Annotated in this window: 79 protein-coding genes, 1 tRNA gene, 1 other RNA gene and 1 riboswitch (1 of these 82 cut by a window edge); of the genes, 58 read left to right on the top strand and 23 right to left on the bottom strand. The window is 58.4% G+C overall.

Features of this window, described 5'->3' with window-relative positions:
* On the bottom strand, window positions 1-215 hold a 215-nt coding region (locus tag WMO44_RS05305), incomplete at its 3' end, for a hypothetical protein (RefSeq protein WP_349151976.1).
* Here WMO44_RS05305 and WMO44_RS05300 point away from each other — a divergent pair.
* Window positions 214-690: a NanQ anomerase/TabA/YiaL family protein gene (locus WMO44_RS05300; protein WP_349151975.1), complete on the top strand. Its 477-nt coding sequence runs from the start codon at window positions 214-216 to the stop codon at window positions 688-690. The two genes, WMO44_RS05305 and WMO44_RS05300, sit on opposite strands and share 2 nt — an antisense overlap.
* A gap of 19 nt (window positions 691-709) precedes the next feature.
* Entirely contained in the window at window positions 710-949 is a 240-nt protein-coding gene (locus tag WMO44_RS05295; protein ID WP_349151974.1) for a hypothetical protein, read from the top strand.
* Window positions 950-1,032: 83 nt separating this feature from the next.
* Here WMO44_RS05295 and WMO44_RS05290 read toward each other — a convergent pair whose 3' ends face one another.
* Both WMO44_RS05290 and WMO44_RS05285 read right to left on the bottom strand, forming a co-directional pair.
* On the bottom strand, window positions 1,033-2,349 hold the full coding sequence (locus WMO44_RS05290) for a sensor histidine kinase (protein ID WP_349151973.1): 1,317 nt from the start codon (window positions 2,347-2,349) through the stop codon (window positions 1,033-1,035).
* A 17-nt stretch (window positions 2,350-2,366) separates the two neighbouring features.
* Window positions 2,367-3,089: a LytR/AlgR family response regulator transcription factor gene (locus tag WMO44_RS05285; protein ID WP_349151972.1), complete on the bottom strand. Its 723-nt coding sequence runs from the start codon at window positions 3,087-3,089 to the stop codon at window positions 2,367-2,369.
* Between the two features lie 591 nt (window positions 3,090-3,680).
* On the opposite strand from WMO44_RS05285, the gene WMO44_RS05280 reads away from it, so the two are divergent.
* The 5 genes from WMO44_RS05280 to WMO44_RS05260 are packed head-to-tail and all read left to right on the top strand — an operon-like array spanning window position 3,681 to window position 9,402.
* Window positions 3,681-5,147: an aminotransferase class I/II-fold pyridoxal phosphate-dependent enzyme gene (locus WMO44_RS05280; RefSeq protein WP_055186640.1), complete on the top strand. Its 1,467-nt coding sequence runs from the start codon at window positions 3,681-3,683 to the stop codon at window positions 5,145-5,147.
* Window positions 5,148-5,159: 12 nt separating this feature from the next.
* A complete protein-coding gene (gene speE, locus WMO44_RS05275; protein ID WP_055186663.1) occupies window positions 5,160-6,017 on the top strand; it encodes a polyamine aminopropyltransferase in 858 nt (285 codons plus the stop codon).
* Window positions 6,017-6,892, top strand: a complete 876-nt coding sequence (gene speB, locus WMO44_RS05270) for an agmatinase (protein ID WP_112090275.1) — start codon at window positions 6,017-6,019, stop codon at window positions 6,890-6,892. Before speE ends, speB begins: the two co-directional genes overlap by 1 nt.
* Window positions 6,893-6,931: 39 nt before the next feature.
* The gene (locus WMO44_RS05265; protein ID WP_005923191.1) at window positions 6,932-8,191 is read left to right on the top strand and encodes a saccharopine dehydrogenase family protein; all 1,260 of its coding nucleotides are present in this window, start codon (window positions 6,932-6,934) and stop codon (window positions 8,189-8,191) included.
* Window positions 8,191-9,402 carry a carboxynorspermidine decarboxylase gene (locus WMO44_RS05260; protein ID WP_349151971.1) on the top strand — a complete coding sequence of 404 codons (1,212 nt, stop codon included), beginning with the start codon at window positions 8,191-8,193 and terminating at the stop codon, window positions 9,400-9,402. Before WMO44_RS05265 ends, WMO44_RS05260 begins: the two co-directional genes overlap by 1 nt.
* A 261-nt stretch (window positions 9,403-9,663) precedes the next feature.
* Here WMO44_RS05260 and WMO44_RS05255 read toward each other — a convergent pair.
* Both WMO44_RS05255 and thiT read right to left on the bottom strand, forming a co-directional pair.
* A tRNA-Ala gene (locus tag WMO44_RS05255) sits at window positions 9,664-9,739 on the bottom strand.
* Window positions 9,740-9,900: 161 nt separating this feature from the next.
* Window positions 9,901-10,467 carry an energy-coupled thiamine transporter ThiT gene (gene thiT, locus WMO44_RS05250; RefSeq protein WP_005923196.1) on the bottom strand — a complete coding sequence of 189 codons (567 nt, stop codon included), beginning with the start codon at window positions 10,465-10,467 and terminating at the stop codon, window positions 9,901-9,903.
* Between the two features lie 86 nt (window positions 10,468-10,553).
* A riboswitch (TPP riboswitch) is annotated at window positions 10,554-10,654 on the bottom strand.
* 110 nt (window positions 10,655-10,764) lie between these two features.
* Between thiT and WMO44_RS05245 the strand changes: the two genes are divergently transcribed.
* Entirely contained in the window at window positions 10,765-11,013 is a 249-nt protein-coding gene (locus WMO44_RS05245) for a sporulation transcriptional regulator SpoIIID (RefSeq protein WP_015537824.1), read from the top strand.
* 178 nt (window positions 11,014-11,191) lie between these two features.
* On the opposite strand, the gene sigG is transcribed toward WMO44_RS05245, so the two are convergent.
* From sigG to WMO44_RS05230, 3 genes are all read right to left on the bottom strand, one after another.
* A complete protein-coding gene (gene sigG / locus WMO44_RS05240; protein ID WP_005923200.1) occupies window positions 11,192-11,959 on the bottom strand; it encodes an RNA polymerase sporulation sigma factor SigG in 768 nt (255 codons plus the stop codon).
* A 555-nt stretch (window positions 11,960-12,514) separates the two neighbouring features.
* Window positions 12,515-13,219 carry an RNA polymerase sporulation sigma factor SigK gene (sigK, locus tag WMO44_RS05235; RefSeq protein WP_349151970.1) on the bottom strand — a complete coding sequence of 235 codons (705 nt, stop codon included), beginning with the start codon at window positions 13,217-13,219 and terminating at the stop codon, window positions 12,515-12,517.
* A gap of 45 nt (window positions 13,220-13,264) precedes the next feature.
* Window positions 13,265-14,101, bottom strand: coding sequence for a sigma-E processing peptidase SpoIIGA (locus WMO44_RS05230; RefSeq protein ID WP_349151969.1), 837 nt, complete (start codon window positions 14,099-14,101; stop codon window positions 13,265-13,267).
* Window positions 14,102-14,360: 259 nt separating this feature from the next.
* On the opposite strand from WMO44_RS05230, the gene WMO44_RS05225 reads away from it, so the two are divergent.
* The 4 genes from WMO44_RS05225 to WMO44_RS05210 all read left to right on the top strand — a co-directional run bounded on the left by WMO44_RS05225 (window position 14,361) and on the right by WMO44_RS05210 (window position 19,185).
* The gene (locus WMO44_RS05225; RefSeq protein ID WP_349151968.1) at window positions 14,361-14,795 is read left to right on the top strand and encodes a hypothetical protein; all 435 of its coding nucleotides are present in this window, start codon (window positions 14,361-14,363) and stop codon (window positions 14,793-14,795) included.
* A 412-nt stretch (window positions 14,796-15,207) separates the two neighbouring features.
* A complete protein-coding gene (locus tag WMO44_RS05220) occupies window positions 15,208-17,136 on the top strand; it encodes an NAD(+) synthase (protein WP_349151967.1) in 1,929 nt (642 codons plus the stop codon).
* 3 nt (window positions 17,137-17,139) lie between these two features.
* Window positions 17,140-17,493 carry a NusG domain II-containing protein gene (locus tag WMO44_RS05215; RefSeq protein ID WP_055184911.1) on the top strand — a complete coding sequence of 118 codons (354 nt, stop codon included), beginning with the start codon at window positions 17,140-17,142 and terminating at the stop codon, window positions 17,491-17,493.
* Between the two features lie 15 nt (window positions 17,494-17,508).
* Window positions 17,509-19,185, top strand: a complete 1,677-nt coding sequence (locus WMO44_RS05210) for an LCP family glycopolymer transferase (RefSeq protein ID WP_349151966.1) — start codon at window positions 17,509-17,511, stop codon at window positions 19,183-19,185.
* A gap of 232 nt (window positions 19,186-19,417) precedes the next feature.
* Here WMO44_RS05210 and rnpB read toward each other — a convergent pair.
* An RNA gene (gene rnpB / locus WMO44_RS05205) (RNase P RNA component class A) lies at window positions 19,418-19,755 on the bottom strand.
* A 108-nt stretch (window positions 19,756-19,863) separates the two neighbouring features.
* Here rnpB and WMO44_RS05200 point away from each other — a divergent pair.
* The 17 genes from WMO44_RS05200 to WMO44_RS05120 all read left to right on the top strand — a co-directional run bounded on the left by WMO44_RS05200 (window position 19,864) and on the right by WMO44_RS05120 (window position 39,235).
* Entirely contained in the window at window positions 19,864-20,775 is a 912-nt protein-coding gene (locus tag WMO44_RS05200; RefSeq protein ID WP_349151965.1) for an RluA family pseudouridine synthase, read from the top strand.
* 191 nt (window positions 20,776-20,966) lie between these two features.
* Entirely contained in the window at window positions 20,967-22,862 is a 1,896-nt protein-coding gene (locus WMO44_RS05195; RefSeq protein WP_349151964.1) for a LysM peptidoglycan-binding domain-containing M23 family metallopeptidase, read from the top strand.
* Window positions 22,863-22,932: 70 nt separating this feature from the next.
* Window positions 22,933-23,652: a purine-nucleoside phosphorylase gene (gene deoD / locus WMO44_RS05190; protein WP_044960247.1), complete on the top strand. Its 720-nt coding sequence runs from the start codon at window positions 22,933-22,935 to the stop codon at window positions 23,650-23,652.
* Between the two features lie 76 nt (window positions 23,653-23,728).
* A complete protein-coding gene (cdd, locus tag WMO44_RS05185; protein ID WP_015537831.1) occupies window positions 23,729-24,181 on the top strand; it encodes a cytidine deaminase in 453 nt (150 codons plus the stop codon).
* A 210-nt stretch (window positions 24,182-24,391) separates the two neighbouring features.
* On the top strand, window positions 24,392-25,573 hold the full coding sequence (locus WMO44_RS05180) for a BMP family lipoprotein (RefSeq protein ID WP_249254159.1): 1,182 nt from the start codon (window positions 24,392-24,394) through the stop codon (window positions 25,571-25,573).
* Window positions 25,574-25,838: 265 nt separating this feature from the next.
* Entirely contained in the window at window positions 25,839-27,353 is a 1,515-nt protein-coding gene (locus WMO44_RS05175) for an ABC transporter ATP-binding protein (RefSeq protein WP_349151977.1), read from the top strand.
* A gap of 3 nt (window positions 27,354-27,356) precedes the next feature.
* Window positions 27,357-28,526 (top strand): ABC transporter permease, encoded by a 1,170-nt coding sequence (locus WMO44_RS05170; RefSeq protein ID WP_055184922.1) that lies wholly within the window; start codon window positions 27,357-27,359, stop codon window positions 28,524-28,526.
* Window position 28,527: 1 nt separating this feature from the next.
* Entirely contained in the window at window positions 28,528-29,445 is a 918-nt protein-coding gene (locus WMO44_RS05165; RefSeq protein WP_055184924.1) for an ABC transporter permease, read from the top strand.
* A gap of 235 nt (window positions 29,446-29,680) precedes the next feature.
* The gene (locus WMO44_RS05160; RefSeq protein WP_349151963.1) at window positions 29,681-30,391 is read left to right on the top strand and encodes a YveK family protein; all 711 of its coding nucleotides are present in this window, start codon (window positions 29,681-29,683) and stop codon (window positions 30,389-30,391) included.
* Window positions 30,392-30,395: 4 nt separating this feature from the next.
* Window positions 30,396-31,160, top strand: coding sequence for a CpsD/CapB family tyrosine-protein kinase (locus WMO44_RS05155; RefSeq protein ID WP_349151962.1), 765 nt, complete (start codon window positions 30,396-30,398; stop codon window positions 31,158-31,160).
* 15 nt (window positions 31,161-31,175) lie between these two features.
* The gene (locus tag WMO44_RS05150) at window positions 31,176-31,928 is read left to right on the top strand and encodes a tyrosine-protein phosphatase (RefSeq protein WP_349151961.1); all 753 of its coding nucleotides are present in this window, start codon (window positions 31,176-31,178) and stop codon (window positions 31,926-31,928) included.
* Between the two features lie 63 nt (window positions 31,929-31,991).
* A complete protein-coding gene (locus tag WMO44_RS05145) occupies window positions 31,992-32,786 on the top strand; it encodes a hypothetical protein (RefSeq protein ID WP_349151960.1) in 795 nt (264 codons plus the stop codon).
* A gap of 541 nt (window positions 32,787-33,327) precedes the next feature.
* On the top strand, window positions 33,328-34,245 hold the full coding sequence (locus WMO44_RS05140; RefSeq protein ID WP_055184934.1) for an ABC transporter permease: 918 nt from the start codon (window positions 33,328-33,330) through the stop codon (window positions 34,243-34,245).
* A gap of 18 nt (window positions 34,246-34,263) precedes the next feature.
* On the top strand, window positions 34,264-35,313 hold the full coding sequence (locus WMO44_RS05135; protein ID WP_005923262.1) for an ABC transporter permease: 1,050 nt from the start codon (window positions 34,264-34,266) through the stop codon (window positions 35,311-35,313).
* Between the two features lie 14 nt (window positions 35,314-35,327).
* On the top strand, window positions 35,328-36,329 hold the full coding sequence (locus tag WMO44_RS05130) for an ABC transporter ATP-binding protein (protein WP_097785899.1): 1,002 nt from the start codon (window positions 35,328-35,330) through the stop codon (window positions 36,327-36,329).
* Window positions 36,326-37,321 carry an ABC transporter ATP-binding protein gene (locus WMO44_RS05125; protein WP_005923266.1) on the top strand — a complete coding sequence of 332 codons (996 nt, stop codon included), beginning with the start codon at window positions 36,326-36,328 and terminating at the stop codon, window positions 37,319-37,321. Before WMO44_RS05130 ends, WMO44_RS05125 begins: the two co-directional genes overlap by 4 nt.
* Before the next feature lie 219 nt (window positions 37,322-37,540).
* Window positions 37,541-39,235 (top strand): peptide ABC transporter substrate-binding protein, encoded by a 1,695-nt coding sequence (locus WMO44_RS05120; RefSeq protein WP_349151959.1) that lies wholly within the window; start codon window positions 37,541-37,543, stop codon window positions 39,233-39,235.
* A 178-nt stretch (window positions 39,236-39,413) separates the two neighbouring features.
* On the opposite strand, the gene WMO44_RS05115 is transcribed toward WMO44_RS05120, so the two are convergent.
* From WMO44_RS05115 to WMO44_RS05105, 3 genes are all read right to left on the bottom strand, one after another.
* On the bottom strand, window positions 39,414-40,172 hold the full coding sequence (locus tag WMO44_RS05115) for a hypothetical protein (RefSeq protein WP_349151958.1): 759 nt from the start codon (window positions 40,170-40,172) through the stop codon (window positions 39,414-39,416).
* A gap of 383 nt (window positions 40,173-40,555) precedes the next feature.
* Window positions 40,556-42,310 carry a vWA domain-containing protein gene (locus WMO44_RS05110; protein WP_349151957.1) on the bottom strand — a complete coding sequence of 585 codons (1,755 nt, stop codon included), beginning with the start codon at window positions 42,308-42,310 and terminating at the stop codon, window positions 40,556-40,558.
* Window positions 42,310-43,230: an AAA family ATPase gene (locus WMO44_RS05105; RefSeq protein ID WP_349151956.1), complete on the bottom strand. Its 921-nt coding sequence runs from the start codon at window positions 43,228-43,230 to the stop codon at window positions 42,310-42,312. The genes WMO44_RS05110 and WMO44_RS05105 overlap by 1 nt, the downstream gene beginning before the upstream one ends.
* A gap of 222 nt (window positions 43,231-43,452) precedes the next feature.
* On the opposite strand from WMO44_RS05105, the gene WMO44_RS05100 reads away from it, so the two are divergent.
* Window positions 43,453-45,435, top strand: a complete 1,983-nt coding sequence (locus tag WMO44_RS05100) for a hypothetical protein (protein WP_349151955.1) — start codon at window positions 43,453-43,455, stop codon at window positions 45,433-45,435.
* A 111-nt stretch (window positions 45,436-45,546) separates the two neighbouring features.
* Here WMO44_RS05100 and WMO44_RS05095 read toward each other — a convergent pair whose 3' ends face one another.
* On the bottom strand, window positions 45,547-47,586 hold the full coding sequence (locus tag WMO44_RS05095; RefSeq protein WP_349151954.1) for an FAD-binding protein: 2,040 nt from the start codon (window positions 47,584-47,586) through the stop codon (window positions 45,547-45,549).
* A gap of 172 nt (window positions 47,587-47,758) precedes the next feature.
* Here WMO44_RS05095 and WMO44_RS05090 point away from each other — a divergent pair, with 172 nt between their 5' ends.
* Entirely contained in the window at window positions 47,759-48,682 is a 924-nt protein-coding gene (locus WMO44_RS05090) for a LysR family transcriptional regulator (protein ID WP_349151953.1), read from the top strand.
* Window positions 48,683-48,761: 79 nt separating this feature from the next.
* Here the strand turns inward: WMO44_RS05090 and WMO44_RS05085 are convergent, their stop codons facing one another.
* The 3 genes from WMO44_RS05085 to WMO44_RS05075 are packed head-to-tail and all read right to left on the bottom strand — an operon-like array spanning window position 48,762 to window position 53,365.
* Entirely contained in the window at window positions 48,762-50,573 is a 1,812-nt protein-coding gene (locus WMO44_RS05085; protein WP_349151952.1) for an ABC transporter ATP-binding protein, read from the bottom strand.
* Window position 50,574: 1 nt separating this feature from the next.
* Window positions 50,575-52,872 carry an ABC transporter ATP-binding protein gene (locus WMO44_RS05080; protein WP_349151951.1) on the bottom strand — a complete coding sequence of 766 codons (2,298 nt, stop codon included), beginning with the start codon at window positions 52,870-52,872 and terminating at the stop codon, window positions 50,575-50,577.
* Window positions 52,856-53,365 (bottom strand): MarR family winged helix-turn-helix transcriptional regulator, encoded by a 510-nt coding sequence (locus WMO44_RS05075; protein WP_349151950.1) that lies wholly within the window; start codon window positions 53,363-53,365, stop codon window positions 52,856-52,858. The genes WMO44_RS05080 and WMO44_RS05075 overlap by 17 nt, the downstream gene beginning before the upstream one ends.
* A 204-nt stretch (window positions 53,366-53,569) precedes the next feature.
* Here WMO44_RS05075 and WMO44_RS05070 point away from each other — a divergent pair, with 204 nt between their 5' ends.
* The 3 genes from WMO44_RS05070 to WMO44_RS05060 all read left to right on the top strand — a co-directional run bounded on the left by WMO44_RS05070 (window position 53,570) and on the right by WMO44_RS05060 (window position 57,829).
* Complete coding sequence (locus WMO44_RS05070; protein WP_349151949.1) at window positions 53,570-54,568, top strand: Na/Pi cotransporter family protein; 999 nt, start codon at window positions 53,570-53,572, stop codon at window positions 54,566-54,568.
* 62 nt (window positions 54,569-54,630) lie between these two features.
* Window positions 54,631-55,287 (top strand): sortase, encoded by a 657-nt coding sequence (locus WMO44_RS05065; protein ID WP_349151948.1) that lies wholly within the window; start codon window positions 54,631-54,633, stop codon window positions 55,285-55,287.
* A gap of 763 nt (window positions 55,288-56,050) precedes the next feature.
* Window positions 56,051-57,829 carry a Na/Pi cotransporter family protein gene (locus tag WMO44_RS05060; RefSeq protein ID WP_349151947.1) on the top strand — a complete coding sequence of 593 codons (1,779 nt, stop codon included), beginning with the start codon at window positions 56,051-56,053 and terminating at the stop codon, window positions 57,827-57,829.
* A gap of 52 nt (window positions 57,830-57,881) precedes the next feature.
* Here the strand turns inward: WMO44_RS05060 and WMO44_RS05055 are convergent, their stop codons facing one another.
* The gene (locus WMO44_RS05055; protein ID WP_349151946.1) at window positions 57,882-58,256 is read right to left on the bottom strand and encodes a hypothetical protein; all 375 of its coding nucleotides are present in this window, start codon (window positions 58,254-58,256) and stop codon (window positions 57,882-57,884) included.
* A gap of 277 nt (window positions 58,257-58,533) precedes the next feature.
* Between WMO44_RS05055 and WMO44_RS05050 the strand changes: the two genes are divergently transcribed.
* The 13 genes from WMO44_RS05050 to WMO44_RS04990 all read left to right on the top strand — a co-directional run bounded on the left by WMO44_RS05050 (window position 58,534) and on the right by WMO44_RS04990 (window position 72,432).
* Window positions 58,534-61,077, top strand: coding sequence for a transglycosylase domain-containing protein (locus WMO44_RS05050; RefSeq protein WP_349151945.1), 2,544 nt, complete (start codon window positions 58,534-58,536; stop codon window positions 61,075-61,077).
* A 164-nt stretch (window positions 61,078-61,241) separates the two neighbouring features.
* Window positions 61,242-61,682, top strand: a complete 441-nt coding sequence (locus tag WMO44_RS05045) for an ACT domain-containing protein (RefSeq protein ID WP_005923329.1) — start codon at window positions 61,242-61,244, stop codon at window positions 61,680-61,682.
* 27 nt (window positions 61,683-61,709) lie between these two features.
* The gene (locus WMO44_RS05040; RefSeq protein WP_055184962.1) at window positions 61,710-62,945 is read left to right on the top strand and encodes a homoserine dehydrogenase; all 1,236 of its coding nucleotides are present in this window, start codon (window positions 61,710-61,712) and stop codon (window positions 62,943-62,945) included.
* 18 nt (window positions 62,946-62,963) lie between these two features.
* Window positions 62,964-63,869 (top strand): homoserine kinase, encoded by a 906-nt coding sequence (thrB, locus tag WMO44_RS05035; RefSeq protein ID WP_005923334.1) that lies wholly within the window; start codon window positions 62,964-62,966, stop codon window positions 63,867-63,869.
* Window positions 63,870-63,951: 82 nt separating this feature from the next.
* Window positions 63,952-65,151 carry an aspartate kinase gene (locus WMO44_RS05030; RefSeq protein WP_349151944.1) on the top strand — a complete coding sequence of 400 codons (1,200 nt, stop codon included), beginning with the start codon at window positions 63,952-63,954 and terminating at the stop codon, window positions 65,149-65,151.
* A 169-nt stretch (window positions 65,152-65,320) separates the two neighbouring features.
* Window positions 65,321-66,142, top strand: coding sequence for a M15 family metallopeptidase (locus WMO44_RS05025; RefSeq protein WP_349151943.1), 822 nt, complete (start codon window positions 65,321-65,323; stop codon window positions 66,140-66,142).
* 43 nt (window positions 66,143-66,185) lie between these two features.
* Window positions 66,186-67,487 (top strand): M16 family metallopeptidase, encoded by a 1,302-nt coding sequence (locus tag WMO44_RS05020; protein ID WP_349151942.1) that lies wholly within the window; start codon window positions 66,186-66,188, stop codon window positions 67,485-67,487.
* Window positions 67,474-68,787 (top strand): EF-P 5-aminopentanol modification-associated protein YfmH, encoded by a 1,314-nt coding sequence (gene yfmH, locus WMO44_RS05015; RefSeq protein WP_349151941.1) that lies wholly within the window; start codon window positions 67,474-67,476, stop codon window positions 68,785-68,787. The genes WMO44_RS05020 and yfmH overlap by 14 nt, the downstream gene beginning before the upstream one ends.
* The gene (gene lgt, locus WMO44_RS05010) at window positions 68,784-69,824 is read left to right on the top strand and encodes a prolipoprotein diacylglyceryl transferase (protein WP_349151940.1); all 1,041 of its coding nucleotides are present in this window, start codon (window positions 68,784-68,786) and stop codon (window positions 69,822-69,824) included. Before yfmH ends, lgt begins: the two co-directional genes overlap by 4 nt.
* A 147-nt stretch (window positions 69,825-69,971) precedes the next feature.
* Window positions 69,972-70,283 (top strand): 50S ribosomal protein L21, encoded by a 312-nt coding sequence (gene rplU, locus WMO44_RS05005; protein ID WP_015537858.1) that lies wholly within the window; start codon window positions 69,972-69,974, stop codon window positions 70,281-70,283.
* Between the two features lie 14 nt (window positions 70,284-70,297).
* On the top strand, window positions 70,298-70,549 hold the full coding sequence (gene rpmA / locus WMO44_RS05000; protein WP_005923362.1) for a 50S ribosomal protein L27: 252 nt from the start codon (window positions 70,298-70,300) through the stop codon (window positions 70,547-70,549).
* 182 nt (window positions 70,550-70,731) lie between these two features.
* Window positions 70,732-72,015, top strand: coding sequence for a GTPase ObgE (obgE, locus tag WMO44_RS04995; protein WP_349151939.1), 1,284 nt, complete (start codon window positions 70,732-70,734; stop codon window positions 72,013-72,015).
* A gap of 12 nt (window positions 72,016-72,027) precedes the next feature.
* Window positions 72,028-72,432, top strand: a complete 405-nt coding sequence (locus WMO44_RS04990) for a Mini-ribonuclease 3 (RefSeq protein WP_349151938.1) — start codon at window positions 72,028-72,030, stop codon at window positions 72,430-72,432.
* Window positions 72,433-72,532: 100 nt separating this feature from the next.
* On the opposite strand, the gene WMO44_RS04985 is transcribed toward WMO44_RS04990, so the two are convergent.
* Entirely contained in the window at window positions 72,533-72,721 is a 189-nt protein-coding gene (locus WMO44_RS04985) for a hypothetical protein (RefSeq protein ID WP_117929793.1), read from the bottom strand.
* Window positions 72,722-72,827: 106 nt separating this feature from the next.
* On the opposite strand from WMO44_RS04985, the gene WMO44_RS04980 reads away from it, so the two are divergent.
* Together WMO44_RS04980 and WMO44_RS04975 are read left to right on the top strand one after the other, a co-directional pair.
* Window positions 72,828-74,369 (top strand): RsmB/NOP family class I SAM-dependent RNA methyltransferase, encoded by a 1,542-nt coding sequence (locus tag WMO44_RS04980; RefSeq protein WP_349151937.1) that lies wholly within the window; start codon window positions 72,828-72,830, stop codon window positions 74,367-74,369.
* 168 nt (window positions 74,370-74,537) lie between these two features.
* The gene (locus WMO44_RS04975; RefSeq protein ID WP_005923378.1) at window positions 74,538-75,275 is read left to right on the top strand and encodes a YebC/PmpR family DNA-binding transcriptional regulator; all 738 of its coding nucleotides are present in this window, start codon (window positions 74,538-74,540) and stop codon (window positions 75,273-75,275) included.
* Window positions 75,276-75,469: 194 nt separating this feature from the next.
* Here WMO44_RS04975 and WMO44_RS04970 read toward each other — a convergent pair whose 3' ends face one another.
* From WMO44_RS04970 to WMO44_RS04955, 4 genes are all read right to left on the bottom strand, one after another.
* Entirely contained in the window at window positions 75,470-75,733 is a 264-nt protein-coding gene (locus tag WMO44_RS04970; RefSeq protein ID WP_349151936.1) for a Txe/YoeB family addiction module toxin, read from the bottom strand.
* Window positions 75,734-75,982, bottom strand: coding sequence for a type II toxin-antitoxin system Phd/YefM family antitoxin (locus tag WMO44_RS04965; protein ID WP_097779638.1), 249 nt, complete (start codon window positions 75,980-75,982; stop codon window positions 75,734-75,736). It lies immediately after the preceding gene.
* An 85-nt stretch (window positions 75,983-76,067) separates the two neighbouring features.
* Window positions 76,068-77,438 carry a D-serine ammonia-lyase gene (gene dsdA / locus WMO44_RS04960; protein ID WP_349151935.1) on the bottom strand — a complete coding sequence of 457 codons (1,371 nt, stop codon included), beginning with the start codon at window positions 77,436-77,438 and terminating at the stop codon, window positions 76,068-76,070.
* 124 nt (window positions 77,439-77,562) lie between these two features.
* Window positions 77,563-77,748 carry a hypothetical protein gene (locus WMO44_RS04955; protein WP_349151934.1) on the bottom strand — a complete coding sequence of 62 codons (186 nt, stop codon included), beginning with the start codon at window positions 77,746-77,748 and terminating at the stop codon, window positions 77,563-77,565.
* A 54-nt stretch (window positions 77,749-77,802) separates the two neighbouring features.
* On the opposite strand from WMO44_RS04955, the gene WMO44_RS04950 reads away from it, so the two are divergent.
* From WMO44_RS04950 to WMO44_RS04940, 3 genes are read left to right on the top strand one after another with little or no spacing between them, the layout of a single operon-like run.
* Entirely contained in the window at window positions 77,803-78,099 is a 297-nt protein-coding gene (locus tag WMO44_RS04950) for a hypothetical protein (RefSeq protein ID WP_349151933.1), read from the top strand.
* A 19-nt stretch (window positions 78,100-78,118) separates the two neighbouring features.
* Window positions 78,119-79,216, top strand: coding sequence for a mannonate dehydratase (uxuA, locus tag WMO44_RS04945; protein ID WP_055184985.1), 1,098 nt, complete (start codon window positions 78,119-78,121; stop codon window positions 79,214-79,216).
* Window positions 79,217-79,221: 5 nt separating this feature from the next.
* Complete coding sequence (locus tag WMO44_RS04940) at window positions 79,222-80,808, top strand: mannitol dehydrogenase family protein (RefSeq protein WP_349151932.1); 1,587 nt, start codon at window positions 79,222-79,224, stop codon at window positions 80,806-80,808.
* Between the two features lie 151 nt (window positions 80,809-80,959).
* Here WMO44_RS04940 and WMO44_RS04935 read toward each other — a convergent pair whose 3' ends face one another.
* Window positions 80,960-81,490: a YcxB family protein gene (locus tag WMO44_RS04935; RefSeq protein WP_055184990.1), complete on the bottom strand. Its 531-nt coding sequence runs from the start codon at window positions 81,488-81,490 to the stop codon at window positions 80,960-80,962.
* Between the two features lie 149 nt (window positions 81,491-81,639).
* Between WMO44_RS04935 and WMO44_RS04930 the strand changes: the two genes are divergently transcribed.
* The 6 genes from WMO44_RS04930 to WMO44_RS04905 all read left to right on the top strand — a co-directional run.
* The gene (locus WMO44_RS04930; RefSeq protein ID WP_349151931.1) at window positions 81,640-83,169 is read left to right on the top strand and encodes a sensor histidine kinase; all 1,530 of its coding nucleotides are present in this window, start codon (window positions 81,640-81,642) and stop codon (window positions 83,167-83,169) included.
* On the top strand, window positions 83,166-83,981 hold the full coding sequence (locus WMO44_RS04925; RefSeq protein ID WP_349151930.1) for a response regulator transcription factor: 816 nt from the start codon (window positions 83,166-83,168) through the stop codon (window positions 83,979-83,981). Before WMO44_RS04930 ends, WMO44_RS04925 begins: the two co-directional genes overlap by 4 nt.
* On the top strand, window positions 83,978-84,982 hold the full coding sequence (locus tag WMO44_RS04920; RefSeq protein ID WP_349151929.1) for a TRAP transporter substrate-binding protein: 1,005 nt from the start codon (window positions 83,978-83,980) through the stop codon (window positions 84,980-84,982). Before WMO44_RS04925 ends, WMO44_RS04920 begins: the two co-directional genes overlap by 4 nt.
* Window positions 84,983-85,267: 285 nt before the next feature.
* Window positions 85,268-86,362 carry a TRAP transporter substrate-binding protein gene (locus WMO44_RS04915; RefSeq protein WP_005923418.1) on the top strand — a complete coding sequence of 365 codons (1,095 nt, stop codon included), beginning with the start codon at window positions 85,268-85,270 and terminating at the stop codon, window positions 86,360-86,362.
* A gap of 97 nt (window positions 86,363-86,459) precedes the next feature.
* The gene (locus WMO44_RS04910) at window positions 86,460-86,981 is read left to right on the top strand and encodes a TRAP transporter small permease (protein WP_349151928.1); all 522 of its coding nucleotides are present in this window, start codon (window positions 86,460-86,462) and stop codon (window positions 86,979-86,981) included.
* 1 nt (window position 86,982) lies between these two features.
* On the top strand, window positions 86,983-87,000 hold the beginning of the coding sequence (locus WMO44_RS04905) for a TRAP transporter large permease (protein WP_118657387.1). The gene runs 1,323 nt beyond the window's last position; only the first 18 of its 1,341 coding nucleotides appear in the window; it begins with the start codon at window positions 86,983-86,985; the stop codon falls past the right edge of the window.

The raw sequence follows: 87,000 nt of genomic DNA, 5'->3' as shown, positions 1-87,000 counted from the left end.
GACCGCTGCCAGCGGCAGAAACAGGGAGGAGCTGTTGGGGCTGCGGCCAGCAGGATGCGCGTGCCGCCCAAGGCACGGTGCAGCCGCTGGGAGCCACGACCCGGGTTCCTATTCTGCGCGGCTCGCGACATCCGCCCGCACACGTATTGCATCTGTTTCTGACCTGTGATACCATACAGGTAAGCAAAACGATACAGACGGAGGATTTTTTCCATGATCTACGATACCCTGAACAACCTGCCCAACTATCTGGGCGTAAGCGACAATCTGGACACCGTGATCGAATACATTATGGCGCGGGATATCACCACCCTGCCTGCCGGGCGCACCCGCATTGATGGGGACAAGGCGGTGGTCACCGTGAGCACCGTCACGCCCCAGACGTCCGACAAGGCGCTGTTCCAGCGACACGACAACCATATCACGCTGGAGACTGACTTGGACGGCAGTGAGCTGTTTGAGGTAAGCCTTGCGGAGCTGACCCCCACCAAGCCCACCGATGAAGCCGCCGACACCACCGTAGGCACCGCCGGTACCAGCGTTGCCGGGATGCTGTGCGAGGGACGCTTTGCCCTGTATCTGGCCGGGGAACCGTATAAATCCGGCCTGAAGGCGCAGGGCTGCGGCAAGCTGAAAAAGGCCGTGTTCAGCATTGAGCTGGACCCGGATGAGGAAGAAACGGAAGAATAACTGAAAGGAGACTTTCTGTATGGGATTTTTTGCTGTACTGGCTGCAAGTCTGTTTGCCGTATTTATTTTTATTGTATTCGGCGGCTATTCGCTGCTGCTCTGGTGTCAGCAGTCCCTGTGGATGGTTGTTCCTCCCGCGCTGGTGCTGGCTGTTCTGGTCTGGACATTTTTGAAAATGGACGATAAGATCACCGCCCTGCAAAAGCGGGTGGATGAACTGGAAGCCGCACAAAAAAGCACGGAGAAGCTTGAAAAATAATACAGCGCCGCCCTTCGCAGAAAAACCTCTCTGCAAAGGACGGCGCTGTTTTTTTGAACGCTTTCACGTTAGTCTGCCGGTGGCTACAGATTCAGCAGGACATTCACCCGGAAGAGGTGTTCCTCTGTCTCCAAGTGCAGACTGCCGTTGTATTTGTGCACCACCGTCTCGGCGGATACCAGCCCGATGCCGGTGCCCTCGTGCTTGGTGGAGTGCAGGATGCCCTGCTGCTTTTTCAGCACGCCGTCGTAATGGTTCTCTACCACAAGCCCCAGCATGGCGGGGCTGAGCATCTGCGCCATCACCTGCACCCGGCGCTGCTCCGGCGGCAGCTTCTGGCTGGCGTGCAGGGCGTTTTCCAGCAGATTGCCCAGAATGGTGCACAGGTCGGCCTCCGGCATGGGCAGCTGCCGGGGCAGTGCCAGCTTCCACTCCACAGGGACACCCTGCTGCCCGGCCGCGTGGTCGTAATATCCGGCCAGCGCATCCACGGCGGCGTTGGCGCACAGGCTGGGGCGGTGCTCACTGAGTTCGCTTTCATACTGGCGCAGATAGCTTTTCAGCTCCTCCAACTGCCCGGTCTCGGTCAGTCCGGCGATCACATGCAGGTGCTGCCGGAAGTCGTGCCGCAGACGGCGGGTGTTGTCCAGATAGGTCTGCAACTCCATATACCGGCGGGATTCCATGGCCAGCAGCTGGTTTTCCCGGTCCAGCCGGGCGTTGCGGGCGAACTCCCGGGCAACGCGGTACATCTCGTACAGCAGCAGAAAGATGCCGAACAGCGAGATGGACACCGCCAGCACCGAGATGATCTTCAGCCGCCCGACCAGCACCACGGCGGGGTTCAGCGGCATACAGTACACCAGAAAAACGGCATAGAGAGCGGGCAGCGGCCATGCGGACTGCCAGAAGGCTTCGCCGCTGTATTCCCGCAGCAGCCACCGGCTCCACTGCACGGCGGTGAACCAGAACAGCACGGTGAGCACCGTGGCAAGGCCCAGCCGCAGCAGCGCCGTGGAGGCAAGGCAGACCGTCTGTGGGTTGGAGATCTCGGCCCGGGCGTTGAGTACCGTCGACAGCAGGGAACACACCGCCATCATCACGGCAGAGATGGAAAATAAAAAGGCGGTCTGGCTTACGGTCACTTCCGGCGTTACCCGCCAGCGCAGCAGCCAGAAGGAGACCAGCACGATGGCGGGCAGAAGAGAATTGCTGTTCTGCCCGAACACGGTGCAGAGCGCGGCGCAGCCGATGCACAGCAGGGTGATGCACCCGGCGGCAATGCAGGCAGTGCGCCTGGGGGTGCGCAGCTTTTCCCACAGGGATGCCAGACACAGAAACGCGCTGGGGTACAGCAGTGCAAAATCCAGAAAATAACGGCCGAACAGGGCAAGATCCATGGCGGCTGCTCCTTTCCTCAATGCAGTTCCTGCCGCATGTGGCGGAACTGGTACTGTGTAAAGCGGGCAAGCAGGGTGCATTTATCCTTTTGCCGTACCGGCAGGCAGGTGCCGTCCAAGATCTCGATGCAGTCCTCCCCAAACCGCAGCACCTTGTCCATATTGATGATAACGCCCCGGTTGCAGCTCATAAAGTTTTCCCGTGCGGTAAGCTTTTCTTCGATCTGCGCAAAGCTGCACATGGCGCGGTACTCGCCATCCTCGGTGGTGATCAGGACGTAGTGGTTCCGGGCAATGGCATACAGCACCTTGCACAGCGGCAGCTGAATGCTCTGGCGGGCAATGCGGATCTCAAGTTCCGGCTCCTTACAACGCAGCGCCCGCCGCAGCTCGGCGGCAAGGTGCTCGAATTTTTCCTCCTGATAGGGCTTGAGCAGGTAATCGAAGGGGTGCACCGGAAAGGCATCCCATACATATTCCGGCGAGGAGGTCACAAATACGATCAGCACCTCCGGGTCGGCCTGCCGCAGCCGGCGGGCGGTCTCGATGCCATTGGTGCCCGCCATGCAGATATCCAGAAACACCACGACGTATAAGCCGGGCTCTGTTGCGGCGCGGAGAAAATCATCCCCGCAGGTAAACCATGTGCATTCGGCTTCGGGCAGTTGCTGTTGCAGCAGTTCCTCCAGCCGCTGGGCGTCTAGGGTCTGATCCTCTACGATGGCGATTGGCAGTGCCATCCATATACCCTCTTTCTCCATTCATTGTTCCTTTATTATAGCATACTGCGGCGGGAAGGGCATCTGCTTTTTTGCACAAAACGCTCCATTTTGCGCGCCGAGCGCCGCCCTGCGCACCCGCAGCGGGCGACTGCCAAAAAGTTTTGGTTGACAGATACGGCGAATCATGTTATTCTTTTGTTGATTTTGAGAGACACCGCCTTGCAGAGTCTTTTCAAAGCAATTTACTCGGGACCGCCCAAACGGGGCTAAGGCCATACGGACAGCCGGGTCCACTGCCGACCGGCGGCGCAAGCTGCCATTATTGATTGAGTTTGAAGCTCGAATTTTATAAGTTGGTTCCTTTACAACCATGAAATTGCGCAGCCTATGCGCAGACTTGTGAAACGGTCAATAAGAGTAGTAAAAGTGTAGTTGCTATATAGACTCTCATCATCCCGTCTTTTTGAATCGCAAATAACGCGCAGCACCGGCATTTAAGGCTGGGTGCTTTATCAGCGCGGAAAAAGCTTTTCCAAGCGCAGGTCTGCATATTTGTGCAGTGCCTGCGCTTTTTTGTTGTGCAAAAAGAGAACAGGGACGGAGGAAAAGATGAACGAGAACAAAGCGCGTTCCCGGCTGGATCAGCGCCGTGCGCCTATCTACGAGGCGCTGGAGCGGTTCCGGCAGATGCGGGTGGTGCCTTTTGACGTGCCCGGCCACAAGCGGGGCCGCGGCAACCCGGAGCTGACCGCTTTTCTGGGTCAGCAGTGCGTGGGCGTGGACGTGAACAGTATGAAGCCGCTGGATAACCTTTGCCACCCGGTGTCGGTCATCCGGGAAGCTGAGGAGCTTGCTGCCGATGCCTTTGGCGCAGCACACGCCTTTTTAATGGTGGGCGGCACCACCAGCAGCGTGCAGAGCATGGTACTTACCGCCTGCAAACGGGGCGATGAAATCATTCTGCCCCGCAATGTGCACCGCAGCGTGCTGAACGCGCTGGTGCTGTGCGGCGCTGTGCCGGTGTATGTGAACCCGGAGGTGGATAAGCGCTTGGGCATCTCGCTGGGCATGAAGCGGGAGCAGGTGGCCAAGGCCATCAAGGAGCACCCCAACGCCGTGGCCGTGCTGGTGAATAACCCCACCTACTACGGCATCTGCTCCGATCTGCGTGCCATCGTAAAAATGGCGCACGATGCCGGAATGCTCTGCCTTGCGGACGAAGCCCACGGCACCCATTTCTACTTTGGCGGCGGTCTGCCGGTGTCTGCCATGGCGGCAGGCGCGGATATGGCTTCGGTGTCCATGCACAAGAGCGGCGGCAGCCTGACCCAGTCCAGCCTGCTGCTCATCGGCCCCAATGTGCATCAGGGCTATGTGCGCCAGATCATCAACCTGACCCAGACCACCTCCGGCAGCTACCTGCTGATGTCCAGTCTGGATATCTCCCGCCGCAATCTGGCGCTGCGGGGACGGCAGGTGTTCCATCAGGTGGCAGACATGGCCGAGTACGCCCGCGAGGAGATCAACGCCGTGGGCGGCTACTACGCCTTTGGCAAGGAACTGTGCAACGGCGATTCCGTCTTTGATTTCGACACCACCAAGCTCAGCGTCCATACGCTGGATATCGGTCTGGCCGGCATCGAGGTCTACGACATCCTGCGCGACGAGTACGATATCCAGATCGAGTTCGGCGACATTGGCAACATCCTTGCTTACCTGTCCATCGGCGACCGCCCGCAGGAGGTGGAGCGTCTGGTCAGTGCTCTGGCCGAGATCAAGCGTCGCTACCGCACCGATGGTTCGGGTCTGCTGAGTCAGGAATACATCGACCCTGTGGTGGCTGCCAGCCCGCAGGAGGCCTTCTATGCCCCCAAAAAGAGCCTGCCCCTGCGGGAGACCGAGGGCATGGTGTGCAGCGAGTTCGTCATGTGCTATCCCCCGGGCATCCCCATCCTTGCACCCGGCGAGCGCATCACCAAGGAGATTTTGAACTATATCGAGTACGCCAAGGCCAAGGGCTGCAGCATGACCGGCCCGGAGGACCCTGAAATTTTGCACCTGAATGTTCTGGCATAAGGAGGGAAAAAGATGGAATTTTGGTTTTCAGAGTTTCACACCCCGGATGTGAAGCACAGCATCCGTGTGAATAAGCAGCTCTATTCCAAGCAGAGCGATTACCAGCGCATTGATATCTTTGAGACCCCGGAGTTCGGCCGAGTGCTCACGCTGGACGGCAACGTGATGCTGACCGAGCGCGACGAATTCATCTACGATGAAATGATCGTCCATGTGCCCATGGCGGTGCACAAGGAGGCCAAGGACATTCTGGTCATCGGTGCCGGAGACGGCGGCGTGGTGCGGGAGCTGACCCGCTACGACCGCGTGGAGCGCATCGACCTTGTGGAGATGGACCCGCAGGTGGTGGAGGCCTGCCGCGCCTACCTGCCCGGCAATGCCTGCCGTATGGATGACCGCCGGGTGCATATCTACTTTGAGAACGCCTTGAAGTATATCCGCCGCTGCGAGGAAGAGTACGACCTGATCATCGTGGACTCCTCCGACCCCTTCGGCCCTTCCGAGGGTCTGTTCACCCGCGAGTTCTACGGTAGCTGCTTCAATGCCCTGAAAGAGGACGGCATCATGGTCAACCAGCAGGGCAGCCCCTTCTACGCCGAAGATGCCAGCGCTATGCAACGCAGCCACAAGCGTATTGCGTCCACCTTCCCCATCAGCAGGGTGTATCAGGCACATATCCCCACCTTTGCGGCGGGGTACTGGCTGTTCGGCTTTGCAAGCAAAAAATATCATCCCATCGATGATCTGGACGCTGAATCGTGGAAGGCGCTGAATATGCGCACCCGCTACTACACCACAAAACTGCATATCGGAGCATTCTACCTGCCGGCTTTTCTGGAGGAGATGCTGCGGGAAGTGGAGGAACACTGATGCACCCCAACGTTGAGAACTTTATCGGCTGCGACAGCAGCTACCGCGCCGCCAGCATCGTGCTGTACGGTGCGCCTTACGATTCCACCACCAGCTACCGCCCCGGCGCACGGTTTGGCCCGGCGGCCATCCGGCACGAGAGCTATGGTCTGGAAACTTACAGCCCCTACCAGAATGCCGACCTAACCGATTTTGACGTGTTCGACAGCGGCGATCTGGAGCTGTGCTTTGGCTCCAGCGAGCTGGCACTGGCCGATATTGAGGCCCGGGCAGAGGAGATTTTGAAGGACGGCAAGTTCCCGCTGCTGCTGGGCGGCGAGCATTTGGTCACACTGGGCGCGGTACGGGCTGCGGTGAAGAAATATCCCGACCTGCACATCGTCCACTTCGATGCCCATGCCGACCTGCGGGACGACTATTTGGGCGCAAAGCTCAGCCACGCCTGCGTGCTGCGCCGCTGCCACGAGCTGGTAGGGGATGGCCGCATCCATCAGTTCTGCATCCGCAGCGGCGACCGGGCAGAGTTCGAGTTTGCTGCCCAGCACACCGAGATGCACAAGTTCGATTTTACCGGCCTTGCCGAGCTGACCGCACAGCTGTGCGAGAGCAAGGTGCCGGTGTACCTGACCATCGATCTGGACTGCCTTGACCCTTCCTGCTTCCCGGGTACCGGTACCCCGGAGGCCGGCGGCGTAAGCTTTTTGCAGCTGCTGGATGCCATCCGTACCGTGACAAAAGCCAACATCATCGGCGCAGACCTGAACGAGCTGGCCCCCACGCTGGACACCACCGGCGTTTCCACCGCCACCGCCTGCAAGGTGCTGCGCGAGACTTTGATCGCGCTGGACAAGGGCTGGCCGGGCTTTCAGGTATAAATACGAACCTACCATTTTATAGATAAAGGAGTAACCGACATGAGCAAAGTTCTGATCATCGGCTGCGGCGGCGTGGCCTCTGTTGCCATCCATAAGTGCTGCCAGGTGCCCGAGGTGTTCACCGAGATCTGCATCGCCAGCCGTACCAAGGCAAAGTGTGATAAGCTGGCTGCCGAGCTGGCTCCCACCACTACTACCAAGATCACCACCGCACAGGTGGACGCAGACAAGGTGGAGGAGGTCATCGCCCTCATCAAGGCCTACCAGCCCGACCTTGTGATGAATATCGCCCTGCCTTATCAGGATCTGACCATCATGGACGCCTGCCTTGCCTGCGGCGTCAACTACATGGATACCGCCAACTACGAGCCCGAGAACACCGACGACCCGGAGTGGCGCGCCATCTATGAAAAGCGCTGCAAGGAGGCCGGCTTCTCTGCCTACTTTGATTACAGCTGGCAGTGGGCTTACGCCAAAAAGTTCGAGGAAGCTGGTCTGACCGCCCTGCTGGGCAGCGGCTTTGACCCGGGTGTGACCCAGGCATACTGCGCCTACGCCAAAAAGCATGAGTTCGATACCATCGACACCATCGACATTCTGGACTGCAACGGCGGCGACCACGGCTATGCTTTTGCCACCAACTTCAACCCCGAGATCAACCTGCGCGAGGTGTCTGCCCCGGGCAGCTACTGGGAGAACGGCCACTGGGTAGAAATTCCCGCTATGAGCATCAAGCGGGAGTACAACTTCGATCAGGTGGGCGACAAGGATATGTACCTGCTGCACCACGAGGAGATCGAGTCTCTGGCAAAGAACATCCCGGAGGCAAAGCGCATCCGCTTCTTCATGACCTTTGGCCAGAGCTATCTGGACCACATGCGCTGTCTGGAGGACGTGGGCATGCTGTCCACCACCCCTGTCAATTTCAACGGACAGGAAATCGTGCCCATCCAGTTCCTCAAAGCTCTGCTGCCGGACCCCGCCAGCCTTGGCCCCCGTACCAAGGGCAAGACCAACATCGGCTGCATCTTTACCGGCAAAAAGGACGGCAAGGACAAGACCTACTACATCTACAACGTCTGCGACCATCAGGAGTGCTACAAGGAAGTGGGCTCTCAGGCCATCAGCTACACCACCGGCGTGCCGGCTATGTGCGGTGCCCTGATGCTGCTCACCGGCAAGTGGACCACCAAGGGCGTGCACACTGTCGAGGAGTTTGATCCCGATCCGTATCTGGATGCACTGGACAAGTACGGCCTGCCCCGCTCCGAGAGCCACAACCCGGCTCTGGTGGACTGATGCGGGTGCGCGACAGCCGCCCGCCCTTTGCGGGGCTGGCAAACCTGTCCGAGGAGCAGCTGCACCGCCTGCCCACGCCCTGCTACCTGCTGGACGAAGCCCAGCTGCGCCGCAACGGCGAAATTCTGCTGGGGGTGCAGCAGCGCACCGGCTGCCGTATTCTGCTGGCGCAGAAAGCTTTTTCCAACTTTAACGTCTACCCGGTGCTGGCACCCTATCTGGCCGGTACCGAGGCCAGCGGCCTGTACGAGAGCCATTTGGGCAGGGAAGAGCTGCCGGAGAAGGAAAACCATGTGTTCTGCGCCGCCTACCGGGCAGATGAGTTTGAGGAATTGCTGCAATACGCCGACCACATCGTGTTCAACTCGCCCAGCCAGCTGGCAAAATTCGGCCCGGCGGCAAAGGCGGCGGGCAAAAGCATCGGTCTGCGCATCAATCCGGAGCGCTCCACGCAGGAGGGGCACGAAATTTACGACCCCTGCGCCCCCGGCAGCCGTCTGGGCACTACCCGCGCCCAATGGGATGCCGCAGTAGCCGCGCACCCGGAGCTGCCCGCTCTGCTGGACGGTCTGCACTTCCACACCCTCTGCGAGCAGGACGCGGACGCGCTGGCGGTGACGCTGGCAGCGGTGGAGGAAAAGTTTGCCGACCTGCTGCCCAAGATGCAATGGCTCAATTTCGGCGGGGGACACCACATCACCCGCCCGGGCTACGCCCTTGCTACGCTGGAAAGCTGCATCCTATCGGTGCGGCAGAAGTACGGCGTACAGGTGTATCTGGAGCCCGGCGAGGCTTGGGCGCTGAACGCGGGCTATCTGGTTACCACCGTGCTGGACACCCTGTGCAACGGGGATACCCGTCTTGCCATTCTGGATATGTCCGCAGCCTGCCACACCCCGGACGTCATCGAGATGCCCTACCGCCCGCCGCTGCTGGATGCCGGTGAGGCAGGGGAGAAGGCACACACTGTCCGGCTGGGCGGCCCCACCTGCCTTGCGGGGGATATCATCGGGGATTACAGCTTTGATGCACCTCTTGCTGAGGGGGATAAGCTCATCTTCGGCGATATGGCCATCTACACCACCTGCAAGAACAACACCTTCAACGGCATGCCCCTGCCGCCCATCTGGCTGCTGGGCGCAGACGGCAATTGCCGGGAGCTGGTGCACTTCGGTTATCAGGACTTCAAAATGCGCTTGGGCGCACAGTAAAATAAAAAGCGTTTGTCACGGCCTGCGGGCTGCGACAAACGCTTTTTTCATGAAAGGGGTCGTTAAGGTGAACGGCAGATAAAACAAAAAGCACCACACATCTCTGTGTGGTGCTTTGGTTCTGGTAGAGATTACCGGGCTGTTGTAATCACGGTGACCCTCTTGCAGTCCATGCACGGCGCTCTCCCGGTTGAGCAAAACCCTCACTCGGTTGGCCTTAACAAAAAAGCACCACACGTTTCTGTGCAGTGCTTTTCTTTCTGGTGGAGATTACCGGGATCGAACCGGTGACCTCTTGCATGCCATGCAAGCGCTCTCCCAGCTGAGCTAAACCCCCAGATGTCTTGTCTTGTGCCTGACGACGTGTGTAATTATACCAGCCACAGGGGCGCTTGTCAACAGTTTTTTGAAAATTTTTTGCAGCAAAAAATCCCCGCAGGGCGTGTGCCCGGCGGGGATCGGAAAGCAGGGGAGAGCTCTTTTTGAGAAAACTACACCTTAGCGTGCCTGACGGTCGAAGATCTGCGGGGCCACACGGCACAACAGCACAGCGGCCACCATGGTGAGCAGGGTCTCGGGCAGCATATAACTGCCGTTGTAGGTCAGGCTGTAAGTCCATGCGGCCAGACCATCATTCAGGTTGCCCCAGACCAGCACGCCGGACAAAAAGCTGCACATAAAGCGCAGGAAACCGGCGGCAAAGGTGCCCACGGCCACGCCTACGGTGCGGTTCTTGAAGGGGCGGGCGAACAGCTCGGCCAGACCCAGTGCCATAAAGGCCAGCACATAGTCCAGCAGCACCTCACCGAGGAAGTAGAGGAAGGTGGAAGCGGGAGGAGGGTAGAAGCCCATGATCATTTGCAGGCAGGCGTTCACGAAACCGGTGAACAGGCCCCACTTTGCGCCGTGGCGGAAGGACACCAGCACAAAGGGCAGCATGCTCAGCAGGGTAATGCTGCCGCCGTTGGGCATGGTGAAGAACTTGATGTTGGAAAGCACCGTGCCAATGGCGATCATCAGGGCGCATTCCACCAGAATACGGGTCTTGGAATAGGTTTTGGACATGATGAAAAAAATTCCTCTCTCATAGTAGTACACAAAAACAAAATGCGCCTGCTGGCAGCAGACGCATGGAGGTTTGTTGAACGTACCGGACAGTTCCGCAAACTCCCTACGCCGGCATTGCCCGGATCAGGTAAAGGGTACTCCGCATTATGCGGATCTCAGCCTTACGGCACCCCTGTTTTTATGTCCGCCCACAGTATACGCGCCGGGGGACAAAAAGTCAAGCCCGCAGACATATTCCGCCCCGGCAGCGCGTATGTTATACCATTGCAAAGCTGGAACGCAGGGAGGCGGGATATGAAAGCCGATCCAGAACAGCGCGCCGTGCAGCTGGGGGAGTACATTGCTGCCCACAACGCCACGGTGCGGGCAGCGGCGGCTGCGTTCGGGTGCAGCAAGTCCACCGTGCACAAGGATGTTGCCGTGCGGCTGCGCAGCATCAGCCCTGCGCTGTACGGGCAGGTGCGTGCCGTGCTGGCGCGCAACAAGGCCGAGCGCCACCTGCGAGGCGGTGCTGCCACCCGGCGCAGATACAGCCGCCGCTAAAGCCAAAAAAGACCACTGCCCTGCGCAGCGGTCTTTTTTGACTGGGACGATTTTGAATGGCCGCCGCGCTGCTTTGGCCATATTCAGAGGAAAGCATGATTATAATTCGTGGTTCAAAAACACCTGCGGGTGCTTTTGAACCGCTTTTTCATAGGGGCGCAGAGAAAAGCGGCTGCTTTCATCCCCCGGTGTGAAACTGCTGCAGCGCGCCCTTTTCCAGTCGGCTTACCTGTGCCTGACTGATGCCGATCTCCTGCGCTACCTCCATCTGCGTTTTGCCGCGCAGATACCGCAGCTCCATGATGCGCTTTTCCCGGGGGGAAAGCGCGGCTACCGTATCGCGGAACTGCAACCCGCTGATCCAGCTCTCCTCGCTGTCCGGGTCGCGCACCTGATCGATCACATACATGGCATCGCCGCCGTCGGTGTACACCGGCTCATCAAGGCTGAGCGGTTCTACCACCGACTCCAGCGCGGCGGTCACCTCGCGCCGGGCAAGCCCCGCTGCTGCGGCGATCTCGTCCATGGTGGGCTCGCGCCCTAGCTGCTTTTCCAGCGTTTCCCGCGCCTGCATGGCACGGTAGGCGGTGTCCCGCAGGGTACGGCTTACCCGCAGGGCGTTGTTGTCCCGCAGAAAACGCCGGATCTCCCCGATGATCATGGGCACGCCGTAGGTGGAGAACCGCACCGGCTGCGCGGGGTCAAAATTGTCGATGGCCTTGATCAGCCCGATGCACCCCACCTGAAACAGGTCGTCCAGATTCTCGCCCCGCTGGGCAAACCGCTGCACCACGCTGAGCACCAGCCGCAAATTGCCCTCCACCATCCGCGCCCGGGCAGCCTTGTCCCCGGCGTGGGCAAGGGTGAGCAGCTGCCGCTTTTCCGCCTCGGTCAGCACCGGCAGCTGCCCTGTGTTCACGCCGCATAGCTCCACCTTGTTGTACATCCAAACGCCCCCGGTCTTTTAGCTTTACCGGAAGTATGGCTCTGTGCGCCGGGCGCTATGCGTGGAAAAAATTGAGCGCCCCTCCGCAAAAGAGGGGCGCTTTGTAGACAAAGCTGTAATTTTATGGTATGCTGTGACTGGCGGCGCAAGCCGTCCATCAGGCGCTGTGCCCACAAACGCAGGCGGCTACCTTCTCTGTTGGCAAACTGACGCTCGTTTCCATTGCGGAACGACCCAGAACGACCCGGGAGGAGGTTCAATCAGATTGAGCAGCACTTCCCGGAGTTTTAACGAAGGGGGGTGAGCAGGACATGACGATCTCCGAAATCATCGCAGCGTTGTCGCTTGCCGTCAACGTTGTCCGCGCAGTGTTCGACATTGCATGGAAGATTACCATGGAACGCAAGAATGCAAAAAAAGATTGACCGCCAACGCTTCCCCAAGCAACGGTCAATCTTGACTCGCCAATGAGAAGCTAGCCGTTTGCAGGGCCAGCGCCTCTTGTGTTTTCATTATACACGTTCCAATGTAGAATGTCAAGCGCTACGCCCGCTGTTACTCGCTCTCCAGCCGGGCTTTCAGGGTATGGATGATGCGCTTTTCCAGCCGGGAAATATAACTCTGGCTGATGCCAAGGGCATCGGCGGCTTCCTTCTGGGTGCGCTCCACGCCGTCGGTAAGGCCGAAACGCAGTTCCATGATCTGCCGCTCCCGTGCCGAGAGCGCCGCCACGGCGCTGCGCAGTACCGCGCGCTCGGCGTCCTGCTCCAGCTGCTGGCTTACCGCGTTGGCGTCGCTGCCAAGGATGTCCGAGAGCAGCAGCTCGTTGCCGTCGCCGTCCACGTTCAAAGGCTCGTCGATGCTGGTCTCCTGCCGGCGGTTGGAGCTTTTGCGCAGGTACATCAAGATCTCGTTGCCGATGCAGCGGCTGGCGTAGGTGGCAAGCTTGATGCTGCGGGCAGGGGTGAAGGTGTTTACCGCCTTGATCAGCCCAATGGTACCGATGCTTACCAAGTCCTCGGCGGGCACGCCGCTGTTCTCGTACTTTTTTGCCAGATACACCACCAGCCGCAGGTTGTGGGTGATCAGCTCCTCGCGGGCGGCTGCGTCCCCGGCAGCCATGCGGTCAAGCAGGGCTTTTTCCTGCTCGGGGCTCAGGGGCGGGGGCAGGCTTGGCCCGCCTGCCAGATAATGCACCGCGCCGCAGTAGCGCAAATGCCCCCACAGCCACCGCCAGACTTGCCGTAAAAACTGCAACATGGAAATCCCTCCTGTGCATCAAATATTATATGTATTATAGGGGGCTTACACCCCCGCCTCCTCCGCTACGTCATCCCCCAACAGCAGCGTCCACGCGCCAGTGGGGGCATCCGGCGCGCAAAAGGCCGCCAGCAGGCCGGGCACACGGTGCTGCCCGCAGCATAGCACAGCGGGTACGGCCGGCAGCAGGCAGTGGCCGGTAACGGCGGCGCAGGGCACAAACTGCACCCCCAGCCCCGGGGGCGGGGCAGCACCGGCGGCAAACCAGCTGTCTAAGGTTTCCCGCAGCGGCGCGGGCAGCCGACTGCGCACCGGCGGGTACTGCACCAGCACCACCCGCCGCCCGGCAAGGGGGTCTTGCAGGGTAAAGCCGGTGTCATGGTAGGCCTGCACGGGCACAGCTGCTCCCGCAAGGTGAAGCACGGCGGCAAAGCAGCCCCGCTGCGGGCGGCCAAACACCGCCAGCAGCCCGCGCAGCAGTGCATACACCCCGGCGCAGCACAGCAAAAGCCGCCCCGGGCGCACCGGCAGCAGCACGCTCAGGTTATTGGCCTGTACCCCGGGCAGCACCACCGCGCCGCACAGCAGGCCGTTCAGCGCCGCGTACCACCCGCACAGCCGGGCAAAGCTGCGCGCGCCGGGCACGCCGTAGCACACCGCCACCACCCCGCAGCAGCTGGCTATTTTATATAGTATCGCCAGCGGGGCGGGCCACGGCGGCGCCAGCAGGGCAAGGGTGCTTGCCGCAGCCGCCGCGCTGCCCACGCACAGCCGCAGCCCGGTGCAGCTGCGCCCGCACAAAAGCCCCGCGCCCAGCAGCAGCGCGGCGGCTGCAGCAAAGTTTACCAGCAGCAATTCGTCCACAAAAACAACTGTTTTCATTGTGCAGCACCGCCTTATGGTTCTGGTAATTCTATTTTTCACAAATTTGCGAAAAAACTTGTCACACCAGAAAAACCCGCATGAACAGTGCACATTTGCTACAAAAGCGGGGACGAGGTTTCACAGTTTTTACACTTTTTTCAAAAAAGTACTTGAACATTTCTGGAAAGTGTGGTATATTATTGCCATCCTAGCAAGGATTGAACCGGAAACACCGGTTCGAAAATATTTTTTCTATTTTTGAAGGGAGTAATTCATTATGATGATGCCTGCAAATTTCTCTGCTGTGTCTGAGAACGAGATGACCTACGTTATGGGCGGTAGCGTTGCTGACTACCTGGCACCCGCTATGGGCGCTGCTCAGTGGCAGAACTTCCACAAGAACCTGATTACCATCGTTGGTAACAAGTACGTTCAGGGCTTCCTGGACAACACCGTTGGCGCTGTGTTCAGCGGCACCTGGACCCCCGGCGACGGCCTGACCGGCTTCGGCGGCCAGTTCAGCACCATTTGGAAGAAGAACTACACCGATAATGTGACCGATAAGTCCACTGGCGCTCAGAAGTTCGGCTACGGCGCTCTGGGCGTTGTGAACAGCATCCTGAACGTTGCTGGCAACCTGGCTGCTATCTACAACCTGGGCTTCGGCACCGCTAAGAACGTTGTCAGCGAGAACGTTTGGAAGGTTGCCTAATCAGTTTAGCTGATTAGCTCATGCTTGCGTGACTGTACCCTTAGGGGTGCAGGGAACATACTAGCATAATAACACCCCCGTGGGCTTATGCCTGCGGGGGTGTTTTTTTACCCCTTCCGTCTCGCTGCGCTCGCCAGCTCCCCCAAGGGGGCGCCTTTTGGCAATGCCGGAAAGTTTGCCATCACCGCCCAAAGCCGTCCCCTTGGGGAAGGTGGCTGCGAACGAAGTGAGCAGACGGAAGGGGTACACTCCGGGGAGTCGCTAACCGGAAAAAACAAGACTGAGAGGGTTTTCCCACGTTCACACTTCTTTTACCAGTCTGTTACTTTCCGTTTTGTGCTGTTTGTGGTATACTATGGTCAACATGGGTCACCATGGCAACATTGAAACAGACAGGATGTGAAATCCTCTTATGAAAGATGGTTTTTTAAAGGCAGCTGCCTTTTCGCCCGCGCTGCGGGTGGCAGACTGCACTTATAACGCGCAGCAGGTGCTGGCGCAGCTGCAAGCTGCCGCGCAGCGCGGGGTAAAGCTGGCGGTATTCCCGGAGTTTTGCCTTACCGGCTACACCTGCGGCGATTTGTTTTTGCAGCGCACCTTGCAGCAGGGCGCACTGGATGCGCTGGAGTGGCTGCTTGCGCAGACCTGCACGCTGGATACCGTAGCGCTGGTGGGCTTGCCGCTGCTGGTGCACGGCAAGCTGTACAACTGCGCCGCTGTGCTGTGCCGGGGGCAGCTGCTGGGCATCGTGCCCAAGACCTACCTGCCCAACTACGGCGAGTTTTACGAAAAGCGTCAGTTCACCCCCGGCAGCACCGAGGTGCAGACGGTGACCGTCTGCGGGCAGCAGGTGCCCTTTGGCACATCGCTGCTGTTCCGCTGCCGCCAGATGCCCAGCTTTGTGCTGGGTGTGGAGCTGTGCGAGGATTTGTGGAGCGCGCTGCCGCCTTCCACCTTCCACGCACTGGCGGGCGCTACCGTCATCGCAAACCTTTCCGCCAGCGATGAGACCGTGGGCAAAGCCGAGTACCGCCGCGCGCTGGTGGCAAACCAGTCTGCCCGGCTGCTGTGCGGCTACCTGTACGCCTCGGCAGGGCACGGCGAAAGCACCACCGACATGGTGTTTGCCGGGCACGACCTCGTTGCCGAGGACGGCAGCATTCTGGCCGAGACTGCGCCCTTTGCGGACGATTACGCTGAGACCGAGCTGGACTGCCAGCGCATGGAGGCCGAGCGTGCCCGCAACACCAGCTTTGAGCACACTGCCGAGGGCTATGTCACGGTGGAATTTGACCTTACACCGGAGGAAACGGTGCTCACCCGCCGCATCGACCCCGCGCCCTTTGTGCCGGGCGACCCGCAGCGCCGCGCCGCCCGGTGCGAGCTGATTTTAAAGATGCAGGCCGACGGCCTTGCCAAGCGGCTGGAACACGCCCACGCAAAAACAGCGGTCATTGGTATTTCCGGCGGCTTGGACAGCTGCCTTGCCCTGCTGGTGGCAGTGCGCGCCATGAAGCAGCTGCACCGCCCCGCCGCCGATGTGCTGGCGGTGACCATGCCCTGCTTTGGCACTACCAAACGCACCCGCAGCAACGCCGAGATTTTGTGCGAGGAGCTGGGCGTAAGCTTTCAGGAAATTCGCATCGCCAACACTGTGCGCAGCCACTTTGCGGATATCGGGCAGGACGAGACTGTGCTGGACGTTACCTTTGAAAACGGGCAGGCGCGTGTGCGCACGCTGGAGTTGATGGACCTTGCCAACCGCACCGGCGGCCTTGTGGTGGGCACGGGCGACCTTTCGGAGCTGGCGCTGGGCTGGGCTACCTACAACGGCGACCACATGAGCATGTACGGCGTGAATGCCGGTGTGCCCAAAACGCTGGTGCGCTATCTGGTGCAGTACGAAGCCGAAGCCGCCGCCACCGCCGCTTTGCACGATGTGCTGCTGGATATTCTGGCTACCCCGGTCTCGCCGGAGCTGCTGCCCGCCAAGGACGGCGAAATTGCACAGATCACCGAGGATTTAGTGGGCCCCTACGAGCTGCACGATTTTTACCTGTATTATGTGCTGCGCTGCGGCTTTGGCCCGGCAAAGATCTACCGGCTGGCAAAGGCTGCTTTTGCGGGCAGGGCAGAGTATACGGACGCCGTGCTGTACAAGTGGCTGCGCAACTTTTACTGGCGCTTTTTTGCCCAGCAGTTCAAGCGCAGCTGCCTGCCGGACGGCCCCAAGGTGGGCAGTGTGACCCTTTCGCCCCGGGGCGACTGGCGGATGCCCAGCGACGCCTGCGCCACCCTCTGGCTGGCTGAGCTGGAGCAGCTCAAGCCCGGGGAGCAGTAAGCCATGAAGAAGAAAAAGCTTTTGACCAATATCCTGTTTGCGGTGGTGGTGCTGGCCATAGCAGCGGTGCTGCTGGCCGTGCGCAGCCACAACGCCACAGGTGGAAAACTGACTGCCCAGCTGATTTACGGCGATAGCAACACCGTGCTGGACATTCCGCTGGAAAAGGACGAGACTTACAGTGTGGACACCGGTTATTATACGGTGCATATAGAGGTAAAGGACGGCAGAGCGCGGTTTGTTGAATCGCCCTGCCCGGATCACATCTGCGAGGGCTTTGGCTGGCTGTCGGCGGAGGATCAGACCGCCACCTGCCTGCCCGCCCGCGCCGTGCTGACCATCGTTCCGGTGGGCTAAAAAAGGAGTATTCTCATGTTGGACGAAAACGAGCATTCCCGCAAGGAGGACGGTCGTTCCCTGCACCGTCTTTTGCACAAGGCTGAGCAGCAGGACGCTACCGTGGTGGTGGACAGCGCCGCGTTTTTCTCGGAGCTGCCGCCGGAGCAGGCTGCGCCGCCCCGCCGCCCGCAGCAAAACACCCCCCGCAGCACTGCTGGCGGGGAGAATGGGGCGTACCTGCCCCCGAAACGAGGGAAGATCTTGCTGACCGTACAGGCAATTTTAAGCGTTCTGGTGCTGGTGCAGCTCTGGCGCACCCAGATGCTGCCGGTGCTGTATCTGGTGGTGCTGGCGGCGCTGCTGGCGCTGCTGTGGCTGCTGGTCAAGCGCTGTCAGGAGTACAAAACTGCAGGCACCGTGTCCCGGGTGTTCTCGGTGGTGCTGTGCGCCGCCATGGCAATGGGCTGCGTGTGGGCGCAGCAGGGCCTTGCAGCGCTGGACAATATGACCAATGGCTTTTTGAGCAACGCCGAGGCGAATAAGATCACCAAAGAGCCTTTTGTGGTGTACCTGAGCGGCGTGGATACCCGCGGTGATCTGACTGATAAAGCACGAAGCGATGTGAATATCATTGCCGCCGTGAACCCCGTTACCAAGCAGGTGGTGCTGATCAACACCCCGCGCGATTACTATGTGGACCTTGCCGGAACGAACAGCAAGGATAAGCTGACCCACGCCGGGCTTTACGGCGTGCAGACCAGCATGGACACCCTCGGCAACCTGTACGGGGTGGACGTGCAGCACTACATCCGCATCAATTTTGCAGGGTTCATCAACGTTATTGATGCACTGGGCGGCGTGGACGTGTACTCCGATCAGGCGTTCACCTCAGTAGGCAGCCCCGGCTACTACGACCCCACCACCTTTGTGGAGGGGTGGAACCATCTGGATGGCAAGGCTGCGCTGGCCTTTGCCCGCGAGCGCCACGCCTTTAAGACCGGCGATGTGCAGCGCGGCATCAACCAGATGAAGGTGATCGATGCCATGCTGAACAAGATCAAGTCCCCGGCGCTGCTGATGGGCTTTACCAAGATTCTGGATGCTGTTTCCGACAGCTTTGTTACCAGCCTTTCTACCAACCAGATCAGCGCGCTGGTGCGCATGCAGCTGAGCGATTTTGCAGAGTGGAATATTGAACGCTACACCGTTACAGGCACCTCCGGCAGCAGCACCAAGTGCTACTCTGCCAAGGGGCAGAAGCTCTACGTCATGAAGCCGGATGAAGCCTCTGTGGCAAAGGCCAAAGAGATGATCGCGGCGGTGATGGGCGGCGAAGGCACGGTAAGCTCCACCACCCAGACCCCGGAAAAGACGGATGTGTACACCCCCACCACTGACCCCGATGCCGCTGTCTCGGTGCCCGAGACGCCTGCCGACAGCGTGATCGTGGAAGAACCTGCGGAAAGCGTGCCGGAGCAGCCCGCCGAACAACCGGCAGAGCAACCCACCGAGCAGCCCGCAGAGACGCCCGCCGAGCAGCCCGCAGCTACCGAGACGCCCCAGCCGGAGACCACCCCCGCCGAGGGCGGCAGCACCGAGACGCCCGCTGTCAGCCTGCCCACGCAGGAGCAGGTAGAACAGGCCGCAGGCTCGCTGTACAGCGCTGCCTCCACCGTGCTGGACGCCATCCTTGGCGCAGGCGGGAACTGAGCAGTCCCTTTTGCGTGAAAAGGCATCCCGGGAAAATCCGCAGATTTTCCCGGGATGCAATTTAAAATAATTATTCCGCTAAATATGCCCAAAGCGCACGCGGCGGGCGTTTTCAATGGTCTTGCAAGCGACAAAAAGGCCACTGCACAAATACTGTGCGGTGGTCTTTTTTGCGTTACAACAACAAAAAACGCTGCCTGCACGCAGCAGACAGCGCAAAAACACAAAAGGGAAAACGAGATAGACCGTAAGCCGGGTTCTGTATTAAACGACGATCTGTCTAGGCCTGCCATTGCTGACAGGCTCGTGCCGCCTTCGGGACACGCGAGCAGCGCTGTACGTCCCATATAGGCGTTGCTTCCGGTAGGGTTTACAAAGCCGCATGGTCACCCATGCGCTGGTGAGCTCTTACCTCGCCGTTTCATCCTTACCGCATTGCTGCGGCGGTTTGTTTTCTGTTGCACTTTCCCTAAGGTCACCCTCGGCTGCCGTTAGCAGTTACCGTGCTCTGTGAGGCCCGGACTTTCCTCAGAGCGGTCAAAGCCGCCCCGCCGCCGTATGTTCCACTCGTTTTCCGTTCCTCATGATACCATAAAAAAGTAAGATTTGCAAGTGAAACGGATTTTTGTTATAATATCATTTGTGTTTTTTGTGGATTTTGCAGGGGAGGGGCAGGCCATGCAGCTGTATTTTGCCGTGCCAGATACGGCTACCACCCACGATGGGGTGCTGGTGCGCAGCTTTCTGCGCCAGTGTGCTGTCTCTACGGACCTTGCCCGGGCAGTCAAGTTCCGGGGTGGCGGCTTTTTTGCGGACGGTGTGCCCGTGCTGGCAAACCGGCGCATCTTTCCCGGGCAGGTGTTCTCCTTTGCGCTGCCGCCGGAAGGGGATGGCGTGACCCCGCAGCCGGAAATTCCGGTCAAGGTGGTCTACGAGGACGCCTTTGCGGTGGTGCTGGAAAAGCCGCCGCAGCTGGCGGTGCATCCCACCCTGAACTACCCCGGTGGTACGCTGGCAAACGGCTACGCCGCGTGGGCGGCAGAACACGGCCACAGTCCGGTGTTCCGTCCGGTGAACCGTATTGATAAGGACACCAGCGGCCTTGTGCTGGCGGCGAAAAACGCCTACGCAGCGCCGCTCTTGGCGGGCGGGGTGGCAAAGCTGTACTATGCCATTGCGCAGGGTGCGCTGCCGCTGGGGGAAGGGGTCATCGATGCACCCATCGGCCGCCGGAGCGACAGCATCATCGGGCGCTGCGTTACCCCCGAGGGCAAGCCCAGCCGCACTGAATATACTATTATAAAGGAAGAAAACGGCCTTAGCCTTGCGGCCTGCGTGCCGGTGACTGGCCGCACCCACCAGATCCGGGTGCATTTTGCGTCCATCGGCCATCCGCTTGCCGGAGACGACCTCTACGGCGGCAGCCGGGAGCGCATTGGCCGGCAGGCGCTGCACTGCGCCAGACAAAGCTTTACGGTGCCTGTATACACCCCGCTGCCGGACGGTATCCGGGTAGAAATGCCCTTGCAGCTGCGCAACGTTACGGTGGAAAGCCCGCTGCCGCCGGATATGGAAGGGCTTTTTTCGTGAAAACTGCGTGAAAAAAGTAGCCAAATTTTATGTAAGCGCTTGTTTCAAACCGTGCAAAGTGTATAATAAAAAGAGAGCGTATTGTGTACAGGCCCTGTTGGCCTTTTGAACAGGGGAACGTACACCATCTAGCTGCTGTGTTCCGGGCCGAAAAAATGCCCTGCAGCGGCGCAGGAAGGAGAAAAATCCCGTTGACTGAAGATAAAACAAAGGAGCAGCAGCCCGCTGCGCAGCCGGTACGGCAGCCCCGCCGCCAGAAGCTGCGCTCGCTGTGGGCGCAGTTCCAGTGCCGGGGTGTGCTGCGGCGGCACAGGCTGCGGCGCAAGCGCCAGCACCGCCGGGAAACGTTGTGGCGTAAGCTGCTGCATAACCCCGTAGCACCCATAGTGGGCGAGACGTTGTACGCCGTAGGCTTTTCTGCCGAGTATGCCGTGGTCCGCACAGGACGCCGCTTGCAGCACGGCTTGCAGCGTCTGCTGCGGGCGGGCAAAGATTTGCTGAAAAATATCGCATCCATGGCCTTTCCCGGGGCGGCGCAGCTGCTGCGGGATCTGTTCGGCCCGGTAGTGCTTGCCCTGCGGGGCACCGGGGCGCTGCTGCGCCACGCACATCGGGTGCGCAAGGAAAATGGCTTTGGCGCTGCGCTGCGCGCAAGCGGGCACTTCCTTGCCCATGGCATTGCTGATAACATCCGTCTTGTGCCCCGCATGGCCATGTATGTGCTGCCGGTGGCAGCGCTGGCTGTTATGGTGACTGTGTTCCAGACTACCATCCGCCAGCCCTACGCCTTGCAGGTACAGGTGGATGACAAGACCGTGGGCTATGTGGCCAACGAAGAGGTGTTTAACTCTGCGCTGGAGGCCGTGCAGCAGCGTATCAATTATTCCGGTGCAGAACAGGCGCGCTTTACCGTGGAGCCTACTTATTCCGTGACCGTCGCCCATGACGTGATGGACGAAAATGACGTGGCTGACGCTATCCTCAAAACCTCCAGCGACCAGATCAGCGAGGGCACGGCTTTGTATCTGGACGGTGAGCTGACCGCCGTGTGTGCGGACGGCAGCAGCCTGCAACGATACATCAGCGGCCTGCTGGAACCCTACGAGAACCCCGATGACCCCAACACCACTGTGGGCTTCAACAAGGATGTCACGCTGGAAAACGGCATCTACTTCAACGAGAGCTTCCAGAAGGAAGCCGAGGTGGAGCAGCTGCTCTCCGGCGTGCAGCAGGCGGAAAAATCCTATACGGTGCAGAGCGGCGATACCATTTGGTCCATTGCCCAGAAAAACGGCCTGACCGTGAAGGAACTGTGCGAAATGAACACCGGCTTTACCGCCAACGGGGAAAACGGCCTGACCCAGAACTCCAAGATCCTGCCCGGCGATGCACTGACCGTGGTGCGGGAGGAGGAAACGCTGGAGGTGCGCATCACCAAGGTGGAAAGCTGGGAGGAAGAGATCGCCTACACCACCGAGACCACCAAATCCAAGGAGCTGAACTCCGGTACCAAGCGTGTTACCCAGAAGGGCGAGAACGGCATCCGCACCGTGACGGCACAGCGGGTGTACGATGCAAACGGCAATCAGCTTTCCCAGCAGATTCTGAGCACTGTGGTGACCAAGGAGCCTGTGACCGAAAAAGTTACGGTGGGCACCAAAAAGGTGTCCTCCGGTGCATCCTATATCACCGGCAGCGGACGGTTTATCTGGCCGGTGCCCGGCTATCGGAACTGCTCCCGCTGGTACGGCGGCAGCCACAAGGGCGTGGATATCTGCGCCGCAGCCGGTACGCCTATCTATGCTTCGGCAGGCGGTACGGTGACCAAGGCCGGCTACAACCGCGCCGGTGCAGGCAACGGCTACGGCAACTCCATCATCATCAGCCACGGCAACGGCTACACCACCTTGTACGCCCACTGCCTGTCGCTGGTGGTGCACGCCGGTCAGTCGGTCAAGCAGGGTCAGCTCATCGGCTATGTGGGCAGCACCGGACGTTCCAGCGGCAACCACTGCCACTTCGAGATCCGGCGCAACGGCTCTTACATTGCACCACAGAACGTGTTCAACCGCAGCAAATATCGGTAAATAGCAGCAAGGGCTTTTCCACAGGGGAAAGCCCCTCTGCTGTATCATGAATAAAAAGGAGAGATCATCTATGTCTACCCCTCACATCAGCGCAGAAATGGGCGATTTCGCCAAGACAGTCCTTATGCCGGGTGACCCCCTGCGTGCCAAGTTCATTGCCGACACCTTTTTGCAGGATGTCCGGCAGGTGACCGGTGTGCGCGGGATGCTGGGCTTTACCGGCACCTACGAAGGCCGTCCCATCAGCGTGATGGGCAGCGGTATGGGAATGCCCTCCATCGGCATCTACTCCTACGAGCTGTTCAGCTTCTACGGCGTGGAGAACATTATCCGCATCGGCTCTGCCGGCAGCTATACCGAGAAGGCTAAGCTGTTCGACACCGTGTTGGCTACCGGCGCTGTGAGCGAGAGCAACTACGCCCGGGTGCAGAGCGGCTTTACCGGCAACATCACTCTGCCCAGCGCAGCTTTGAACGAAAAGCTGCGTGCCTCCGCTGCAAAGCAGGGCATTCCCCTGATCGAGGGCAACATCCACTCCTCGGATGTGTTCTACCGCCAGCCCTCGGACGCAAAGCCCACCTACTGGGAAAAGCTGCGGGACGAGGACGGCTGCCTGTGCGTGGAGATGGAAAGCTTTGCCCTGTTTGCCAACGCGCAGGTGCTGGGCAAGAACGCCGCCTGCCTGCTGACCATCTCGGACAGCTTTGTGGCTCCCGGCATCACCACCGCCGAGGAGCGCCAGAAGAGCTTTACCGATATGATGAAGGTCGCTCTGGGCGCAGAGTACTGATCGCATAAATTTTCCAGCGCGGCTGCTGCCCCAAGGCACAGCCGCGCTGTTTTTGCCCATAAAAGGAGGAAACAGCATGACAAAACTGACCATGGAAGAAAAGCAGCAGCTGATCCGCATGGCACTGGCCGCACGGGAAAAGGCCTATGCGCCTTACAGTGATTTTATGGTGGGCGCTGCACTGCGCGCTGCGGATGGCCGCATCTTTACCGGCTGCAACGTGGAGAACGCCGCCTTTACCCCCACCAGCTGCGCCGAGCGCACCGCCCTGTTCAAGGCGGTGGCAGAGGGCGTGACCGCGTTTACGGATATCGCCGTGGTGGGCAGCCGCCGGGGCGAAGTGAACCGGCAGATCACCTCGCCCTGCGGGGTGTGCCGTCAGGCATTGTTCGAGTTCGGCGGGCCGGAACTGAACGTCATTATGGCAAAGACCCCGGAGGATTTCATCGAGCGCAGCATGGACGAGCTGCTGCCCTTCGGCTTTGGCCCCTCCAACGTGGCGGGCAACAGCGCCGTGGAAGGAAAGTAACTGTCTTTCTGCGAAAAACAGCGCAAGCAGGGGAAATTTGGTGAATAAGCATTACTTTTTTATAAATTATACAAGGGATTTGTAAAGAATTTGTAATCGGAAATTGCTTGCATCTGTCACTTCCACCCGCTATACTTGAGCCAGTAAATGTGCCAGAGCGCACATTCCATTCATTTGACGCAATTTTTTAAAATAAAAGGAGAGTTTCTTATGAAGATTTCTCGTCGTAACTTTCTGGCTGTGGCCGGTGCTGCTGCCGCTGCCGCTGCTCTGACCGCCTGCGGCGGTTCTTCCGCTTCTTCTACCAGCACTGCTTCTTCCGCAGCTGCCAGCTCTGCCGCCGCTTCCGGCGCAGCAGACGGCGCTGAGAAGATCGCCAAGGTCGCTCTGACCTGCGATACTGGCACGATCGATGATGAGAGCTTCAACCAGGCTTGCTGGGCTGCTGTTTCCAGCTACATGGGCGACAACTGCCAGTACTACATCCCCGATTCTGATGCTTCCGATGAGGATCGCGAGACCATGATCCGTCAGGCTGTCAACGATGGCGCTGATGTTATCGTCTGCGTGGGCTACCTGTACGGTGCCTCTCTGGCATGGGCTGCTGAGCAGTACCCTGACGTCAAGCTCATCGCTATCGATGTGACCCAGGGCGATATCGGCACCGACAGCATCCCCGCCAACTGCTACTGCATCACCTTCAAGGAGGAGCAGGCAGGCTATCTGGCAGGCTACGCCGTTGTTAAGGACGGCTACACCAAGCTGGGCTTCCTGGGCGGCATGGCTGTGCCCGCCGTGATCCGTTACGGCTACGGCTATGTGCAGGGCGCTGACGCTGCTGCAAAGGAGCTGGGCACCAACATTGATATCAACTACTTCTACGGCGGCCAGTTCTACGGCGATGCCAACATCACCTCCCGTATGGAGGGCTGGTATGCCAACGGCACCCAGATCGTCTTTGCCTGCGGCGGCGGCATCTACACCTCTGCTGTTGAGGCTGCTCTGAAGAACAACGGCTACGTTGTGGGCGTTGACGTTGACCAGAACTACATCGGCGCGAACGGCGTGGAAAAGGACGGCTACGCTTACAACCCGTTCATCACCTCCGCTATGAAGGGCCTGTCTGAGTCTGTCAGCACCGCTCTGGGTGACATCGAGGCCGGCGAGTGGAGCAACATCGCTGCTACCAACGGCAACTTCGGTCTGGAGGACGGCGACTACATCGGCCTGCCCACTGCTGATGACAGCTGGAACTTCAAGACCTTCACCAAGGACGAGTACGAGGCTGTGAAGGACAAGATCGCTTCCGGCGAGATCGTTGTGGACAACAGCTCCGATGACGCTACCAAGCCCACCGTCAGCGAGTTCACCAAGGTCAACTACATCCAGTAATCGCTATCCCGGAATTACTCCCGTAATAGGGGCGGGGTGCTCATGCAGGGGCACCCCGTCCTTTTTGTATGTCTGTGTAAGAGAAACAGGGAGCAAATCATGCAGATCGTACAAAAGTAACACTTTTGCTTGTGCTTTTTGACAAAAAATCAAAAAGCCGTGTGCAAACCGCAAAAAATCAGGTATAATGGTTTGTAGTATAGAAAAGGTGTCGTTACGGCACGAAAGGAGAGTGAGCAGATTGGCAGAGGATTATGTGATCGAGATGCTCCACATTACCAAGGAATTCCCCGGTATCAAGGCAAACGATGATATCACCCTGCAACTGCGCAAGGGCGAGGTACACGCCCTTCTGGGCGAGAACGGCGCGGGCAAAAGTACGCTGATGAGCGTGCTGTTCGGCCTGTATCAGCCGGAACAGGGCAAGATCCTGAAAAACGGCAAGGAGGTTGCCATCCGCAACCCCAACGATGCCAACGCACTGGGCATCGGCATGGTACACCAGCACTTCAAGCTGGTGGAATGCTTCAGCGTGCTGGACAACATCATTCTGGGCGTGGAGCCCAACAAGATGGGCTTTTTGCAGAAGGCCGAGGCACGCAAAAAGGTGATGGCGCTGAGCGAAAAGTACGGCCTGCGGGTGGACCCGGACGCCCTGATCAGCGATATCTCGGTGGGTATGCAGCAGCGCGTGGAGATCCTGAAGATGCTGTACCGCGACAACGAGATCCTGATCTTTGACGAGCCCACCGCTGTGCTGACCCCGCAGGAGATCGACGAGCTGATGGAGATCATGCGCGGGTTCAAGAAGGAGGGCAAGTCCATCCTGTTCATCACCCATAAGCTCAACGAGATCATGGCTGTGGCCGACCGCTGCACCGTGCTGCGCAAGGGCAAGTATATGGGCACGGTGGATATCAAGGGTACCACCAAGGAAGAGCTTTCCCGCCGCATGGTGGGCCGTGACGTGCAGCTGCAGGTGGAAAAGCAGCCTGCACACCCCGGCGAGACCATGCTGGACGTGGAAAACGTTACCATTCACAACGACCAGCGCAAGAAGGACGTGGTGAAGGATGTGTCCTTCAAGGTGCACGCAGGCGAGATCGTCTGTCTGGCGGGCATCGAGGGCAACGGCCAGACCGAGTTCATCTACGGCCTGACCGGCCTGAGCAAGCTGTCTGGCGGCAAGCTGGTGTTGGACGGCAAGGATATCACCCACGAGAGCATCCGCCAGCGCTCCAAGGACGGCATGGGTCACATCCCGGAGGACCGCCACAAGCACGGTCTGGTGCTGGATTTCAGTCTGGAAAACAACATCGTGCTGCAGCGCTACTGGCAGCCGGAGTTCCAGAAGGGTGGCTTTATCCGTGCCGATAAGGTGCGCGAGTACTCCGACCGGCTGATCAAGCAGTACGACGTGCGCAGCGGTCAGGGCAGTGTGACCACCGTGCGCAGTATGTCCGGCGGCAACCAGCAGAAGGCCATCATTGCCCGCGAGATCGACCGCGACCCCAAGCTGCTGGTGGCAGTGCAGCCCACCCGTGGCCTGGATGTGGGTGCTATTGAGTACATCCACCGTCAGATCGTGGCCGAGCGCGACAGGGGCAAGGCCGTGCTGCTGGTCAGCTTGGAGCTGGACGAGGTGATGAACCTTTCTGACCGCATCCTTGTAATGTACGAGGGCGAGATCGTGGGTGAGTTTGACCCCAAGACCACCACCGTGCAGGAGCTGGGTCTGTATATGGCAGGCGCCCGCAAGCAGGGAAAGGAGGAGCAGTAACACATGAATAAGAAAAAACTTTCCCACAGCGGCAGCCTGCAAAGTTCTGTTACCAGCGTGCTGGCTGCACTGCTGTGCATCCTGATTGGTTTGCTGGTGGGCTTTCTGGTGCTGGTGGCCATCAACCCCGCACACGCATGGGGCGATGGTTTTGTGCGCATCATCAAGGGCGGCTTCCACGATGCCCCCTACGGCGTGGGCAAGGAACTGGCCAATGCCGCACCCCTGATCATGACCGGTCTGTCCGTGGCCTTTGCCTTCAAGACCGGCCTGTTCAACATCGGTGCAGCCGGTCAGTATACGCTGGGCGCTTACGGCGCGCTGTACTGCGCCATCATGCTCAAGCTGCCCTGGTTCGTCTGCCTGCTGGCAGCAGCCGTGCTGGGCGGCCTGTGGGGCGCGATCCCCGGTTTCTTCAAGGCCTACTTCAACATCAACGAGGTCATTACCTCCATCATGTTCAACTGGATCGGCCTGTATCTGGTAAATGAGCTTATTTACCAGAACGGCACCGGCCCCATGTACGACGTGCGAAACACCCGTACCTTGAACCTGAGCAAGAATGCCGATTTTGCCCAGTCCCTGATCCCGGACTTCGGCCTGAACAAGCTGTTCCAGACCAACAGCACCACCATTGCTATCTTCTTGGCGGCAGCGGTGGCCGTGCTGATCTGGGTGGTGCTGAACAAGACCACCTTCGGCTACGAGCTCAAGGCCGTTGGCCTGAACAAGAACGCCGCCCGCTATGCCGGTATCAACGAGAAGAAGAACATCATCCTCTCCATGGCCATTGCCGGTGCGCTGGCGGGCTTCGGCGCAGGCCTGTTCTTTCTGTCCAACGTGTCCCAGTGGAACCCGCTGAACTCCACCAGCCTGCCGGGCATGGGCTTCAACGGTATCTCGGTGGCACTGCTGGCAAGCTCCAACCCCATCGGTACCGTGTTCTCTGCGCTGTTCATCTCCCATATCTCGGTCGGCGGCTCCTTCCTGTCCACCAAATTTTACCCCACTGAGATCTCGGATCTGATCAGCGGCATCATCATCTACCTGTGCGCATTCTCCATGCTGTTCCGCGGCAAGATCCAGAGCCTGCTGTTCCGGAATGCCGAAAAGACCAACGTGAACGCAGAGCCTGCGCCTGCCGCAGAAAAGACCAAAAAGGAGGGCAAGTAATATGCTGCTTCTGATCAAATATACCCTGCTGTACGGTATCGTGCTGATGCTGGTGGCACTGGGCGGTATGTTCAGCGAACACTCCGGCATCATCAACATTGCGCTGGAGGGCATCATGGTCATCGGCGGTGTGGCCGGTGTGCTTACCCTGACTATGCTGCCTGAAAGCCTGTCGCCCTTCCTTGTGGTGCTGATCTCCATTCTGGTGGCGGCACTGGCGGGCGTGGTTTACAGTCTGCTTCTGGCCTTTGCCTCCATCAACCTGAAGGCAGACCAGACCATCGGCGGCACGGCACTGAACCTGCTGGCCACCGCCATTGCCGTGGTCATCTCCAAATACTTCAGCGAGAGCGGCAGCGCCAAGCTGAACTACTCCAACAAGCCCTTCCTGTTCAGCATCGGCGGGCTGGAGCTCAGCGTGTTCGTGCCGTTGGGGCTGATCTTGCTGGTGGTCAGCTACATCGTGCTGTATAAGACCCGCTTCGGCCTGCGTCTGCGTGCCTGCGGCGAGCACCCGCAGGCTGCGGACTCGGTGGGCATCAACGTCTACAAAATGCGTTACGCCGGTGTCATCCTTTCCGGTGCGCTGGGCGCCATCGGCGGTCTGGCCTATATCGTGCCCCCGGTGCAGACCTGGAACTTTGAAGTCGGCGTGGCCGGTGCAGGCTTTCTGGCATTGGCAGTTATGATCTTTGGCCAGTGGAAGCCTTTCCACATCTTTGGCGCGGCCATGTTCTTTGCCGTGTTCAAGAGCCTTGCCAACATCGCAGACTCCACCTTCCTTGCACAGCTGCACTGGTCCAGCAACATCTATAATATGATGCCCTTTGTGGCCTCCATGGTCATTCTGGCCTTCACCTCCAAGAACAGCATGGCACCCAAGGCCGAGGGTATCCCCTACGACAAGGGCTCCCGTTAAGCGCTTTTGCTAAAAATCCATAAAATTAGGGCATCCGCAGCCATCAACGTGCTGCGGATGCCTTTTTTGTACGGGAGATGGCACATTTTATCCATGTATTTGCCGGTAGAAAATGGCATTTTTGCTTGTAAAATACAACGAGATATGTTATCATTAAAGAACGAATGTGTATCTATAGGAACCCGGTGTACATTTCTTGCACTGCGGAAGAACAAGAAAGGTGAGTTTCTCTATTATGGACGAAAAAACAACTATGGGACAGTCGCTCCGGAACATGGAGGACGAAGAGACCATTGATCTGATGGAACTGGCGCGCCTGCTGTGGGCTCATGCTGTGCAGATCGTGGCAGCAGCTGTTGCGGCAGCGCTGATCTGCCTGCTGGTGTGTATGTTTGCACTTACACCCAAGTATCAGGCTTCCATCAACATGATCGTGAACACCCGGCAGGACACGACTACTACCTTCACCAGTGATAACTTCAACTCGGCTAAGAACCTGATCAGCACCTATGCGGTCATCATCAAGGGCAACACCGTGCTGAACGAGGTCATTGATGAGCTGGATCTGGACATGACCTACGCCGAGCTGTACGACATGGTGGATGTTGCCGATGTGGACGCTACCCAGATCATGAAGATCACGGTCACCGATACGGATGCAGAGCGCGCAGGCGAGATCGCCCAGACGATCTCCGAAATCGTGCCCGACGTGCTGGTGGAAAAGGTGGAAGCCGGTTCCTGCAAGACGGTGAGCGATGTGTCTATCAACCCCAACAAGGTGTTCCCCCAGACCAAGAAGTACGTTGTGCTGGCTGGTCTGCTGGGTGCTGTTCTGGTGTGCGGCGTGCTGGTGCTGGCACATCTGCTGCATGATACCATTGTGGATGACGAAGATATTCAGAAGAAGCTCGGCCTGCCCGTGCTGGGCCTGATCCCGGAGGTGTAAGACGATGTGGAATCTGTTTGGTAAAAAGAAAAAAGAAGGTGAGCACCGCACCCTGCAGCTGATCACCGATAAAAAGATGCCCTTTGGCTATGTGGAGGCTTACAAGTCTCTGCGCACCAATCTGGACTTTATGGCAGGCTCCATGGACGTGCACACGCTGGTCATCACCAGTACCGTGCCGGAGGAATCCAAGAGCAATGTGGCAATCAATCTGGCGCTGACGCTGGCCGAAAGCGGCAAAAAGGTGGCGCTGGTGGATTGCGACCTGCGCAAGCCGGTGCTGCACCGCTATCTGAAGGCTGGTCACAATGTAAAGGGCGTTTCCAACGTGCTGTCCAACCAGTGCACGCTGGACGAGGCTTTGCAGGAGCTGAAGGAAATGAACATGACCTTCCTGCCCGCAGGCACCCCGCCGCCGAACCCCTCCGAGATGCTGAGCCAGCCGCAGATGCAGGCTATGGTGGATACTCTGCGCCAGAAGTTCGATTTTGTCATTATTGATGCACCCCCGGTGTCGGTGGTCACCGATGCAGCCGTCATCGGCCGCTATGTGGATGGTGCCATCTTTGTAGTGCGCTCCGACTACGCCCCCACCGATGCGGTGCGCGGCGCAGTGAAAAAGCTGCAGGATGCCGGTGTCCGGGTGCTGGGCAGCGTGCTGACCCGATACGACATGAAGAAGGCACTCAAGGGCTCCAGCTACGCATACAGCTATGCTTACAACTACAACTATGCCTACGGCAAGCAGGATGCCACTGCCGGTAAATAATAAGGAAGCATTGTTATGACCGATCTGCATTGTCACATTCTGCCCGGCATGGATGACGGCGCAAAGGATACGGCAGTCTCGCTGGAGCTGCTGCGCAGGGAATATGAGGATGGTGTGCGCAACATCGCGTTCACCAGCCACTTCAACAGCGAACGCACCACGGTAGAAGCCTTTACGGAAAAGCGGCAGACTGCCTTTGAACAGCTGACCGCCGCACTGGAAGGGCAGCCCATGCAGTTCGACTTCAAGCTGGGTGCAGAGGTGTTCTTTTCTCCCGGTCTGTGCGAGCTGGACACCCGGGCGCTGTGCATGGGAGATACCGCCTATCTGCTGCTGGAGTTTCCCACCACCCACAAGCCGCATTTTATTCGGCAGACCCTGTACAATTTGCAGCAGCAGGGCATCGTGCCGTTGATCGCGCATATCGAGCGCTACCCCTATGTGCTGGAGGATCCCACCCTGCTGTACGACTGGGTAGCCGCCGGTGCCTATGCGCAGATCAACGTGGGCGCCCTGCTGGAACCCAAGCTCTGCAAAAAGCTGTGCAAGTTCATCCAGTGGGGACTAGTTCATGTCATCTCCACCGATACCCATTCCCCGGACAAGCGCCCGCCACACATGGCACAGGGCGTGCAGCAGCTGGAAAAGCTGCTGGGTAAGGAAACTGCCGCCCGCATCGTGCACAACGGCGATGAGCTGTTCCACGATCAGGAGCTGGACGCTGTGACCCTGCATCAGCCCAAAAAGTTTTTGGGCAGGTGGGTCTGATCCTAAAGTAAGGAGAAAACTGCCCGGGCGGAGGTGTACTCTGCCCGGGCAGCGGATTTTGGTATGAAGAAAAATAAGGTCCTGAAAATCGTATTGATCGTGCTGGGTGCGCTGGTGGTTCTGCTGGCAGCAGCAGTCCTTGGGGTGCTGTTCTATCTCCACAGTATGGCAGCCGGTCTGCCGGAAACCCTGCCGGATGCTCCGGCAGACAGTACACAGCTCACCTTGACGGATGATGATCTGGATAAGCTGCTCAGCGGCGAGATCACGCTGGAAGAACTGACCGACGAAGCCGCTGCGTCCAACAGTGGGGAACAAGAAGCATCAGCCAGTGCTCCGCAGGAGGGAGCAGGTTCGGTGTCCGCCCCGGCAGGTTCTTCTGCTTCTTCGGGGAGCGCTGCCTCCCGGACGGAGAGCGGCAGTACCGCTTCCTCCGGCAAGCAGGAGACTGCCGGTACAGCCAATTCCGGTACAGAAAAACCGGCGTCCTCTTCCAGTAAACAGGAAGCCGCTTATGAAAAAGAGGTCAAGGCGTTGCTGCAGCAGCTGTACAGCGTTAAGGCGCGCGCCGAGGCAGAACTGAACAGCTGCATTGCCGGAGCAAAAGCAGAGTTCAAGTCGCTGCCGGAGTCTCAGCAAACACAGGCACGCAAAGTCTCCATCGTACTGGCAAGAAGCGGCAGACTGTATGCGATGCAGGCGTCCTACGATAAGGAAGTGGCGAGCATCGTCAGCCAGATGCGCGCCATTCTGACCGCCAACGGCCAGAGCACCGCATTGGCAGATCAGGCGATGGCCTCCTATAAAGCACAGAAGAGCGCCATGTACTCCCAGCTGACCGCAAAACTGTACTCCTGACCCGCAAAACGACCCATGACCACCCGCAGCACATCTCCCGGGCACCGACCGTGCCGGAGAAGGGGCTGCGGGTGGCTTTGTTTTGCCGTTTTTGCTGCAATATGGAGAAAAATACTAACGGTATGGATGGATGGTTCCGGGGCAGAGACACTGCTTTTTGCACCGACAGGGGAGGGCAGATTGTACGCACCAACGGAACAATCAACCCAAAAGCCGAAGAAGTAGCACTTTTACCTACAAATATACAGAAAATTTGTATAAAGTATAATATTTCGCTCATGCTTTGCTGAAATGAAGTGAATTTTTTTCATGTAAATTGACAAAATCCGTGGTTATCCTTATAATATATAGAGTGTTTCTCGGGTATGGACGATGGTGTTTATGCGACCGCAAGATGCCATCGTTTTATTATTCGCTTTTTCTGTCCGTGTGCCGAGGACAGACGTCCGCTATGTGTGAGGCTGGCGGACTGCGGGAAAGTATGGCTCGGCCTGAGAGCAAAAATAGTAATTCATTGATAGGATTGGAGTGGCATCAAACGATGGCAAAGTACATCATCAAGCGTGTCGCAATGGGTATCTTCAGTATCTTCATTGTGGCCACGGTTACCTTTTTTGTCATGAACCTGGTCCCCGGTGGCCCGTTCGTGGCAGAAAAGTCCATCAGTGCCGCTGCTCAGCAGGCTCTGGCCGAAAAGTATGGCCTGGATAAGCCGCTGGGTGTGCAGTACGTCAACTACATGGAGAGCCTTCTGCACGGCGATCTGGGTCTGAGCCTGCGTCAGCGCGGCCGTACCGTGAACCAGATTATCGCCAGCAAGCTGCCGGTGTCCTGCCGTCTGGCAGGCATTGCAGTGGTTGTGGCTCTGTGCGTGGGCATCCCGCTGGGCTGCATTTCCGCTTACAACCGCGGCAAGTGGCTGGATAACGTTATTATCGTGTTTGCTACCTGTGGCATCGCGATCCCCAGCTTTATTTCCAGCGTGCTGCTATTGTACCAGTTTGGTATGAAAATGAAGGTGCTGCCCACCGTTGGTCTGAACAGCGCAGCCGCCTATATCATGCCGGTCACTGCACTGGCCATCTATCCCTCGGCTTATATCACCCGTCTGATGCGCTCCAGCCTGCTGGACGTCATGGGTCAGGACTATATGCGCACTGCCCGCGCAAAGGGCGTGTCCCAGTTCATGATCCTGTTCAAGCACGCACTGCGCAACGCCATCCTGCCTGTTATCACCTACGTCGGCCCCATGCTGGCCAGCCTGATGACCGGTTCTTTTGTGGTGGAAAAGATCTTCTCCGTGCCCGGTCTGGGCCGCGACTTCGTGTCTGCTATCACCAACCGTGACTACACCATGATCATGGGCACCACCATCCTGCTGTCCAGCATGGTCATCATTGCAAACGTGATCGTGGATATCCTTTATAAGATCATCGACCCGCGCATCAAACTGCAGTAAGAGAAAGGAGCGATTTTCATGGAAAACATTAAAAAGAATCCGCTCAGCCTGCAGCTCAACGCGGAGGATTTTCTGCCCGCCAGCAATGAGGAAAAGCAGAGCCTGGTGGTCATGCGCGAAAGCGTCAACTTCTGGAAGGACGGTATCCGCCGCCTGAAGAAGAACAAGATCGCCATGGTCAGCTTTGTGTTCATCATTGCCATTGCCATCTTTGCCTACCTGCTGCCCGCCGTCTGGCCTTACAGCTATTCCGAGCAGATGAAGGGCAGCAACAACCTGAAGCCCTTTGAGTACTCTGCTTCCGAGCAGGCGCGTATCGACGCAGGCGAAAAGGTGTTCCCGCACATTCTGGGCACCGACCGTATGGGTCGTGACTTCGCTGTGCGTATCATGATGGGCACCCGCGTCAGCCTGTCCGTCGGTCTGATCGCTTCTGTGCTGGTGCTGATCATCGGCGCTACCTATGGTGCGGTTGCAGCCTTTGCCGGCGGCTGGGTGGACAATATCATGATGCGTATCACCGATATTCTGTACACCATCCCGGACATTCTGCTGATCATCCTGCTGGGCATGGCCCTGAAGGACCCGCTGGACAAGCTGTCCACCCAGCCCGGCTTCAAGTGGATGCAGACCCTTGGCCCCAACATGATCTCCATCTTCATCATCTTTGCTCTGCTGTACTGGGTCGGCATGGCGCGTATCGTCCGCAGCCAGATCCTGATCCTGAAGGAGAGCGAGTACGTTACCGCTGCCCGCGCACTGGGCGCTTCCAGCGGCCGTATCATCAAAAAGCATCTGCTCACCAACTGCATCGGTACCCTGATCGTTACCACCACCCTGCAGATCCCGGCTTCCATCTTTACCGAGAGCTACCTGAGCTTCATCGGTCTGGGTGTCGCAGCCCCGCTGCCTTCTCTGGGTTCTCTGGCTACCGATGCCGTCAAGGGCATGAACACCTACCCCCATCTGCTGATCGCCCCTGCACTGATGATCAGCGTGATGATCCTTGTGTTCAACCTGTTCGGCGATGGCCTGCGCGATGCCTTTGACCCGAAGCTGAAGAATTGATGAGGTGAACAGAAATGAGCGAGAAAATTCTTGATATCAAAGATGAACGCCTTTCTTTCTTCACCCCTGCGGGCGAAGTAAAGGCACTGAATGGCGTTTCCTTTACCATGAATCAGGGCGATGTTCTGGGCGTTGTGGGTGAGTCCGGCTCCGGTAAGTCGGTCACCGCCTACTCTGTTATGGGTCTGACCGCTTACCCCGGCAAGCTGGTGGGCGGCAAGGTGTGGTTCAACGGCCACGAGATCGAGAACATGAAGGAGAAGGACTTCCGCAAGATCCGCGGCAACGAGGTCTCCATCATCTTCCAGGACCCCATGACCAGCCTGAACCCCGTGTACACCATCGGCAACCAGATCGTGGAGGTCATCCGCCTGCACACCGATAAAAACAAGGCCGATGCATGGGCACGCGCCAAGGAGCTGCTGGAGCTGGTTGGCATCAATGAGCCTGAGAAGCGTTTGAAGCAGTACCCCCACGAGCTGTCCGGCGGTATGCGCCAGCGCGTGATGATCGCCATTGCACTGGCCTGTGAGCCCAAGCTGCTGATTGCTGACGAACCCACCACCGCTCTGGACGTGACCATTCAGGCACAGATCCTTGAGCTGATGCAGGATCTGCGCAAGAAGCTGGGCATGAGCATCATCATGATCACCCACGATCTGGGTGTTGTGGCTTCCATGTGCGAGAAGATCGCCGTCATGTACGCCGGCCACATTGTGGAGTACGGCACCACTGACGAGATCTTCTATCAGCCGGGTCACGAGTATACCAAGGGTCTGATCAACTCCATCCCCAAGCTGAACACCGCAGAGCATGAGCGCCTTGTGCCCATCGAGGGTACCCCTGTGGACCTGCTGAATCCGCCGGCCGGCTGCCCCTTTGCGCCCCGCTGCAAGAACTGCATGAAGATCTGTCTGAGTAAAATGCCCCCGCGCACCGAGCTCAGCGATACCCATTATACCTACTGCTGGCTGCAGCAGAAGGCTGCATTTGAGAAAGGGGAAAAGGCAGAATGAGTGAACACAAGACGCTGGTTGAAGTCCAGCACCTGCAGCAGTATTTCCCCGCCGGCGGTGTGGGCAAGAACCGCAAGTACGTTCAGGCTGTGGATGACGTAAGCTTTGCCATCCGCAAGGGCGAGACCCTTGGTCTGGTGGGCGAGTCCGGCTGTGGCAAGACCACCACCGGCCGCACCCTGCTGCGCCTGTACGAGCCCACCGGCGGCAAGATCTACTACGACGGCAACCTGCTGTTCGATAAGGACAACAAGATCGCAGTGGATATGCTGCCCTACCGCCGCCGGATGCAGATCGTTTTTCAGGATCCCTACGCAAGTCTGGACCCCCGCATGACCATTGGCGACATCGTGGGCGAGGGCATCGATATCCATCATCTGGCCGAGAACGAAAAGGACCGCCACGATAAGATCATCGCCCTGCTGGAGCGCGTTGGCCTGAACAGCGAGCACGCAAACCGCTATTGCCACGAGTTCTCCGGCGGTCAGCGTCAGCGCGTGGGCATTGCCCGTGCACTGGCCGTGAACCCCGAGTTCATCGTTTGTGACGAGCCTGTCTCTGCACTGGACGTTTCCATTCAGGCACAGGTCGTCAATATGTTCGAGGATCTGCAGCAGGAGATGGGTCTGACCTACCTGTTCATCGCCCATGACCTGAGCGTTGTCAAGCACATCTCCAACCGCATCGGCGTGATGTATCTGGGCAAGATGGTGGAGCTGGCCGACAGCTACGAGCTGATCACCCACAGCATCCACCCCTACACCCGCAGCCTGATCTCTGCAATTCCGGTGGCAGATCCCATTACGGCCCGCCAGTCCAAGCGTATCGTGCTGCAGGGCGATGTGCCCAGCCCCCTGAACCCGCCGTCCGGCTGCCGTTTCCGCACCCGCTGCCCCTATGCAGACGAGCAGTGCGCCAACGAGGTGCCCGAGTTCAAGGAAGTCTCCACTGGCCACTGGGCAGCCTGCCATCACCTTGACCGCGTGAAGTGAGAACACTTCACACCAGTAAAAGGTGAAAGCAATTCAACTTAGCGCTGAAATGTTGTCACAAAATGGTTACAGTCCAAGTTTTGGACTTGTAACCGGCATGAGAACGCATTATAATCATTCGTGTTCCTCCGGTGTACAAATTATTTGCACCGGATCGAATATAGAGGCGGCTGGGGGAACCTGGCACACTCAAATTTGATATAAGGGAAGGATATTATTATGAAACGCATTTCTCGTCGTAATTTCCTCAAGGTTGCAGGCGTGGGTGCCGCTGCTCTGGGTCTGGCAGCCTGTGGCGGCAGCAAGTCCGGTTCTACCGCAACCTCCGGTTCTGCTTCTTCCGCTGCTGGTTCTTCTACCGGCAGTGTCAACACCGCTGGCTTCACCGTCCAGTACGGCCCCAACCCCGAGACTCTGGATCCCTCTTTGAACAGCGCTGTTGATGGCGCCAACACCATCATCACCATCTTCGAGCCCCTGCTGATCATCAACGAGAACAACGAAGTTATTGGTGGCCAGGCTGAGAGCTGGGAAGAAAGCGAGGACGGCCTGACCTGGACCTTCACCATGCGTGACGGTCTGAAGTGGAGCGACGGCACCGACCTGACCGCTAAGGACTTCGAGTACAGCTTCAAGCGTATGGCTAACCCCGACACCGCTGCTCCCTATGCAGAGACCTGCCTGGGCATGATCGACGGCTTTAAGGCTGCTCAGGCCGGCGATACCGACGCTCTGAACGTCAAGGCAAGCGACGACGGCAAGACCCTGACCATCGTGCTGTCCTACCCCTGCTCCTACTTCGACAAGATGGCTGCATTCGCATCCATGAGCCCTGTGCAGCAGGCTACCGTTGAGGCCAACGGCGATGCATGGTGCACCTCCGCTGAGACCTTCGTCTCCAACGGCCCCTACATGATCACCGAGTGGACCCCCTCCGAGCGTATCGTTCTGTCCAAGAACCCCAACTACGTTGGCGGCTGGGATAGCTCTAAGATCGTTTCCGACAGCATCACCCTGCTGCTGCTGGAGGACTCTTCCGCTTCCTTCGCTGCTTATAACAGCGGCGAGGCTGTCCTGATCAAGGACGTGCCCACCGACGAGATCCCCAGCCTGACCAAGGCAGAGGATGGCGGCGACTTCTATGTTGACCCCATTCTGGGCACCTACTACGTCAGCATGAACCTGCAGCGCGATGCCTTCAAGGATGCCAAGGTCCGCAAGGCTCTGGCTCTGGCTATCGACCGCGACTACGTTGCCAACACCATCATGCAGGGCACCTACTCTGCTGCTTCCAACCTGGTCGGCCCTAGCATCGTGGACGCGCAGGGCTACTTCTACGATAACGCGAACGGCGGTTCTCCCTACATTGCTGATGACTACGAGGCAAATATGGCCGAGGCTAAGAAGCTGCTGGAAGAGGCTGGCTATCCCAATGGCGAGGGCTACCCCACCATCGAGTACAGCACCAACGATTCCGGCTACCATGTGCCTCTGGCAGAGTACCTGCAGCAGGTCTGGGGTGATCTGGGCATTACCCTGACCATCAGCAAGATGGAGTGGTCTGCCTTCACCGCTGCTCGCCGTGCCGGCGAGTACGATGTTGCCCGTAATGGCTGGGTCATGGACTACAACGATCCTTCCAACATGGTCGAGCTGTTCTGCACCGGCAACGGCAACAACGATGGTAAGTACTCCAATGCTGACTTCGATGCTGCTGTTGAGGCCTCCAAGGTTGCTGATGTCGCCGAGCACTTTGCACAGCTGCACAAGGCTGAGGACATCCTGATGGAGGATATGGGCTGCATCCCCGTTGCTTACTACAACGAGTTCTGGCTGCAGAGCTCTTCTCTGAAGGGCGTCTGGCACAGCCCCTACGGCTACTGGTACTTCCAGTACGGCTACATCGAGGAGTGATTTCCTCCCTGTGCTGTGCAGCGTAAGCTGAACCGTAAACTATAAGCACTAAGCACCCCGCTGACCGGAAACGGTTGGCGGGGTGCTTTTTTGCTGTTGTTTTGTAAAAAAAGACAAGTGCTCGGTTTCGCCGATGCACTCGTCTTTTATATGTAAACCAGATTGAAAAGGTACCAGCTTACACCGCAGCCATGGCGGCCAGAACGCTCTGCCAGCTCTTGCTGCGTGCGGCAGGCACCGGGACAGGGCGGGTGCGCCGTGCAGCAGGGGCACTATGACCGGTTGCAGCGGATACCGTCAGGGCAGGGGAGGGGCAAAAGAACACAGCAGTGTCCTTTGTCAGCCACTGCGCAGCCAGTGCGGCGGCCTGCGGGTCAGATTGCAGGGCACGGCGCTCGTTCCCAGCCAGAAAATCAGCCAGCCAGTACAAAATTGCGGCCAGCGGCAGGCAGGGGGATGTGTCCTGATTCCAGTAACTCCAGCGTGCGCCGCAGCCAAGGTGACTTTCCACCGTGATCTGTGCACCGGTGCGGGCATTCTGCGGGATGGAGCCAACATAGTTGGTCCCGGCGCGCTGCCCCAGCTCCTCAATAAGGCGCTGGGTGCGGGCAGCATCCAGCCGATCCTCCCGACAGTAGGCGCGGAAGTCGGTCTGGCTCAGCAGGCTGTCGGCACTGGACGGAAAACGCCCGGTCAACTGCCCATCCGCATTGTGGCACAGCTGCCAGCCCTTGCGGAACAGCTGGAAATTCAGGCAGCGCCGCCCCATGGTGGAGTAGCACACAAGGGCGCTCTGCTCCCCGGGCAGCTGTTTTACTTCAAGATAGGCATCGTTGCCGCAGATGTCCTGCAAACGGACGGTAAGCAGCAACTGTGCACCGGCGTGCTGGGTGGACATGGCGTTGTGCATTGCGTCAAAATAGCGGGAAGCGTCCATGATTGATCTCCTTCCTATAGCAATTCAACTTTTTAATGCAGCAGCAACAACGTTGAATTGCATATCGCAAATATGCTGTTTGAATGTTGCACTAACTTCTTGCCTTGCAATAAAAGCAAACAGCGAAACGTTGTAAAAGCGCCAGTCGGGTGATCGGGCCGACAGGCTGTATAAAACTTCTCTGAACGTAGTATAGCATACTTTTGAATAAAAAACAACTGTAAGTTTTTTAAAACGACAAATTTTTGCAAAAACTTGTAGCGCAGAGCGAACAAAGGTTCAAAGTATGGTTGTGCTTTGCAATAAACAGTTGTAAAAACGACCCCTGCGGGAAATGCCGACTAAGGCCGGTACTGCTCCCACAGGGGTCGTTTTATTTTACTTCAATCGCCAAGTTCCCGGATCTCGTTCTGAATCAGCCGTCCGGCAGCGCGGGCAAGCTGATCCATGCCGCGGATACGTGCCATATTTTTGCCGTAGATCTGCGCGGCGGCACCGGCGCTGCTGTCCTCGCCCATAAAAACAGCAGACACCCGCACGCCTTGCCGCTGCAAGGTGCGCACCTGCGCGGCGGTATCGGCCACACCGGCGGCGTCCTCGTAGGCGCAGCCAAGCGGGTTCTGCGCCGTGGGCGGGATGCGGCGGCTGTCGTTTGGGCTGGCATCGGTCAGCAGGATCATCAGGTGGCGCGGGGCGGGGCCGGGGGCATACCGGATCAGATCACCCGCTGCCCGCAGTGCCAGACCGTCCCGGTTCCAGCCCGAGGCGAAGTAACGGAAGATATTCTGCCGGTTTTTGTCTGCAAAGCCTTTCAGCACCCGCAGCACCGTGTAGCCACGCAGGCTGCTGAAGGCGCTTACCCGCACCGGAATGCCGCAGTTGGCCAAGCTTTCGGCCAGAATGGCACCCTGCGCCGCGATCACCTCCTGACAGTGCAGGCGGGAGGCGGAAGCGTCCAGCAGCAGATCCACCGTAAAGGCAGGGCAGTTTTCCTCCTCCGGGCACAAAAACACCCGGTCGTCGTTCAGGTAAGGGGCGCGCCACACCCGCCCGGCGCACAGATCACCGCTGCGTGCCACCCGCTGGTCTGGCTGCTGATGCACCAGAATGCAGTTGCGGATCTGCTCGGTAAGGCGCAGCACCACGCTGCGATGCAGCTCCTGATTTTTTGCATAGTAGGCGCGGTTGCGTTCGGCCTGCAATTCGGCCTGCTGTGCCAGTTGCCGCGCTTCCGGGGTGGGCGCCTGCGCCGGGCTGGGCACACCGGCGCTGAACCACAAATGACAGCCCAGATGCACCCCGGTACACAGTTCCTGCTCGGCCTTGCGCAGCTGCTCCGGCGGGTAGAAGCAGCGCCCGAAGCAGCTTTCAATGTAGGCGCGATCCTGCGCGGCGCGTTGCTTCAGGGTAATGTTTGCCCGGCGCTTGTCCACCGCCAGTCCGCTGCCTGGGGCATCCACCGCGCCGGAATGCTCCACCGTCACCCGGTCGGTCTTGATCATCTGGGTGGGCATGGTTTTGGTGGCAAGCTTTGCCCAAAAGCCTTGCAGCCGCAGATGCAGCGCGGGCTTCTGGCGTACCTCGCCGTCAAACAGGGCAAATTTTGCAAACAGCGCCAGCAGGTCGCTTTTGAGCTGTGCTGGTTCCGGTACGGTCTCCGGTTCCAGCGCGGCGGCAAGGCTGCTCTCGTAGGGGGTCATGACCGGGGCGGTGCGTCCCAGAACCTTACGCCAGCGCGCAGCCTGCATGGTGTACACCAGCTGGTTTTTCGCCATCCACTCCTGCCGCGAAAGCTTGTACTGGATGGCAAAAAAGTAGTCCGCGTGGGCAAACCGCAGCGCTTCCAGCACCGGGCGGCGGGGCAGCTCCAGCCGATAGGCGGCGTTTTCTAAGTACAGCCACGCCATGTCGTCCAGCATGGGCTGGCGCACATCGCCCTCCCAAGCAGAAAAAATGTCCCGGATCAGCGCGTCACCGTAGTATTTGTGCACCAGCCCTACGATGCAGTTCATGTAAAAATCAATGGTGCCGTCCGTGTTGCGGGCCAGAAACAGCGGCTCAAAGCCGTAGGCTCCGGCAGCGGCCCAGACCTGATTGGCCGCGCGCCGCTCCTGCGCGGTGTAGCTTTGGGCGTCCATCAGGCAAACAGCTTTCCGGCATCCAGTTTGGCCGGGATGCGCGCGGCGATCACGTCCCGAATCAGTCCTTGCTCGTAGGAGTCAAAGGCTTTGTTGGTGATGCCCATATCCAGCGCCGCCCCGGCCGGGATGCCCCGCCGAATCAGCCGCAGCGCGTCCAGCATACCGCGCAGATCCAGCGCCTTGGTAGAAATTTCTGCACTGTCGCATTTTTTCTGCAGGTCCAGAAACAGCAGCGCAAACTGATGCACATATTTTGCGGTAAGATCCGGGAACTGCGCCCGCAGCAGCTTTTCCAGATTATCCTGCGTGATGGTGGGCATCTGCACCACCGCAAAGCGAGAGGTCAGCGCCTCGTTCAGCTCTCGGGTGCCCGCGTAGCCGTAGTTCATGGTGGCAATAAAGCGGGTCTCCTCAGCCAGCGGGATGCGGTCGTAACCGGGTACGTCGATGGCGCGGCGGAAGTCCAGCACCGCGTGCAGCACCGCCAGCGCCTCGTTTTTTGCCATGTTGATCTCGTCCAGCACGCCAAAGCCGCCGCACTGTGCGCAGCGGTACACCGGCCCGGGACGGAACACTACCTGCCCGCCCGCAAAAGTATCCATGCCGATCAGGGAGGCGGCATCCATGTTTACATGAAAGGAGATGTCCCACGCGGGGCGGCCAAAGGCGGCGGCAAGGTTTTCGGCCAGCACGTTTTTGCCGGTGGCCTTACCGCCGGCCAGCAGCAGGTTTTCGCCGCAGAGGATGGCCGCCAGCGCCTGCTCCCACACCTCTTTGCCGTAGTAGGTAAAGGCAGGTGCGGGGATGCGCGGGCGCAGCGTCTCGCTGAGCGTATGGGCGGCGCGGTATTCCTGCACCGCCGCAAGCAGGGCGGGGTCCACCCCTTCCTGCCGTAAGGTATCCAGAATATCCGACATTTGTACAAACACCTCGATCTTGTGACCAGGCGGGAATGAACTGCCCGGTTTTCAGCCTTATCATAGCACAATCGCGGGCATTTGTGTAGGGGGCGTGGGGGGTAAAAAGGGCAATATGACCAAAGGATTTTTCTGTTTTGACAGAAAGCAGACGAATGGATTGTTTACTACATAAGAGTGTGTTACAATTGATAAAATAATGTCAATTGGTGGTGACTGTAAATGGAAAGCGAAAATGTGGTACTGTGCCCGGTGCATAAAAAAATTCTGCGATTGGAAATAAGAAAACTTGAAATAGTGGGAAGTGAACGTGATGTAGTTACGGGGCATTGCCCAATATGTAAGAAGGTTTACACAGGAACTCTTCTGAAAAAATGTTCAAAGTTTATGCTGGATGGAACGCTGTACAGTTCTATTTTAGATATGGATACATTTCAGAATGAAGAGGGAAAAGATGCGTTGAAACTTAAAATTCAACAGCAAAATGATAGATATGAACAAGAAAAAAACGATGAAATAAGAAAAAAAGAACTAGAAAATCAAAGAAAAGAAAGAGAACAACAAGAGGTTAGGAGAAAAAAACAGGAAGAAGAACAAAAGAAACGGGAAAAAGAAAAGCAACGAGAAGCAAAACTTGCGAAAAAAGAAGAAAAGCTTAACGCTGTGATGCCGAAAACAATATATGTACTACGGGACCTGGATTATAAAGAGTGCCCAGTATGTAATAGGAAAATAGCATTTAACCCAGTATCGTTGACACTGCAGAGTAGAAAAGGAAAACTGAAAGATGCTACGATTATGGGATATTCTTGTACGAGATGTCACGCTGTTTTTGTTCCGCAAAAACTTGCTGAAAAGGAGTTTCTGGAACAATATATAGAATATTTGAATTTGGATTATCTTGAAACCAAACTACAAGAAATAGGAAGAAAAGAAGCGAAAGCACAAAAAGACTGCGAGAAATATAAGGCGAAATTTCCGTTTTTAGAGAGCCGTAAAGTTGAGGTCAATGTTGAAAGGCCTGCACGGAAGAGGTGCCCGAAACATAAAAATAACATGAAACTGATGGGATGGCTACTAACAGGAAAGAAAACAGAGCAGGAGCAACTATTATATGGATACTATTGCATAAAGTGTAATACTATATATATTTCAGAAGATGAAATAGAAAAAGCAAGTACAATAATAAACAACTGTGGAACCAAAAAAGACACGCTCGAAATTTTACCGGCTGAATTAAAAGATAAAAAGTTGAATCCTGTTGAGATTGTTTTTTCTGGAAGCAAAGGAATAAAATATAGTTCCTTACATATAAAAACTGAAAAAAAGAATAAGCCAAAGTGGGATGATGTGACGTTTAAACAAGTTGCATATCAAAAATACGAAAAGGAAATTGCAGAGATTGCGGCAACAGTTGCTGACGAGGACAGGCTTATTCGGATATTGACAACTGTAAATGAGAATGATAAACGAAAATGTGTGCCAGAAGATATGCTGATTCATGAATCAGTATCAACCGGTCGTGAACTCCTTGGACGCATTGCGCACGACCAGTTAGGCGAGTTTACATCTAAATATGGCATAATCAAAATCCATAACTATAAGGTGTGGCCCGGGCAGGAGCATCATCTGGATGGATTTACTAGATTTTGCGACCCGGAGAATATTCAGAATATCACGATTATGAGCCAGAATAATATTTCCCGGGATTCGGATGAATACGAGATGGTCACGGCACTGGTGTACTGTGCAAATCGGGAAGAACCGGTTTATATCGACGTGTACTACTCTAAACGGCAGAATAAATATTTCATCAATGAGGAAAGCTATCGGCAGTACAGGTTGCGGTACGGTCTGCCGTATGTGCATCTTGTGGCAGACGAGTATGACGGTGATATGGACTACGGAAATCTGCGGAAAAACTCAGAGTTGAACCTGTACGGTTATACGGTAGCAAAAACAGCAGACATGACCACAGGTGAGCGTCAGCGGCTGCTGCAGCAATTGATGGACAATGGCCTGATGTCTAAGCACCAGATCGTGAATCATTTGGAGTGGCTAATCCATCGCCAGTCGGGGCGTATCAAAATGGAGGACGCCTGCGATTGCTGGAGAGAGGATCTGCGTTTTGTGAATAGCTATCGGCTCAATGCACAGCGGAAGATACAGGGAAGATTTGTATACGGAAAGACTGTGCTGCGATAAGCAAACTGCAGAATAACACAAAGAGGGGCAACCCCAAATGGGGCTGCCCCTCTTCACATGAAAAAGAAGAAAAGAAGAAACGCTTAGAGTATGCCGGAGAACTGTGCTTTATCAGGCGTTCTCCAGACCTGCCATCTGCTTGACAGCCTTCATGGCGTAGGTCAGGGTACGACCCATAGCCACACCGGCCATCAGGCAGGGGTAGTTGTTGGCAAAGAAGCTGCCGGACATATCGCCGGTGATGTACAGACCCTCCATGGGCTGGTTGTTGGTGTCCAGAGCCTGACCCTTTTCGTTGATGGCGATGCCCTGCTCGGTGGTCAGCAGAGAAGCACCCAGCCAGCAGCCGTAGAAGGGCGCGGTGCGGATGGCGCTCAGGCGGTAAGCGGGCTTGCCGAAGTCCTCGTCGTTCTGCTTATCGTACAGCTCATTGTAGCGCTCCACGGTAGCAAGGAAGGCATCCTTGGCAGCGCCGGTAAAGCCCATCTTGTCGGCCAGCTCGTCCAGCGTATCGCACTTGAACAGTGCACCGGCCTCGATAGCCTCGTCCATCTTGCCCTGAATGTACTTCTCGCCGCCGTTACGGGTCTGGGCAGAGCAGCCGATGGTGTGGAAACGCTTTGCATCTTCCAGAATGTTAGCATCGCAGATCTGTGCGTAAACGCGGCCCGGCTGGTGAGCAGCGGCGTAGACGATATCGTTGTAGGGGCAGCTCTCGTTGGCAAAACGTTCGCCGTTGCGGTTCACCTTCAGGAAGGGCTGGGTACCGGGGTTGTACTGGCGGATCTTACCGGGGAAAGCCTTGCCGCCAAAGGCGGAGTCGCTGTCCACATAACCGGCATCCACACCGGGGGCAACGATACCGCGGTCAAACAGCATGGGAGCGGCTTCCTTGTCCAGATTAGCACCTGCCCACACTGCTGCACGGATGCCGTAGCCCTTGTCGGCAGGGGAGTAGGAGCAGGCGGTGGTCACGCTGGTGCCCAGCGGATCCAGCTGCTCCATCATATAGGGGTTGCCGGGGAAGCCGCCGCAGGCCAGAAGCACGCCCTGATTGGCGTTGTAACGGATGAAGTGGTCATCCTCGGTGCTCTGGGCGATGATGCCGGTAATGCGGCCATCGCTGTTCTTTTCCAGCTTTGCCAGACTGGTCTTGAAGTCCACATCGTAGCCCAGCTCCTGAATGTACTGCAGCAGCAGCTCATTGCGGGGTGTGCCGGAAGCACTCTCGCTGGCCATGTAGTTGTGCTCCTGCACAGGGTAGAGGTAGTCGGTGTTGTGCTCGGCATTCTCTGCGGGCCATGCAGCCTCGCTGCCGGAGGTGAAATCGCACACCCAGCCGTACTTATCCTCTAGAATGCTGCGCATGAAGTCGTGCATAGCGGCAGACTCGTTGATCCAGGTTTTGACCACGCGCTGGTCGCACTTGCCGGAGGCGTAGCGGGAGATCTCGCTCAGCAGCTTTGCCTTATCGGTGGCGGGTTCGCCAGCCTCCTTAGCGGCAGCAGAATCAACAGCTCCGTACCAGTGACGGGTGTCCTGCACGTTGGCGTTCTGCTCGATAACACGGAAGTTCAGACCGTTGGCAGCAGCATAGGCGGCGGCAAACATACCGCCGTTGCCAGCGCCCACGATCAGGATATCGGTGTCCACGGTCTCGGTGATGGCAGCCTCGTCGATGTCAGGCTCTTTGCCCAGCCAGTCGTTCTCATCGCCGGTGGGCAGCTGCACGCTGGAGACCACGGCCTCGCCCTTTGCCTGTGCGTAGCAGCTCTTGGCAGCCTTCATCACGGCGTCGGAGGTGATGGTAGAACCGGAAACACCGTCGATCTCGGCAGAACCGGCAGCCAGCAGCTGCTCGCGTAGCTCGTCGGCAGCGGCAGCGCCGAAGGAAGCGGTCTCGCCGGAGGTATCCACCACCACGTCGGTGACAGCGCTGTCGGAGAAGGTCATAGTGACCTTGACGGTAGAGGAAATGCCCTCGGCAGTGCCCTCGTAGGTGCCGGGGATGTACTGGCCGGCAGCACCGGAAGTGGAAGCGGAAGCAGAACCGGAGGCGGCATTGCAGGCAGCCAGAGCACCGGCGGTCACACCGCTCATGGCGGCGGCAGCGGCAATTTTGATAAAGCCCTTACGGGAGATCTTGTTCATAGGTACGCTCTCTTTCTTTTTGCTCTTCTTTGTGTTCCTTCTTATCGTGCAGCAAAGTAAAAGGCACTTTGCCGAATCCTTAACAATTGTAGCGTAGAAGGGTGCTGTTTACAATTCATATTGTTTATATTATAATTTAGGCTAACCTAATGTATTGCAGGGGGAGAAAAACATGAACGAGAGCGCACTGGAAGGCTTTGTAAAGATCGTGGAGCTGAACAGCTTTTCTGCGGCGGCAGAGGCGCTGTATCTTTCACAGTCGGCACTTTCGCAGCAGATCCGCACGCTGGAAGGGCAATTGCAGTTTGAATTGTTCCAGCATGTGCCGCGCCGGGTGGTGCTGACCCCGTCGGGGCAGGATTTTTACCCCAAGGCAAAGCAGCTGATAGCCCTGTATCAGCAGGCAGTGTGCCATGCCCGAGCGGTGCAGCAGCAGGAAAAACCGCCGGAAAGACATCTGATCATCGCAGGGTGTCATGAGGCAATGCGGATGTTCGTGTATGACGTGTTTTCCCTGACAAGCGAGCTGTGTCTGCAATACACGCCTATTCTGGGACAGTGCGCCAACCGCAGCGAGGTCTGGCGCAGCCTGAAAAAAGGGGAGATGGATCTTTCCTTCCAGCTGGAAAGTGCAGAGTTCTACGCGCAGGGGCTTACCTTTGTGCCGCTGTTCTATATGCCAGAACTTTGCATCCCCATCCACCCGCCCGCTGATATGCCGGTGGGCAGACTGACCTTGGAACAGGCATTGCAATACCGCTGGCTGCCCATCAAGGAGATGTACCAGACTGTCTACGAAACAAGCCTGCTGCAGGAGGGAATGGATCGAGGGGTGGAGTTTACGCCGGTGGGCGGTATCCGCAGTGCAGCCTACGGTGACCCGGCACTCAAGATGGTCCCGGCGGTCTATTACCGCAGGCCGGACCTCAGTTTTGTGCGGGTACTGGACTGGGGCAGGGGACACCGGTTTGGCATCGTGCTGGGGCAAAAGCGCGAGGACCCGGTGGTAATGGCTTATGTCCGCGCGTTGCAGCGGCAGCTGCCGTCCCTTGCGGAAAAGCTGTTTGGCCTGAAGCTGGAACCGGTGGCGGAATAAAAAAGCAAGAGCACCTGCTGTCCTCAAAAAAGGAAGGCAACAGGTGCTCTTTTGCAGTTATAGTGCGATAACAGGTGCTTTAATCCACAACATCCTCGAACTGGCTGTTGTACAGATCGGCGTAGAAGCCGCCGGCATCGATCAGCTGGTCGTGGGTGCCCTGCTCCACAATGTCGCCGTCCCGCATCACAAGGATGAGGTCGGCGTCCCGGATGGTGGAAAGGCGGTGGGCAATAACAAAGCTGGTGCGGCCCTCCATCAGGCGGTCCATGGCGGTCTGGATGCGCTGCTCGGTGCGGGTATCCACGCTGCTGGTAGCCTCGTCCAAAATCAGGATGCGGTTGTCTGCCAGAATGGTACGGGCGATGGTGAGCAGCTGCTTCTGTCCCTGACTGACGTTGGAGGCGTCCTCGTTCAGTTCCATCTGGTAGCCGCCGGGCAGGGTGCGGATAAAGTGGTCGGCGTTGGCTGCCTTTGCGGCGGCGATCACCTCTTCATCGGTGGCGTCCAGCCGGCCGTAACGGATGTTCTCCATGATGGTGCCCTTGAACAGCCATGTGTCCTGCAGCACCATGCCAAAGCCCTCGCGCAGAGCGCTGCGGTCAAAGTCCCGCACATTGTGGCCGTTCAGGGTGATGGAACCGGCGTCCACATCGTAAAAGCGCATCAGCAGCTTGACCATAGTGGTCTTGCCCGCGCCGGTGGGGCCTACAATGGCTACCTTCTGACCGGGCTGCACCGTGCAGCTGAAGTCGTGGATAACAGTCTTGTCCGGGGTGTAGCCGAAGCGTACATGGTCAAAGGTGACCTGTCCGTCAATGTCGGCGGGGTCGGCGCGGCGGGCAGGGTCTGCCAGCTGTTCTTCCTCCGGCTCGTTCAAAAACTCGAATACCCGCTCGGCGGCAGCGGCCATGCTTTGCAGCATATTGGATACCTGCGAAAGCTGCTGGATGGGCTGGGTAAAGTTTTTGACGTACTGGATAAAGGCCTGAATATCACCAATGGTGATGACCCCGTTTGCGGCAAAAATGCTGCCCACGATGGCCACCGCCACATAGCCCAGGTTGCCCACAAAGTTCATGATGGGCATCATCAGGCCGGAGAGGAACTGGCTCTTCCATGCGGATTCGTACAGCTTATCGTTGGCGGCGTTGAAGTCTGCCAGCACCACAGCCTCCCGGTTAAACGCCTTGACTACGTTGTGACCGGCGTAAACCTCTTCTACCTGACCGTTGACCACGCCCAGCGTGGCCTGCTGTGCCTTGAAGTACTTCTGGCTGAACTTGACCACCACCAGCACCAGTGCCAGCGATACCGGTAAGATCAGCAGAGCGATCAGAGTCATGCGGGGGCTGATGGAGAGCATCATCACCAGCACACCGATCATGGTGGTCACGCTGGTGATCAGCTGGGTGATGCTCTGGTTCAGGCTTTGACCCAGCGTGTCCACATCGTTGGTGATGCGGGAAAGTACCTCGCCCACGGTGCGCTTTTCAAAGTACGCCAGCGGCAGACGGTTGATCTTTTCACTGATCTGGCGGCGGAAGTCGTAGCAGACCTTCTGGGAAAGGCCGGTCATCAGCCAGCCCTGAATAAAGCTGAAAGCGCTGCTCAGCAGGTACATTCCCAGCAAAAACAGCAGAATGCGGGCGATATACACAAAATCAATGCTGCCGGTGCCGCGCAGCCGAGCAATCCAGCCGGTGGCAAGGGCGGTGGTGGCTTTTGCCAGCACCTTGGGGCCTGCAATGTTGAAGATGGTGGAAAGAACAGCAAACAGCATGGCTGCCGCAAGGGGCAGCTTGTAGTGGCTCATGGTGCGGATGAGCTGCCGCAGCGTGCCTTTAAAGTCCTTGGCACGCTCGGTGGTGGGACGTCCGGGTCTGGGCATATCACTCACCCTCCTTTTCCGTATTCAGGGTATCCAGCGCAAGCTCCTTCTGGCTCAGCTGGCTGCGGGCGATCTCCTGATATTCCGGGCAGCTGACCATCAGCTGGGCATGGGTGCCCTTGCCCACCAGCTTGCCCTCGTCCAGCACAAGGATCTGGTTTGCGTGCAGCACGGTGGAGATGCGCTGTGCCACAATGATCACGGTGGCGTTGTCGGTCTGTGCCTTCAAAGCGCGGCGCAGCGTTACATCGGTCTTGTAGTCCAGTGCCGAGAAGCTGTCGTCAAACAGATAGACCTTGGGATTTTTGGCAATTGCCCGGGCAATGGAAAGCCGCTGCTTCTGGCCGCCGGATACGTTGGAACCGCCCTGTGCAATGGGGCTCTGGTAGCCCTCGGGCTTTGCCTCGATAAAATCAGTAGCCTGCGCAATGGCGGCGGCTTTGTGCACCTGTGCGTCGGTGATATCCTCGCCGCCGAATTTCAGGTTGCTGTCAATGGTGCCGCTGAACAGCACACCCTTCTGGGGCACATAGCCCAGCAGGTCGTGCAGCTGTGCCTGCGGCATCTCGCGCACGTCAATGCCGTCCACGGTTACCTTGCCGCCGGTCACATCGTAAAAGCGGGGGATCAGGTTGAGCAGGGTGGACTTGCCGCAGCCGGTGGAGCCGATGATGGCGGTAGTCTCGCCGGGCTTTGCAGTAAAGCTGATGTGTTCCAGTGCATCGCTGTCCGCACCGGGGTAGCGGAAGCTCACATCCTCGAACTGCACCACGCCCTGCCAGTCGGTGTGCGCCTGTGCAGCTTTTGCGGTGGCTTCGTCCGGGTCGTGGATGGAGGTTTTGGTGCGGATGACCTCGTCGATACGATCCGCAGCCACACCGGCGCGGGGCAGCATGACGGCCACCATCGCCAGCATCAGGAAGGACATGACGATCTGCATGGTGTAGGTGATAAAGGCGATCATCTCGCCCACCTGCATGGTGCCGGCGTCCATAGCCTTGCCGCCGAACCAGACGATGAGCAGACTGGTGCCGTTCATGATCAGGGTCATAAAGGGCATCATGGCCACCATAGCGCGGTTGGTAAACAGCTGGGTGCCCATCAGTTCCCGGTTGGCCTTATCAAAACGCTGCTCCTCAAACTTTTCGCGGCTGAAGGCGCGCACCGGCATGATGCCGGTCAAAATTTCGCGGCTGACCAGATTCAGCCGGTCCACCAGCTGCTGCATCACCTTGAATTTGGGCATGGCAACGCTCATCAGGAAAATGATGAGCAACAGCAGGATGGCCACGTCCAGCACCACGATCCACGAAAGGCCGGAGCTGCTGCCCACAACGTGCAGCACACCGCCAATGCCCAGAATGGGCGCATAGGCCACCATGCGCAGCAGGATGACGCAGACGAACTGCACCTGCTGGATATCGTTGGTGGTGCGGGTGATGAGGGAGGCGGTGGAAAAATTCTCGATCTCTGCATTGGAGAAGCCGATGACACTGGAGAAGGTTTCCCGGCGTAGGTCACGGCCGATGGTGGCGGATACCCGGGAGGCAAGGAAGCCCACGGCCACAGCCACGGCCACCATCAGCAGGGTGAGCGCCAGCATCTGGCCGCCCACCCGGAAGAGGTACTGCATCTGCACATCCTGCGCAATGCCCTGTGCCTCGTATTCCAGCTGCACCAGCAGCAAAGACTGGCTTTTCAGGTTTTCCAGCAGGGTGCTGTCCAGCTGGCTCATGGCACTGTCCAGCTGCTTTTGCAGCATACTGCGGTCAAAATCGGGCATCTGGCTCATGGCGGAAAACTGGCTGCAAACGGTGTCCAGATCTGCTGCCGTAGGGGTGACGGTCTCGGTGTCGGTGTCCGCAGCGGCAGAGGGCATCTCGGCAAGGCCGGTCATGCCCATGCTGTTCTGCCCGGCGGGGGTGTTGGCGGCCTGTGCGGCAGCCATATACAGCACGATGTCCGGGGTGGTCACGGCATCTTTCAGTGCGGTGCGCTCGTCCTCGGTCAGGTCGGAGCGCAGCTGCAACACGCCATCGTCCTGCAGGTAGTACTGGTAGGCGTTTTGCAGCTTTTGTGCATCCTCTTCGCTCATCAGCAGGCTCAGCGCGTCCAGCGTACTCTGGCGCACCGTCTGGGGCAGGGGGCTTTCAATGCCGCCCTGCTGGATGCCGGTGTCCACGATCTTGCTGGTGTAGTCCGGCAGTGCAAGGTCACAGTACGCCTGCACGAACAGCAGCGCGAACACCACAAGGCAGACCGCCCAGTGCCGGGCCAGCTGCTTAAAGATCTTTGTCATGGTTCGTTTCTCCCTTCGGGTCAATGTTGCGCGCGGCATTTTCCGCAAGAATGGCATCCATCAGCGCGCCGCGCAGCGCGTCCATCTGGGCTACCTGCTCCGGCTCTAACCGTGCCAGCACGCTGGCAAAGTAGTCGCGCAGAGCCTGCTCACACTGGTGGCACAGCTCATACCCTTTGGGGGTGATGCGCACCAGCGTTTTGCGGCGGTCGGCGGGGTCCGGCTCCCGCACCACGGTGCCATCCTGCTCCATCAACCGCAGCCCGCGCGAGACCGCCGGCAGCGGCTGTCGGATCTCCCGGGCAAGGTCAGAGACATAAATGGCACCGTCCTTTCCGTGGCAGTTGATGGAATGCAGCAGGCCTTCCAGCATATTAAAGTGGCATTTGGGGCAATCGGCCAGCGCCGCCCGCATCCCGGCCTTGAATGCCTTGCTCAGCTGCCCGATATAGTGGCACATCCCCTGAAAGCTGGGGGTGCTTGGCTCGGACACAACAGTCCCTCCTCGTTTGCATTTTTCAAATACTTAACAGCTGTTAAGTATTAACGCCTGATAAGAATATTCCTTTTGCAGCGGGATTGCAAGAGAATGGGGAAATATTAAACAAAAATTCACAAAAAACTTGTAGGCTTTGTCAATGCGCAAATCGGCTCTCGCTGCATAGAAATAAAGGACAGGCAGAAACGGAGGGTGCGGATGGAGCAGGGATTCCAAGTGTTGTTACAGGTATTCGGCGGATTGGCGCTGTTTTTATATGGGACGGACAGCCTGTGCAGGGCAGTACAGCAGGGAGCGGGCAGGCGGCTGCGCAGCCTGCTGGCGCGGTGCACCGCAAACCCGGTGGCGGGACTGCTGACCGGGGCGGCGGTCACAGCGGTGCTGCAAAGCAGCTCGGCGGTCACGGTCATGGTCATTGCCTTTCTGGCGGCGGGGCTGTTGCAGCTGCGGCAGGCGGTGCCGGTGGTGTTCGGGGCAAATATCGGTACAACGGTCACGGCACAGCTGCTGGCGTTCCGGGTGGAAAGCTGGCGGTATCTGCTGCTGTTTGGCGGGGTGCTGCTCTGCCTGGCCTGTAAAGACTGGCGGGGACGCTGCGTGGGCGAGGCAGTGTTCGGCTTTGGACTGCTGTTCGAGGGCGTCACGGTGATGCGCAGCGCCATGGAACCGCTGCTGCAAAGCCCGCTGCTCCGGCTGGAGCTTGCCCGGGTGCAGCAAAGCCCCCTGCACGGACTGCTGGCGGGCGTCTGCATGACCTTAACGGTGCAAAGCAGCTCTGCCACGGTGGCGCTGCTGCAAAGCATGGCGGCGCAGCCCGGGGCAGACGGCGTACACAGCCTGCTGGGGTTGACGGCGGCTATCCCCATTCTGCTGGGGGATAACATCGGCACAACCATCACAGCGGTGCTTGCCGCCATCGGGCAGGGAAGAGATGCCAAGCGGGTGGCGGCAGCCCACGCCATTTTTAACCTGAGCGGAGCGGCGGTGTGCTGCGCACTGCTGCAGCCCTTTGCGGCGCTGGTGCGGCTGTGCTCGCCTACGGGGGCAGAGTGCGCGGTGATCGCCCGGCAGATCGCCAACGCGCATACCCTGTTCAACGTACTGTGTGCGCTGGTATGGCTGCCCCTGACCGGGCAGATGGTGCGGCTGGTCTGCGCGCTGTTGCCCGATAAAAATCGCCCGGAAGAACGGTTGTAAACCGGAGCGGGGAATGGTATACTGAAGCAGATGATACTATTATATATAAAGGATGGAATGCAATGAAACGGAAAATCGGCAGGCTGTGCATGGTGCTGGGTGCGGTGCTGATCTTATGCGCCGCCGGGCTGCTGGGCTACAACCGGTGGGATGCCGCCCGGGCAGAAAAGGCTTCGCAGGAAGTATTGAGCGAACTGGAGCAGACCATGCAAAAGACCATCACGGAACACCGGCGGGAAAACGAGACCGCAGCCCCACAGCCGATGCTGGACCCGGCGCAGGAAATGACCACCGTGGAGGTGGAAGGGCGCGACTACATCGGAGTGCTTTCCATCCCGGCGGCGGGGCTGGAGCTACCGGTCATGGCGCAGTGGAGCTATGCGGGGCTGAAGGTCGCTCCCGGGCGCTACAGCGGCACCACCTATGCCGATGATCTGGTGATCTGCGGCCACAACTATGCAAAGCATTTCAGCCCCATCAAGTGGCTGGCGATCGGCAGCCCGGTGTATTTTACGGATGCGGACGGTCTGCGCTGGAGCTACGAGGTGGAGAGCGTGGAGACTTTGCATCCCACCCAGATCGAGGAGATGACCACCGCCACCGAGACGGACAACTGGGATCTGACCCTGTTCACCTGCACCTCCGGCGGCAACGCCCGATATGCGGTGCGTTGTGTGCGGACTGGTTATCCTGTCCGGGTGACGGACGCGGCAGAATAATGCTGGCGCAGAGGGACGATTTGGAATGCCCGCCGCGTGCGCTTTGGGCATAGTCAGAGGAAAATATATTTTTAATTCGGGATAGCGGAGCGTCTGCGGACGCTCCGCTATCCCATTTTCACGGGAAGGGGTCGTGATGAAAAACGGCAGCTATAACGCCTGTTTCCTGCGGAAATGCGGCGCTGCGGGGGACTGCCAAAGACCCGATTTCCAAGGAAAGTGGCTGCGAACGGTGTGAGCAGACTGGGGGAGCATACGCTGCTTTGGCGTAAAAAGTCTGCGAAAACGGTTGAAAGTCCTTTTTATGGTGTCCTAATTATGCGATACTGTGTTTACCGGGGAAGTCCCGGGTACAAAACAGACATACAGGAGGGAAACACCATGAAGGATTTTGAGTTGCGTTATGTGGGCAGTCATGTGGAGGTATACACCGGCAGTGGTGTGTTCCTGTTTTCAGCCGATACGGTGCGGGAGGCCATGGAGGAGCTGGCCGGGTAAGCGGGGATATCTTGCGCCCCGAGAAGGCATAATGTAAAATGTATGTAAAATAAAAGAAAGCTTTTGGTTTTACACCCGGAAACATGTTGCGAAATGTGTGGAAAAAGTAACTTTCCTGTAAAATAAACCTTGTTGAGACGCCCCCTTTGATGGTATAATAAAAATAAGCGGCTTCCGGAACAGTGCAGCGCTGTGCGTGCGTAAGGTCCCGGCGGCTGTGTGCTGTAAAGGATTAAAAGGGAAGTTTCATATTAGGAGTATCGTTATGGATATCACACACATTACCTCTCTGCTGGGCGGCGTTGCGCTGTTCTTGTATGGTATGTCCATCATGGGCGCCGGACTGGAAAAGCTGGCGGGCGGCAAGATGCAGGGCGTATTGCAAAAGCTTACCTCCTCTACCATCAAAGGCGTGATCTTCGGCACACTGATCACCGGCGTCATTCAGTCGTCGGCTGGTACGGTGGTTATTTGTGTCGGTCTGGTCAACTCTGGTATCATGACACTGACGCAGTCGGTAGGCGTGATCATGGGTGCAAATATTGGTACTACGGTAACAGGTCAGTTGATCCGCATGGCGGATATCTCAGGCGACAGCCTGTGGCTGACCTTGATCCAGCCCAAGACTTTTGCCCCTGTGGTGGCGTTTATTGGCTGCATTTTTTATGTGTTCCTGCGCAATGCCAAAAAGAAGAATATCGGTCAGATCATGCTGGGCTTCGGCATCCTGTTTACCGGCATGAGCCTGATGGATACCGGCGTGGCACCCCTGCGGGAGAGCGCAGCCTTTCAGAATCTGTTCGTCACTATGACAAACCCCATTCTGGGCGTTCTGGTGGGCGTGGTGGTCACCGTGATCATCCAGTCCTCTTCTGCCTCCGTGGGTATTTTGCAGGCACTGTCCAGCACAGGGCTTGTCACCTTCAGTTCTGCCATCCCCATCATTCTGGGTGCGCATATCGGTACGGCGTTCACCCCGCTGCTCACCATCGGCGGCTCTTCCAAGGATGGTAAGCGGGCCGCGCTCATCCACCTGTACTTCAACGTCATCGGTAGCGTGATCCTGCTGGCGCTGATCTATGCGGTGCAGTTCACCATCGGCATCCCTATGTGGGGCGATGTAATGAACAAGAGCTCCATCGCAAATATCCATACCATGTCCAGCGTGTGCGCCATGCTGTTGTTCCTGCCTTGCAGCGGGGTGCTGAGCCGCTTGGCGATGCTCACGGTGCCCAGCAGCGTGGAGGAAGCACAGGAGCTGAGCATGCCGGTGCTGGACGAGCGTCTGTACAAGAGCCCGGCTGTGGCTTTGCAGCAGGCTAAGAACGCGGTGATCAAGATGTCCCGCCGTGCCGCCCGCAACGTGGGTCTGGCCGCGCCGCTGCTTTTGAAGATGGACGAGGAGACCGTGAGTGCCATTAAGGTACGCGAGAACCTGATCGACCGCATGGAGGTGGAAATCACCAACTACCTGATCAAACTGACCGATCAGGAGCTGGGCGACGACGAAAGCCACGCGGTGACCGAGCTGCTGAATTTTGTCACCGAGTTCGAGCGTATTGGCGACTATGCCGTGAACATCATGGAAAAGGCCGAGGAGCTGTACGACAAGGAAGCCAGCTTCAGCGAGAGCGCCAAAAAGGAACTGCAATTGCTGGATGCCGCATTGGAGCGCATTCTGGTTCTGACGGACGAGGCCTTTGAAAACGATGATGTCCAGAAGGCTGCACAGGTGGAGCCGCTGGAGGAGATCATTGACGTGATGGTGGAGCGCCTGCGCGACCAGCACATCCGCCGCCTGAAGGACGGCATCTGCTCCATCGACACCGGCGTGGTGTTCCTGGATGTGCTGAACAACGCTGAGCGTATCTCCGACCACTGCTCCAACATCGCAGTGCGCATGGTGGGCATGGAGGCCGGCGATGATTACGACTCCCACACTCTGAAAAACATTATGCATCATAGCCCCAGCAAGGACTATATGCTGGAATACGAGCAGTGCCGCAAGGAATACCTTGTGCCGCTGGAAGAAATGGAAGCGTAAGTCATATTTATAACAGAGGCCGCTGCACATCGCTTGCAGCGGCCTCTTATACTTATTCCCCCAGATCCTCCAGCAGCAAGTCCAGCTCCCGAGGGCTGTTGACCACAAGCCCGCGCTTGATGCGCAGAGCATCATTTTCCGGCAGAAGATTGGTGTAGATACCGGTCACGCGGATCAAAGTGCCCGGGGTTCCATCGGCGCGGCAGGTGTACACCGCCACCCGTCCGCCGCTGTCCCGCAGGCAGTAGCGGGCGGCGTCCGTCTGGGGCACTGCCTGTGCGGCAAGGCTCAGGGGAGAGGTGGGGTCGGTCTCGGACCCGGCAGGGGTTTGGGACAGCGGCAGCTTTGGCAGCGCCATCCAGAACAGACTGAATACAATGGTGAATACGCAAAGCCCGTAGAACAGGCAGACAGACAGCTTGCGCATAAAAAACACTCCCTTTCTCTGCAAGTATGCCCCGTTTGGGCGGGAGACAGACAATTTTCACACGCAGATACTGTACTTTCCACAAGAGAGTGTGTTATACTATTTATATCTGCTCAGCGCACAAAGATTGGTTCTTGCCCGGCTTGGGCGTGCGTGCTATAATATGGTATTGCAGTTTGAAGTTTCGTGTCACAAACGATGTGGATAAAGCCCGGCGCAGCAATGCCCGGCAACAGTCTTGAAATGTCAGGAGGCGATCCCTATCTCCAACAATGAGATGAGAAAGATCCATCGGAGCGGCGAGGAGCAGCCTGCCCGCCCGATGGGACGTAAGGTCAATGTTTCCCAGAGCCGCCGCGAGGCACGCTCCGCAGCGGAAAACCGTACCCGCGCACCCAAGGCACCCAAAAGCCCCAAGCCGCCGAAGGAAAAAAGCAAACACCCCATTCTGCGGTTCATCGGCCGCACCCTTGCTACGGTGCTCTGCCTTGGCATCATGCTGGGCAGCGTGGTGGCCGTGGGCATGGTGTTCTATGTGGTGCAGGCTACTGCCAACGACGGCGACCTGCTGGACTTGGACAACATCCAGCTGAGCCAGTCCAGTATGGTGGTAGCTACCGACCCGGATACCGGCGCACAGGTGGAGTATGCCACCCTACGCTCCTCCAACAGCCATCGCGTATGGGCAGACCTTGAGCAGATTCCTTCCAACTTGCAGTATGCCTTCATCTGCACCGAGGATAAGGACTTCTACTCAGAGCCCGGCGTCAACTTCAAGCGTACCATCGGCGCAATGATCAACGAGTATCTGCTGCCTATCTACAGCTCCAAGCAGGGCGCATCCACGCTGGAGCAGCAGCTCATCAAGAACCTGACCGATGACAACAGCGCCAGCGGTATCAATGGTGCACTGCGCAAGGTACGCGAGATCTACCGCGCCCTCTGCCTGAGCCGCAGCTACTCCAAGGAGACCATTTTGGAGGCTTACCTGAACACCATCAGCTTTACCGGCACCATTCAGGGCGTGCAGACGGCGGCCAACGAGTACTTCAACAAGGACGTCAGTCAGCTGAGCCTGTGGGAGTGCGCCACCATTGCCTCTATTACCAAAAACCCCACCAACTATAACCCCTACACGAACCCCGAGAATCTGATCAACCGCCGCAACTTCATCATGTACAATATGTGGCAGCAGGGCGTGATCAGCGAGGAGGACTACCGCAACGGTGCTGCGCAGCCCCTTGTGCTGGCCGAAGAGGACAGCGGCAAAAAGCCCAGCACTGTCACTTCCTACTTCACCGATGCACTGTTCAACGAGGTCGTGCAGGATATCATGGCCAAAGAGGGCATCACGGAGTCCGAGGCGCAGAAGCTGCTCTACACCGGCGGCTTTACTATTGAAGCGACGGTCAACACCAAGCTGCAGTCCCAGATGGAGAACCTGATGCTGAACACTGATGATGCTTACTTCCCGGCGGGCTGGCATGAGGAAGAGGTCACCTCCATTTCGGACGATGATGTGCAGGTGTTCAACGAGGACGGCACCCCCAAGACCCGCACAGGCGAGGACGGCACCGTCTACTATTACCGCAACGTGCGCACGCAGGCTGCCATGGTTACGCTGGACTATGACGGCAACGTGCTGGCTATTGCGGGCGGCTTGGGCGAAAAGACCAAGAGCCTTTCCCTGAACCGCGCCTACAATGTGGAGCGGCAGACCGGTTCTACCATCAAGCCTATCGGCGCTTATGCGCTGGGCATTGAGTATGGTCTGGTCAACTGGTCCACCATGCTCAACAACTCCCCCCTGTACCAGAAGCAGGATATGATCATCCGGGACGAGGATTATTGCCGCAAGAACGGCCTGATGGGTCTCTCCGACAAGCAGCTCCGCGCTTACCCCAACGCATGGCGCAGCTGGCCGCGCAACTACGGCGGCAACTACGGTGATGGCAGCGATCTCCCGCTGTGGAACGGCCTTGCCCGCTCGCTGAATACCATCGCGGTGCGTGTGGGCGACCTTGTGGGCGCAAGCAATATCTTCAACTTCGTCTACAACACCTTGCAGCTGAATACGCTGGACCCCACCAACGACGTGGGTCTGGCGCAGATGGTCATGGGCAGCCAGACCAAGGGCGTTACCCCCATGGCACTGGCCGCAGCCTTCCAGATCTTCTATGATGGCGAGTACACCACCCCGCACCTGTACACCCGTGTGCTGGATCGGGACGGCAACATCTATCTGGAAAACAACGCCACCAGCTATCAGGCGCTGACCCCCGATACCGCTTATGTCATGAACCGTCTGCTGAAGAACGTTCTGTTCTCCAGTGTGGGTACTGCCAGCGGCCGCTACCCCAACTCCAACGGCATGGAAGCCTTTGGTAAGACCGGTACTGCCAGCGACGAAAAGGATCTGTGGTTCGTGGGCGGCACGCCCTACTATGTCACCGCTGTGTGGTGGGGTTACGATGCACCTTACGATATGACCAAGACCCTGTCCAAGCAGCAGGCCAAGACCCGCACCTGTGTGACCGCGTGGAAGGCACTGATGGAGCAGGCACAGGCAGACCTGCCCTATAAGGCATTCCCCACCTCCGCAGGCGTGGTGGAGCGCCGCTACTGCACCCAGAGCGGCCTGCTGGCCGGTGCGGGCTGCCCGAGCACTGCCGTGGGCTACTACCGCGCCGATGACCTGCCCGATACCTGCACCTACTCCCACGCAGCCCCGCAGGCTGCTGCCCCTACCGAGAACACAGACGGTGAAGTGCCCACCCAGCCGGTCATCCCCACCGATACCGGTGCGCTGGATACGGAATAAGGGTAAAAATCGTACTTTTTCGCCCCTTTGCTGAAAAATCCGGCAAGGACAGGGCGCACTTTACAAGACAAAACTGGACAAAGTGACAAAATAGCATCCGGGCTCTTGCATTGCAGGGGTTCGGATGCTATTATATTTTCTGCAAGAACACTTGTGTTTGAGAGGTGAACAAGTTGGAACGCCGTTTTTATCTGGTGGATGCGCAGGTGCTGCCGGAGGTCTTTCTCAAGGTAGTACGCGCCAAGGAGCTGCTGGCTAGCGGAGAAGCCCGCAGCATTTCGGCTGCGACCCGTGCGGTAGAGCTTTCGCGCAGCGCATTTTATAAGTATAAGGATTGTATCTTTGATTCCGAGAATGGTCGTGAGGTCATCACGGTCATGGCCACCCTGCGGGACGAGACCGGCGCGCTGCAAAGCCTTCTGGCTGGTATCAGCGCCGCAGGTGCCAGCATCGTGACCATCAACCAGTCCACCCCGGAAAACGGGGCTGCGCTGGTGGCGGTCACCATCCGCACCGATACCATGCAGATGTCCCCGGAGGAATTGACCGAAAAGCTTTCGCGCCAGCGCATGGTCGTGGGTGTGCGCTGTGGGTATAACCTGTAACAAAACAGGAAACGAGGGAAAGAGAGTATGGCTAAAATTGCAATTCTGGGTTTTGGCACGGTGGGCAGCGGCGTATACGAGGTGCTGTGCCGCAATGCTGCAAGTGTCTCCCGCCGGGCTGGCGAACCGGTGGAGGTAAAGTACATTCTGGACCCGAAGGACTTTACCGGCAACCCGGTGGAGCCTTTGGTGGTGAAGAGCATTGACGTGATCCTGCAGGATCCGGAGATCCGGGTGGTGGTGGAAACCATCGGCGGCACCCGCTTTGCCTACCCCTACGTCAAGGCGTGTCTGGAGAGCGGCCGCAGCGTGTGCACCTCCAACAAGGAGATGGTGGCAACCTACGGCGCAGAGCTGCTGGCACTGGCCAAGGAGCACGACTGTGCTTTCCTGTTCGAAGCCTCTGTGGGCGGTGGTACGCCCATCATCACCCCCATGCACCAGTGCCTGGCGGCTAACGTCATCACCGAGGTGGAGGGCATCGTGAACGGCACCACCAACTTCATGCTCACCAAGATGGTGCGGGAGGGCCTTGACTTTGAGGATGCGCTGCACATTGCGCAGGAGCTGGGCTACGCCGAAACTAAGGACCCCAGCGATGACGTGGACGGCCGCGACGCCTGCCGCAAGATCGCCATCCTGTCCTCTATGGTGTGCGGCCACCAGATCTACCCCCAGAACATTCCCACCCGTGGCATCCGGGCCATTACCGCCGCCGATGTGGCCAGCGCCGAAAAGCTGGGCTGCGTCATCAAGCTGATCGCATGGATGAAGCTTGGCAAGGATGGCAGCGTGGCCGCCGGTGTAGAGCCGTGTCTGGTACCCAAGGCAAACCAGCTGGCCAGCGTGGACGATGTTTTCAACGCGGTGCTGGTCAAGGGCGATATGCTGGGCGATGTGGTGTTCTACGGCAAGGGCGCAGGCAAGCTGCCCACCGCCAGCGCTGTGGTGGCAGATGTTGTGGATGCCCTGAAAAACGGCGCACAGGTGCACGACAGCCTGTTCTGGCAGCCTGCGGACCCGGTGGACGGCATGCTCACCGACCCGGCTCCCGCTGCATATTATGTGCGTGTGGCGGGCATTGCACCCGCTGTGGTGGAAGCCATCTACGGCTACGGCAAGGTGGTGGATGAGCGGTACGAGGGCTGCGCCTACTTTGTGGAGCGCGCCGACGAGCGTGCGCTGGCCGAGGCCGCGCGCAAGGTGGAGGCCGTGGGCGGCAGCGTGAAGCTGGTGCTCAAGCGCCTGCCCGAGGAAGTGTAACGGAAAGGAACTGCGGCAATGAAGATCAAGGTTTCGGTCCCTGCCACCAGCGCCAACGTAGGCTCCGGCTTCGATGCGCTGGGTCTGGCAGTTACCCTGTACAACACAGTCACCTTTGAGGATAGCGAGGTGCTGGAGATCTCGGCGTCGGATGGCACCCGCATCCCCCGGGGCGAGTCGAATCTCGTGTACCGCTCCGCCAAGGGTCTGTTCGAAAAAGTTGGCAAGCAGATCCCGCCCCTCAAGATCACCCAGACGAACCCCATCCCCATGGCGAGGGGTCTGGGCTCTTCTTCGGCCTGCATCATTGCAGGCCTGCTGGGCGCCAACCGGATGCTGGGCGATGTGCTCAACACGCAGGAACTGCTCACGCTGGCAACTGCTATCGAGGGACACCCCGATAACGTGGCTCCGGCCCTGCTGGGCGGCCTGACCAGCAGCGTGTTTGAGGACGGCAAGGTGTATTCGGTCAAGCGGAATGTGGATGAAAGTCTCTGCTTTGCCGCCATCGTGCCGGACTACAAGCTGCTGACCGAGGCAGCCCGCGCTGCCCTGCCCAAGGAGGTATCCCATAAGGACGCGGTGTATAACCTGTCCCGTGCGGCGCTGGTGCCCGCAGCCTTTTGCGAGGGACGGCACGACCTGCTGGCTATTGCCACCGAGGATAAGCTGCACCAGCAGTACCGGATGCCCCTGATGCCCGGCTCCCGCGAGGTGTTCGATATGGCGCGTCTGTGCGGCGCAAAGGCTGTGTATGTGTCCGGTGCAGGCAGCACGGTCATGGCTGTGGCCGAAAAGGCCGAGGCCGAAAAGTTCTATTCCAAGCTGGAAAAGGGTCTGGAGCTGCTGGAAGGTCTGGACGGATGTGAAGCATTTACACTGTTGCAGCTGGATGCCGATAACACTGGCGCGACCGTGGAATGATAAACGGGTAAGGGAAGTGCAAGAACGCTTCCGCCCGGCAAGCCCCCGCAAACGCGGGGCGTAAAGAGGAGAGTGACAAGATATGGCGTTGATCGTACAGAAATTCGGCGGTTCTTCCGTAAAGGACCGTGATCGTATCTTCAACGTTGCGCGGATCGTGGCCAACACCCACAACGCGGGCAATGACGTAGTGGTGGTGGTTTCCGCACAGGGCGACACCACCGATGACCTGATCGCCAAGGCAGGGGAGATCACCCATAACCCCTCGGCGCGTGAGATGGATATGCTGCTGGCCTCCGGCGAGCAGATCAGCATCGCACTGCTGGCCATGGCGCTGAACGAGCTGGGCTGCCATGCCATCAGCCTGACCGGCTGGCAGGCGGGCTTCCGCACCGACCGTGCCTACACCAAGGCGCGCATCACCCGGCTGGAGACCGAGCGGATCTCCTCCGAGCTGGAGCGCAACCGTGTGGTGGTGGTGGCAGGCTTTCAGGGCTTGAACAAGCTGGACGATATCACCACGCTGGGACGCGGCGGCTCCGACACCAGTGCTGTGGCGATTGCTGCTGCTCTGCACGCTGACCGCTGCCAGATCTACACGGATGTGGAGGGCGTTTACACCGCCGACCCGCGCAAGGTGCGCAACACCCGCAAACTGGAGGAGATCACCTTTGACGAGATGCTGGAGCTGGCATCTCTGGGCGCACAGGTGCTGAACAACCGCAGCGTGGAGCTGGCCAAAAAGTACAATGTGGAGCTGGAGGTGCTCTCCAGCCTGAACCCCATCCCGGGTACGGTGGTTAAGGAGGTTACAAAGGACATGGAAGGTATGCTGATCAAGGGTGTTGCCAAGGACACCGATGTTGCTGTTATCACGATTCTCAACGTTCCCGATGAGCCGGGCATGAGCTTTAAGATCTTTGGTCTGCTGGCACAGAAGAACATCAATGTGGACATCATCCTGCAGTCCACCGGCCGCGACGGCAAGAAGGACATCAGCTTTACCTGTGCCGAGGGCGAAGCCGAGGTGGCCATGCGTGTGCTGAAAGAAAGCGCACACTTCAGCGATGTCAGTGTGGACACCACCTGCGCCAAGGTCTCCATCGTGGGTGCTGGTATGCAGAGCCACAGCGGCGTTGCTTCCAAGATGTTCGAGGCACTGTCCAACAACAATATCAACATCAAGATGATCTCCACCAGCGAGATCAAGATCTCCTGCATCATCGACCGTGCAGACGCCGACAAGGCTGTCGGCGCCATCCACGATATGCTGTTTGACTGATCTGCGTAAAATTTTTGGTTATGGCCTGTCTGCTCCCTGCCGGGGGCGGGCGGGTCATAATTTTTTTACACACGGCGGCGTTTACACAAATTGCAAAGGGGTGTATAATATAGTTTGAATCTGTGCGGCGCACCGGCGCTGCAACTATGCCGAAAAGGAGCCCCGCCGCATGAGTGAATCCACCCGTACCTCCAGAGCGCCTGCTGATAAGCGCCTGACCTATCAACAATGGAAGCGCCGCAAAATGCTGCGGCTGGCCCGCAACTGGGTGCTGTTTCTGGCCGGCTGCGCGGTGGTGGTGGCGCTGCTGACCGGCGGCATCCTGTGGCTGTTGCCCAAGGTGCACGGCCTGCTGGCCGGGCCAAAGGTGTTTGCAGCCAGCGTGTACGACGGCACGGATTACGTATTCGACGCCGCAGACGCGCGGCTTACGTTGGTGAACGCCAACCTGCCCTATGCTGCTGAGCCTGCCCCGCTGCTGGATACCGCCGACGAAGCTACCGGCCAGCAGCTGGAAGCGGAAGCCGCCATGCAGTACCGCAGTATGGCCGCCGCCGCGCAGGCAGACGGCATCAGCCTGACCCTTGTGGCCGGTTATCAGGACGCCGACACCCGGCAGGCTGCTTATGAAGCCCGGGTGCAGACCTACCGCGATAAGCGCAAGAGCGAAGAAGCCGCCGCCCGTCTGGCGGCTTCCATCCAGCCCGCCGCCAACGCCAACGAGCACGGCACCGGCTACGCGGCAGATATCCTCAGTGCGGACGCCCCGCAGCAGAATACCAGCTTTGCCGAGACCCGCGCCTACGAATGGCTTACGGCCTACGCGGCGGAATACGGCTTTATCCTGCGCTACCCGCAGGACAGGCAGGCCGCCACCGGCATCGTGTTCGAGCCGTGGCACTGGCGCTATGTGGGGGTGGAAAACGCCCTTGCCATCCGCGCCAGCGGCCTGAGCTTGGAAGAGTTCATCGCCCTGCAGCGGGCAGACTGAATCAAATGCTCTGTGCTGCGGCACAGAGAGAAGGGAACTATCATTGGAACGTACTCTCATTGCACCGGGCGTGCATCTTTCCTGCGACCCGGCTTCTAAATTCAACCGCTGTCGCATCAGCATCCACTTTGCCTTCCCGGCAGAGCGCAAAACGGCCACTGCCCATGCGCTTTTGCCGCTGGTGATGGAACGCGGCTATGCGGACTGCCCGGATATGACCCAGCTGACCAAAAAGCTGGCAAAGCTCTACGGTGCAGACCTGACCGTGGACGCCCGCCCTATGGGCTGCAACCACAACCTCTGCGTTAGCGTGACCGGCATCAAGGATGCCTTTGCGCTGGAGGGTGAGGCGCTGACCGCCGAGTATACCAAAATCGCGCTGGGTGCGGCCTTCCATCCGTATTTTGTGGACGGCTGTTTTGACCCGCAGGCCGTCAGCATTGAAAAGCAGATGCTGAAAAAGGGCCTTGAGGACGAGATCAACGATAAACGCATCTACTGCCTGCATCAGGCTAACCGGGAATTTTTTGGTGACAGCCCGGCAGGCGTGCGGCAGGAGGGCTATCTGGAAGAGGTGGACGGTCTTACCCCGGCTGTGCTGACCGATGCCTACCGGCAGATGCTGCGCACCGCCAACATCGAGCTGCTGGTGCTGGGCTGTGACGCCGCCCAGACCGCCGCTATCCGGGACGCTTTGCTGGCAGAGCTTGCCTGCATCGACCGCGCCCCGCTGCCGCTGGTGGAAAACATGGCCATGCCCGCCATTGCACCGGTGCACAAGACCGAAAACTACGATATGGTGCAGGCAAAGCTGTGTATGCTGTTCACGCTGGGGCAGCCCATGCAGCCGCAGCAGCTGGCAGCGGTGCGCCTTGCCATGGCACTGTACGGCGGCAGCGTGACCAGCCGCCTGTTCCTCAATGTGCGGGAACGGGACCATCTGTGCTACTACTGCTCCTCCTCCTTCCAGAGCTTTACCGGCAGCATGGCGGTGAACAGCGGCGTGGAGCACGCCGATGCCGCCCGCGCAGAGCAGGCGATTCTGAAAGAGCTTGCCGACCTGTGCACCGGTCCCATTACCGACGAAGAATTTGAGGATTGCCGCCGGGGTTTGCTCAGCGGTATGAACGGGGTAGAGGACAGTCTTGGCGGCATCGAGAGCTGGTACTACATCGAGGTGCTGCGCGCCGGTGCCAACAGCGCTGCGCCTATTCAGAGCCCGGAGCAGGCACGGAATGCCCTGCGTGCCGTGACCAAGGACGAGGTGCGGGATATCCTGCGCCGCCTGACCCTTTCGGTCAGCTATCTGCTTACAAAGGAGGATACTGCCCATGCCGCAGAATAACCAGACCCTGCTGGAAAAGACCGTGGCCGACCAGTGGCAGACCCTGCCCTCCGGCCTGACGGTGCTGGTGCGCTCCATGCCGGGGTATTCCAGCACCCATGTGATCTATGCCACAAAGTTCGGCTCTATCGACCGGGATTTCTGCCTGAACGGGCAAACGGTGCATCTGCCGGCAGGCGTGGCGCATTTTCTGGAGCACAAAATGTTCGAAGACGAGGACGGCGACGCCTTTGCCAAGTACGCAAAGACGGGTGCCAACGCCAACGCCTTTACCAGCTTTGACCGCACCTGCTACCTGTTCACGGCTACCCAGCAGCTGGACGAAAGTCTGGACGTGCTGCTGGGTATGGTAGGTCACCCCTACTTTACCGAGCAGACCATTGCAAAAGAACAGGGCATCATCGGGCAGGAGATCAAAATGTACGACGACAGCCCGGACTGGCGGCTCATCACCGGCCTGTTCGAGTGTCTGTACCACAGCCACCCCATCCGCAGCGACATCGCGGGCACGGTGGAAAGCATTGCCGAGATCACGCCCGCCATGCTGTACGACAGCTGCAAGGCCTTTTATGCCCCGGGCAATATGGTGCTGGCTGCGGCCGGCAACACCACTATGGAACAGATCCTTGCCGCCTGCAAGCGGCACGGCCTGATGGAGCCCCGCCCGGCAGAAAAGGTGCAGCGGCTGTGGGCCACGGAGCCTATGACCCTTGCCGCTACGGAAAAAACGCTGACCATGCCGGTTTCCAAGCCCTGCTTCGGCGTAGGCTTTAAGGAAGAGCCGCTGCCTGCGGACGATCTGCGCACCGAGGCGCTGTACGACCTTGTGCTCAGCTGCGTCGTGGGCGGGATGTCGCCCTTGTACCGCCGCCTGTACGACGAGGGTCTTGTGAACCCCGGCTTTGGCGGCGAGGTGCTGCGGGTGGACGGCTGCTGCTGTATCCTGTTCACCGGCGAGAGCGATGTGCCGGACACCGTGCGGCAGCTACTGCTGGACGAGATCGCCCGGGTGCGCGCCGCCGGTGTGGACAGGGAAGTGTTTACCCTGTGCAAGAACGAAAAATACGGCCAGCTGATCGAAAATCTGGAAAACGTGGAGGACTCGGCCAGCCAGATGGCAGACTTTGCCCTCAGCGGCCAGACGGTGGCACAGCAGATCTCCATGCTGGCCGGGTTGACCGCAGAGGATGCGGATGCTGCCCTGCAGCACATCCTGTGCACCGACCGCATGGCTACCATGTACATTCAGCCGGACGGCACGGCGCAGGCGGCAGAAGAGGACGAGGAGGAAGAAGAATGACAAATCTGGTACAGTTCCCGGGTCTGGGACTGAGTTTTCACCTGAACCGCGTGGCTTTTACCATCGGCGGGGTCAGCATCTACTGGTACGGCGTGTGCATCGCAGTGGGTCTGTGTCTGGCACTGGTCTTTGCCTTCCGGCACAGTCTGGAATTTGGCGTAGACCCGGACAGCATGGTGGACGTCATCCTCATCGGCGTAGTGCTGGGCATCATCAGCGCTCGCGCCTACTATGTGGCTATGGCACCTTTTAAATACGAGAGCATCTGGGAGATGATCGCCATCCGGGATGGCGGCCTTGCCATCTACGGCGGCATCATCGGTGGCTTTTTGTTCGGCGGTCTGGCCTGCAAGTGGCGGGGCGTGCCGGTGCTGCCCATGTTCGACCTGACTGCTATGGGCTTTCTTATCGGGCAGGGCTGCGGCCGCTGGGGCAACTTTTTCAATCAGGAGGCCTTTGGCTGCAACACCACCCTGCCGTGGGGAATGTACAGCGAGGCCACCCGCGCTTACCTGATGAGCAGCACGGTCACGGTACCCAAGGGTGTGATCATCGACCCCAACCTGCCGGTGCACCCCACCTTTTTGTACGAGAGCATCTGGTGCTTTGTGGGCTTCTTCCTGCTGTTCCGCTACATCAAAAAGCGCAAGTTCAACGGCGACATCACCCTGCGGTATCTGATCTGGTACGGCGCAGGCCGTTTCTGGATCGAGGGTCTGCGCACCGACAGCCTGATGCTGGTGCCCTCCATCGGGCTGCGGGCATCCCAGCTGATGGCAGGCATCGCCGTGGTGGCGGGCATTGCAGCAGAGGTGTACTTTACCCGCAAGCTCAAGGACAAGCCCCTGTTTGTGCCGCTGGCGCTGAACGCCGAGAACAAGGCGGCTCAAAAGAAGCTGGACGGCCCCATCTCCTTTGCGGGTAAGGATACCCAGCTGCTGGCCTCCAGCCCGCGCAAGCTGTTTTTGGAAAAGACTGAGGCCTATAATGCGCAGGTGAAAGCCGCCATAGAACAGGCCGGGCAGAAAAAAGCGTAAAAATCTGCGCAAAAAGGGAAATTTCCTCTTGCAATCCGGCTTGGTTTTTGCTATAATATTCTAGCCGCATGGTGTGGGCGCCTGAAATGGCCCGCTGTAAGGGTCTGCCTTTACGACCAGCGAGTACAACGAAAAGGAATGAACAAAATGTACGCAATCATTGTTACCGGCGGTAAGCAGTACCGCGTGGAGCAGGGCGACATCGTCTACATCGAAAAGCTGGACGTTGAGGCCGACTCCGAAGTGAAGTTTGATCAGGTTCTCGCTATTGGCGAGGAGGGTTCTGTGAAGGTTGGCGCTCCTGTTGTTGAGGGTGCTACCGTTTCTGCCAAGGTCATCAAGAATGGCAAGGGCAAGAAGCTGAACATCATCACCTATCGCGCAAAGAAGCACAGTGCTCGCCGTATGGGCCATCGTCAGCCCTACACCAAGGTTGAGATCACTGCGATCAACGGCTAAGGAGGTAAATTACAATGGCACATAAAAAGGGCGTAGGCAGCACCAAGAACGGCCGCGATTCCGCAGCACAGCGTCTGGGCACCAAGCGTGCAGACGGTCAGTTCGTTCTGGCCGGCAACATCCTGGTTCGTCAGCGTGGCACCCACATCATGCCGGGTGAGAACGTTGGCAAGGGCAGCGATGACACCCTGTTTGCTCTGGTGGACGGCACCGTCCGTTTCGAGCGCGTGGGCAAGAGCGGCAAGAAGTGCAGCGTTAAGCAGTAACTTCTTTCTGAATAACTGCAATCGTAGAGCCGGACCCTCGTGGCCCGGCTCTTTTTGATGAAATAAGGCTATGCGTTCGTGTAGCGCTTTTTGCAAGCCTTCCCCCGGTCGGGGGAAGGTGGCACGAAGTGCCGGATGAGGGCGCTGAAACGCAAAGGCCTATAAAGCTAAGGAGGGGCTGTATGGCAGCACAGACTAACTTTATCGACATCGCCACGATATGGCTCCATGCGGGCAAGGGCGGCGATGGCGCGGTGAGCTTCCACCGCGAAAAATTCGTGGCCGCAGGCGGCCCGGACGGCGGCGACGGCGGACGGGGCGGCGACATCATCTTTGTGGCGGACGACCATCTGTCCACCCTGATGGATTTCCGCTATAAGCGCAAGTATGTGGCCCCGGAGGGCGGCAAGGGCGGCGCGAGCCTGTGCCACGGCAAAAATGCCGAAAATCTGGTCATCAAGGTGCCGCTGGGCACTGTGATCAAGGACGCAGAGAGCGGCCTTGTCATCGCAGACCTGTCCGACCACACCCCGGTCACCATTGCTAAGGGCGGCCGCGGCGGCTACGGCAACGCACACTTTGCCACCCCCACCCGCCAGATCCCCAAGTTTGCAAAGCCCGGTATGCCCGGCGAGGATCTGCAGGTGACCTTGGAGCTGAAGCTGATTGCAGACGTGGGCCTGATCGGCTTCCCCAACGTGGGTAAGTCCACCCTCATCTCCACCATCAGCGCGGCTAAGCCCAAGATCGCAAACTACCACTTTACCACCCTTGTGCCCACGCTGGGCGTTGTGTCGGTGGGCGAGGGCGCAAGCTTTGTCTGCGCCGACATTCCCGGCCTGATCGAGGGTGCCAGCGAGGGCGTCGGTCTGGGTCACGATTTCCTGCGCCATGTGGAGCGCTGCCGTCTGCTGCTGCACGTCGTTGACGTTTCCGGCAGCGAGTGCCGTGATCCCATCGAGGACTTTGAAAAGATCAACGAGGAGCTGGCCAAGTTCAGCCCCGTGCTGGCCGAGCGTCCGCAGATCGTGGTGGGCAACAAGTGCGACCTTGCCACCGAGGAGCAGATCGAGACCTTCCGCCAGTATGTGGAGGGCAAGGGTCTGACCTTTGTGCCTATCTCTGCCGCCACCATGCAGGGCGTCAAGCAGCTGCCGGGGCTCGTGTACAACCGCCTCAAGGATATCCCGCAGGTGCCGGTGTTCACTCCCGAGTACAAAAAGCCGGAGGCTAAGAAGAATGGCCGCGACTTCACCATCCAGCGCATGGAAGCCCATGTGTGGAGTGTGGATGCCCCGTGGCTGGAGTATATTCTGGCCGGCAGCAACGTGGACGACTACGAGAGCCTGCAGTTCTTCCAGCGTCAGCTGGGCGAGAGCGGCATTCTGGACGCGCTGGTGCAGAAGGGCGTGGAAGAAAACGATACCATCCTTATCGGCGAGTATCAGTTCGACTATATCTTCTAAGGATAAAGCAGCATGAACGAATCAGAAAAGATCGACCCGCGGGAGCTCAGCCCGCTTGCGCTGGCCTTTGTAGGGGACAGCGTGCTGGAGCTGCTGGTGCGCCAGCGTCTGGTGGAGCACCACCGCCTTTCAGCCGGAAAGCTGAACGCCGAAAAGGTCAAGTATGTATCTGCCAAGGCGCAGTTCCGGGAACAGCAGCTGCTGGAGCCGCTGTTCACCGAGGACGAGTTGGCCGTGTTCAAGCGCGGCCGCAACGCCAGCAAGGCCAGTGTCGCCAAGCATGCCTCCCCGGAGGAATACCGTGCCTCCACCGGCTTCGAGTGCCTGCTGGGCTGGCTGTACCTGAACGGACAGCTGGAGCGTGTGCACCAGCTGTTTGAGGTGCTGTGGCAGCAGTTTGAACCTGACCAGAAATAAGAATGCGAAAGCCCGCTGCTTTCCACACTGGAAACCAGTGGTGGAGGGCAGCGGGCTTTGCTTGTTGGCATCTGTGGTCCGTCAGATGCTGCTTACGCCATCAGCGGCTGTTTTTTGCGTTGGTGGAACGGCTGTTGGTGGAGTTTTTGGCGCTCTCGTCATCGGCACCCTTGGTGTACTGGTTGGGGTGCTTGTGCTCGTTGGTGGCGCTGTTGGTGGTCTTGTTGCTGGTACGGTTGGAGGTCTGGTTCTTGCAATTGGTACTGCGGTTCTCACTACGGTTTTCCATGGTGTGAATGCTCCTTTCGGTCGTTGCTGTGGGGGCGGGGTCGCCCTCACAGTCCATAGTGTGGCCGCAGCCGGCGGCTTTATACATCCCATGGGAGGAAAAGAATATGCCTACGGAATATTTTGAGCAGCGGGAACGTGCCCTGCTGGGCCAGCGGTACGAGCAGCTGTATGCCGCCCCGCAGCAGACGGCAGAGCGCGGAGTCACCGTGTCGGCGCTGCGCACCACACCGGAGCAGTTTGCGCAGAGGGCAGATTTCCCGCTGGAACCCTCGCCCTTCTGCAAGGCGGCTTTTGTGGTGCATCAGCCGGACTTTAAGCCCGGACGGCATCCGTACCACCATGCGGGGGTGTTCTACTCGCAGGAGCCCTCGGCCTCCTCGGCTGCGCCGCTGCTGGGGGTACAGCCCGGGATGCGGGTGCTGGATCTGTGCGCCGCGCCCGGTGGCAAAAGCAGCCAGCTGGCGGCGGCATTGCAGGGACGCGGTGTGCTGGTAAGCAACGAGTATGTGGCTGCGCGTGCCGAGATTTTAAAAAGCAACCTTGAGCGCATGGGCGTTTCCAACGCCGTGGTGCTCAACGAGACCCCTGCCCGCATTGCCGAGGCACTGCCGGAGTTTTTTGACCGGGTGCTGGTGGATGCGCCCTGTTCCGGCGAGGGAATGTTCCGCAAGGAGCCGGTAGCGCTGCAGCAGCACTGCGTGGCACTGGTAAAGCAGTGCGCAGAGCTGGGCGCGCAGATACTGGATTGCGCGGCGGCGGCACTGGCTCCCGGCGGGCAGCTGGTGTACTCTACCTGCACCTTTGCGCCGGAGGAGGACGAAGGACAGGTGGCGGCCTTTTTGCAGCGCCACCCGGAGTTTGCACTGGCAGATGTGCTGGGCAACGTGGACTACACCTTTGGCAGCGCAGGCGAAGATAACCGCACCGGCGGTCTGCCGCTGGATGTAAGCAAGGTGCGCCGCATCTGGCCCTGTCAGGGCGGCGAGGGGCATTTTATGGCCAGACTGGTCAAGGCCGGCACGCCCCGCACCCTGCTGCCGGAGGGAGAATACACCCCGGAAGAACAGCTTTGGCTTGCCGCTGCTGCGGAAGCGGGCAAAAAGAGCAAGGGCAAGGCTGCAAAACCTGCCAAGGCGGCAGATGCCCGCAGCGCACGCCGCGCGGACAGTCGCGCCTGCCGGGACGCCGTGCAGGGCACGAGCCGCCGCACCCGGGATACCGGGGCAGGGGAGGCCACCCCGGCGCAGAGCCTTGCCGCATGGCAGGAGTTTGCCCGGCAGTACTTCCCCGCGCTGGCGCAGCGTCCGGCCGTGGTGCACGGCGGCGGCGTGCTGCTGCCGGTGGCCTTCCCGCAGACGGGACTTCATGTGCTGCGGGCGGGGGTGTTCGTGGGCAGTGTGCAGAAGGGGCGCTTTGTGCCGGAGCACCATCTGTTTACGGCCTTTGGCAGCCTGTGCACGAACTGTGAGCAGCTGACTCTTGCCGACTGCCGCTGCACCGAGTACCTCTCCGGCCGCGAGGTGGAAGCCCGCACGGCAGCGGACGGCTGGTGCTGCGTGACCGTGGACGGCTGGCCGCTGGGCGGCGGCAAGGTGTCCGGCGGGCGGGTGAAAAACCACTACCCCAAGGCACTGCGGCTGCTGTAAACCGCAGATTTACGCGCATCCGGGCGAAAATCGGGCTTTTCAGGCTTGAACGCGCCGGTGGATTGTGATAAAATAACAGAGTTAGATTTTGTGTGCTGCCACAAGCGGGCGACCACAGCCCGTCTGCCCGCAGGCGGAGATACCGATAAATTTAGGAGGCTCTTTCCCATGTCTGGACATAGCAAATGGAACAACATTAAGCGCAAGAAGGAAAAGACTGACGGCGCCCGTGCCAAGGTCTTTACCAAGATCGGCCGCGAGATCAGCGTTGCCGTCCGTGACGGCGGCCCCAACCCGGCTTCCAACAGCAAGCTGGCAGATCTGATCGCCAAGGCAAAGCGCATGAGCGTGCCCAACGATAACATCCAGCGTATCATCAAGAAGGCCGAGGGCGGCGACAAGACCGAGTTCGAGGCCATCACCTACGAGGGCTACGGCCCCGGCGGCGTGGCAGTCATGGTGGAGACCCTGACCGACAACCGCAACCGTACCGCTGCCGACCTGCGCCACTACTTCGATAAGAACGGCGGCAATCTGGGCGCTATGGGCTGTGTGGCCTTCCTGTTCAACCAGAAGGGTGTCATCGACATCTCTCTGGAGGATAAGGACGCCGACGAGGCCATGATGGATGCTCTGGATGCCGGTGCCGAGGACTTTGATGCCAGCGAGGACGCAGCCGAGGTCACCACCGACCCCGAGAACTACTCCGCTGTGGTCAAGGCTCTGGAGGAGAAGGGCTACGAGATCCTGTCCGACGATCTGGCCATGGTGCCCATGACCACCACCCGCCTGACCGACCCCGATCAGCTGAAGCAGATGGGCAAGCTGCTGGATTCTCTGGAAGATAACGACGACGTGCAGAACGTCTGGCACTCTCTCGAGAACGAAGAGGATCTGCCGGAATAAGCTTCCGCAAGGCTCTTTGCTCCTGAAATAAAACGATAAAAAGCCGCTTTTTGTGCCGCAAGGCACGAAAGGCGGCTTTTGTTTGTTATTTTTGTATGTCGTGCGGATAAGGGTTCCTTCTGGCATCAGAAAAATCGTACTCTGCACGCATATCCTCATCGTAGGATGGATTTTCCGAAGAAGTGCCATTAGATTTATCGTTCATAGTGCGTCCACAGACTGAGAATCTTAACGGTCTGCTCTTTTTCATAGACCTGATAAACAAGGCGGTGCTGGATGTTGATGCGGCGGCTGTATGCACCGTTCAGATCACCCACCAGCTTTTCGTACGGGGGCGGGTTTTGGAAAGGATCAACACGAATGATTTCAATGAGCGCCCTTGCCTTTTCGTCCAGATGGGCAGACTTCAGTTTTGGCACGTCCTTTGCGGCGGTTTTGGTGTAAACGACCTTGTACATTTACCACTCCACCGCCGTTTCGTCCACACAGTCCTCAAGCGGCGTGGCGATTCCGTCCATAATCTTTTCGCGCATACCCGGTGCAGAGACCAGATACAGCGTTTCCATGATGCCGCTGTAATCTTCTTCAGACAGCAGTACGGCATTGCCGTCCTTGGTGGTGATGTTGATGGGCTGGTTGTATTTAATGGTCTGCTCTACATAGTCGAAGGCATTCTTACGGAAATTCGTGATATTTGTAGTGGTCATCGTAGAAGCACTCCTTTCGTGTACAGTATAGCGTACGCTTGTAAAAATGTCAATATGCGACCGGCAATCGAAACATGACACACGGTCACCCCTGTGCCAGCGCCTTACCTTTTGCGTAGTAGCGCTGCATTTCTTCCCGGGGGACCATGTTCCCGCCGGTAGCCCAGACCAGATGGGTGGCGTTTGCCAGCGCACCGGCGGGCAGAGCGGTTTCGGTGTAAGCGCCAAGCAGCTGCCCGGGCTGGGTGAGCACCGGGCCGTACATTCCCGCCAGAGCGCTGGGTTCAAGGTAAAGATCTTCGGCATCAGCCAGCTGCGCCAGAAGGGTGTACATCCGCTCGTCCTGCAGGGTGTAGCAGCCGCTCATAAAGGGGCGCATCAGCCCGCCCACAAAGCCGGAGGCGCGCCCCACGGCAAGACCGTCGGCGGCGGTGCGGTTATCGATGCCAAAGTCCTGCACGCAGACGCTGCTGTTTTCGCCGGTAGCCATGCCCAGCATCATGCAGGGGGAGTGGGTGGGCTCGGCGAAGAAGCAATGTGCGGCATCGCCGAACAGCATCTTCAGGCCAAAGGCTACGCCGCCGGGGCCACCGCCCACGCCGCAGGGCAGATAGGCGAAGAGGGGATGCTCCGCGTCCACGGTGACGCCCTGCGCGTCCAGCTGCTTTTTCAGCCGCAGGGCAGCCACGGCATAGCCCAGAAAGAGGGTCTTGGAGTTTTCGTCATCCACAAAATGGCAGTAGGGGTCACCCGCCGCCAGTTTGCGCCCCTCGGTTACGGCGATGCTGTAATCGGAGGCATACTCCACCACCTTGACGCCCCGGCTGCGGAGCAGGTCTTTCTTCCACTGCCGCGCGTCAGCGGACATGTGTACAGTGACCTGAAAGCCCAGCTTCGCGCTCATGATGCCGATGGAAAGCCCCAGATTGCCGGTGGAGCCCACCGCGATGGAATACTGCGAGAACAGCTTGCGGAAACGCTCTTCTGCCAGCACGGCGTAGTTGTCGGTAAGGTGCAGCATCCCGCTGTGCAGAGCAATGTCCTCGGCGGTTTTCAGCACCTCGTAAATGCCGCCCCGCGCCTTGATGGAGCCGGAAATGGGCAGATGACTGTCCAGTTTGACCCATACCTGCCCGGCAATGCGGGTGCCGCTGCGCTCTTCCAGCACCTTCTGCATCCGGGGAATGGGCTGAACAGGGGACTCAATGATGCCGCCGGTCGCAGCAGTCTCGGGAAAGACGGCGGCAAGATAGGGCGCAAACCGCTCCAGCCGTGCGGCGGCGTCCTCAATGTCGGAAAGCGTCAGCGGGCAGGCAGCCGCAGCCTGTGCAAAGGGCAGCTTGTCCGGGTTTGTCCATGCAGTCTCCTTCAGGGCACAGAGGTCGGAGACCACGGGGTATGCCGCGATCCAATCGGCAACAGAACGCCCGGCGATGCACTTGGCAGGTGAAACCATAGCGGATCCTCCTTTATATATAGAACCAGATGGTGCGCCCGGCAGTTTTCGCGGAGCGCTGCGTGTCTTGAATATAAAGGTTTTTACAGGAATTGTCAACCGGCTGCTTTTTGTGTCGGGCAGGTCAGAGCACCACGATCTCGGTAGTCACCAGCTGCTGCTCTGCGCCGTAGTTCAGCTTCATGGCGTAGTCGGTCAGGGCGCAGAATTCCTCGGCCTCCTTCCGGGTGGCAAAATAGTTCTCGGTAAGTACCTCGGAGCTGCCGCAGGCGTGGAAGATGGTCTTTACCACAAAGTTGCTTTCGTTCATAGTATGCCTCTCTTTTTCAGTTGATGAGGGAGACGCTGCCGTCCCTCGGTGTAATTGCAGTATAACAGGGCAAATGTACCACAGAACGGACTTTTAACGGAAGCAGGGCATATTTTTGCGCAAACCGGTCAAAAAGCCGCACCAGCCGGAAAAGCAGGACAAGATTGGAAAGGGAGCAACACACTGCCCAAAAACCTTGTTAAAAAACTGGCATTTTGCCGTTTTTGTGTAAAGTATACAAGAATAAACACAAAAAAATGGCATTGTGCGTATTGCTATTTTAAAACTGATATATTAGAATATAAGCAAGAAGAGCGTGCAGGCGTACTGCGCGTGCCACATGATAAATAACGACAGGAGGAACTTCTCTATGCCTATGAAAATGGGTTGGCGCTGGTATGGCGAGGGCAACGACCCCGTCACCCTGAGCGACATCAAGCAGATCCCCGGCGTGACCAGCATCGTCTGGGCACTGCACAACAAGATGCCCGGCGAGATCTGGGAAATCGACGAGATCCAGAAGGTTGCAGACCAGATCCACGCTTACGGCTTTGATATGGATGTCGTCGAGTCCGTCAACGTCCACGATGACATCAAGATTGGTCTGCCCACCCGCGACCAGTATATCGAGAACTACAAGCAGTGCATCCGCAACCTGTCCAAGTTCGGCGTCAAGGTCATCTGCTATAACTTCATGCCCATCTTCGACTGGACCCGCACCGACCTGTTCCACCCGGTAGGCGACGGCTCCACCGCACTGTTCTACGAGAAGGACAAGATCAAGGGCGACTACAAGGCTATGGCTGAGTACATCATGTCCTTCACCGAGAAGTACAACATGACCTTCCCCGGCTGGGAGCCGGAGCGCATGGCAAAGCTGGACGAGCTGTTCAAGGCTTACGCCCCTGTCACCAAGGAGAAGCTGTGGGAGAACCTGAAGTACTTCCTGGAGGCTCTGATGCCCACCTGCCACGAGTGTGACATCAAGATGGCCATCCACATGGACGATCCCCCTTGGGATATCTTTGGCCTGCCCCGCCTGCTGGTGGACGAGCCCAGCATCGACCGCTTCCTGAAGATGGTGGACGATCCGTACAACTGCCTGACCCTGTGCACCGGCAGCCTGAACGCAAATCCCAACAATAACTGTGCCGAGATCATCCGCAAGCACTGCGACCGCATTGCCTTCGGCCACGTCCGCAACATCCACCACTTCCCCAACGGCGACTTCTCTGAGGCTGCGCACCGCGACTGCTGCGGCGAGACCGGCATCATTGAGGTGATGCGCGCTTACCATGACTGCGGCTTTGAGGGCTACATCCGCCCCGACCACGGCCGTCAGCTGTGGGAGGAAGGCCCCGGCAACTGCCGCCCCGGCTATGGCAAGTATGACCGTGCTCTGGGCATCCAGTATATGCTGGGTATCTGGGATCTGCTGGACCGTCTGGATGAAGAAAAGAAGGGCTGATTATTATGAAGCTGTCTGATATCAAAAACGGCAATCTGTCCGCCGAGTGGGCAGAAAAGGGCTACGAGCTGCCCAAATTCGACATTGAGGCCGTCAAGGCCAAGACCCACGCCGAGCCCACTTGGGTGCACTTCGGCGCCGGCAACATCTTCCGCGCTTTCCCCGCTGCCGTGTTGAACGATGCACTGAACAGCGGCAAGTACGACCGCGGCGTCATCGTGGCCGAGAGCTTTGACTACGAGATCATCGACAAGGCTTACCAGCCCTACGATAACCTGAGCCTGCTGGTCTGCCTGAAGTCCACCGGCGAGATCGAGAAGAAGGTCATCGCCTCCGTCACCGAAAGCCTGAAGGCTGACTACTCCTTCGGCGCTGACTGGGCACGTCTGGTGGAGATCTTCCAGAACCCCAGTCTGCAGATGATCTCCTTCACCATCACCGAGAAGGGCTACGGCGTTGCTCCCGCTGACCTAGAGCGCGGCCTGACCCCCGTGCTGGCCATGGGCAAGGTCACCGCTCTGCTGTACGAGCGCTTCAAGGCCGGTAAGCTGCCCCTGACCGTGCAGAGCATGGATAACTGCTCTCACAACGGCGATAAGGTCAAGACCGCTGTCCACGCCTACGCTGCAAAGTGGGTGGAGCAGGGTCTGGTGCCCGCAGAGTTCCTGGCCTATGTGCAGGACGAGACCAAGATCACCTTCCCCTGGAGCATGATCGATAAGATCACCCCGCGCCCGGACGCAAAGGTGCAGGAGATGCTGGCAAAGGACGGCTTTGAGGATAACTACACTATCGTTACCGAGAAGCACACCTTCACCGCTCCCTTCGTCAACGCCGAGGAGACCCAGTACCTGTGCATCGAGGATCACTACACCAACGGTCGTCCTCCGCTGGAGCTGGGCGGTGTGCTGTACTGCGACCGCGAGACCGTGGACAAGATTGAGAAGATGAAGGTCTGCACCTGCCTGAACCCCCTGCACACTGCCATGTCCATCTATGGCTGCATGCTGGGCTACACCCTCATCTCTGCCGAGATGGCAGACGAGGATCTGCGCTCCTTCATCCAGAAGATCGGCTATATCGAGGCTATGCCCGTCGTGGTCGATCCCGGCGTTCTGAACCCCTATGAGTTCATCGGCGCTGTCATCAACCGCCGTCTGCCCAACCCCTTCATGCCCGATGCTCCCCAGCGTATCGCTACCGATACCTCTCAGAAGCTGGCTATCCGCTTCGGCGAGACCATCAAGGCTTACGAGGAGCGCGGTCTGGACAAGTCCAATCTCGTGCTGATCCCGCTGGTGCTGGCAGGCTATGCCCGCTACCTGAAGGGCATCGACGACAACGGCCAGCCCTTCGAGATCTCTCCCGATCCGCTGCTGGCTGAGCTGCAGGCCATCGTCAGCCCCTTGGAGGTCAAGGAAGGCGAGCAGGACTTCAGCTGCCTGAAGGCTCTGTACAGCCGTGCCGATGTGTTCGGTGTGGATCTGTATGCCGTCGGTCTGGGCGAAAAGATCGAGGGCATGGTCAAGGAGCTGTACGCCGGTAACGGCGCAGTGCGCAAGACCCTGCACAAGTACACCCTTGCCCGCTAAAACTTTATAACGCTATTTCCGTGCCCACGCTGCGCTTTTGCTTTGCCGCAGCGTGGGTTTTTGTTTTGTAAAAATTGTTATGTAAAAGTAGACTCCCGGAGCGTCCGCAGACGCTCCGGGATCCCGAAAGAAAAATAGATTTTCCGCTGCCTTATTTCCGGCAGTCGTGCAGGCTGGCGGCGGGCAGGGTGCTGCCCAGCAGGCTCCATGCGGCATCCATGCTCTCGTTCAGCAGATAGGCCTGATTCTTCTGGACATAGATGTACACCGCCTCTTTGGTGCGGTAGGCGCAGTACACGGTGTTCCAAGTGTAGCGGTTGGTGGGCTCGGCCTTGTTTTGCTCACCGGCCATCCAGACCGAAAGCCCGGCAGCGTCCAGTTCCAGCCGGTAGAAAGGGCGGGGCAGACCCAGCTTTTTGATCTGCTTGGAGAGGTTCGAAAAAAAGGTGCCGAAGTATACGGCGGGCAGACCGATAGCTACAATGGCCAGCACGGCGGTCAGCAGCCCGGCACCCTCCCGCTTGCCGATCTGGCTCAGGCAGATGCCGGCGCACACCAGCAGAATGGCGGTGAACACCGCCGGACGCTGCCAGCCCTTGTTGTGGCGCAGCAGGTCGAAAGATGCAAAATCGCGAAAGCCCTTTTCGTCCATCTGAACGGAAACGCAAACATTCTGGGTCATAAAGTTACCCTCCTTTTTGGGCATAGTACCACATTTACCGGCAAGAAGCAAGCAAAAGATGCACCGGCGGCGGTGCATCCGGCTTGCAAATCGCCCGCAAGGCGTGGTAAAATAAGATATTATCCAACGAAAAAAGGGGGAAGCCTTGCATGGAAAAGCGCAACTGGAAGCGCAGCGTTACACTCAAGCAGCGCATGGTGCTGTGCTTGGCAGCATTTTTTGCTGCCTTTGCATTGCAGCTTGCCCTCAACGGCTATCAGGCACGGGCAGTGCAGCAGGTGCAGGACGACCAGATGAGCAACTTTAATGCCATCAGCCGCTTTCAGGGCGGTGTGGAAAGCTCCATCAGCATTCTGGAAGCGTACCGCTGGGAAAACGGCGAGACCGAGGAAATGCTGGAAAAGCTTCAGGCAGCCTGCTCCACCAGTAACGCATGGCTGTGGCGCATCCGATCCAATATGGACGGCTTGCAGAACGTCAGTGATGAGCAGTGGGTGCTGTACGGCGCGGTGGAGACCACCTACGGCAGCTACAACACCCTACTGGAAGAGCTGGAAGGCTACCTTACCAGCGGACAGGATGCAAAGGCATCCCAGCTGTACTACAACAAGGTCTCGGTCTGCGGCGGGTATCTGAGCCAGTACACCATGCAGCTGCTGAAAGCCTCGATTCTGGACGCCCAGACTACTTACACCGAGATCTCGGAGCTGGGCGAGCGGATCGCCCTGATGCAGATCGTGGTGGTGGCGCTGTGCGTGGCGCTGGGCTGTGCCTCCGGTCTGATGGTCATGCGGCTGCTGACCCCGGTCTCTCAGATGATCGTGGCTTCCCGCGCCATCAGCCGCAGCCAGTTCGATACCCCAGATATCCCGCTGCCCAAGCAGCCGGAGATCGGCCAGCTGGCAGAGTCCTTCAACCGCATGAAGCACTCTATGGCGCAGCAGGTGAACACCTTACAGGAGAAAAACGAGATCGAGCGGGAACTGCACCGCCAAAAGACCGAGGCATTGGAACTGCAGAACCGCATGGAGCGCAGCCGGTTGCAGCAGCTGCGCAGCCAGATCGACCCGCATTTTCTGTTCAACACCCTGAACGTCATCCAGCAGATGGCGGGTACAGAGTCCGCCTACCGCACGCAGGCGCTCATCATGGCGCTTTCCCATCTGCTGCGTTACAGCCTGATGAGCAACGATGAGCAGGTGCCCCTCTCCCGGGAGGTGCGCGTTGTAGACGAGTACTACTCCATCTACCATGTGCGCTTTGGCGACCGGGTGCAGATGGAGTGGGCGTTCTCGGACTCGCTGGATCTGACCGAGACCATGGTGCCGTCCTTTATCTTGCAGCCTATCGTGGAAAACGCCTTCAAGCATGGCATCTGCCCCAAGGAAGAGGGCGGCGTGGTGCGCATCCGCATGGTGCCCCTGCGGGAAAAAGGCCTGCTGTGCATCCGGGTGCTGGACAACGGCGTGGGCATTGAGCCGGAGCAGTTACAGCAGCTGCGCATGGCATTGGAGCAGCCCGCACCCCGCTGGGAACATATCGGTATTTATAACGTGGCCGCCCGCCTGCGGCTGCTGGATGCCCGCTGCCGGGTGGTGGTGCGCTCCCGGCCGGGGCGGGGAACTGCGGTGATCCTGTATCTGCCGCTGGTGGAGAATGAGGAGGAATTTGAGGAATGATTCGTCTGTTGATCGCGGATGACGAGAGGATGGAGCGGGAGGCGCTGGCGGATATCGTCATGCGCCGGTTCGAGCATGAGGTGACGGTGGAGATGGCGGAAAATGGCCGCAAAGCCGCCGATACCGCTGTGCTCTGGGAAGCAGACCTGATTTTGATGGACATCGAGATGCCGGGCATGAACGGCCTGGATGCCGCCCGCGCGGTGCTGGAACAGCGCCCGGAGTGCAAGGTGATCTTCATCACGGCGTACAGCCTGTTCCAGTACGCCCACGAGGCGGTGCATCTGGGTGCCTGCGATTATCTGCTGAAGCCGGTGGACCCGGACGAGACCGAGGCCGCCATCCGCCGCGCCATCCGGCAGATCGAAGCCGGCCGCCGCTTGGCCGAGCTGGCTGCGGAAGCCCCAGAGCCGGAAACCGCTTCGGAGCAGGAGACCGACCCCGCCGGGGAAGGGGAGAGCGACCGCAACGCACTGGTGATGGATCATGTGCGCAAGTATATGGAAGATAACTATATGGCCGACCTCTCGCTGGACAGCGTGAGCGAAATTTTGCACATCAGCCCGGCGTATCTTTCGGCACAGTTCAAAAAATACCAGAAGATGAATTTTCTGGACTGCTTGACTGAGCTGAGCATCAATGCTGCCAAGGAACTGCTGGCTGACCCCTTCCGCTCCGCAGCGGAGGTGGCCTCCATGGTGGGCTACGAGGATGCCAGCTACTTTGCCCGCGCCTTTAAAAAGCGCACCGGCATGACCCCCACCCAGTATCGGAAGGAAGCGGCAAAGGCAGCCCGGGAGGCGCGGCTGTGACCCGCCGTCAGCTGCTGCGTCTGCTGACAGCAGCCCCGGCACTGGCAGTTACAGGCTGTGCGGCACAGCCTGCTTCTTCACAGCAGGAGAAGCCGCTCATCCTGCGCTATGCGGAGAACCAGCCGGAGGACTACCCTACCAGCAAGGCAGCAAAGGCCTTTGCCGAACTTGTGGCACAGCGCACGGATGGCCGGGTGAAGGTGCTGGTTTACAGCGGGGCAGAGCTGGGCGCAGAGCAGAGCGTCATCCAGCAGATGCAGTTCGGCGGGGTTGATTTTTCCCGCGTGTCTCTGAGCCAGCTGGCAGAGTACGAGCCAGAGCTCAGTGTATTGCAGCTGCCTTATTTGTACAGCGATGCCCAGCAGATGTGGCGGGTGCTGGACGGCGGCATCGGCGATGAGTTTCTGGCCATGCTGGACGGGATGGATTTAGTAGGGCTTTCGTGGTTCGACGCCGGTGTGCGCAGCTTCTACACCCGAGAAAAGGTGACAGGGCTGGATGACTTGCAGGGGTTGACCATCCGGGTGCAGGAGTCGGACATGATGAGCGACATGATCACCGCACTGGGCGCAAAGCCGGCGCAGGTGGTGTACAGCAAGGTATATGCCGCCCTGCATAACGCCGAGATCGATGGCGCAGAGAACAACTGGCCCAGCTACGAGGTGATGGGACATTACGAGGTAGCGCCCTTTTTCCTGAAGGACGAGCACACCCGTGTGCCGGAGGTGCAGCTGGCCAGCCCGGCGGTGATGGAAAAACTTGCCGCGCTGGACGAGAGCTTCCCAGAGGTGATCCGCGCCTGCGCCCGGGAGAGCGCACAGAAGGAGCGGGAGCTCTGGGCGCGACGGGAGGCGAACGCAGAGCAGAATATGCGCAAGCGAGGCATCTGCGTCACCGAGCTGGACGAGGCCGAGAAAGCCCGCTTCCGCGCAGCGGTGCAGCCCATGTACGATGAATTCTCTGCCCAGCAGGAACTGATCGACCGGATACAGAAAAGCTGAAGAAAACACCCCGAGAAGTGCCCCGGACGGACATTTCTTGGGGTGTTATTTTGCTCATAAATACAGGAATGTATCCAACTAGTCGGCAGTGTTGCACAAACAAAATGAAAGACGATTGTGCATTGTGGCAAAAATAATCTTGACATTCTTTCGAAAAACAGGACATTTTTTGAAAGCCCTTGTTTCGTTTCGGAAAATTTGCTAAAGTGTGTACAGTCAATGAACGAAAGCTCCGGCACCTGTGCGCCCGGAGAAGTTCACAATTATTTAAGGAGGACGATTCCTATGAAAATGATCTCTCGTCGTAGCTTTATGGCCGTTGCCGGTGCAGCTACCGCTGCTGTTGCTCTGACCGCCTGCGGTGGTTCCAAGAGCGGCTCCACTTCTACCGCTGCTTCCACCTCTACCGCAGCTTCTGCTTCTGCTGCTGCCGGTGATGCAGCTGCTGCTGCCAACGATCCCAAGGTGACTCTGGTCTACGCCGAAGTCAACCCGCTGGATACCATCGTTGGTCAGACCGGTTCTCACTTCAAGGAGAAGGTCGAGGAGCTGAGCGGCGGTTCTGTGGTCGTTGACGTGCAGGCTTCCGGTGTTCTGGGCTCTGAGAACGACGTTCTGGATGCTATCCTGGGCGGCTCTACCTCCATTGATATCAGCCGTATCTCTGCTTTTGCTCTGACCAGCTACGGCTGCAACAAGTCCAAGCTCCTGTCCATCCCCTTCACCTTCAACAACCGCGCTCACTTCTGGAACTTTGCCAACAGCGATCTGGCTCCTGAGTTCCTGAACGAGCCCCAGGAGCTGGGCCTGCCCGTTCGCGGCCTGTTCTACGGCGAGGAGGGCTTCCGTCACTTCTTCACCGTCAAGCCCGTTGCAACCATCGATGACCTGAAGGGCATGAAGCTGCGTGTGTCCAACGACCCCGTTATGAACGGCATGGTCGAGGGTCTGGGCGCTAACCCCACCGTCGTTGCTTTCGGCGAGCTGTACAGCGCACTGCAGACCGGCGTTGTGGATGGCGCTGAGCAGCCCATCGCAAACTACAAGTCCAACGCCTTCCCCGAGGTTGCTAACAACCTGATTCTGGACGGCCACACTCTGGGCGCTGTGCAGGCCGTCATCACCGACAACGCATGGGGCAAGCTGACCGCTAACCAGCAGGCTGCTGTTATGGCTGCTGCTGCCGACACCCAGAAGTTCAACGCTGATCTGTCCGAGACCGCTGAGAACAAGGTTCTGGAAGAGCTGCGCTCCTCCGGCTGCAACGTTGTGGATGTGGACGACAAGACTCCCTGGCAGGAAGCTTGCGCTAAGGTCATCAAGGACAACACCTCTGATCAGGCTGAGCTGTACCAGAAGCTGCTGGACATGAAGGCATAATCTGGCTTTCCATCCAATCTAAGTAGTACATTGCCCGGCGGAGGCCCACGGGAATACGCCCGCAGGCTTCGCCGGGCTTTTATATGGAGGAATTTCTATGCCGAAAATCTTTACCACTCTGGATAAGATCAAACCGGCGTACGACATTACCTACAAGGTGGTTCTGTTCATCTGCAAGATCCTGCTGATCGCAGATATCCTCATTACCACGATGTCGGTCATTGGCCGTTACGTCCCCTTTATCCCGGACCCCTCCTGGTCTGAGGAGGTCGTTCTGACCTGCATGAGTTACATGGCTGTGCTGAGCGCTGCGCTGGCTATCCGCCGCGGCGCACACATCCGCATGACTGCCTTTGATATGTACCTGCCCAAGAAAGTGGTCAAGGCGCTGGACATTCTGTCCGACGTGGCCGTGATGGTCCTTGGTGTGGTGATGATGGCGGTCGGCTGGAACTACGCCACCACGCTGGGTGGCCGTGGCTTCTATGTTTCCATGCCTTGGCTGAGCCGCTTCTGGATGTACTTCCCGGTGCCGCTGGCCGGTGTTGCCATGGTCATCTTCGAGATCGAGTCTCTGTATAACCATATCAAGAGCTTTTTTGTAAAGGAGGAAATGTAATATGACAGTTCAGACACTG

The organism is Faecalibacterium tardum, from assembly GCF_040096515.1.
GTDB classification, from domain to species: domain Bacteria; phylum Bacillota; class Clostridia; order Oscillospirales; family Ruminococcaceae; genus Faecalibacterium; species Faecalibacterium tardum.
This window is presented reverse-complemented; position numbering and strand designations above follow the sequence as displayed.

Coding starts and splice junctions, on each gene's coding strand:
- WMO44_RS05300 (WP_349151975.1), top strand. CDS start 214: ATGATCTACGATACCCTGAACAACCTGCCCAACTATCTGGGCGTAAGC.
- WMO44_RS05295 (WP_349151974.1), top strand. CDS start 710: ATGGGATTTTTTGCTGTACTGGCTGCAAGTCTGTTTGCCGTATTTATT.
- WMO44_RS05290 (WP_349151973.1), bottom strand. CDS start 2,349: ATGGATCTTGCCCTGTTCGGCCGTTATTTTCTGGATTTTGCACTGCTG.
- WMO44_RS05285 (WP_349151972.1), bottom strand. CDS start 3,089: ATGGCACTGCCAATCGCCATCGTAGAGGATCAGACCCTAGACGCCCAG.
- WMO44_RS05280 (WP_055186640.1), top strand. CDS start 3,681: ATGAACGAGAACAAAGCGCGTTCCCGGCTGGATCAGCGCCGTGCGCCT.
- speE (WP_055186663.1), top strand. CDS start 5,160: ATGGAATTTTGGTTTTCAGAGTTTCACACCCCGGATGTGAAGCACAGC.
- speB (WP_112090275.1), top strand. CDS start 6,017: ATGCACCCCAACGTTGAGAACTTTATCGGCTGCGACAGCAGCTACCGC.
- WMO44_RS05265 (WP_005923191.1), top strand. CDS start 6,932: ATGAGCAAAGTTCTGATCATCGGCTGCGGCGGCGTGGCCTCTGTTGCC.
- WMO44_RS05260 (WP_349151971.1), top strand. CDS start 8,191: ATGCGGGTGCGCGACAGCCGCCCGCCCTTTGCGGGGCTGGCAAACCTG.
- thiT (WP_005923196.1), bottom strand. CDS start 10,467: ATGTCCAAAACCTATTCCAAGACCCGTATTCTGGTGGAATGCGCCCTG.
- WMO44_RS05245 (WP_015537824.1), top strand. CDS start 10,765: ATGAAAGCCGATCCAGAACAGCGCGCCGTGCAGCTGGGGGAGTACATT.
- sigG (WP_005923200.1), bottom strand. CDS start 11,959: ATGTACAACAAGGTGGAGCTATGCGGCGTGAACACAGGGCAGCTGCCG.
- sigK (WP_349151970.1), bottom strand. CDS start 13,219: ATGTTGCAGTTTTTACGGCAAGTCTGGCGGTGGCTGTGGGGGCATTTG.
- WMO44_RS05230 (WP_349151969.1), bottom strand. CDS start 14,101: ATGAAAACAGTTGTTTTTGTGGACGAATTGCTGCTGGTAAACTTTGCT.
- WMO44_RS05225 (WP_349151968.1), top strand. CDS start 14,361: ATGATGATGCCTGCAAATTTCTCTGCTGTGTCTGAGAACGAGATGACC.
- WMO44_RS05220 (WP_349151967.1), top strand. CDS start 15,208: ATGAAAGATGGTTTTTTAAAGGCAGCTGCCTTTTCGCCCGCGCTGCGG.
- WMO44_RS05215 (WP_055184911.1), top strand. CDS start 17,140: ATGAAGAAGAAAAAGCTTTTGACCAATATCCTGTTTGCGGTGGTGGTG.
- WMO44_RS05210 (WP_349151966.1), top strand. CDS start 17,509: ATGTTGGACGAAAACGAGCATTCCCGCAAGGAGGACGGTCGTTCCCTG.
- WMO44_RS05200 (WP_349151965.1), top strand. CDS start 19,864: ATGCAGCTGTATTTTGCCGTGCCAGATACGGCTACCACCCACGATGGG.
- deoD (WP_044960247.1), top strand. CDS start 22,933: ATGTCTACCCCTCACATCAGCGCAGAAATGGGCGATTTCGCCAAGACA.
- cdd (WP_015537831.1), top strand. CDS start 23,729: ATGACAAAACTGACCATGGAAGAAAAGCAGCAGCTGATCCGCATGGCA.
- WMO44_RS05180 (WP_249254159.1), top strand. CDS start 24,392: ATGAAGATTTCTCGTCGTAACTTTCTGGCTGTGGCCGGTGCTGCTGCC.
- WMO44_RS05175 (WP_349151977.1), top strand. CDS start 25,839: ATGCTCCACATTACCAAGGAATTCCCCGGTATCAAGGCAAACGATGAT.
- WMO44_RS05170 (WP_055184922.1), top strand. CDS start 27,357: ATGAATAAGAAAAAACTTTCCCACAGCGGCAGCCTGCAAAGTTCTGTT.
- WMO44_RS05165 (WP_055184924.1), top strand. CDS start 28,528: ATGCTGCTTCTGATCAAATATACCCTGCTGTACGGTATCGTGCTGATG.
- WMO44_RS05160 (WP_349151963.1), top strand. CDS start 29,681: ATGGACGAAAAAACAACTATGGGACAGTCGCTCCGGAACATGGAGGAC.
- WMO44_RS05155 (WP_349151962.1), top strand. CDS start 30,396: ATGTGGAATCTGTTTGGTAAAAAGAAAAAAGAAGGTGAGCACCGCACC.
- WMO44_RS05150 (WP_349151961.1), top strand. CDS start 31,176: ATGACCGATCTGCATTGTCACATTCTGCCCGGCATGGATGACGGCGCA.
- WMO44_RS05145 (WP_349151960.1), top strand. CDS start 31,992: ATGAAGAAAAATAAGGTCCTGAAAATCGTATTGATCGTGCTGGGTGCG.
- WMO44_RS05140 (WP_055184934.1), top strand. CDS start 33,328: ATGGCAAAGTACATCATCAAGCGTGTCGCAATGGGTATCTTCAGTATC.
- WMO44_RS05135 (WP_005923262.1), top strand. CDS start 34,264: ATGGAAAACATTAAAAAGAATCCGCTCAGCCTGCAGCTCAACGCGGAG.
- WMO44_RS05130 (WP_097785899.1), top strand. CDS start 35,328: ATGAGCGAGAAAATTCTTGATATCAAAGATGAACGCCTTTCTTTCTTC.
- WMO44_RS05125 (WP_005923266.1), top strand. CDS start 36,326: ATGAGTGAACACAAGACGCTGGTTGAAGTCCAGCACCTGCAGCAGTAT.
- WMO44_RS05120 (WP_349151959.1), top strand. CDS start 37,541: ATGAAACGCATTTCTCGTCGTAATTTCCTCAAGGTTGCAGGCGTGGGT.
- WMO44_RS05115 (WP_349151958.1), bottom strand. CDS start 40,172: ATGGACGCTTCCCGCTATTTTGACGCAATGCACAACGCCATGTCCACC.
- WMO44_RS05110 (WP_349151957.1), bottom strand. CDS start 42,310: ATGGACGCCCAAAGCTACACCGCGCAGGAGCGGCGCGCGGCCAATCAG.
- WMO44_RS05105 (WP_349151956.1), bottom strand. CDS start 43,230: ATGTCGGATATTCTGGATACCTTACGGCAGGAAGGGGTGGACCCCGCC.
- WMO44_RS05100 (WP_349151955.1), top strand. CDS start 43,453: ATGGAAAGCGAAAATGTGGTACTGTGCCCGGTGCATAAAAAAATTCTG.
- WMO44_RS05095 (WP_349151954.1), bottom strand. CDS start 47,586: ATGAACAAGATCTCCCGTAAGGGCTTTATCAAAATTGCCGCTGCCGCC.
- WMO44_RS05090 (WP_349151953.1), top strand. CDS start 47,759: ATGAACGAGAGCGCACTGGAAGGCTTTGTAAAGATCGTGGAGCTGAAC.
- WMO44_RS05085 (WP_349151952.1), bottom strand. CDS start 50,573: ATGCCCAGACCCGGACGTCCCACCACCGAGCGTGCCAAGGACTTTAAA.
- WMO44_RS05080 (WP_349151951.1), bottom strand. CDS start 52,872: ATGACAAAGATCTTTAAGCAGCTGGCCCGGCACTGGGCGGTCTGCCTT.
- WMO44_RS05070 (WP_349151949.1), top strand. CDS start 53,570: ATGGAGCAGGGATTCCAAGTGTTGTTACAGGTATTCGGCGGATTGGCG.
- WMO44_RS05065 (WP_349151948.1), top strand. CDS start 54,631: ATGAAACGGAAAATCGGCAGGCTGTGCATGGTGCTGGGTGCGGTGCTG.
- WMO44_RS05060 (WP_349151947.1), top strand. CDS start 56,051: ATGGATATCACACACATTACCTCTCTGCTGGGCGGCGTTGCGCTGTTC.
- WMO44_RS05055 (WP_349151946.1), bottom strand. CDS start 58,256: ATGCGCAAGCTGTCTGTCTGCCTGTTCTACGGGCTTTGCGTATTCACC.
- WMO44_RS05050 (WP_349151945.1), top strand. CDS start 58,534: ATGAGAAAGATCCATCGGAGCGGCGAGGAGCAGCCTGCCCGCCCGATG.
- WMO44_RS05040 (WP_055184962.1), top strand. CDS start 61,710: ATGGCTAAAATTGCAATTCTGGGTTTTGGCACGGTGGGCAGCGGCGTA.
- thrB (WP_005923334.1), top strand. CDS start 62,964: ATGAAGATCAAGGTTTCGGTCCCTGCCACCAGCGCCAACGTAGGCTCC.
- WMO44_RS05030 (WP_349151944.1), top strand. CDS start 63,952: ATGGCGTTGATCGTACAGAAATTCGGCGGTTCTTCCGTAAAGGACCGT.
- WMO44_RS05025 (WP_349151943.1), top strand. CDS start 65,321: ATGAGTGAATCCACCCGTACCTCCAGAGCGCCTGCTGATAAGCGCCTG.
- yfmH (WP_349151941.1), top strand. CDS start 67,474: ATGCCGCAGAATAACCAGACCCTGCTGGAAAAGACCGTGGCCGACCAG.
- lgt (WP_349151940.1), top strand. CDS start 68,784: ATGACAAATCTGGTACAGTTCCCGGGTCTGGGACTGAGTTTTCACCTG.
- rplU (WP_015537858.1), top strand. CDS start 69,972: ATGTACGCAATCATTGTTACCGGCGGTAAGCAGTACCGCGTGGAGCAG.
- rpmA (WP_005923362.1), top strand. CDS start 70,298: ATGGCACATAAAAAGGGCGTAGGCAGCACCAAGAACGGCCGCGATTCC.
- obgE (WP_349151939.1), top strand. CDS start 70,732: ATGGCAGCACAGACTAACTTTATCGACATCGCCACGATATGGCTCCAT.
- WMO44_RS04990 (WP_349151938.1), top strand. CDS start 72,028: ATGAACGAATCAGAAAAGATCGACCCGCGGGAGCTCAGCCCGCTTGCG.
- WMO44_RS04985 (WP_117929793.1), bottom strand. CDS start 72,721: ATGGAAAACCGTAGTGAGAACCGCAGTACCAATTGCAAGAACCAGACC.
- WMO44_RS04980 (WP_349151937.1), top strand. CDS start 72,828: ATGCCTACGGAATATTTTGAGCAGCGGGAACGTGCCCTGCTGGGCCAG.
- WMO44_RS04975 (WP_005923378.1), top strand. CDS start 74,538: ATGTCTGGACATAGCAAATGGAACAACATTAAGCGCAAGAAGGAAAAG.
- WMO44_RS04970 (WP_349151936.1), bottom strand. CDS start 75,733: ATGTACAAGGTCGTTTACACCAAAACCGCCGCAAAGGACGTGCCAAAA.
- WMO44_RS04965 (WP_097779638.1), bottom strand. CDS start 75,982: ATGACCACTACAAATATCACGAATTTCCGTAAGAATGCCTTCGACTAT.
- dsdA (WP_349151935.1), bottom strand. CDS start 77,438: ATGGTTTCACCTGCCAAGTGCATCGCCGGGCGTTCTGTTGCCGATTGG.
- WMO44_RS04955 (WP_349151934.1), bottom strand. CDS start 77,748: ATGAACGAAAGCAACTTTGTGGTAAAGACCATCTTCCACGCCTGCGGC.
- uxuA (WP_055184985.1), top strand. CDS start 78,119: ATGCCTATGAAAATGGGTTGGCGCTGGTATGGCGAGGGCAACGACCCC.
- WMO44_RS04940 (WP_349151932.1), top strand. CDS start 79,222: ATGAAGCTGTCTGATATCAAAAACGGCAATCTGTCCGCCGAGTGGGCA.
- WMO44_RS04935 (WP_055184990.1), bottom strand. CDS start 81,490: ATGACCCAGAATGTTTGCGTTTCCGTTCAGATGGACGAAAAGGGCTTT.
- WMO44_RS04930 (WP_349151931.1), top strand. CDS start 81,640: ATGGAAAAGCGCAACTGGAAGCGCAGCGTTACACTCAAGCAGCGCATG.
- WMO44_RS04925 (WP_349151930.1), top strand. CDS start 83,166: ATGATTCGTCTGTTGATCGCGGATGACGAGAGGATGGAGCGGGAGGCG.
- WMO44_RS04915 (WP_005923418.1), top strand. CDS start 85,268: ATGAAAATGATCTCTCGTCGTAGCTTTATGGCCGTTGCCGGTGCAGCT.
- WMO44_RS04910 (WP_349151928.1), top strand. CDS start 86,460: ATGCCGAAAATCTTTACCACTCTGGATAAGATCAAACCGGCGTACGAC.